The organism is Tolypothrix campylonemoides VB511288_2 (genome assembly GCF_045999855.1).
Classification (GTDB): domain Bacteria; phylum Cyanobacteriota; class Cyanobacteriia; order Cyanobacteriales; family Nostocaceae; genus Scytonema; species Scytonema bouteillei_A.
On sequence record NZ_JBFPMW010000001.1, the window covers coordinates 288,357 to 403,699 of the forward strand.

At 42.0% G+C, this 115,343-nt stretch carries 100 protein-coding genes, 2 tRNA genes, 1 other RNA gene and 1 pseudogene (1 of these 104 only partly in view); 58 read left to right on the forward strand and 46 right to left on the reverse strand.

Annotated elements, in window-relative coordinates; translation table 11 throughout:
• Both AB0756_RS01225 and AB0756_RS01230 read left to right on the forward strand, forming a co-directional pair.
• A protein-coding gene (locus tag AB0756_RS01225) for a DUF4351 domain-containing protein (protein WP_038092933.1) crosses the window boundary here: on the forward strand, nucleotides 1–70 show its 3' portion. It extends 200 nt beyond the left edge of the window; only the last 70 of its 270 coding nucleotides appear in the window; its start codon lies beyond the left edge, outside the window; it ends in the stop codon at nucleotides 68–70.
• 233 nt (nucleotides 71–303) lie between these two features.
• A complete protein-coding gene (locus tag AB0756_RS01230; RefSeq protein ID WP_050045530.1) occupies nucleotides 304–1,596 on the forward strand; it encodes an amino acid permease in 1,293 nt (430 codons plus the stop codon).
• A gap of 18 nt (nucleotides 1,597–1,614) precedes the next feature.
• Here AB0756_RS01230 and AB0756_RS01235 read toward each other — a convergent pair whose 3' ends face one another.
• From AB0756_RS01235 to AB0756_RS01255, 5 genes are all read right to left on the reverse strand, one after another.
• Nucleotides 1,615–2,241 carry a retropepsin-like domain-containing protein gene (locus AB0756_RS01235; protein ID WP_038092930.1) on the reverse strand — a complete coding sequence of 209 codons (627 nt, stop codon included), beginning with the start codon at nucleotides 2,239–2,241 and terminating at the stop codon, nucleotides 1,615–1,617.
• A gap of 82 nt (nucleotides 2,242–2,323) precedes the next feature.
• Nucleotides 2,324–3,724, reverse strand: a complete 1,401-nt coding sequence (locus AB0756_RS01240; RefSeq protein ID WP_038092927.1) for a ferredoxin:protochlorophyllide reductase (ATP-dependent) subunit N — start codon at nucleotides 3,722–3,724, stop codon at nucleotides 2,324–2,326.
• A gap of 145 nt (nucleotides 3,725–3,869) precedes the next feature.
• Complete coding sequence (locus AB0756_RS01245) at nucleotides 3,870–4,661, reverse strand: DUF5331 domain-containing protein (RefSeq protein ID WP_038079426.1); 792 nt, start codon at nucleotides 4,659–4,661, stop codon at nucleotides 3,870–3,872.
• 29 nt (nucleotides 4,662–4,690) lie between these two features.
• Nucleotides 4,691–5,557 carry a ferredoxin:protochlorophyllide reductase (ATP-dependent) iron-sulfur ATP-binding protein gene (gene bchL, locus AB0756_RS01250; protein WP_038079407.1) on the reverse strand — a complete coding sequence of 289 codons (867 nt, stop codon included), beginning with the start codon at nucleotides 5,555–5,557 and terminating at the stop codon, nucleotides 4,691–4,693.
• Between the two features lie 717 nt (nucleotides 5,558–6,274).
• A complete protein-coding gene (locus AB0756_RS01255) occupies nucleotides 6,275–6,526 on the reverse strand; it encodes a TIGR02450 family Trp-rich protein (protein ID WP_038079411.1) in 252 nt (83 codons plus the stop codon).
• A 764-nt stretch (nucleotides 6,527–7,290) separates the two neighbouring features.
• Between AB0756_RS01255 and AB0756_RS01260 the strand changes: the two genes are divergently transcribed.
• From AB0756_RS01260 to AB0756_RS01270, 3 genes are all read left to right on the forward strand, one after another.
• On the forward strand, nucleotides 7,291–8,112 hold the full coding sequence (locus tag AB0756_RS01260; RefSeq protein WP_038079428.1) for a squalene/phytoene synthase family protein: 822 nt from the start codon (nucleotides 7,291–7,293) through the stop codon (nucleotides 8,110–8,112).
• 370 nt (nucleotides 8,113–8,482) lie between these two features.
• Entirely contained in the window at nucleotides 8,483–9,937 is a 1,455-nt protein-coding gene (gene hpnJ, locus AB0756_RS01265) for a hopanoid biosynthesis associated radical SAM protein HpnJ (RefSeq protein ID WP_038079414.1), read from the forward strand.
• A 47-nt stretch (nucleotides 9,938–9,984) separates the two neighbouring features.
• Nucleotides 9,985–10,854 carry a hypothetical protein gene (locus AB0756_RS01270; protein ID WP_038079417.1) on the forward strand — a complete coding sequence of 290 codons (870 nt, stop codon included), beginning with the start codon at nucleotides 9,985–9,987 and terminating at the stop codon, nucleotides 10,852–10,854.
• A 205-nt stretch (nucleotides 10,855–11,059) separates the two neighbouring features.
• On the opposite strand, the gene AB0756_RS01275 is transcribed toward AB0756_RS01270, so the two are convergent.
• A complete protein-coding gene (locus AB0756_RS01275; RefSeq protein ID WP_038079431.1) occupies nucleotides 11,060–12,676 on the reverse strand; it encodes a cyclic peptide export ABC transporter in 1,617 nt (538 codons plus the stop codon).
• A 316-nt stretch (nucleotides 12,677–12,992) separates the two neighbouring features.
• Between AB0756_RS01275 and hpnI the strand changes: the two genes are divergently transcribed.
• The 3 genes from hpnI (at nucleotide 12,993) to AB0756_RS01290 (ending at nucleotide 17,098) form a co-directional block, all read left to right on the forward strand.
• Nucleotides 12,993–14,153, forward strand: coding sequence for a bacteriohopanetetrol glucosamine biosynthesis glycosyltransferase HpnI (hpnI, locus tag AB0756_RS01280; RefSeq protein ID WP_038079421.1), 1,161 nt, complete (start codon nucleotides 12,993–12,995; stop codon nucleotides 14,151–14,153).
• A gap of 124 nt (nucleotides 14,154–14,277) precedes the next feature.
• A complete protein-coding gene (locus AB0756_RS01285) occupies nucleotides 14,278–15,903 on the forward strand; it encodes a B12-binding domain-containing radical SAM protein (RefSeq protein ID WP_038079423.1) in 1,626 nt (541 codons plus the stop codon).
• A 247-nt stretch (nucleotides 15,904–16,150) separates the two neighbouring features.
• The gene (locus tag AB0756_RS01290) at nucleotides 16,151–17,098 is read left to right on the forward strand and encodes a glycosyltransferase (RefSeq protein ID WP_038079425.1); all 948 of its coding nucleotides are present in this window, start codon (nucleotides 16,151–16,153) and stop codon (nucleotides 17,096–17,098) included.
• A gap of 45 nt (nucleotides 17,099–17,143) precedes the next feature.
• Here the strand turns inward: AB0756_RS01290 and AB0756_RS01295 are convergent, their stop codons facing one another.
• The 3 genes from AB0756_RS01295 to hpnA all read right to left on the reverse strand — a co-directional run bounded on the left by AB0756_RS01295 (nucleotide 17,144) and on the right by hpnA (nucleotide 20,546).
• Nucleotides 17,144–18,289, reverse strand: coding sequence for a glycosyltransferase (locus AB0756_RS01295; RefSeq protein ID WP_038081002.1), 1,146 nt, complete (start codon nucleotides 18,287–18,289; stop codon nucleotides 17,144–17,146).
• A gap of 109 nt (nucleotides 18,290–18,398) precedes the next feature.
• Nucleotides 18,399–19,418: an adenosyl-hopene transferase HpnH gene (gene hpnH, locus AB0756_RS01300; RefSeq protein WP_038081005.1), complete on the reverse strand. Its 1,020-nt coding sequence runs from the start codon at nucleotides 19,416–19,418 to the stop codon at nucleotides 18,399–18,401.
• Between the two features lie 132 nt (nucleotides 19,419–19,550).
• On the reverse strand, nucleotides 19,551–20,546 hold the full coding sequence (gene hpnA, locus AB0756_RS01305) for a hopanoid-associated sugar epimerase (protein ID WP_038081008.1): 996 nt from the start codon (nucleotides 20,544–20,546) through the stop codon (nucleotides 19,551–19,553).
• Between the two features lie 225 nt (nucleotides 20,547–20,771).
• On the opposite strand from hpnA, the gene AB0756_RS01310 reads away from it, so the two are divergent.
• The 3 genes from AB0756_RS01310 to AB0756_RS01320 all read left to right on the forward strand — a co-directional run bounded on the left by AB0756_RS01310 (nucleotide 20,772) and on the right by AB0756_RS01320 (nucleotide 23,816).
• On the forward strand, nucleotides 20,772–21,413 hold the full coding sequence (locus AB0756_RS01310; protein ID WP_038081010.1) for a Uma2 family endonuclease: 642 nt from the start codon (nucleotides 20,772–20,774) through the stop codon (nucleotides 21,411–21,413).
• Between the two features lie 67 nt (nucleotides 21,414–21,480).
• Nucleotides 21,481–22,209, forward strand: coding sequence for a 5'-methylthioadenosine/S-adenosylhomocysteine nucleosidase family protein (locus AB0756_RS01315; RefSeq protein ID WP_336604399.1), 729 nt, complete (start codon nucleotides 21,481–21,483; stop codon nucleotides 22,207–22,209).
• 446 nt (nucleotides 22,210–22,655) lie between these two features.
• A complete protein-coding gene (locus AB0756_RS01320; RefSeq protein ID WP_050045534.1) occupies nucleotides 22,656–23,816 on the forward strand; it encodes a radical SAM protein in 1,161 nt (386 codons plus the stop codon).
• Nucleotides 23,817–23,905: 89 nt separating this feature from the next.
• On the opposite strand, the gene AB0756_RS01325 is transcribed toward AB0756_RS01320, so the two are convergent.
• From AB0756_RS01325 to AB0756_RS01335, 3 genes are all read right to left on the reverse strand, one after another.
• On the reverse strand, nucleotides 23,906–24,643 hold the full coding sequence (locus tag AB0756_RS01325; protein WP_038081011.1) for an ABC transporter ATP-binding protein: 738 nt from the start codon (nucleotides 24,641–24,643) through the stop codon (nucleotides 23,906–23,908).
• A 140-nt stretch (nucleotides 24,644–24,783) separates the two neighbouring features.
• Nucleotides 24,784–25,971 (reverse strand): FtsX-like permease family protein, encoded by a 1,188-nt coding sequence (locus AB0756_RS01330; protein ID WP_038081014.1) that lies wholly within the window; start codon nucleotides 25,969–25,971, stop codon nucleotides 24,784–24,786.
• A gap of 96 nt (nucleotides 25,972–26,067) precedes the next feature.
• A complete protein-coding gene (locus AB0756_RS01335) occupies nucleotides 26,068–27,339 on the reverse strand; it encodes a glycosyltransferase (RefSeq protein ID WP_038081015.1) in 1,272 nt (423 codons plus the stop codon).
• Between the two features lie 247 nt (nucleotides 27,340–27,586).
• Here AB0756_RS01335 and shc point away from each other — a divergent pair, with 247 nt between their 5' ends.
• Entirely contained in the window at nucleotides 27,587–29,503 is a 1,917-nt protein-coding gene (gene shc / locus AB0756_RS01340) for a squalene--hopene cyclase (RefSeq protein WP_038081017.1), read from the forward strand.
• Nucleotides 29,504–29,661: 158 nt separating this feature from the next.
• On the opposite strand, the gene AB0756_RS01345 is transcribed toward shc, so the two are convergent.
• Entirely contained in the window at nucleotides 29,662–31,284 is a 1,623-nt protein-coding gene (locus tag AB0756_RS01345; protein WP_050045565.1) for an FAD-dependent oxidoreductase, read from the reverse strand.
• A gap of 262 nt (nucleotides 31,285–31,546) precedes the next feature.
• On the opposite strand from AB0756_RS01345, the gene AB0756_RS01350 reads away from it, so the two are divergent.
• Nucleotides 31,547–32,593, forward strand: a complete 1,047-nt coding sequence (locus tag AB0756_RS01350; protein WP_038081018.1) for a CobW family GTP-binding protein — start codon at nucleotides 31,547–31,549, stop codon at nucleotides 32,591–32,593.
• A gap of 90 nt (nucleotides 32,594–32,683) precedes the next feature.
• Here AB0756_RS01350 and AB0756_RS01355 read toward each other — a convergent pair whose 3' ends face one another.
• Together AB0756_RS01355 and AB0756_RS01360 are read right to left on the reverse strand one after the other, a co-directional pair.
• On the reverse strand, nucleotides 32,684–33,232 hold the full coding sequence (locus AB0756_RS01355) for a pentapeptide repeat-containing protein (RefSeq protein WP_038081019.1): 549 nt from the start codon (nucleotides 33,230–33,232) through the stop codon (nucleotides 32,684–32,686).
• Nucleotides 33,233–33,472: 240 nt separating this feature from the next.
• Nucleotides 33,473–34,438 (reverse strand): SGNH/GDSL hydrolase family protein, encoded by a 966-nt coding sequence (locus AB0756_RS01360; protein WP_038081021.1) that lies wholly within the window; start codon nucleotides 34,436–34,438, stop codon nucleotides 33,473–33,475.
• 253 nt (nucleotides 34,439–34,691) lie between these two features.
• Here AB0756_RS01360 and AB0756_RS01365 point away from each other — a divergent pair, with 253 nt between their 5' ends.
• The 6 genes from AB0756_RS01365 (at nucleotide 34,692) to AB0756_RS01390 (ending at nucleotide 42,167) form a co-directional block, all read left to right on the forward strand.
• The gene (locus AB0756_RS01365) at nucleotides 34,692–34,832 is read left to right on the forward strand and encodes a hypothetical protein (RefSeq protein WP_050045535.1); all 141 of its coding nucleotides are present in this window, start codon (nucleotides 34,692–34,694) and stop codon (nucleotides 34,830–34,832) included.
• 260 nt (nucleotides 34,833–35,092) lie between these two features.
• Entirely contained in the window at nucleotides 35,093–37,981 is a 2,889-nt protein-coding gene (locus tag AB0756_RS01370; protein ID WP_038081023.1) for a glycerol-3-phosphate acyltransferase, read from the forward strand.
• A complete protein-coding gene (locus AB0756_RS01375) occupies nucleotides 37,978–38,322 on the forward strand; it encodes a cupin domain-containing protein (protein ID WP_038081025.1) in 345 nt (114 codons plus the stop codon). Before AB0756_RS01370 ends, AB0756_RS01375 begins: the two co-directional genes overlap by 4 nt.
• Before the next feature lie 132 nt (nucleotides 38,323–38,454).
• Complete coding sequence (locus AB0756_RS01380; protein WP_038081027.1) at nucleotides 38,455–39,342, forward strand: lipid kinase; 888 nt, start codon at nucleotides 38,455–38,457, stop codon at nucleotides 39,340–39,342.
• A gap of 17 nt (nucleotides 39,343–39,359) precedes the next feature.
• Complete coding sequence (locus AB0756_RS01385) at nucleotides 39,360–39,965, forward strand: exopolysaccharide biosynthesis protein (protein ID WP_038081028.1); 606 nt, start codon at nucleotides 39,360–39,362, stop codon at nucleotides 39,963–39,965.
• 300 nt (nucleotides 39,966–40,265) lie between these two features.
• Entirely contained in the window at nucleotides 40,266–42,167 is a 1,902-nt protein-coding gene (locus tag AB0756_RS01390; protein ID WP_038081030.1) for a hypothetical protein, read from the forward strand.
• An 85-nt stretch (nucleotides 42,168–42,252) separates the two neighbouring features.
• On the opposite strand, the gene AB0756_RS01395 is transcribed toward AB0756_RS01390, so the two are convergent.
• Nucleotides 42,253–42,861, reverse strand: coding sequence for a Uma2 family endonuclease (locus tag AB0756_RS01395; RefSeq protein ID WP_038081032.1), 609 nt, complete (start codon nucleotides 42,859–42,861; stop codon nucleotides 42,253–42,255).
• Between the two features lie 44 nt (nucleotides 42,862–42,905).
• On the reverse strand, nucleotides 42,906–44,009 hold the full coding sequence (gene aroB, locus AB0756_RS01400) for a 3-dehydroquinate synthase (protein WP_038081034.1): 1,104 nt from the start codon (nucleotides 44,007–44,009) through the stop codon (nucleotides 42,906–42,908).
• A gap of 222 nt (nucleotides 44,010–44,231) precedes the next feature.
• Between aroB and petL the strand changes: the two genes are divergently transcribed.
• Complete coding sequence (gene petL / locus AB0756_RS01405) at nucleotides 44,232–44,327, forward strand: cytochrome b6-f complex subunit PetL (RefSeq protein WP_038081036.1); 96 nt, start codon at nucleotides 44,232–44,234, stop codon at nucleotides 44,325–44,327.
• Between the two features lie 76 nt (nucleotides 44,328–44,403).
• Here petL and bioB read toward each other — a convergent pair whose 3' ends face one another.
• A complete protein-coding gene (gene bioB / locus AB0756_RS01410; RefSeq protein WP_038081039.1) occupies nucleotides 44,404–45,414 on the reverse strand; it encodes a biotin synthase BioB in 1,011 nt (336 codons plus the stop codon).
• Nucleotides 45,415–45,963: 549 nt separating this feature from the next.
• Here bioB and AB0756_RS01415 point away from each other — a divergent pair.
• The 3 genes from AB0756_RS01415 to AB0756_RS01425 all read left to right on the forward strand — a co-directional run bounded on the left by AB0756_RS01415 (nucleotide 45,964) and on the right by AB0756_RS01425 (nucleotide 48,629).
• A complete protein-coding gene (locus AB0756_RS01415) occupies nucleotides 45,964–46,536 on the forward strand; it encodes a GNAT family N-acetyltransferase (protein ID WP_038081063.1) in 573 nt (190 codons plus the stop codon).
• A 39-nt stretch (nucleotides 46,537–46,575) separates the two neighbouring features.
• The gene (locus tag AB0756_RS01420) at nucleotides 46,576–47,010 is read left to right on the forward strand and encodes a hypothetical protein (RefSeq protein WP_038081041.1); all 435 of its coding nucleotides are present in this window, start codon (nucleotides 46,576–46,578) and stop codon (nucleotides 47,008–47,010) included.
• 161 nt (nucleotides 47,011–47,171) lie between these two features.
• Nucleotides 47,172–48,629 carry a protein adenylyltransferase SelO gene (locus tag AB0756_RS01425; RefSeq protein WP_050045536.1) on the forward strand — a complete coding sequence of 486 codons (1,458 nt, stop codon included), beginning with the start codon at nucleotides 47,172–47,174 and terminating at the stop codon, nucleotides 48,627–48,629.
• A 56-nt stretch (nucleotides 48,630–48,685) separates the two neighbouring features.
• Here the strand turns inward: AB0756_RS01425 and AB0756_RS01430 are convergent, their stop codons facing one another.
• Nucleotides 48,686–49,018: a DUF565 domain-containing protein gene (locus tag AB0756_RS01430; RefSeq protein ID WP_038081043.1), complete on the reverse strand. Its 333-nt coding sequence runs from the start codon at nucleotides 49,016–49,018 to the stop codon at nucleotides 48,686–48,688.
• A 309-nt stretch (nucleotides 49,019–49,327) separates the two neighbouring features.
• Between AB0756_RS01430 and AB0756_RS01435 the strand changes: the two genes are divergently transcribed.
• Nucleotides 49,328–49,951, forward strand: coding sequence for a hypothetical protein (locus AB0756_RS01435; RefSeq protein WP_038081046.1), 624 nt, complete (start codon nucleotides 49,328–49,330; stop codon nucleotides 49,949–49,951).
• 229 nt (nucleotides 49,952–50,180) lie between these two features.
• On the forward strand, nucleotides 50,181–51,983 hold the full coding sequence (locus AB0756_RS01440) for an ArnT family glycosyltransferase (RefSeq protein WP_038081048.1): 1,803 nt from the start codon (nucleotides 50,181–50,183) through the stop codon (nucleotides 51,981–51,983).
• Between the two features lie 143 nt (nucleotides 51,984–52,126).
• Here AB0756_RS01440 and AB0756_RS01445 read toward each other — a convergent pair whose 3' ends face one another.
• The gene (locus AB0756_RS01445) at nucleotides 52,127–55,537 is read right to left on the reverse strand and encodes an ATP-binding protein (RefSeq protein WP_050045537.1); all 3,411 of its coding nucleotides are present in this window, start codon (nucleotides 55,535–55,537) and stop codon (nucleotides 52,127–52,129) included.
• Between the two features lie 804 nt (nucleotides 55,538–56,341).
• Here AB0756_RS01445 and AB0756_RS01450 point away from each other — a divergent pair.
• The 7 genes from AB0756_RS01450 (at nucleotide 56,342) to AB0756_RS01480 (ending at nucleotide 63,196) form a co-directional block, all read left to right on the forward strand.
• Nucleotides 56,342–56,650, forward strand: coding sequence for a phosphatase RsbU N-terminal domain-containing protein (locus AB0756_RS01450; RefSeq protein ID WP_038081050.1), 309 nt, complete (start codon nucleotides 56,342–56,344; stop codon nucleotides 56,648–56,650).
• A gap of 112 nt (nucleotides 56,651–56,762) precedes the next feature.
• The gene (kaiB, locus tag AB0756_RS01455; protein WP_038081066.1) at nucleotides 56,763–57,083 is read left to right on the forward strand and encodes a circadian clock protein KaiB; all 321 of its coding nucleotides are present in this window, start codon (nucleotides 56,763–56,765) and stop codon (nucleotides 57,081–57,083) included.
• 149 nt (nucleotides 57,084–57,232) lie between these two features.
• The gene (gene kaiC / locus AB0756_RS01460; RefSeq protein WP_038081052.1) at nucleotides 57,233–58,795 is read left to right on the forward strand and encodes a circadian clock protein KaiC; all 1,563 of its coding nucleotides are present in this window, start codon (nucleotides 57,233–57,235) and stop codon (nucleotides 58,793–58,795) included.
• A 106-nt stretch (nucleotides 58,796–58,901) separates the two neighbouring features.
• Entirely contained in the window at nucleotides 58,902–61,130 is a 2,229-nt protein-coding gene (locus AB0756_RS01465) for a TolC family protein (protein ID WP_038081054.1), read from the forward strand.
• Nucleotides 61,131–61,359: 229 nt separating this feature from the next.
• Nucleotides 61,360–61,755: a hypothetical protein gene (locus AB0756_RS01470; RefSeq protein WP_038081056.1), complete on the forward strand. Its 396-nt coding sequence runs from the start codon at nucleotides 61,360–61,362 to the stop codon at nucleotides 61,753–61,755.
• Nucleotides 61,756–61,818: 63 nt separating this feature from the next.
• Nucleotides 61,819–62,325 (forward strand): hypothetical protein, encoded by a 507-nt coding sequence (locus AB0756_RS01475; RefSeq protein ID WP_038081057.1) that lies wholly within the window; start codon nucleotides 61,819–61,821, stop codon nucleotides 62,323–62,325.
• Between the two features lie 91 nt (nucleotides 62,326–62,416).
• Nucleotides 62,417–63,196 (forward strand): photosystem II S4 domain protein, encoded by a 780-nt coding sequence (locus AB0756_RS01480; protein WP_038079469.1) that lies wholly within the window; start codon nucleotides 62,417–62,419, stop codon nucleotides 63,194–63,196.
• 49 nt (nucleotides 63,197–63,245) lie between these two features.
• Here the strand turns inward: AB0756_RS01480 and AB0756_RS01485 are convergent, their stop codons facing one another.
• Nucleotides 63,246–64,022, reverse strand: a complete 777-nt coding sequence (locus tag AB0756_RS01485) for an SDR family NAD(P)-dependent oxidoreductase (protein WP_050045538.1) — start codon at nucleotides 64,020–64,022, stop codon at nucleotides 63,246–63,248.
• A 149-nt stretch (nucleotides 64,023–64,171) separates the two neighbouring features.
• Here AB0756_RS01485 and AB0756_RS01490 point away from each other — a divergent pair, with 149 nt between their 5' ends.
• Together AB0756_RS01490 and AB0756_RS01495 are read left to right on the forward strand one after the other, a co-directional pair.
• Entirely contained in the window at nucleotides 64,172–65,509 is a 1,338-nt protein-coding gene (locus tag AB0756_RS01490; protein ID WP_038079470.1) for a hypothetical protein, read from the forward strand.
• A gap of 111 nt (nucleotides 65,510–65,620) precedes the next feature.
• A tRNA-Val gene (locus AB0756_RS01495) sits at nucleotides 65,621–65,694 on the forward strand.
• 46 nt (nucleotides 65,695–65,740) lie between these two features.
• Here the strand turns inward: AB0756_RS01495 and AB0756_RS01500 are convergent.
• The 3 genes and pseudogenes from AB0756_RS01500 to AB0756_RS01510 all read right to left on the reverse strand — a co-directional run.
• A complete protein-coding gene (locus tag AB0756_RS01500) occupies nucleotides 65,741–67,315 on the reverse strand; it encodes an iron uptake porin (protein WP_237266030.1) in 1,575 nt (524 codons plus the stop codon).
• Complete coding sequence (locus AB0756_RS01505) at nucleotides 67,302–67,535, reverse strand: hypothetical protein (protein WP_137986208.1); 234 nt, start codon at nucleotides 67,533–67,535, stop codon at nucleotides 67,302–67,304. The genes AB0756_RS01500 and AB0756_RS01505 overlap by 14 nt, the downstream gene beginning before the upstream one ends.
• A pseudogene (locus tag AB0756_RS01510) lies at nucleotides 67,525–67,672 on the reverse strand (Txe/YoeB family addiction module toxin); the annotation flags it as partial. The pseudogene AB0756_RS01510 and the gene AB0756_RS01505, both read right to left, overlap by 11 nt.
• A 218-nt stretch (nucleotides 67,673–67,890) precedes the next feature.
• Between AB0756_RS01510 and AB0756_RS01515 the strand changes: the two are divergent.
• Nucleotides 67,891–68,679, forward strand: a complete 789-nt coding sequence (locus AB0756_RS01515) for a hypothetical protein (protein ID WP_038079474.1) — start codon at nucleotides 67,891–67,893, stop codon at nucleotides 68,677–68,679.
• A gap of 39 nt (nucleotides 68,680–68,718) precedes the next feature.
• On the opposite strand, the gene AB0756_RS01520 is transcribed toward AB0756_RS01515, so the two are convergent.
• The 3 genes from AB0756_RS01520 to AB0756_RS01530 all read right to left on the reverse strand — a co-directional run bounded on the left by AB0756_RS01520 (nucleotide 68,719) and on the right by AB0756_RS01530 (nucleotide 72,987).
• Nucleotides 68,719–70,887: a serine/threonine-protein kinase gene (locus AB0756_RS01520; protein WP_167844831.1), complete on the reverse strand. Its 2,169-nt coding sequence runs from the start codon at nucleotides 70,885–70,887 to the stop codon at nucleotides 68,719–68,721.
• 196 nt (nucleotides 70,888–71,083) lie between these two features.
• Nucleotides 71,084–72,211, reverse strand: coding sequence for a ligand-binding sensor domain-containing protein (locus AB0756_RS01525; protein ID WP_038079484.1), 1,128 nt, complete (start codon nucleotides 72,209–72,211; stop codon nucleotides 71,084–71,086).
• Nucleotides 72,212–72,471: 260 nt separating this feature from the next.
• Nucleotides 72,472–72,987: a GNAT family N-acetyltransferase gene (locus tag AB0756_RS01530; protein WP_038079485.1), complete on the reverse strand. Its 516-nt coding sequence runs from the start codon at nucleotides 72,985–72,987 to the stop codon at nucleotides 72,472–72,474.
• A gap of 483 nt (nucleotides 72,988–73,470) precedes the next feature.
• On the opposite strand from AB0756_RS01530, the gene AB0756_RS01535 reads away from it, so the two are divergent.
• The 3 genes from AB0756_RS01535 to AB0756_RS01545 all read left to right on the forward strand — a co-directional run bounded on the left by AB0756_RS01535 (nucleotide 73,471) and on the right by AB0756_RS01545 (nucleotide 75,804).
• Nucleotides 73,471–74,901: a form I ribulose bisphosphate carboxylase large subunit gene (locus tag AB0756_RS01535; RefSeq protein ID WP_038079486.1), complete on the forward strand. Its 1,431-nt coding sequence runs from the start codon at nucleotides 73,471–73,473 to the stop codon at nucleotides 74,899–74,901.
• A gap of 108 nt (nucleotides 74,902–75,009) precedes the next feature.
• Entirely contained in the window at nucleotides 75,010–75,381 is a 372-nt protein-coding gene (rcbX, locus tag AB0756_RS01540) for a RuBisCO chaperone RbcX (RefSeq protein ID WP_038079488.1), read from the forward strand.
• Between the two features lie 87 nt (nucleotides 75,382–75,468).
• Nucleotides 75,469–75,804 (forward strand): ribulose bisphosphate carboxylase small subunit, encoded by a 336-nt coding sequence (locus AB0756_RS01545; RefSeq protein WP_038079494.1) that lies wholly within the window; start codon nucleotides 75,469–75,471, stop codon nucleotides 75,802–75,804.
• Nucleotides 75,805–75,892: 88 nt separating this feature from the next.
• On the opposite strand, the gene AB0756_RS01550 is transcribed toward AB0756_RS01545, so the two are convergent.
• Genes AB0756_RS01550 through AB0756_RS01560 form a run of 3 tightly spaced genes read right to left on the reverse strand, consistent with a single transcriptional unit; the run spans nucleotide 75,893 to nucleotide 79,649 of the window.
• Nucleotides 75,893–77,104, reverse strand: coding sequence for a WD40 repeat domain-containing protein (locus tag AB0756_RS01550; protein ID WP_038079502.1), 1,212 nt, complete (start codon nucleotides 77,102–77,104; stop codon nucleotides 75,893–75,895).
• A 48-nt stretch (nucleotides 77,105–77,152) separates the two neighbouring features.
• Nucleotides 77,153–78,166 carry a cytochrome d ubiquinol oxidase subunit II gene (cydB, locus tag AB0756_RS01555; protein WP_038079504.1) on the reverse strand — a complete coding sequence of 338 codons (1,014 nt, stop codon included), beginning with the start codon at nucleotides 78,164–78,166 and terminating at the stop codon, nucleotides 77,153–77,155.
• 40 nt (nucleotides 78,167–78,206) lie between these two features.
• On the reverse strand, nucleotides 78,207–79,649 hold the full coding sequence (locus tag AB0756_RS01560) for a cytochrome ubiquinol oxidase subunit I (protein ID WP_038079506.1): 1,443 nt from the start codon (nucleotides 79,647–79,649) through the stop codon (nucleotides 78,207–78,209).
• A gap of 451 nt (nucleotides 79,650–80,100) precedes the next feature.
• On the opposite strand from AB0756_RS01560, the gene AB0756_RS01565 reads away from it, so the two are divergent.
• Together AB0756_RS01565 and AB0756_RS01570 are read left to right on the forward strand one after the other, a co-directional pair.
• A complete protein-coding gene (locus AB0756_RS01565; RefSeq protein WP_038079508.1) occupies nucleotides 80,101–81,378 on the forward strand; it encodes a ribulose bisphosphate carboxylase small subunit in 1,278 nt (425 codons plus the stop codon).
• A 470-nt stretch (nucleotides 81,379–81,848) separates the two neighbouring features.
• Nucleotides 81,849–82,817 (forward strand): RpnC/YadD family protein, encoded by a 969-nt coding sequence (locus AB0756_RS01570; RefSeq protein ID WP_038079510.1) that lies wholly within the window; start codon nucleotides 81,849–81,851, stop codon nucleotides 82,815–82,817.
• 171 nt (nucleotides 82,818–82,988) lie between these two features.
• On the opposite strand, the gene AB0756_RS01575 is transcribed toward AB0756_RS01570, so the two are convergent.
• Nucleotides 82,989–83,408 (reverse strand): lysozyme inhibitor LprI family protein, encoded by a 420-nt coding sequence (locus tag AB0756_RS01575; RefSeq protein WP_038079512.1) that lies wholly within the window; start codon nucleotides 83,406–83,408, stop codon nucleotides 82,989–82,991.
• Between the two features lie 126 nt (nucleotides 83,409–83,534).
• The gene (locus tag AB0756_RS01580; protein WP_038079513.1) at nucleotides 83,535–84,086 is read right to left on the reverse strand and encodes a 2'-5' RNA ligase family protein; all 552 of its coding nucleotides are present in this window, start codon (nucleotides 84,084–84,086) and stop codon (nucleotides 83,535–83,537) included.
• 321 nt (nucleotides 84,087–84,407) lie between these two features.
• On the opposite strand from AB0756_RS01580, the gene AB0756_RS01585 reads away from it, so the two are divergent.
• From AB0756_RS01585 to queF, 5 genes are all read left to right on the forward strand, one after another.
• Nucleotides 84,408–84,674, forward strand: coding sequence for a YciI family protein (locus AB0756_RS01585; protein ID WP_038077844.1), 267 nt, complete (start codon nucleotides 84,408–84,410; stop codon nucleotides 84,672–84,674).
• A 34-nt stretch (nucleotides 84,675–84,708) separates the two neighbouring features.
• Nucleotides 84,709–84,805: signal recognition particle sRNA small type (gene ffs / locus AB0756_RS01590), an RNA gene on the forward strand.
• Nucleotides 84,806–84,830: 25 nt separating this feature from the next.
• Nucleotides 84,831–85,217 (forward strand): phasin family protein, encoded by a 387-nt coding sequence (locus AB0756_RS01595; protein ID WP_038077861.1) that lies wholly within the window; start codon nucleotides 84,831–84,833, stop codon nucleotides 85,215–85,217.
• A 135-nt stretch (nucleotides 85,218–85,352) separates the two neighbouring features.
• Nucleotides 85,353–85,763, forward strand: a complete 411-nt coding sequence (locus tag AB0756_RS01600; RefSeq protein WP_038077842.1) for a hypothetical protein — start codon at nucleotides 85,353–85,355, stop codon at nucleotides 85,761–85,763.
• A 42-nt stretch (nucleotides 85,764–85,805) separates the two neighbouring features.
• Entirely contained in the window at nucleotides 85,806–86,183 is a 378-nt protein-coding gene (gene queF / locus AB0756_RS01605; RefSeq protein ID WP_038077840.1) for a preQ(1) synthase, read from the forward strand.
• A gap of 411 nt (nucleotides 86,184–86,594) precedes the next feature.
• Here the strand turns inward: queF and AB0756_RS01610 are convergent, their stop codons facing one another.
• From AB0756_RS01610 to AB0756_RS01620, 3 genes are all read right to left on the reverse strand, one after another.
• The gene (locus tag AB0756_RS01610) at nucleotides 86,595–88,007 is read right to left on the reverse strand and encodes a cytochrome c biogenesis protein (RefSeq protein WP_038077838.1); all 1,413 of its coding nucleotides are present in this window, start codon (nucleotides 88,005–88,007) and stop codon (nucleotides 86,595–86,597) included.
• A gap of 46 nt (nucleotides 88,008–88,053) precedes the next feature.
• On the reverse strand, nucleotides 88,054–88,791 hold the full coding sequence (locus AB0756_RS01615; protein WP_038077836.1) for a cytochrome c biogenesis protein CcdA: 738 nt from the start codon (nucleotides 88,789–88,791) through the stop codon (nucleotides 88,054–88,056).
• A 158-nt stretch (nucleotides 88,792–88,949) separates the two neighbouring features.
• Entirely contained in the window at nucleotides 88,950–90,377 is a 1,428-nt protein-coding gene (locus AB0756_RS01620; RefSeq protein ID WP_202048691.1) for a lipase/acyltransferase domain-containing protein, read from the reverse strand.
• 596 nt (nucleotides 90,378–90,973) lie between these two features.
• Here AB0756_RS01620 and AB0756_RS01625 point away from each other — a divergent pair.
• Both AB0756_RS01625 and AB0756_RS01630 read left to right on the forward strand, forming a co-directional pair.
• Nucleotides 90,974–91,375 carry a nuclear transport factor 2 family protein gene (locus tag AB0756_RS01625; RefSeq protein ID WP_137986209.1) on the forward strand — a complete coding sequence of 134 codons (402 nt, stop codon included), beginning with the start codon at nucleotides 90,974–90,976 and terminating at the stop codon, nucleotides 91,373–91,375.
• Nucleotides 91,376–91,455: 80 nt separating this feature from the next.
• Nucleotides 91,456–91,773, forward strand: coding sequence for a threonine dehydratase (locus AB0756_RS01630; RefSeq protein WP_038077834.1), 318 nt, complete (start codon nucleotides 91,456–91,458; stop codon nucleotides 91,771–91,773).
• 142 nt (nucleotides 91,774–91,915) lie between these two features.
• On the opposite strand, the gene AB0756_RS01635 is transcribed toward AB0756_RS01630, so the two are convergent.
• Entirely contained in the window at nucleotides 91,916–92,254 is a 339-nt protein-coding gene (locus AB0756_RS01635; RefSeq protein ID WP_038077832.1) for a DUF760 domain-containing protein, read from the reverse strand.
• Between the two features lie 129 nt (nucleotides 92,255–92,383).
• Entirely contained in the window at nucleotides 92,384–92,557 is a 174-nt protein-coding gene (locus AB0756_RS01640) for a hypothetical protein (protein WP_167844830.1), read from the reverse strand.
• A gap of 292 nt (nucleotides 92,558–92,849) precedes the next feature.
• Between AB0756_RS01640 and AB0756_RS01645 the strand changes: the two genes are divergently transcribed.
• Nucleotides 92,850–93,323: a hemerythrin domain-containing protein gene (locus tag AB0756_RS01645; RefSeq protein WP_038077831.1), complete on the forward strand. Its 474-nt coding sequence runs from the start codon at nucleotides 92,850–92,852 to the stop codon at nucleotides 93,321–93,323.
• Between the two features lie 18 nt (nucleotides 93,324–93,341).
• On the opposite strand, the gene AB0756_RS01650 is transcribed toward AB0756_RS01645, so the two are convergent.
• Nucleotides 93,342–94,418: a WD40 repeat domain-containing protein gene (locus AB0756_RS01650; protein WP_050045566.1), complete on the reverse strand. Its 1,077-nt coding sequence runs from the start codon at nucleotides 94,416–94,418 to the stop codon at nucleotides 93,342–93,344.
• A gap of 220 nt (nucleotides 94,419–94,638) precedes the next feature.
• Between AB0756_RS01650 and AB0756_RS01655 the strand changes: the two genes are divergently transcribed.
• Entirely contained in the window at nucleotides 94,639–95,148 is a 510-nt protein-coding gene (locus tag AB0756_RS01655; RefSeq protein WP_038077853.1) for a L,D-transpeptidase, read from the forward strand.
• A gap of 382 nt (nucleotides 95,149–95,530) precedes the next feature.
• On the opposite strand, the gene AB0756_RS01660 is transcribed toward AB0756_RS01655, so the two are convergent.
• Together AB0756_RS01660 and uvsE are read right to left on the reverse strand one after the other, a co-directional pair.
• Entirely contained in the window at nucleotides 95,531–97,129 is a 1,599-nt protein-coding gene (locus AB0756_RS01660) for an Hsp70 family protein (RefSeq protein ID WP_038077829.1), read from the reverse strand.
• A gap of 54 nt (nucleotides 97,130–97,183) precedes the next feature.
• A complete protein-coding gene (gene uvsE / locus AB0756_RS01665; protein ID WP_038077827.1) occupies nucleotides 97,184–98,200 on the reverse strand; it encodes a UV DNA damage repair endonuclease UvsE in 1,017 nt (338 codons plus the stop codon).
• Between the two features lie 493 nt (nucleotides 98,201–98,693).
• Here uvsE and AB0756_RS01670 point away from each other — a divergent pair, with 493 nt between their 5' ends.
• Both AB0756_RS01670 and AB0756_RS01675 read left to right on the forward strand, forming a co-directional pair.
• Complete coding sequence (locus AB0756_RS01670) at nucleotides 98,694–98,912, forward strand: hypothetical protein (protein WP_038077825.1); 219 nt, start codon at nucleotides 98,694–98,696, stop codon at nucleotides 98,910–98,912.
• 162 nt (nucleotides 98,913–99,074) lie between these two features.
• On the forward strand, nucleotides 99,075–99,245 hold the full coding sequence (locus AB0756_RS01675; protein WP_167844829.1) for a hypothetical protein: 171 nt from the start codon (nucleotides 99,075–99,077) through the stop codon (nucleotides 99,243–99,245).
• A 38-nt stretch (nucleotides 99,246–99,283) separates the two neighbouring features.
• Here the strand turns inward: AB0756_RS01675 and AB0756_RS01680 are convergent, their stop codons facing one another.
• Nucleotides 99,284–101,266, reverse strand: coding sequence for a response regulator (locus tag AB0756_RS01680; protein ID WP_038077824.1), 1,983 nt, complete (start codon nucleotides 101,264–101,266; stop codon nucleotides 99,284–99,286).
• Nucleotides 101,267–101,906: 640 nt separating this feature from the next.
• On the opposite strand from AB0756_RS01680, the gene AB0756_RS01685 reads away from it, so the two are divergent.
• The 5 genes from AB0756_RS01685 (at nucleotide 101,907) to AB0756_RS01705 (ending at nucleotide 107,276) form a co-directional block, all read left to right on the forward strand.
• On the forward strand, nucleotides 101,907–103,643 hold the full coding sequence (locus AB0756_RS01685) for a S8 family peptidase (RefSeq protein WP_038077822.1): 1,737 nt from the start codon (nucleotides 101,907–101,909) through the stop codon (nucleotides 103,641–103,643).
• Between the two features lie 108 nt (nucleotides 103,644–103,751).
• Nucleotides 103,752–104,129: a hypothetical protein gene (locus AB0756_RS01690; protein ID WP_408019809.1), complete on the forward strand. Its 378-nt coding sequence runs from the start codon at nucleotides 103,752–103,754 to the stop codon at nucleotides 104,127–104,129.
• A 154-nt stretch (nucleotides 104,130–104,283) separates the two neighbouring features.
• Nucleotides 104,284–105,573, forward strand: coding sequence for a glucose-1-phosphate adenylyltransferase (locus AB0756_RS01695; protein WP_038077821.1), 1,290 nt, complete (start codon nucleotides 104,284–104,286; stop codon nucleotides 105,571–105,573).
• 64 nt (nucleotides 105,574–105,637) lie between these two features.
• Nucleotides 105,638–106,099 carry an AAA family ATPase gene (locus AB0756_RS01700; protein WP_038077820.1) on the forward strand — a complete coding sequence of 154 codons (462 nt, stop codon included), beginning with the start codon at nucleotides 105,638–105,640 and terminating at the stop codon, nucleotides 106,097–106,099.
• A gap of 175 nt (nucleotides 106,100–106,274) precedes the next feature.
• Nucleotides 106,275–107,276, forward strand: a complete 1,002-nt coding sequence (locus tag AB0756_RS01705) for a DnaJ C-terminal domain-containing protein (protein ID WP_038077818.1) — start codon at nucleotides 106,275–106,277, stop codon at nucleotides 107,274–107,276.
• Between the two features lie 85 nt (nucleotides 107,277–107,361).
• Here AB0756_RS01705 and AB0756_RS01710 read toward each other — a convergent pair whose 3' ends face one another.
• The 3 genes from AB0756_RS01710 to AB0756_RS01720 all read right to left on the reverse strand — a co-directional run bounded on the left by AB0756_RS01710 (nucleotide 107,362) and on the right by AB0756_RS01720 (nucleotide 109,384).
• The gene (locus AB0756_RS01710) at nucleotides 107,362–108,009 is read right to left on the reverse strand and encodes a glutathione S-transferase family protein (RefSeq protein WP_038077817.1); all 648 of its coding nucleotides are present in this window, start codon (nucleotides 108,007–108,009) and stop codon (nucleotides 107,362–107,364) included.
• A 48-nt stretch (nucleotides 108,010–108,057) separates the two neighbouring features.
• Complete coding sequence (locus AB0756_RS01715; protein ID WP_038077851.1) at nucleotides 108,058–108,600, reverse strand: peroxiredoxin family protein; 543 nt, start codon at nucleotides 108,598–108,600, stop codon at nucleotides 108,058–108,060.
• 172 nt (nucleotides 108,601–108,772) lie between these two features.
• Complete coding sequence (locus tag AB0756_RS01720; protein ID WP_038077814.1) at nucleotides 108,773–109,384, reverse strand: peroxiredoxin; 612 nt, start codon at nucleotides 109,382–109,384, stop codon at nucleotides 108,773–108,775.
• Between the two features lie 246 nt (nucleotides 109,385–109,630).
• Between AB0756_RS01720 and AB0756_RS01725 the strand changes: the two genes are divergently transcribed.
• Together AB0756_RS01725 and AB0756_RS01730 are read left to right on the forward strand one after the other, a co-directional pair.
• Nucleotides 109,631–109,798: a hypothetical protein gene (locus AB0756_RS01725; RefSeq protein WP_153021577.1), complete on the forward strand. Its 168-nt coding sequence runs from the start codon at nucleotides 109,631–109,633 to the stop codon at nucleotides 109,796–109,798.
• Nucleotides 109,799–109,927: 129 nt separating this feature from the next.
• Nucleotides 109,928–111,973 (forward strand): amylo-alpha-1,6-glucosidase, encoded by a 2,046-nt coding sequence (locus AB0756_RS01730; RefSeq protein WP_038077813.1) that lies wholly within the window; start codon nucleotides 109,928–109,930, stop codon nucleotides 111,971–111,973.
• 148 nt (nucleotides 111,974–112,121) lie between these two features.
• On the opposite strand, the gene AB0756_RS01735 is transcribed toward AB0756_RS01730, so the two are convergent.
• Nucleotides 112,122–112,195 (reverse strand) — tRNA-Met (locus AB0756_RS01735).
• A 376-nt stretch (nucleotides 112,196–112,571) separates the two neighbouring features.
• Entirely contained in the window at nucleotides 112,572–113,087 is a 516-nt protein-coding gene (locus AB0756_RS01740; protein WP_408103982.1) for a M23 family metallopeptidase, read from the reverse strand.
• Nucleotides 113,088–115,343: the final 2,256 nt, after the last annotated feature.

Consider the following 115,343-nt stretch of genomic DNA (forward strand, 5'->3'; position numbering starts at 1 on the left):
AGAAGCTTTCGTTGATTTCTCTGAAGTGGGTGATTTAGTAATTTGGTTGAATCAACAACACAGAGAGTAAACCTCGCTTATTCTACTTTTTCTATTGTTTGCAGATTGTTCCCAATACCCCTTAGATAAGGGATAAATTATAAACAGTGTAGGTTGGGTTGAGGAACGAAACCCAACTTTTTGAGATTTTGTTGTATTTTGCGATCGCACGCACGTGAAATTTAGCAACACGAAGTATTTTGCCACAATAGGTTACAGAAGTTAACATATAACTTAAAAAAGCGTGTATCTCAGTCAAATCTTATGAAAATGGTACTGAAGCCCAACAGCCCAGATGTCACTCGGTTGTTTTCTAACCTAGAACTCTACGAAAATAAACTGACCCATCAACCAGGAAGCGTTTTGGGAAGTACAGCGCTGATTGCAGGAACCACTATTGGTGCTGGAATTCTTGCGCTACCCGCAGTGACATTACCATCTGGAGTCGTACCATCTACAGTACTACTTATAGGTGTTTGGCTTTACGCTTTGGTTTCAGGGCTTTTAATTGCAGAAGTGGGTTTGAATGCGATGCGTCGTGTAGGACGTCCCAGTTTAGGTCTGTTGGTGATGGTTGAGAGGACGCTGGGTTCATTAGGAGCAAGAATTGCTGGTGGGGCATACTTGTTCTTACACTATGCCTTACTTGTGGCTTATGTTTCCCAAGGTGGCGATATTTTAGTATCATCTGTAGAAAAAATTTTAGGGCTACATTATGTTTTCCCTACTTGGATAGGAACAACGGCTTTTACTCTCCTTTTTGGTGGCATTTTGTATCTTGGCAGAGAAAAGTTTATTGAGAAATTAAACAGCGCTTTCGTTGCGATCGTGTTGACTTCATTCTTGGGATTGTTGTTTTTAGGAGCCACCCACCTTAATATATCATCATTCTTCTTTCAAGACTGGAAAGCACTCCCCCCTGCTGTCTCCGTCATGTTTGTAGCACTGTTCTACCATAACGTGATTCCTACAATCGTCACCCAGCTTGAAGGAGATGCACCAAAAATTCGCCAGTCTATCGTTGTTGGTTCCGCCATTCCCCTAGTCATGTTCTTAGCTTGGAATGCAGTTATTTTGGGAAGTATCAGTGTAGATGCAATTCAGGGTACAGCGAGTGGGAAAACTTTCGATCCACTCTACATTCTACAATCGGGGAGTGCTGGACAATGGCTCGGAGTCCTAGTTTCTATCTTTTCTGAGTTTGCGATCGTGACATCATTTATTGGATTTGTTTACGGCTTGCTCGATTTTTTCAAAGATATTTTTCCCGTAACCCCCCAAGAATCTTCCAAACGTTTGCCCCTTTACTCCCTAATTCTTTTGCCTCCCATGAGTTTATCAGCACTGAATCCCAATATCTTTCTCACAGCTTTAGATTATGCAGGAACCTTCAGTATTTCAGTTTTAGGAGGAATTCTTCCTGCATTGATGAGTTGGAAACAGCGTCAAGAACAGGAGGAAGATTTACGCAGTACTGTTCAAACTCTTGTTCCTGGTGGTAAGGTAACGTTGATTGTGATGATTGGGGTTGCATTATTTGTATTAATTGGTGCATGAGTAGCAAAGTTAGTGATGTCACTGCTTTAACTCTTCACGCCATGAAAAAATAATTTTTTCTTCCGCTTGTCTAAACTCAATATTAAACCGATCGAACACAGCCTCTCGTCCCAAAAGCATGACATCTGTAGTATTGTTTTGCAACCATGCCACGGGGGCTATAAAGCTTTTTCCATCAATCGTCATTTCAACATTGCGTAAAACATACTCAACAGTTCCGCCTACTGTTTGTGCTAATAATGTTTGTTCTCCGTCAGCCAACGCATATCCCAAATCTTGACCTGCCTTGAGTGAAATTAAACTAAAATCAGCCCCTGAATCAACTAACATAATTGCTTGGATTTCCAAATCTCTATGTTTGAGATTTACTTGATAGTTAGGTAGCCATTCATGACGACTGACTGAGCGTAACCGAATAGGTAAAATAACAATAGAGCCGGTAAAACCAGGTACTAAATAAATAGCAAAAGTTTCTCCAGAAGCTTCTGCTAACTCTAGAACTTGACGTAAGTCGCTACCGTGAGCAATTATGCCATTGCTATTACAGGCAATGTACTGATGGGCATACTCTTTTAACTGTTCGCGATTGCGGTTGAGCCACTTTAGCATTTCCTGATTTTCATCGTTGGAGGGTGTAGCATTCATAAGTTTTGCCATATATAAAAACAATAGGAGCGATCGCTGCGCTCCTATACAAATACTACAAATTGCTTTTTAGAGACTAAGATTAAATTTTAGCTTCTTCCTTCACCAATTTATCCCAACCCAAATCTTTGAGATTGTTATTCCGACGCAGTGGACGCGTGACCAACTCTAGAATGTCACGAGCATTGGTAAAGCCATGAATCTGAGCAAAAGTGAACTCTACAGACCACTTGGTGTTAATCCCCCTGGCTTCTAATGGGTTAGCATGAGCCATCCCAGTAATTACCAAATCTGGCTTCAAATCGTAAATGCGCTGAATTTGGTTGTAGTTGTCTGGCTTCTCCACGATCTTGGGTAGGGGTACGCCCATTTCCTGACAAGTTTTTTCTAAAAATGCCAACTCAGCAGCTTGGTAGCGCTTATCCATGTAAGGAATACCGACTTCAGGAACAGTCATCCCGCAACGCACCAAGAATCTTGCTAAGGAAACTTCGAGCAAGTTATCGCCCATAAAGAAAACGGACTTACCACGAATCAGTTTTATATAATCTTCCAAACTTTCCCAAATTTGGGCTTCCCGTTCATCCAATCCTTTGGGAGTGATGCCAAAAACCGAGCAGATTTTTTCAATCCAAGCGCGGCTACCATCAGGACCAATGGGGAAGGGTGCTCCAATCAGCTTGCACTTGCGGCGACGCATTAAAGTCGTCGCAGTACGGCTGAGAAACGGATTGACTCCTGCAACGTAATATCCTTCTTCAAGAACGGGAAGTTCGGTAAAACGTTTAGCAGGTAACCAGCCAGAAACTTTAATGCCTTGCTTCTTAAGTTCTAGAGTTAACTGAGTGACAACAGGATCGGGGAGAGAACCAAAGAGGACTAGCGGAGGATGATCCGTATACTCAGATTCTTCGCTAGCAACGTCTTCTTTTTTCTTACCAAAATTAAGCAGCTTTTGAATAGCATTGCGTTCGTTTTTCTCAGCTTCTACTGTGGGGGCTTTATCAGGACAACGTGCTGCCATAGCAGCCAATACGGTGTCTTCCCCTTGGGTAAAGGCGTAATCTAAACCATTGGCACGTGCAACAACAATGGGTATACCGATTTCGGATTCTAGCTTGGGTGCCAAGCCTTCCAAATCCATTTTGATAATTTCTGTCGTACACGTGCCTATCCAAACTATTACGCTGGGATTGCGATCGCGCTTAATTTGCAAACACAACCGCTTTAACTCTTCATAATCATTCAGCTGGGCAGAAATATCGCCTTCTTCTAACTCTGCCATTGCATAGCGGGGTTCTGCAAAAATCATGACTCCCATTGCATTTTGCAGGAAGTAGCCACAAGTTTTTGTACCTATCACCAAAAAGAAGCTATCTTCAATTTTTTGGTAAAGCCAAGCTACGCAGCTAATCGGGCAAAAAGTATGATAGTTTCCGGTTTCGCACTCAAAAGTTAAAGCTTCTGGTTGAGCAACTGTCATTTTGGTGTTTTCTCCCCTAAATTTTTTAGATAGCTAATTGCTAATTGTTCGTTGCTAATTGTGTTCTTACCATTAGCCATTAGCCATTAGCCATTAGCTATTAGCTATTAGCCATTAGCTATTAACCATTAGCCATTAGCCAAGATTAATTATTGGGGAAGAGACTAGCAATTTCTGAATCATCCAGATCGCTAGATGATAGGTCTTCCCCTAAAAACATATCGTTATCCGTGTCTTCTTTATCCTTGTTTGCTGCGGATTCATCGCCCCAGATATCTGATAAGACTTCAGAAAACTCACCATTACCATTAGTAGTAGATTCTGTTGCCTTTTCAAAATTGGTGCTGTCCTCACCTTTCAACTCATCAAAGGATATATCGCCAAAATCATCAACTACATCTGCTGCAGATGTGCTGTTTAACTCATTATCTTCATTGTTATGAAAGGAATCGTATCCGAATCCGTTTAAAACTTCTTGTACCTCATCGGCTCGTTTCACATCCTCTATAGTTGTGTTCACAACCATGAGAGTTTCCCCATCAGTATCTAAATCAACCGCTGCTACTGCAAAGCCGTTTAAGTGCGAGTGGTTAGATGTCTCCTCATCAGAAGCTAGGTCTTCACCACTTGTTTGTGTCTCAACTCTGGGGATAATACGGTTACCGAGAGCAATATCTGGGTCGAAATTTAAATCGAGCACCTCAATTAAGGTGTCAGCATCAGGATTCAGTCTAGAAAAGGGTAGCATTAACTGCGCTAATTTTGGTTCTAGCGCGTTAGCTACTCCCAAGATGAGGTAAGAAGGGGGTCGCTTACCACCATCAGGGGTGTAAACTGACTCTACCTCCATATGGAGAGTAATCCAATCCCGGTTAATTTGAAAAAATTGTAACCACTTTTGCTTGAGAGAGTCCGTAAAACTATGAAAAAAAGCCATATTGTCCCCCATCTTGGAACTTTAATGATTTATACAATCATCAAGTCTAATTCTTCTTCTGAGTTAGGAACCTGTGGTTTACCCGGATTTAAATAAAAATCAGACAACAAAGTAAATAATTCCCGGTCTTGAGCGTCATTAGGTACTACACCTTCGGGGGACGCCAAAATTTGATCTGCAATATTGAGATAATAATCACAGACGTAGTTGAGAGATGGGTCAATTTCTGCCATCTCAAACAAAGTCTTGCCCTTCACACGAGAAACTCTAATATCTTCAATTAAAGGCAATACTTCTAAAACTGGCATGGGAACTGCTTCGATGTATTTGTCAATCAAATCGCGCTTGGAGGTGCGATTACCAATTAATCCAGCCAGACGCAGTGGGTGAGTCCGGGCTTTTTCCCTAACTGAAGCAGCAATGCGATTAGCCGCAAACAAAGCATCGAAGCCGTTGTCGGTCACAATCATGCAGTAGTCAGCATAGTTTAAGGGTGCTGCAAAACCCCCACAGACTACGTCACCGAGAACGTCAAACAATATAACATCGTACTCATCAAAGGCGTTAAGTTCCTTCAGTAATTTTACGGTTTCGCCTACTACGTAACCGCCACATCCCGCACCTGCTGGTGGTCCACCAGCTTCAACACAATCTACTCCACCGTAACCCTTATAAATAACGTCTTCGGGCCAAACATCTTCGTAGTGATAATCTTTCTCTTGAAGAGTATCAATGATTGTTGGAATTAAGAACCCAGTGAGGGTGAAGGTGCTGTCGTGTTTTGGGTCGCAACCAATTTGCAGCACTTTTTTGCCGCGCTTGGCTAGGGCGACGGATATGTTACAGCTTGTGGTGGATTTACCGATACCACCTTTTCCATAAACTGCTAGTTTCACTGTTGTTGCCTCTTATCGTTTTTTGTCAAACTTTTGGCTTAAACACTTGCCTTCACCTAGACCAGGAGGCGATTTGTAAGGTATGTGAATGCCATTATTGTGCAAATGACTTGGAAAAGAAAGGGGTTGTTAAATTGAAATACGCATCTATAAGGCTTATGGAGCTTTAATCAAATGATTTTTTCTTTATTAGAAGTACGGAAGCAGTTTTTAGCTTTAAAATTGATTTTATTAATAGTTTAAATATATTTTTTATAAAAAAGGTTACAAAAAACAAAACAGAATGTACCTGAGTTTAAGGATTCTGACCCTTGAATAAGAGGTAGTAACCCTCATGAGACTCTTTCTTATCTCTCGTTCCCAAACTCCGTCTGGGAAGACCTTCCTCAAGGCTCAACTTCCTTAGCTGACTCGCTGCTCTGTGTAAAATTACCCATGTAATTTCTAATCCCCTCTCCTCTACGCCAGGTGCTACCTCAACAGCTAATCTTCGGGCGCAAAAGGAGTAACTAGAGATGAGACGTTGAGAACTGCGCTGGCTTGATTTTCAGCTAGAGCCACTAGATAGATTCAGGAGGTCTTACCCCCAATCGCAAGCTGTATCTTCAGAAGTTGTCGGGGATCTAACTGGAATGCGTTAGCGATCGCCTTTAATAGTGTAAATAATAGTTACAATTTAAAAATTGACTTAAACGACAGCACTCATTAGAACAAAGTTTAAGAAGCACCTTCCATAACCTGCATTTCTTGTAGAGATTGCCAACCCGATTGCCATTGTGAGGTGTCTTGTAATAACTTGGCATTCATCCAAAAGCGGACTTTGGGATCGCAAGAAGCGACCATCTCAGCGTAGACCCACTTCCCTTGGTTTTTGCGATTCACAACTTGGAAGTGTCGCCAGCCATCGATTTTTGTTCGAGAAGTCCATTTGGAACCAACTAGGTAAGGAAATTTTTGCTTTTTAGCCATTATTTATATATTGTATTATAAGTTCACAATTATTAGCTTATCGTGTAAAGGTCTTATAAAAGTAGGGATTGAAGACCAAAATATTGAAAAAATCAATATACAGTTCCCATGTCCTGCTTCATCATTTCTTTAAACCAAAGACATAACAAGCATTCAGCTTTTCTAGGTTGGGAAGTGATATATGTGTTATATAACTTAATATTTTGCCAACTATGCCCTGCTCGATCTACAGACAAGAAAAGACCCTCAAACACAGTTTTGTGAGTAAAGGGATTAAGAGCTTTTAGTGTCTTAGTCGCAAGCAGGGGGTGGTTGGGAACTTTCAAACCCTCCATTATCGTCGTTATTTGAAATCAATGCAGGTGTATAACCGTTTGCCGTTGCACATAGAGGAGACTAGCTTGCAAAAGATGAGCCGTACAGCTTGGGTAATACATAGCACGGTGAGCGTTCATATTAGAGGTGAATGCCAAAAATTAAAGATGAGCTATAGCTAACAAGTCCAACAGGTGGAAACCGATGCCATGTTTGGCAAATGATTTTAATCTTCTTATGAAGAAAATAACTGCTCGGTATCTGTCCTTGGAGTCAGAAGTTGGTGACTGCTGGATTGGGTTTGCTCTATTACCAATAACTCATGAAGAATGAGAGTTGTCAGGTAAACGAGCACAGAGATTTCAGCAATCCCAACTTTTTGATTTGGGTAGTTACTTTTTAACCAACAATATTAAGCAAGCTAACAATACTCAATGGAGTTGCATCATATGGACTTGTATGGAGACGCCTTAAATATCCTTAGAGAAACGAGCCGGACGTTTTATATCCCAATAGTTCGTTTACCAGTTGGTTTGCAAGAAGCCGTAGCATCAGCTTACTTGTGTTTGCGAGCCATTGATGAAATTGAAGACCACGCAGAACTAGATAACTCTACCAAGGCAAATTTGTTGCGAGCAATTAGCTTGACATTACAAGCAGGGGTAGATGGTTTTCCCGTTGATGCCTTTCACAAAGGATTCAGCACTCATGAAGATATACTACCAGAGGTCTCCCTTCGGATTCGAGAATGGGCAATACTGGCTCCTGCAACAATTGCACCTCGGATTTGGGATGCTACGGCTGCTATGGCAGATAGAATGGCATACTGGGCAGAACGTAATTGGAAGATCGATAATGAATCGGACTTAGATCGCTATACGTTTGGAGTTGCTGGTGCAGTTGGCTTAATGCTTTCCGATTTGTGGGCTTGGTATGATGGAACACAGACAAACCGTACCCACGCTATTGGATTTGGTCGGGGCTTGCAGGCGGTTAATATCCTCCGCAACCACAGAGAAGATTTATCTCGTGGGGTAGATTTCTATCCGCAGGGTTGGTCTGAGGAGAAAATGCATCAGTACGCCCGTCGCAATTTGGCCATGGCAGATGCTTATATCAGTTCTCTTCCCCTAGGACCAGCCATGGACTTCTGCCAGATTCCACTAACTTTGGCTTATGGCACTCTTGAAGCTCTTGTCAATGGCAAACAAAAATTGAGCCGGAGTGATGTTATTGCACTCATAAATCAATTAAGTAACATGAGCACCTAAAAAACTTGGTCTTTTTGTCACATTCCTGACACATACTTCCCAAAGAGAACTTTCATCCTCACACACCACAAAAACAGTGACAAGACAATCCCCATACTGGAATAAATTTTGGGATCTGTACCGCTTTACTGTTGCTCAAAATTGCTCCTCACACTTACTCACACTCACAGCACCTTTAATTTAAGACATAGTTCAATATTTTCATATCTTGACTAACATACCTTGACTTTGGATGGCACTAACCCTAATCCTATTTTTAAAGAACTCTTCTATACAAACACAGTATTTTTATGAGTCAATAGGCAAAGGATAAAAAAGCAATTGGAGATTAATTCCTACTTCCCACTCCCTACTTTCAAAACAAAAACTTATGCTGAAGACGTTGCTACTCAATCCTCCTTCCTTTGATGGATTTGATGGCGGTGCGGGTTCCCGATACCAAGCCAAACGTGAAATAACTTCTTTTTGGTATCCTACGTGGTTAGCTCAGCCTGCAGCCTTGATTCCTCGAAGCAAGCTTGTAGATGCGCCTCCACACAATCAAACTGTGGAAGATGTGCTGCAAATTGCTAAAGAGTATGAATTGGTAATTATGCACACAAGTACTCCATCATTGACAAATGATATAAAATGTGCGTTAGCAATTAAGCAACAATGCCCTGATGTGCAAATTGGTTTTGTTGGAGCACACACGGCAGTTTTACCAGATGAAACCCTTAGAGAGAATCCAGTCATTGACTTTGTTTGTCGCAATGAATTTGACTACACTTGTAAGGATTTAGCCGAGGGGAAGGATTGGGATCGAATCCAAGGTCTCAGCTACCGCGATCGCAACGGTAGCATCCATCACAATCCCGAGCGCGAACTGATTCACGATTGGGACGCTATGCCGAGCGTACTACCAATTTACGGGCGGGACTTGGATATTACAAAATACTTCATAGGATATTTACTGCACCCATATATTTCATTTTATACAGGACGAGGTTGCCCTGCTAAATGCACCTTCTGTCTTTGGCCTCAAACTATTGGCGGACATCAGTACCGTAGCAAAAGCCCAGACGCAGTTGGGCGAGAAATGGAAGAAGCTAAAGCTATTTTTGGCGATCGGGTGCAAGAATATATGTTCGATGATGACACCTTCACCATTGACAAGCATAGAGCGATCGCCATCAGCGAACATTTGAAACGATTAAAGCTGACTTGGAGCTGCAATGCCCGTGCAAATCTAGACTACGAGACTCTCAAACAGCTACGTAATAACGGTTTGCGGCTGTTATTAGTAGGCTTTGAATCGGGTAATCAACAAATTCTAGATGGCATTAAGAAAGGCATTAAGTTAGAAGTGGCGCGAAAGTTCATGGAGAACTGCCACAAACTCGGCATCACCGTACACGGAACGTTTATCATTGGCTTACCAAACGAAACCCGCGAGACAATTGAGGAAACCATTCGCTTTGCTTGCGAGATGAGCCCTCATACCATCCAAGTTTCTATCGCCGCCCCCTATCCGGGTACTGAACTCTATCGACAAGCTCAGACTAACGGTTGGTTTAGTGACACTTCCCTAGTGGCAAACTCTGGAATTCAAATGTCTACACTGCAATATCCAAACCTCTCGAGTGCTGAGATTGAAGATGCAGTAGAACAAATGTACCGTCGTTTTTATTTTCGACCCAAAGCCATCATCCCAATTGTGGGTGAAATGCTAACCAATCCTCAAATGTTAGTACGTCGCCTGCGTGAAGGACGCGAGTTCTTCTCTTATCTTAAAGACCGTCGCACCCAAGCAGCTACTAAAACACCATCAGTGGTTGGTGGTTAGTTGTTAATGGAAGAACAATCAATAACAGACAACTGAGGTACTCGCAAATGAAACTCGGAAGTGAAAATCACAAAGAGCTTTTCTGCCGTAGCTTTATTGAAAGTCACATTAACTTTGAGCCAGAGCAACTCTCCTGGCCAACTGTGGATAGTGTCACCCTCGATCGCTTGCACGGTATTCCTTTCTGGAAGGAAGCTCTCAGCACAGAACAGAAAGCAGGAGCAATGGTTCACACTTTTGCACAGACGATTGGTGACCCATTATTGCGCGAGGCAATTGCTCTTCAAGGTATGGAGGAAACTCGCCATTTCCGACTGATTAAATTTCTCATAGAGCATTATAATATTCCAATTTCTCAATCTTCCGAACCTGGAATTCCTAACAATATCAAAACGGCTTTTATTGACTTTGGTTTTGGAGAATGCCTCGACTCTTTCTTAGCCTTCGGAATGTTTGGAATTGCTCGTAAAGCTGGTTATATGCCAGAAGCCTTCTTCCATATATTCGATCCAATTCTTAATGAAGAAGCCCGTCACATTATGTTCTTTGTGAATTGGGTTACTTATCTACAAATTCAGGAAGGTAAGAAAGCCAATTGGTTGCGCGGAGTTCTTGCTCTCTGGCATTATCAAAGAGCACTAAAGGAGAAAATATCAGCATTTAAAGGCTCTGATGAAGAGCGGAATCAAAGTTTTACAGCTACTGGGGCTGTAAATTTTATGGATAATTTAACTCCAGAGCTATTTTTATCGACTTGTCTTGAGGAAAATACTAAAAGGATGAGTGCTTTTGACCAACGTCTACTCCAACCCCAATTGTTACCCACACTTGCCAAAATTGCTCTCCATGTTATCAAGCTTATGCCTGAAAAACGGAAAGACCAAACTACTCGATTTTCTAAAGTTAAAGAGAGTTAGTAGTTAGTTATTTTTGGTTGGTAAAGTTTACCCAACCATCAACTAAAGAGTACCCCAATTTGACACATTGCCCTCAGAATAGAATTCTAGGGCTACACAAACAAAGCCTACCTATGCAGGCTTTGTTTGTGTAGTTGTGATTTCCAATCGTTGGCGTTTTTTCCCTCATTGGGATGCTCCCATCAACTAACAACTAACAACCTCATTATTTGTCAAATTCTATTTGACCGTAATCGAGTTTTATAATGCGATCGGCAACATGGAAATAGCGATCGTCATGAGTAATGGCAATGACTGTTTTGCCTCTATCTCTCAGCCTTGGCAGCAGTTCAGTATAGAAAACTTCTTTAAAAACTGGATCTTGATCTGCTGCCCACTCATCAAACAAATAAATTGGTCGATCCTCTAAATATGCAGTGAGTAATGCCAGCCGCTTCCGCTGACCTTGGGAAAGGTTTGTGGTAGAAAGTTTTCCATTTTCTATTGTTACCTTACGATCCAATCGAAGTAATTTTAAGTACTCTTTTGATTTAGTTTCTAAAGCAAGATTATCTAATCCCAAAAGCTCATCAAACAAATAAAAATCAGAAAATACTACAGAAAAATGCTGGCGATACCATTCTCGATTCTCCTCGTTAATAGTCTTTCCATCAAATAAAATTTTTCCAGATTCCGGTGTGTAAAGACCTACAATTATTTTAGCGAGAGTAGATTTACCGCTGCCATTTCCCCCAACAATAAATACGAGTTGATGCGGAACAAAAGTTAAGTTAATTGGACCGATACCAAAAGAGCTATCTTCTTTGTGCGTTTTGTAATTATGAGTCACATCCAAAAGCTGCAAGTCCCTCCACAAAGTTTGAGCTTCAGGCGGTTCTATGGATCTCTCAGCTTTGCTTTCTAAAGACAAACCCAATGATTCTATCTTATCTAATGCAATGCTAGCTCTAGTAATAATAGGAATATTTTCCACAATGTTGTTCATGGGCAACATTAAATATGTGAAAGTTAAGATAAAGCCAGCAAGTGTTTGGGGATTAATAATAAGTATATTAGGAAGTGAAAAAATGACAAAACCAATTGCAAAAAAGAATATTAACCTTCCCCAACTAGTTGTAAATGAGTAAAATGAAAGACCTTTAATATTATGGCTGCTAAAGGTAGTTGCTGTTGGTTGTAAATCTTTTGCAAGAAAGGCTTGACGGCGCTTGTAATTGAGCTTAAGCTCTTTAACTCCTTCTGTAATAGTACGGAAATGCTTAAAGAGTATATCTTGGTCTTCACGAGCAAGAGAAAGGTATTTTTTGCCTTGATTTAAGAGCCACTGACAACTCCCAATTGCTACAACTGCTACGCCTAAAACCATAAGAAAAACCAGCCAAGAAAGCCATGTTACATATGTTAAACAACCTATAACAATGGCAATATCAATGCACAAATGTGGCATCACGTGAACCGCATGAGCGACTGTCTGGACATCCTCTGTCAAAGTTGCCAGAATACGAGGATTTCCAAGCTGTTCCAAATGACTCAATTCCGAAGCTAATATCTGGTTGCTCAAACGCAACCGTAATTGAAAAATTGCATTTTGAGAGATACGAATCAGCAACATTTGGGAAATAACACTAGTTATGAGTGCAACTAGAGTTAGCCCTGCAAAACCCCAAATCGCGATCGCAAGGCGTGAATTGGCGCTATTACTTGCTGCACTGCTAATTAAAGCAATGAGGCTAGCATTACTACCACCACTTAGAAATCCAGTGACAATAGCAAGAGTCACTATTTTCCATGAAGAACTCAGAAGAAACGAAATCAAACGCATGAAGGTAGACAGCAGCGAACGAACACAAATTGCACTCACCCTTTGAGCAGTTGGGTTGTTATTATATTCCCATATTTGTAGAACAATGTGTACACAAATATGAAAGAAAAGTCATTGCGGTTTAGATTGTCGGAGCGTCGATACAAGAAACTTAAGCTGTATGCTGAGTCTAAAGAAAAAACAATGACACAGTTGATCGAAGACTGGATCGACCGACTGCCAGCACCAGAAAAAAAGGATTCTTCAAGTACCTTGTAACTGTATACTTAAGAACATCTTGCCAAGTATGCAAACAAAAACTCCGTAAACAATATTCATGCTAAATCTGTACCAATTTCTGCTTGTGATGCTATGTTTTTCAGCAATTTGGTATAACTGCTATGCCATTTATGCAGCAATTCAGTTCTTTTCCCGCCCGACGCATACAGATTGCGACTTCCACCCGCCCGTTACTATCCTGAAACCAATTTGCGGTCTTGACATTAATACCTACGAAAACTTTGCCTCTTTCTGCAAACAAGACTACCCAGAATATCAAATTATCTTTAGCGTGCGCGATGAACGCGACCCTTGCATAGCAGTAGTAAACACAATCATCAAAGACTTTCCAGATCTCGACATTCGTCTCGCAATCGGCGATCGCACAATAGGTACGAATCATAAGGTGAGCAACCTAGCTAACGCACAAGCTGAATCCAAGTATTCATTCTTAGTACTTGCAGATAGTGATGTTCAAGTCAGACCAGATTATTTAAAGCAAGTTATTCAACCAATGAGCGATTCTAGCGTTGGGGTTGTGACTTGTTTGTACCGTCCGCAAGTTAGAGGTTGGGTGGCAATCTTTGAAGCCATTGGAATATCTACTGAATACCTTGCTGGTGTTTTAGTTGCGAGATATATAGAGGGCATGAATTTTGCTTTAGGTCCCACAATTGCGATCCGGACAAACGTTCTTGAGGAAATTGGAGGATTTCAGGCAATAGCTGATTATCTAGCGGATGATTTCCAACTAGGTTACCTAAGTGCCCGAGCAGGCTACACGGTGGTGCTGTCCAACTATATTATTGACCATGCGATCGCTACAGAAAACTTTATTGATTTAATCCAGCGTCAAATCCGTTGGAATTGCTGTACGCGAGTCTCTCGTCCTTGGGGCTATCTCGGTCTGATGTCTACCTACGGTATAGCTAGCAGTTTATTACTCTCGATCGCAACATTTGGGTCAATTTTCAGTTGGGTGATACTAGGGATCGTGTTGACGACGAGATTAATGATGGCATGGGTTGTTGGGGTCAGAAGCCTTAAAGATCCGGTTGCTAGAAAATTTTTGTTCTTGGTGCCTTTACGGGATCTTATCAGCTTTGCGCTGTGGTGCTATGGCTTTGTTGGCAATACTTTCGAGTGGCGTGGTCGAAAATTGAAGTTGACAAGAGGCGGCAAACTCATACCGCTGACGTCTAATTCTTTACAAAATTGAGGCATCTTGACTGCAAAAAATCAAACAAAAGAAATCTTAAATTTTTTTTCAGAAGCATTTGCACGCCATCAGGTACATTTTAATAAAAAAGCAAACAGTCGAACTCGTTATTGCAAGAACTACAATGCTTCTAGAAAAGCCTTTTGCTGAGAATCCGACTTCAAACACCCCCTACATTCCACGCCATCACCGACGCATCCTTTGCATTTTTCCCAAATACAGCCGGTCATTCGGAACTTTCCATCATGCTTACCCCTTGATAACTCGTGTTAAAGCTTTTATGCCACCACAAGGGATTTTAGTTGTAGCCGCTTACTTACCCAAACAATGGGAAGTTCGGTTTGTTGATGAAAACGTGCGAGCGGCAAAAAAGTCAGATTACCGATGGGCTGATGCGGTCATTGTGAGTGGAATGCACATTCAACGTTCGCAAATTAATCAAATTAATGAAATTGCCCATAAGGAAGGCAAAATAACAGTTGTGGGAGGTCCTTCTGTTTCCGGTTGTCCGGAATATTATCCTAATTGCGATATTTTACATTTAGGAGAACTAGGGGATGCGACTGACCAAATGATTGAATATTTGGATACACACACGACACGTCCCGAAAAGCAAATTCGCTTTGAAACCAAAGAACGGCTACCCCTGAACCAATTTCCCATTCCAGCCTATCACCTGGTTAATCTCAAACATTATTTTCTTGCGAACGTTCAATTTTCCAGTGGTTGTCCCTACCGTTGTGAATTTTGTGATATCCCCGAACTTTACGGACGCAATCCCCGTCTCAAGGAACCAGAGCAAGTTCTTGCTGAACTAGATGCCATGCTCGAATCCGGTAATCCAGGCGCAGTGTACTTTGTCGATGACAACTTTGTAGGCGATCGCCGTGCTGCCATGAAATTGCTTCCTCACCTTATTGATTGGCAAAAGCGCAATGGATATCCAATTCAATTTGCTTGTGAAGCAACACTTAATTTGGCACAAAGCCCCAAATTGTTGGAAATGATGCGTGAAGCTTATTTTTGTACGGTTTTCTGCGGTATTGAAACACCAGAAACAGATGCTCTCCAAGCCATTTCCAAAACACAAAACCTCAGTATGCCAATCTTGGAAGCGATTAAAGTTTTGAACAGTTATGGCATGGAAGTTGTGTCGGGAATCATTATAGGATTTGATACAGATACACCAGACACGCCTGACAGAATTTTGGAATTTATTAGGTTGTCCCAAATTCCCATGCTGACAATTAACCTACTTTATGCATTACCCAAAACTCCATTGTGGCGGAGATTAGAACAAGAAGGGCGACTTGTGTTTGAGGAAAAACGAGAGTCAAATATTGAGTTTTTAATGCCTTACGAACAAGTCATTAATATGTGGAGGCGTTGCATTACAGATGCATACGAACCAGAGTTTTTGTATCAGAGATTTGCCTACAATATGGTGCATACCTATCCGAATCGCATCAAGGTTCCCAATAGCCCATCTCGTACTTCTTGGAAAAATATCAAAAAAGGTTTGACAATCTTATTCAATATCATACTTAGAGTAGGTGTCTTTGGTAACTATCGTACAACCTTTTGGAAAATGGCAAAACCAGCATTAAAAGCAGGCAAAATAGAAAGCTTAATTCATGTTGGGCTTGTAGGACACCATCTCATTAAGTTTGCACAAGAGTGCGGTCAAGGAGACGAATCTGCTTCCTTTTACTCGCAGAAAATACGTCAACGAGTTTCGATTGAAGTCTAAAAATTTGCCCTCTTCTAAAAAGAGGGTGGGAATTTCTCTCGGCTTTGTTCAAATAGCAGCCCTATTTGAGATCTAAACAAGGGAGACAACCAGGACAAGGAAGAGGTGTTGGTAAATCATTTAGGACTGCTATATATTAATAGAAATAAACATAAAGATTTTTTTTTGAAGTATCTAAAGTTATAAAAAAACTAAATTGCTTTTGCTAGATTAACAATCACATAGTCGCTTTTGTTAAGGTCAACAAATGGGACAAGCAGAAGCATTGTCTGTCAGAGAGTTACCAAGTTTTTCCATAGTTTTAGAAACGGAAAACTTAGCAAATTCCAGTATCAAAGATTTTTGTTATTCTTTAACTTCTCTTATAAATCAAGACATCTCTCCTACTCATAGTAATGAAGTTTTGCTGATCGATAGCAGCGATATTCCTCCTGCAAAACTCAAGCAAATGCAAGAAAAGTATCCTTGGATTACAGTTCATCAAGCACCGTTGGAGACTAGCTATTACAAAGCAAAAATGTTGGGTGCATCACTCGCGACAGGAGATGTAGTTGTCTACTGCGATTCAGATTGTATTTATGAGAAAAACTGGTTAAGAAACATCCTTACCCCGTTCACTCAAGATAATAATATTCAAGTTGTAGCGGGAGAAACGACAGTACGCGGTTGGGGACCATACGGAACAGCAATGGCTTTAACCTACATCTTTCCTCAGTACTCCGGGCAGAAAGACTTAACAAAAACTTCCCAGTATTTCCTAAATAACGTAGCTTTTCGACGGGATTTTCTTCTAAAATATCCGATCCCTCTTGAGCTTCCACTTTATCGAGGAAACTGCGTCATTCATGCTCAAAATATACGTTCTAATGGTTATTCTATTTGGCGACAGCCACTAGCTAGGGCAAGCCACGCACCCCCAAATGGTTTATCTCATTTTTTCCAACGTTTTCTACTTATCGGTCACGATTATTACTGGCAGGAAAATTTGTTAGCCCAGAGTAAGTCTCAAGGCAACTACCAAGAATCTCTCTCTGGACTTCAAGGAAAATTACAAGTCTTTTTTGACAGAATCGGGAAAATGTTATCTCACAACCCGCTTCACATAATTTACCTACCCCTTGCACTCCCAATTGCTATAACGGCAGTGGTTCTCATTTTTATAGGTTATATTGTGGCTCGTTTTCGGCATAGCTAATAGTTAATGGCTAATTTCTAGCCATTAGCCATTAGCCATTAGCCATTAGCCATTAGCAATTAAACCGTCACCTTCAATTCGGAGTTTTCTTCCGCGCCAATAAACGCTTTTTCCAAAGCCGCCTATAGCCCAGATAATAAAACTAAGTGCATCTCGTAACGGTACAATCCAAAGCCAAAGCAGGAGTTTGGGGCATTTCATACTGAATACGGACACCAGCACTTGTAAGTAGCGGATGATTACTGTTGTCAGGCAAAGAGCGATCGCCCAATCGGAAAAGTGAGATAGTAGCAGTAGAGGAATGCAATAAACAGTACCGTAACAGAATGCCATAGAGTAATACACAAAACCGCGATTGAAACGAATTGTTCTCGCCCAACGCAATTCCCGGTCATACAATTGCTTGATACTTTCATTCCCAGTGTCCCATCCAAGAACATAGTGGGATAGTTCAACTTTGTAGCCTGCTAATGCTGCTCTCTTACCTAAGTTGTAATCCGAACCTATGCGGTTTAATTGCAATCCTCCAAAGCTAGCGAGAGTTGCTTTATGTGTCGCAATGGTAACTCCTACAGCTAACTGAAGACTGCCATCAAGAATACGAGCAATTAAGAGACTGGGAATAAAGTCCGTACAGCGACCAAGAGAAGCTAAAGCTGCTCCTAAAAATTGGGGTTCATAGCCTATGTAGGCACAGGTGACAACATTAGCTTTCCCAGTTATTAAAGGAGTGGTGACAGTTTGGATGTAGTCTTGATTGACCTTAATATCACCGTCAGCAAAGATAATCAGTTCGTGCTGACATTGTTCTAGGAGATAACTTAAATTACTATCCTTGAGATTGACACCACGAGGCTTTAAACCTACAAAGAGCTTCACTCGGTTGGGAAAAGCGGCAGCAAGCTTTTCCAACATAGGAACAGCAGAGTCATTGATATCAGTAACACCAAAAAGAACTTCATAAGTTGGATGATTTTGAGTGCATAAGGAAGTCCAATTTTCCCATGCCCCTTCATCTAGACCTCGGATAGAGACCAAGATAGAAACTGGTGTATGTTGAGCGCTCCCAGTTTTTTCCTGGCTAGATCCGTCAGATGAAAAAAACTGATAGGTGCATAAAGCACAGACTAGGTAAAAAAGAATTGAGCCACCTATCAGTATCAGAAACACGATTTCAAAAAGAGCCATCATGTTGAATGGTTAGTAGTTACCGGTTAGTGGTTAGTGGTGAGACCGGGGACTGCGAACCAGTAGGGTTGTTGGTTAGTGGTTAGTTGTGATTCCTACTAACAACTAAGTACTAACTAATTCCTAAGAGAGCTTTGACAGAACGTCCAATATTATTGGGTTGCATGGCATCCATCGCAGCAGTTGGTTCATAACCACAATGAACCATGCAATCCGCACATTTGGGATTCCCATTGTTACGACCGTATTGGTTCCAATCAGTTTTGTCTAACAGTTCTTGGAACGTCTTATAGTGACCTTCGTTGAGAAGGTAGCAAGGCTTTTGCCAACCAAGAACGCTGTAGCTGGGGCTACCCCAAGGGGTACAGTCATAGTCTTTCTCACCAATCAGAAAGTCTAAAAATAGGGGATTGTGATTAAAGTTCCAGTTTTTTCGACCTGTCTTATAAGGGGTTAGAATTTCTCGGAACAGCGAACGAGTTTGCTCGCGCTTGAGAAAATGGTCTTGGTCGGGTGCCCACTCGTAGCTGTAGCCTGGAGAAATTGTTATGCCATCAGTACCTAACGTGGTAAGAAAATCAAAGAGTTCCTGTATGTCTTTAGCATTTGTATCTTGAAAAACAGTCGTGTTTGTAACAACACGAAATCCCTTTGCTTTTGCAGCACGAATTGCTTGAACTGCAATATCAAACACTCCTTTGCGGTCTACACATTTGTCGTGTAATTCCCTCATTCCATCTAGATGCACGTTAAAAGATAGGTAAGGGGAAGGCTGGAACTTATCCAAGCTCTTTTCCAAGAGTAAGCCGTTGGTACAGAGGTAAATAAACTTTTTGCGTTCTACCAATCCCCGTACAATTTCATCAATTTGAGGATGAAGCAGGGGTTCTCCTCCAGGAATAGCGACAACTGGCGCACCGCACTCTTCCACTGCGGCAAAGCATTCTTCAGGAGATAAATGCTGCTTTAGAATCTCTTTGGGATGCTGTATTTTGCCACAACCAGAACAAGCTAAATTACACCGGAATAGGGGTTCTAACATGAGCACCAAAGGAAAGCGCTTGCGTCCCAACAGACGTTGAGTCACCAAGTACTTACCTATTTCCATTGCTTGTTGTAAATGAATTCCCATAATTCTCCTCTACACCATGACACGCACTCAAGCGAAAAACAGTTTACGTTGAACAAACAAACCGAGAGCGGCTATAACTTTGAGCGGTTCTTTTGCATTTACCGATAAAAAGCCAGTAAAAAGTTACTATTTTTATGCTACATCAATGTATTTCTGAGCTACAAACCAATTTACGGCATCTTGTAAAGCCTTTATAATAGGAGACTGGGGCAACCCCAGTTCTCTCACCGCTTTTGAAGCGTCGTAGTACATTGTTTGACGTGCCATGCGAACCCCATCTAAAGGAACGGAGGGAGTTTTGCCCAAAGGAGCAAGCATTTTTTCGTCTACCCAAGCAACGCTCAATGGTATCCAATAGGGGATGGAGATGTGAGGAGCGGGTATACCTGTAATTTCGGCAAGCTGTTCTAATAGGATTTTGAAAGACAGGTTTTGGTGACCTAGAATATAGCGATCGCCTGTTTTTCCTTTTTCCAAAGCTAAGATATGCCCCTTTGCGACATCGCGCACATCAATAAAATTCAAACCTGTATTCAGGTAGGCAGACATTTGTCGTCGGAGAAAGCGTAAAATTATATCACCAGTGGGAGTCGGTTTTATATCCATCGGACCAATAGGACTACTAGGATTCACTATGACAATATCTTGACCGGAACGCACGGCAAGATGAGCTTCTTGCTCGGCAAGATACTTAGACTTTTTGTAGTAGCCAATAAGTTCCTCAAGAGGACTTTGATGAGTTTCATCCACAATTTTTCCCGATTTATCGACACCAATAGCTGCAACAGAACTGGTGTATACTGTTCGTTCAATACCTGCAGTACGAGCAGCCGCTAAAATATTACGAGTTCCCAGGACATTATTTTGGTATAGTGTATCTTTGTCAGATTGCCACAACGAATAATGAGCAGCAACATGGAAAAGAACTTGACAACCTCGAATTTTGCCGTGCAATTCCGGCTCGTTCAGATCGCCTCGAACAATTTCTACATCTAAGTTTTTTAAATTATCTAAATTGCTGTTCGATCGCACAAGTGCTTTGACATTATAGCCCTCTTCAAGTAGCAACCTAACTAAATTGGCTCCAACAAAGCCCGATCCACCAGTTACAAATGCTCGCTTTGTCATCAGATAAAAATCCTCTTTTAAAGTATGAAGTATAAAGTATGAAGGCAACTACAGCAGTAAATTGAGACAGATTGATGTATCATCCTATTTTTCATCCTTTATCCTCAATCTTTTTTTGACTTACCTTCGTTTAGAAAGTGAAACCTTTCCTTCTACCATCTGCCATTTGCCTTTCTTCTGGTAAGGTAGATACAAGGATACCGCTTATTCGCTAACCTCATACCTATGGCTGCAACGCTCATTCAGAGTCCTGATAAGGTATTACTGAAAAATATTAGCTGGCAAACGTATCAATCTCTAGTTAAGGACTTTGAGCAGCAGCCAGCAATTCGTCTCACCTACGATTGCGGTTTACTAGAGATTAGAATGCCATTAGACCCCCATGAAACTTATAAAAAACTACTGGGACGTTTAGTTGAAGCCCTTACAGAAGAACTAGAAATTGAAATCCGTAGTTTAGGGTCTAGGACGTGCGCTCGCGAAGATTTAGGAAAAGGGCTTGAACCCGACCAATGTTATCATATCCAAAACGAACCAGCAGTTTGGGACAAAGAGCAAATCGATCTGACGCAAGACCCACCTCCAGATCTTGCCATCGAAGTTGATATTACAAGTAGTTCCATTAACCGACTCGATATCTACTTAGATCTAGGGGTACCTGAAGTTTGGCGATCTGATGGTCAATCATTAACCATATGCATTCTAGAAAATAGAAAATACCAGCTACGCGATCGCAGTATTGCTTTCCCATTGTTAACAACCCAAGACATTGAAAGGTTTTTGAATCTGAAGAAAACAACAAAAGAAAATGCTCTCATCCGCATATTTCGGCAATGGGTTAGGGAAAATATTGACGCAAAAGAATGATAGTTTAATCTCTAAAAAGTCGTTCTTCTTCCCTAACCGCTAACCCCTATACAGACAGGTACAAAATTTGAAAATTTCTATTGATGTCATTCTCGTTCCTCAAGGAGCGGAATATAAATCTGTTTGCAAAGGATTAAAACGTGTTGCGGTTCCGAAACCAACCGTTTTTCCAATTCCCATGGGTACATCAGCACTAAAAAATTATTTAAAAACATGGCAGCAATCTGTACGCCTCCATCCACATTCGAGAGTTTTGCTAATGGGCTTATGTGGAAGTTTGTCAGCCCAATATAATGTTAGTGACATTGTGGTATACCGCAGTTGCATTTTTTCCTTAAAAACAGAAAATCAAGAGTTTCCTCCTTCTGTTTCTCAACTCTCCTGCCATCCAGAATTGACAGCAACACTGCTAAATAAATTAGCAACCAAAAAAGCTTTTACGGGTGTTGGATTAACAAGCGATCGTCTTATCTATTCTGCTAATGAGAAAATGCATCTAGGCCAAACGTACAATGCCAACGTTGTAGATATGGAAGGATTTGTTGCACTAGAACATCTGAGTCAATTGGGTATTGCTGTAGGTATGGTGAGAGTTGTGAGCGATGATGTACGCTATGATATACCGAATCTCACCAATGCGTTAAATTCTGATGGTTCTTTACAACCACTTCCGTTAGCAATGGGACTACTTCGAGAACCAATTGCGGCGACGCGACTGATTGTTGGTTCTCTAAAAGGACTACAAGTATTGCAAGAAGTGACAACTGCTTTGTTTGCTAACAGAGCAAATTATTAGGACTTACAGAAAGCCCTACTTTTAAGAGATATGAGGCTCGTAAAATTAAAATATTCGTAGTGGGGTATTGCGATTGCAGATGGGGTGCTGGTTAATTGAGATGGGAGGTACTAATTAGACTCAATATTTTTCTGTGCAAAGTGCAAACGTATATTTAACTACAACACACTGTTTCAGTGAAGTGGGGAAAGTGGGTTTAGTAGGATATTTTGTAGTAACCATTGATTATGCGCTTGATAATTAATAACTTAATGCATAGTACACAGTAAGTCCAAATATTGGCAGACCACAAAGCTTCTTTTTGAATTTCCCAATTATAGAGAAAATATAAAGAATTTCTTAAAACAATTGTAAAAATCAACGTTGTATTATTCATGCTTCTTTTCTTAGTAAGTATCCCTGCTTATACTCAAACAACCATCAATTAGTACAAGACCCAGAACTAAATGAGTATTCAAAACGAGCCAGTCTTTAAGATACCAGCCAGACAAAACCCTGTAGAAAATTTATCTCAAAAGACACCAAACCCAATGGGTGTATTAGATACCTTACAGTTAGTTCTTCAAACAGGAGGACCTGGTTGTTGTATTTTTGCCATCAACAATGCTTGCAACGCCAATTGCGGGTTCTGCAATTTCGCACGAGATACACTTTCCAAAGAGCAATGGAAATTTGTAGATTGTGAAGAAGGTATAGAATCCATAAATATTCTGTTTCGTGAAGGAATTCGCTACCTCGTTTTTACCGGAGGTGAACCCACACTCAATCCAAATCTGATCCGCTTTGTCGAACATGGTACGCGGTTGGGTATCAAATGTATGGTAGTGACGAATGGCGGACTTTTAACGGCAACCAAAATTAACCAACTTGCTGATGCTGGATTGTCTAGCTTCATCATTTCTGTGGATGCAGCAACTCAGTCAGCACACGAGAAAAACCGTGGTTTAGAAGGTGTATGCAATAGGATTAAAGAAGCTAACAAACTACTAGCAGATATAGGAATGCATGCTACTGCTTCAGTCACAATGAGTCACCTAGTAGACTATGACGCACTTCCTAATTTTCTCAAGTCTCTCGGTTTTAGGTCGGTTGTTTTTTCCTACCCACTCACGCAACTTTCTTCCACTTTTCTAGGTTACTCTGATAGTGGGTTGGTAACACATACTAATGACAGCCTTTGGCAGGCTTACGAGAAAATTAAGCAAATGAAAAAGCAATTCCAAGTAGTAAACCCAACTCTTTCCTTAGAGGAAATGCAGCGGTTTGTGCGAGATGAGGATCAAAAGTATCCTTGCCTTGGAGGATACCGATTCTTCTTTCTCGACTGGAATTTACAGATGTGGCGCTGCCACTTCTGGCATGAGCCAATGTGTTCAATTTACGAGTTCGATAGCTCCAAGCTTGTGCGTGATGGTTGCACAAAATGCATGATTAACTGCTACAGAGATCCGAGCCTTATGCAACATATTGCTGTATCAGTACACGACGCTTATGAGTCAGTAAAGCAAGGGAAGTTGTTAAATGCAGTAAAAACTTTGGCTAGTAAAAAGAACCTTGATTCTTTACGATCTGTTATAGAAGAACTGCCTTGGATTATACGATTCTAATTGTGGCTTCGCGCATTTACTACATAACAAGCTGTGAACTACCCCAGCTGAAAGCGCAAGCTAAGTTGGGGTAGTTTACTTACTTACCCTCACTGTTTGAGGTAACCATCTTCTATATTGGCAATTCCATCTGCTAAGTCTAAAATTCGGGGATCGTGAGTCACGATTAAAACCGTGCAGCCTTGTTCTTTTGCCAGCCCGCGCAATAATTCCATTACCACATGCCCGCTATGAGAATCTAAAGCAGCTGTTGGCTCATCTGCCATAATTAACTGTGGCTGACCAGTTAAAGCACGCGCGATCGCAACTCGTTGTTTTTGCCCTCCAGACAAATCGCGAGGAAGTTGCTTTGCTTTATCGCCCAATCCAACAAGTTCGAGCATAATTTGGGCTTGTTTGCGTGCTAGCCTTCCGCGAAATCCTTTCACATTCAAGGCTGCTTCTACATTTTCAATAGCTGTCAGTGCGGGAAATAAGTTGAAATCTTGAAAAATAAAACCAATATTCTCTCTTCTAAAGCGCGAGAGCTGAGTTCTAGACATTTTAGTGATCTCTTGTCCCAGGAGGTACACCTTCCCAGATGTGGGTGTTAGCAGCCCTGCTAAAATCGAGAGTAAAGTCGTTTTGCCAGAACCAGACGGTCCCATCAAAATTTCTATATCACCTTTTTTGATTGCCCAGTTAATCTCTTTAAGAATTTGAAAGTTCTGCTGCTTGGACTGAATAGTCATTTCCACTTTTTCAGCAGCAATAGCAGCTACTGAAGAAGTATAGCTATGATATCTGTTATTTGTTAACTCATCAGAGTTCAATTTAAAATCAGCCATTTTCTCCTATTCTTCGCATATTATACATATCAACTTTTTAGTGAAAAATTGTTTTGTACGTTAAATCGCAGGCATAAACTCCTTACTATTTTGTAGCAAATACCACTTTCTTGTGTGTATGGAGAACTACTGTAAGAAAGCTATCCTTTAAATACAATGGCTGGATCTACACGAGTTACCTTTTGAATAGCAAAGATAGCCGAACAAACACACATCAAAGCTGTAATACCCAGAACCACAGCTGCTGAAGTTGGTGTAATGAGAATCACTATTCCCTGCGACGTTGCTGTCCAGGCTGCTACTCCCAGGCAAACAGCCATACCCGGTATGTAACCTATAATTGCCATCCACAGTCCTTGCTCGATAATGACACTATATATAAACCAATCAGACGCTCCCATTGCTTTAAGCGTTCCAAACTCTTTGATATGATCTGTGACAGAAGCGTAAAGAATTTGGCTCACAACCACCGATCCCACAACAATCCCAACCACAGCACCAATACCGAGAACAAATCCAATTCCAGATCGTTCTTGCCAATAACTTTGTGTCACTTCAGCCATTGCCTCGCGAGTATAAGCACGCGTATCCGGCAGAGTTTCTTCCAACTTCCGCTTGAGTTGTTCTATATTTTGACCGGGTTTTGCTCTAATCAAAATAAAGCTAATCGGGTCTGTGGATGCTATCTTTTTGGGAGAAGAACCAGTGTCACCGCTCGGAGACGCTGTCTGTGAACCGTAATTAGCATACGAGTTCGCAGTTTCCAAAGAGGTGAACATTAAAGTCCCAAAAACAATTGATTGAGTTCCTTCGGTAAACCCAACCAACTTGGCAGGTATATTATTAATTTCTCCTACTTCACCTAATTTTTGTAAATTTAAGGATTTCAAGCTAGTTTGGTCGATGATAAACCGATAAGGTTCCTTGAGAGCGCTAAAACTTCCATTGATAATATTAGAGGTAGGAAACAACATTCCTCCCGGTGCTGCACCAACCATTGTGATTGCGCTTATTTTGTCTGACTCAAGTTCGTGCCAAAGCCCACCGCGAATGATAACTCCTTCAGCTTGAGAGACACCTGCTACCTGACGAGCTTTTGCCACTTGCTCGTAATTTATCGGTGTAGTTAGCCCTATGTGCTGCATATTTTTGGAACTTACCCAAATATCAGCACGAGATTGAGAAATTAACTGGGAAGAGGATCGGGCAAAGCCGTATTGCAGTCCTGTTTGAATTGTGACTAAACTAACGGCAAACATAATTCCTGCTTGCGCTACAAGAAAGCGAGGAACATCTTCAAGTAAGTTTTTACGAGCGATAGAAGTCATAATAAGTGCTAATGGTTAATGGTTAAGGCTGATGGCTAATGGCTGATGGCTAATGGAGAAACTATTAACAATTAGCTATTAGCTATTAGCTATTAGCTAATGAGAATATACTCGTCCTTTCCAGGCTCCTCCACGCTTTTGCCAATGACGCAACGCAGAATCTAATGTCATTAGTGTGTACAGAGATGCGATCGCGCTTAAGCAAAATGCGAATAAAGGGGAACAACCATAAAATTTAACTGTGGGGAAGTAGGCGTAAGACATAAGCAGCCAACCACATAAGCCCACAATCGCTACGAGCCAATTTCCGGCGATCGCTCCGGAAATGGCACATAGAGGTGGCACTACATAAACAAGTATCATTCCGCATATAGTAACTATTAACATCCCTAAAGAATAATGTAGCTGTGTAAAAGCGGTTCGGGCTACCATATTCCAAATTGTTTCCAAGGATGTATAAGGTCGCAAGCTATGGGTTGAGTGAGTTAGCCCCAACCAAATTCGACCTCTTAATGAAGTTTTTGGGATTGGCGATTCGGGATTAGGTGCAGACAAGATAGGATTATTTTCTACCTTGTCCCCCTGGTCTACCTTGTCCTCCCCTGCCCCTCGTCTCTTCTTCACTGCCTGAGCTAGGGTACAATCATCAATAAGTGCGGTACGAATGCTCTCAATACCGCCAATTCCGTATAAAGCTTCACGGGTTATCAAGATACATCCGCCGGCTGCTGCTGCTGTTGGTTTTGTGGGATCGTTAACCCAAGGGAAGGGATAGAGTTTTTGAAAGAAAAAGACAAAGGCTGGAATGAGTAGTTTTTCCCAAAAATGCTCGCACCTCAGTTTTACCATCAGGGAAACAAGCTCTAAATTTTCTTGTTGCGCTTTCACAACTAAGGAACGGACATTCAAAACATGATGTTTAATATCGGCATCGCTAAGGAGAAAATAATCTGGTGGCTCTTTGAGCGTTTCTGTATACTGAAGTCCTTGATGTATCGCCCATAACTTTCCCGTCCAACCAGGAGGGAGTGGCTCGGCAATCAAAACCTTTAATTGCTCGGTTTTGTTAAGTTCATTGGCAATGTTAAAAGCAACACTAGCAGTTCCATCTGTACTTCGGTCGTCTACCAAAACAACGGAGAGAGAACCAGGATAATTTTGGGTAAGGAGCGATCGCAAAGAAATTGGCAGTAAATCGGCTTCATTTCTTGCAGGTACAACAACGCATACTCTGGGGAATATGGGTAAATCTGTTTCATGTCCTGTCAATTGTTGGTCGCACCGCCAAAACTGACCCCAAAAACCTACGAGTACAATCCAAATGGTTAAGGATAGAACCGAAAGCCACAACCCAATTTCAATGCTCATTGTATTTTCATATTTCTATATACAACACACTACAATAGCCATAGCAATGCTTCAAGAGACAATTCTTGTCACGCAAGATTGTAATAAAAAACTGGCAATTTGTTGGGATGACTGCTCGTTGATAGTAAAACTTTTCTTTTGAATTCTTGACCACATAAAAAACCCATTACAATGCAACTTATAGTAGGAAAATAATTTTGCCTACAGACTACTCGTGTATGGAAGTTGTGAGGAGAAACGGAAAACTATGCAAACTCAGGACAAACAGACAGTTTCCCGTATACAAAAAGCGATCGCAGCCAGTCAGAATTATCTTCTTTCTCTTCAATATCCGGATGGTTATTGGTGGGCTGAGCTAGAATCAAATGTTACGATTACTGCCGAAGTCGTCCTTCTACATAAAATTTGGGGGACGGACAGTACAAGAGCGTTACACAAAGTAGAAGCGTACCTGCGTGCTCAACAACGAGACCACGGCGGTTGGGAACTTTTTTACGGGGATGGAGGCGAACTCAGTACCTCAGTTGAAGCATACATGGCATTGAAACTGCTTGGTGTTTCAGAAACAGATCCAGCGATGGTAAAGGCGCGGAAGTTTATCTTAGAGCACGGTGGTATCAGCCGGACTCGTATTTTTACCAAGCTACACCTGGCATTAATTGGTTGCTACGACTGGCGGGGTATTCCTTCATTACCACCTTGGGTGATGTTATTACCCTCCAATTTTTTATTTAATATCTACGAAATGTCTAGCTGGGCCAGGTCAAGTACTGTCCCACTACTGATTGTTTTCGATCGCAAACCAGTGTTTGTCACCAATCCAGCTATCTCTTTAGATGAACTTTATACCGAAGGTGTTGAGCAAGCTAAATTTGAGTTACCCCGTCAAGGTGATTGGACAGATATATTCATCCTCCTTGATAATGCTTTTAAATTAGCAGAAACCTTGAATTTAGTGCCTTTCCGCGAAGAAGGTATTCAGGCTGCAGAACGATGGACATTAGAGCGACAAGAAACAACAGGTGATTGGGGCGGTATTATTCCTGCTATGCTCAATTCACTGCTAGCTTTACGCACTTTGGGTTATGACGCTGCAGACCCCATTGTCCAAAGAGGATTGCGAGCCGTTGACAATTTTGTTATTGAAACAGAGAATACCTATACAGTACAACCTTGTGTTTCCCCGGTTTGGGATACTGCTTGGGTGATGCGATCGCTCGTTGCTTCTGGATTAGCACCAGATCACCCTGCGGTTGTCAGAGCTGGAGAATGGTTGTTAAACAAGCAAATTTTGGATTACGGTGATTGGTCGGTGAAAAATCGCCAAGGCAAACCGGGAGCTTGGGCATTTGAATTTGACAACCGCTTTTATCCCGACGTAGATGATACAGCCGTGGTGGTCATGGCGTTGGATGCAGTCAAACTTCCCAACGAAAAATTGAAACAAGCAGCGATCGCTCGTGCTGTTCAGTGGATTGCTTCCATGCAATGTCGGGCTGGTGGTTGGGCTGCTTTCGATCTGGATAACGACCAAGATTGGATCAACCTGATCCCCTATGGGGATCTCAAAGCCATGATCGATCCAAATACCGCAGATGTTACAGCCAGGGTATTAGAAATGCTTGGTGGCTGTAACCTGTTTATTGAGGATGACAAACTTGAACGAGCAATTACCTATCTTTTGCGAGAGCAAGAACCGGAAGGTTGCTGGTTTGGTCGCTGGGGCGTCAACTATATTTATGGAACCAGTGGAGTTTTAGCAGCTTTAGCTCTCATAGCTCCTGAAAGAACCCAAGTCCGGATTGAAAAAGGTGCTGCTTGGTTAGTTGGCTGTCAAAATACTGATGGTGGTTGGGGAGAAACTTGTAGAAGCTACGATGACCCAAGCCTAAAAGGTAAAGGAACTAGCACCGCATCTCAAACAGCTTGGGCTGTGTTGGGATTAATAGCTGCAGGTGAAGCAACGGGTAAGTTTGCGCGTACAGCGATCCAACGGGGAATCCATTATTTAACAGAAACACAAAAACCAGATGGCACTTGGTACGAATCAGAGTTTACAGGAACTGGCTTTCCAGGGCATTTCTATTTGAAATATCACCTCTATCAACAAGTCTTTCCTTTGTTGGCTCTGAGTAAGTACCAAGAAGTATCACATCTGTTCTAACGTGAAGTACCCTAACCTGCTTCGTTGAGGTTGGGGCTTCCAACTTCATTGAAATCATTAAAACGCCTCCTTTTCTCTTGATAATAGAGAGAAGAGGAGACAAATTCCGAACAAAAATCATTTCCCGCAGTTCCTACCAAAAAGACTTGAAAGTCATTTTAAAAAATGAATGAGTTGAGAGTAAAATTAGAACCAATTTGAACAGCCATTTCAAGCTCAAAATCTTCGAGTTCTTCTACTTTATGAGCGTTGCTTGTACCGTAAATTTGAGATAATCGCCCTGTTTGTGCTAGCACATTTCGTACTTCTAAGTTAGAAATCTCCGCCAAATCTCGCTGTTGTGCGATCGCAATTCCTGCAGCAATTCCCACTCCCTGACCGACAGCACTGTTGAATTCTACAATTCTCCCAGGAAGACAGGCATAACCAATAAATCCAGATGCAGGACTAATGACTGCTAAGTTAGGTACATCTTTAATCAAAGCATGCTGAATGCCAATGTTAAAGAGCGGTGGGTTTTCTAACACTTTGCGGTCAAAACTTTTTTCAGTGACTTTGCGATCTAAACCTTCAATTCCACTGCGAGTGTTGAAATGGTAGCCAAAGGTTCCTAATGCTTCTCTTTTAGGTACGCCACCTGCTAGCATTTCATATCCACACAGGGGTTTAACTGCTCCTAAAATATTACCTGCGTGCCTGATATAGAGTTCGGGTGCGTGTTTAACTTCAGAAGCACCAATGCTTTCAAACCACTTCCTTACAAACAGCATCTCGTTGAGTATTTCTAAAGTTGGTTTGGCTTTAGCCCGTGCGAGTCCTTCTGCTTGTTCGGCATTCACTTTATATAACAAAGCATTCCAAGACAATCGACCTTTAGATAAAATTGTTATCTTGCCTTTGTCAAAAACAGCATTGCCAGATTCTATGTCGATAGGTGTCCCTCTCACAGCATGATAGGCAATAGATATCGCCCTACTGCGTATATCTATATAATCTTTGCCAACTATCATTGTTTTGAGATTACCATCTTCATCTAGTAAGTCTTCTCTTAACTGTTTTGCGATCGCTGCACTCCCACCTGCTGCAATATCTATCCACTTTCTGGCTTCTGGATCGACTGGATTTGTTAAAAATTGCAAATAATCTAACTCTAAATTCTGGAGTTTTTCAATACTCAACCCGTAGGTTTCAAACACTAAGGTTACGGCTAATTCTGAATCTGGTAAACCAAATGTTTGAAATCCCTTCAGTTTTTTCACCCCACATGAAAGTGCCAATTCCGCATTGACAGTGCAATCAATAAACTGTTTTCCCAAACAAGTTTCATCTTTAGTCAGTTTGATTCCCTTGATTTTTTTTCCTTCTGCGATCGCAGACTCAATTTCTATATTGCTCTCTATCTCCACACGCGCTTCATACAACATTTCTCGCAACACGGCATCTGCTTTGTCTGGATCGAGAGCAATATGTTCCACACCAGCCCGTTGCAAAAACTCGTGATAGATTGCTGGGGGATCGCCAAACATTTCTAAATTTAGCGATTGACGAATTGCAGGAGGTACGACACAACGATTGAGGTAAGACAATCGACCCCGTACTAAATGACCTCCGATCCCAACCTTAGCATTTCCTTTAAACAGGAGTAGAGTTCGAGGGTACTGATTCTTTTGACGGTAGTATTCCCTTACTGCACAAACTAAGGCAAGAATGCCAGGGACTTCATCTCCAAAGCAAATAATGTCGTATGTGCGGACTGTGGAAGGGACACTGACTTGAGACATAGTCTTTTCAAGCAATAACTCTTGTCTTTTAGAGCCTGAGTGACTCACAGCTACAGCATACACTTTATTTCTTGCCTGGTGTTCTTCGCTATACTTTTCTCACTACTTGCAAGAAAGATTATCATACTTGACGAGTGTCTGAAAACAAGCTAGAAATCAAAAGATAACACACCGCCGCGCTCTAAACCTTTCAAAAGGTTCAGGGTCAAGCGTTATGTGTAACGTCAAGTATCCCTGCTATATCTAAACAAATTGATTTTCTATGACTCAATTAACCGTACCTGCAAAGAATGCTGTTTCCGATATTCCTAAGAGAGGAATGCCTGTAACCATCATTACGGGATTTTTAGGGAGTGGCAAAACCACACTCTTAAATCAAATATTAAAAAATAAACAAAACTTAAAAGTCGCCGTCCTGGTAAATGAGTTTGGCGATATCAACATTGACAGTCAGTTACTAGTTTCTGTAGACCGGGACATGGTAGAGCTAAGTAATGGCTGTATTTGTTGTACAATTAATGACGGATTAGTAGATGCAGTTTACAGAGTTTTAGAAAGAGAAGAACGCATAGATTATTTAGTGATAGAAACAACCGGTATTGCCGATCCCCTTCCGATTGTTCTCACATTTCTGGGTACAGAGCTTAGGGACCTAACAAACCTTGATTCTATCTTGACTGTTGTCGATTCAGAAGCTTTTAACTCCGAGCATTTTCAAAGTGAAGCGGCATTGAAACAGTTAACGTATGGAGATATTATTCTTCTGAATAAAACTGACCTTGTCACATCAGAAAAACTGCAAGAACTAGAAGCCTACATCCATAATGTCAAAGCGAGTGCAAAAATTCTGCACTCTACATACGGTCAAGTACCTTTACCATTAATTTTAGGTGTAGGCTTAAATTCACAAGATATTTGTGGTTTTGATGACGACACTTACGAAAATCACCATCACGACCATACTCACGCTCCTCACAAGCATCACCACCATCACGGTCATCACTCTCATCATTTAGAAAATGATGGATTTATGTCAATTTCCTTTCAAAGCGATCGCCCTTTTGATATGAACAAGTTCGAGGCATTCCTTACAGAAGATATGCCAGCAGAAGTTTTTCGGGCAAAAGGATTTCTTTGGTTCAATGATAGCGAATTACGCCATATCTTTCAACTTAGCGGACCTCGTTACCATTTATATGCTGATGAATGGACAACCGCACCTAAAAATCAGTTAGTAGTCATTGGCAGAAATTTAAACAAACAGAAACTTACATCACTGCTGAATAAATGTTTAGTGGTTAGTGGTTAGTGGTTGGTAATTAGTCGTAGGGGCGTAAGGCATTGCGCCCCTACACAATTAGTCGTAAAAATTACTACTAACCTCTAACTACTAAATTATTCAACGTCCTCCAGCCCAAGTGACCCATTTATGAGATAAGCCAGTGTGTGTCTTACCTCCGCTCATTTCATACTCAGTCACGGTAACTCCACTTAAATCAGCACCACTTAATTCAGCTTCATTGAAGTTGCTACCAATTAAATTTGCCTGAGTGAGATTAGCTCCACTTAAATCAGCACCACTCAATTCAGTCTCGCTAAGATTGGAACCACATAAATTTGCTCTCACTAAATTTGCACTCCGCAAATCACCTCGACTGAGGTTAGTTTTTTCTAAGTTAACATTGATTAAGTCTGCGCCAATTAAGTTGATTTCGCTTAAGTTAGCACCTATGAGATTAGCGCCACTCAAATCGGCATCTGTTAAATTTGCACGGCTTAAATCGCATCCACTGAGATCTGCACCCGTGAGATTTGCGCCACTTAAATCTGCTCCACCAAAGTTTGCACTACTTAAATCAATATCGCTGAGATTTGCTTGATGCAAATTCATACCATTAAAATCCCGTTCTCCTGCTGCATATCGACTCAGGAGCTCGTTAACATCCATATCGTCTGCCTCGCAATTGTGAATGAAGGAATCCTCTCTTAAACCACACTCGATATAATTTGCTTAGCTGCTAGCAACTTGACTTCTCAGAAAGTACTTACAGTATTATTTATTCTGCTAGATTTTTTTGCTTTTGGAGCATTTACTTAATGGAAGTATACTTGCCTTCTCTACTGGTGAGTCAGCGCTACAGGTCTGCGTTTTCTGGTTCATTAAAATAAGTTCATAATTCAGATACAATTATTTTATTAATGTTTCATAACTCAACATCTCAATAAGAGTCTTTTCGATGGTTTGACTTACGAGTTGATTTCCCTGTAAATTTAAGTGAATGTGGTCGTGATACAATGCTTTAGGAGATTGAGTAGAATTAAACACGGGCAGAAAATCTATGTAAGTTATGTTTTGTACTCGACAAAACTCATTAAGGCGATCGCGTGACTTAATTTCATAATCTCTCGGTCCCGGCTGACCGATTTCACGAAGCAGAGGAGTCATCACGAGTAGAAATCGACTCTTCCCTTGTAGTGCAAATGCTTGAATTTTACCAATAGCATCCAAATTCATACCGACTCGATCGCCGCCTTCTTTCTGCAAAGCCTCCAACTCTGGAATGGGTTTTGGTTTTAACACATAACGGTTCAAGAATTCCGCCATAGCAAAAGGTGGTTTTCGCTCTGGATAGTTGCGATCGCGTCCGACTGGTAACGAAGTCGGAGCCGTTGCGAACAAGTCATCTGTGTTAATGACCAACACCACAACTTGAGCGTTAAAATTCCCAAACTTGTGCAAGTAAGCCAATTCATTTCGGGGACCCCAAGAGTTAGCAGAAGCATTAAGTACTTCTACTTGTGAAAAACGGCTGGGAATAACTGGTGGGAGAGAATAACTCATTAAGCTAGAAATAGTCTTATCCTGGTCAGTCCACCACCCTCCGTTAACAATAGAATCACCCAACAGGAGTATTCGTAAGGTAGAAGATGAAATAGATGTTTTTACTGGTGCGCCTCGCATAGAATACTCATTAATTTCGATACGATTGCCAAAGCGCTTGGTACGCTGGTTGGGGGCTAATAAATAGCCAATTTTCTCATCTGTAATGTAGGTGAGGGGATTGCCAAAACCAAACAACCAGCGCAATCCCACCTCCAGAACAACAAATAATCCAATAACAATTACCACACTGACAACGAGAAAAGCTTTCACTACTACAGACCTCTAGTAAATTTTTGTAAATAAAAATTTGATAGAAAGAGTTCCAACTTACACTATTTTCTGTAAAAAGTACCAAGTATCATCCTGTATAAAAGAAGATGCCATACCTTTTGGTATAAGTAATTATGTCGATGTCAACACTATCAAAGTTGAATCATAATAATTAGCAGAAAGTTTGCAGAAAATGCGAACCCAACGACTACAATCGACTTGATCGAGTTCTATGGAGTAGGCTGATAAAGCTATGTCCGACTTAAATCGAGGAATCATGAAATTTGATGGCGCTGACTCCCCAAGACTAGTCACCACCTTCTCCGTGGTACTTCTGGGAGCGATTGCAGCACTCATCATTTGGGCGCTACAAGCTGCCTACGCAGTCCACTAATGTTTGATTAGCGGACTCTCAGCCATTGAGACGCTAAGTTATCCTAAAGAGGTCATCTCGAACCGACTCCTAGCTGTTTTCAATCGCAGTTGTTAAGTTCGGGATGACTGGGAGCTTAAGTCTTATCGCTTACCCAAGACCTAACTGGGCTATTGGGTGAAAGTGCGATCGCAAGTCTTGTTATTTTATAATTTAAGGAAAATTTTAGATTTCAGATTTTAGATTTTGGATTAACAATAAATCTAAAATCAAAATCAAAAATGCTAGAACTTTGGGGTATTGTAATTATTTGTATTATCTGTCCCCTCCTGGGTGCGCTACCGCTTATTGCCTGGATTACCCAAGCCCTAGCTAAGCGGAAGATAGCACAATTGGGGACAGGGAACATTGGTGTCTCATCTGCCTTTTACCACGGTGGTACCTTGGTAGGAGTGCTGGCAGTCGTATCAGAAGCGCTTAAAGGTATTGCAGCTGTCTTACTTGCCCGTGTTATTTTCAAAGATGGATCGGCGTGGGAACTCGTTGCTTTAATTGCCTTGGTATTAGGGCGATATATAGCAGGTCGAGGCGCAGGTACGACAAATGTGGTTTGGGGATTTGCCGTACACGATCCTCTAGCGGCAACATTTGTACTTTTGCTAGCTAGCGTTAGTTTTACGATTGTCCGCTCCAGACAACTGGCAAAATTCGGGATTTTAATTTTGTTTCCACTGCTTGTGGGGATTTTGCATAGCGAAGACCCATCCCACGTTTTAGCTGCGGTTGCATTAGCGGCTTTACTGGGTTGGATTTACAAACAAATGCCTGATGATTTGGACTTACCCGTTGAACGGGCGCAACCGGACACGCAAGCAGCATTTAAATTTTTCCGTGGCGAACAAGATACTCTGACCCTGGATGACGATCTAGATGCTAGTGTTGTCGGACAAAAAGCAGCCAGACTTGCAGAAGTGAAGCGTTGGGGTTATCAAGTTCCAAAGGGATGGGTACTGGCTCCTTATGACGATCCCTCACCATTAATAGAATTGCTTCAGCCATCGCGTTTATTTCCCCTTGTCGTTCGTTCCTCAGCTATAGGAGAGGATACGGAACAGGCTTCGGCTGCAGGTCAGTATGTCACGGTGTTGAATGTGACGACAAAGAAGGAATTGAGCGATGCGATCGCACGCTGTCAAGCTTCCTACAATAGTTCATCAGCAGTACAATACCGCAGCGATCGCGGAGTCTATGATGGAGCAATGGCAGTTCTTGTTCAGCAACAGGTACAGGGAGTCTACTCTGGAGTTGCTTTTACCCGCGATCCCATTACCAAGCAAGGTGATGCTGTTGTCATCGAAGCATTACCGGGAAATGCAACTCAGGTAGTTTCCGGACGAACTACGCCAGAACAATATCGTGCATATATTGCGGATACAGACAACCTCAGTTCGATAGAACTAGAAGGTCAAGGAAGCATCCCACCTGCTTTAATCAAGCAAGTTGCATATCTATGTCGGCGCATTGAGTTGCGTTACCACGGAATTCCTCAAGACATAGAATGGACTTTTGACGGTAAAACTCTGTGGGTGTTACAAGCACGCCCAATAACAACACTGCTACCGATTTGGACTCGGAAAATTGCAGCAGAAGTTATTCCAGGACTGATTCGTCCGCTCACTTGGTCGATCAATCGTCCGTTAACTTGTGGTGTTTGGGGAGGAATTTTTGCTTTGGTTCTGGGCGAACGTTCTGTAGGGTTGGATTTTAACAAAACAGCAACTTTACACTACTCCAGAGCTTACTTTAACGCTTCGTTGTTGGGAGACATATTCCAGCGTATGGGTTTACCTCCCGAAAGTCTAGAGTTTCTAACACGGGGAGCAAAAATGAGTAAGCCCCCGGTAGAGACAACTTTACGCAATTTGCCTGGATTGTTACGGTTAGTTTGGCGAGAAATCTGTTTAAAAATGGATTTTCAATGGGACAACCGCAAGTGGTTTGCTCCTGCTTTGTCTCAGTTAAGCCAGGAGTCAGTAGAAGATCTCGACCCGGTGAAGTTAGTCGCCAGAATAGAAGAGATTTTGGAATTGCTTCGCCGTGCGACTTACTATAGTATTATGGCTCCTTTGAGTGCGGCATTGCGGCAAGCAATGTTTCGAGTAAAAGATGAGGAACTTGACAATAGCAAAACTCCAGAAATAGCGGCGTTGCGAAGTCTCCAAGAATTAGCTGCTTCCTCCCGCAGAATAATACCCGATCTCAATCCAGATAAGGCATTTGAGGAGTTAGAGCAGACGCCTGAAGGACAAGAAATTCTCTCACAATTTGAGCATTTGCTAAGTCAATACGGTTACTTAAGTGAAGTCGGAACTGATATTGCTATCCCCACTTGGCGGGAAGATCCATCGCCAGTCAGGAACTTGTTCGTGCAGTTCATGCAGCTGAGCGAACCAGTACCAGCCAAACAAAAAGGCAAGAAAAAAAGAGGTATTGTACAAAGCCGTGTCGATTTAAAGGGGCGAGTGACCGAGGTATACTCCCGACTTTTAGCTGAATTGCGTTGGTGTTTTGTTACCTTAGAACAAATGTGGTTGAAATCCGGTTTGCTGGAAGAACCAGGAGATATATTTTTCTTGGATTTTGAAGAAATACGGCGTCTCGTGGAAGGTTTTGAGCCAGATTTTGTGGATAGATTACACGATTTGGTGAAATTAAGAAGAAACGAACTTGACTGCGACAGTCAGTTAGAGCCAGTGCCTTTGTTAGTTTACGGTAACGACCCCCCCAAATTTCCGTTCCGAAGTGCGATCGCTTTGCCCGATCAAGTCCTGCAAGGTATTCCTGCTAGTCCCGGACAAGTCGAAGGAAGGGTAAAGGTGTTGCGAAGCTTACAAGCTAGCTTAGATGTCGATAAGGATACTATTCTGGTAGTTCCTTATACTGATTCTGGATGGGCTCCTTTGTTAGTGAGAGCGGGTGGATTGATTGCTGAGGCAGGGGGAAGGCTTTCTCACGGCGCTATCATTGCTCGTGAATATGGAATTCCCGCAATTATGGATGTTAAAAGTGCTACATGGATATTGCAAGATGGTCAGAGGGTAAGGATGGATGGATATAGGGGTATTGTAGAGATATCCAATGATTTGAGACCCGAACAAGAACCCGAATGAAATTTACCTCTCTCAATGACTTACCAGAAGAACCCGTTTCCCACAATCCTAAAATTAAGAAAAAGGTGATGCTGCGTAATGGCGATTTGCCTCACCTTACCAACTTTTCTCAATCCCGTTTTGCTCCCGGACAAACAGCACCAGCCCACGCCCATAAGGATATGTGTGAGGTATTCTTTGTGGAATCCGGTTCTGGATTCATTCGCATTAGCGAGCGAGAATACCCTCTTGTTCCGGGAAGTTGTGTTGCTGTTGAACCGGGAGAATTTCATGAAGTGGTAAATAGCGGTTCAGATGAATTAGTTTTAACCTATTTTGGATTGAGAGTTGAAAATTTATAGTGAATTAATCTTTGCTGTTGTATGCACAACCCAATAAAAAAGATTAAGTAATATTGATGGAAATATGAGTAGGGTAGGCATTACCAACCACAAGAAATATATTTTAGTTATGGACCCAGTTACAACCGCCCAATGAAAAACCGCGCACTGCTGTTAGTTAATAGCCAAGCCCGTAAGGGAGAAAAACGCTTACCAGAAGCGATTCGTTGTCTTGAAGAATTGGGTTTGGTTTTGATTCAAGAAACTACCCAAAAACCACAAGATCTCTATGAAATGATTCTTCGCTACCAGCAAGAAGTTGATTTAATCATTATTGGTGGTGGTGATGGAACCCTCAATGCTGCGGTAGATGCTTTGGTTGAGACTCGTTTACCACTGGGAATTTTGCCTCTAGGAACTGCTAACGATTTAGCTAGAACTTTGAAAATTCCCAACTCTATACCTGAGGCTTGCAAAGTTATTGGCAAAGGAGAAATTGCACGCATTGATTTAGGTGAAGTGAATGGCAAGCACTTTTTTAACGTTGCTAGCTTGGGATTGAGCGTACAAATTACCGAGAAACTAACGAAAGAAGCCAAGCAGCGTTGGGGAATATTTGCCTATGCGATCGCTGCAGTAAAAGTCATTTGGGAATCGCGACCTTTTAGTGCAGAAATTCGGATCGATGGTCAATCAATTCAAGTGAAAACGGTACAAATTGCTGTAGGTAACGGTCGCTATTACGGCGGCGGTATGGCAGTGGTTCATGATGCCTCAATTGACGATCGAAGATTGGATTTGTACAGTTTGGAGATTCGACACTGGTGGCAAATAATTCCTATCATACCTACAATGCGGCAAGGACGGCACATTCATTGGTCTGGTGTTCGTTCTCTTTCAGGCGAACACATTGAAGTGTATACTCGAAAACCACGCCCTATCAATACTGATGGTGAAATAACAACATATACTCCCGCTCAATTCCGCGTTCTTCCCCAATCTTTAAGTGTATTTGTTCCATCAGAGACTAGTGACCAGTGACCATTCACGCACGCTCAATGCACCTCAAATTCTCTCAAGATATTAAGTCCCTGCTGCAAAGGCTATCCGAACAGCCACTTAGCCTTGGGGATATATTGGCTGAAACCTCAGAGCGAGGATTTTGCCTGGTGATTGTATTATTGGTACTGCCTTTCCTATTTCCCATCCCACCCGGTTTAACAGGTCCCTTTGGTGGTGCTGGTTTAATACTATCAGTACAGATGGCTTTGGGAAGGCGATCGCCTTGGCTACCGCAAAAAATAGCTCAGTATAAATTCCCTCGGGCTTTTGTTGAAATACTTCTACAAAACTTGAGACGAGTCACTAGATTGTTAGAAAAAATCACCCGTCCCAGGATGGCAACAATTGCAAACCATCCTTTTATTTGGAGAATCAACGGACTTTGTATTTCTTGGTTAATTCTTCTACTGATTTCACCAATTCCTTTCACCAATCCCATTCCCACCGTTGGAATATTGCTGCTTGCAGTAGCTACGATAGAATCTGATGGTTTATTAATGTGCCTTGGTTATATTTTTACTGTTTTAACAACTTTATTCTTTGGATTTATTTTTTATGCTTTGTTGATGGCTCCAAGTTTATTGCCTCAAATTTTCCGATAAAAAAGCCCTCAGCCACAGACTGAGGGCGGCAATTAGGGTGCATCTACCATCTCTATATCCCCCTCGTCTGTCTCTACCTCCGGAAAGAAGAAAAAATTTGACGGCTAAGTTTGCTCCGCTCTCCGACTTCTTTGAGACGCTGGGGATCTGGGAGCCTCCTCGCATCACTCGTTCCGATAGCTCAGCCTGGGATACCTTAAGAAGAGGCTCCGCCTCCTGCACCCGCTCTGCAACCTGAGGCAGAGCCTCACATTTTAGTAGGCAGGTAGTAATGAGTAAAACTATTTTTTGGAAAATAATATGGACAAAAAGTTAATAGAAGAAGCAGCAAATAAAAATACATCTGGCGATCGCCTACAAGAATTAGCGGCAATGGATACAAATTTAGCCGCGATCGTTGCTCAAAATCCTAATGCTCCACCTCAAGTATTAGCTCAACTATATTATAATTTCCATCCAGATATTAGAAAGACATTAGCACAAAATCCAAATACTCCTATCCATATTTTGTGGAACTTAGCACTTGAATTTCCAGAAGATTTCTTATCGAATCCTATTTTAGAAATTTTATTTTTAGAAAATCCTAATTTCGTCAAAGACATTCCAATTGAAACTTTGGTAACACTTTTAAAATACGAGCAAATTCCAAGTTTCTTATTTGATTTTGCCTCGAAACAAAACAATAGGAAAATTGCTTTATCAATGCTAATGAATCCTAAAACTTCTCTCTACTACCTAGTAAACTTATTTGAAATATTTGATGAACCATCACATTCCTACTATCAGCATTCTTGGCGAGAAAATGAATATTATGATGCATGGGATATTTTATTAAACATAGATTTTCATGTAAATTGGGAGCAAGAACTGAAGCACGGATGGCAAGAAGAAGTTCTGAAATATATTATTTCAACTCGTTATACTGACACCAGTTACAAGCAATTTTTGACAAAAATTTTTAAATCCGAAATAGATATTTTATTTCAAAATACAGTCAAAGATTCGCCAGAAGATTTGACATATAAAAATGTTTATCGTGTAGTTCTAGAAAAATTTTTTCGTTTTCCAGAGCAAGGAAAAAAACGTAAAATTTTAGCTATTGAGGAAAAACTTTCATTAGCGAGAACTACTACCGATATTAATACCTTAACCCAATTGTTAACAGAGGAAGACAAGCATTTTAAAATAAAAACAGCAATGCTTGAAAATCCTTATCTGCCAGAAGAAATATTAAGTAAAATCTTGGATAATTTAATCAAAAGACGAGACTGTATTAATCTTATTACAAGTTATCCCGAACGCGAAGTTTTTAAAAGAGCTAAAATCCCCAGTCAATTTTTGGAAAAAATGGCACAAAAAAAGAATGATGAATGGCAACTTTTTGTTGCCACACATCCTAATACACCAATTTATATTCTTGAAAAATTGGCTCAATCTTCTAACAAAGGAATTGTTGCTAATGTAGCTAAAAATCCCAGCACACCTAAAAATATTCTTTCTAAACTCGCTAATGATGATTGGGAGATAGAATGTTCTGTAGCTAAAAATCCTAATGCTCCTGAAAAAATCTTAAGAGATTTAGCCCAGCAAAATAGTTATTTTGTCAATTTATCTTTAGTTGGTAATCCAAATCTTCCAACTAGTGTCTTCGATATGTTAGCAGAAAACAGTAGTAATGACTTTAGTTTAGCACGTAACCCCAGTACACCTACAGAATTATTGAAAAAAATCGCTTTGCGTGGAAATAATGATCATTGTACACTTATTCTTCTTGTTCAACATCGAAATGTTAACGTTGAAATTTTAGAAATACTAGCTAAAAGTACAGACTCCGAAGTTCGTCTTAATGTTGCTAGAGAAGCTACAACGCCATTACACATTTTAGAAAGATTAGCTGAAGATTCTGATGACAAGGTTCGCTACGCTATATTAATGAATCCCAATTTAACAAAAGAAGATTTTTTACGATTAATTGACAAAATCTATCATAAAGAAAGCTACTCTTTGGGTTACTTACTGGCTTTATTAGATACTAATGTCTCGCCAAGTTTTCTCCAAAAAAATGCTGAATCTTTAGTATGGATCGAACGCTATATAATTGCACTACATCCTCAAACACCTCGAAAGACTTTACAACATCTGGCTAAAGATGCTAATCGATATATACGTGCTGCTGCTTTAGAACGCTGTCAAACTTTTTAACAAAATCTTCCAAAAAAAATTGTGGGACGTTACTCACAGCCTAAGTAACCTCCACTCTTCTTCATCAATTTCCCCACTGACTTCTCTAATCAGCATTAAATATCTGTTGAACAGTTAAGTTTAATTCTGGGAATGTTGGAGAATGAATACGGTCGTTATTTCTAAATTTAGTCATTTGGTATTCACCTTCTATTAACGAGCAAATAAAGATAGTGGGTATTTTAGGGTTACCAAGGAATGAGCGTCCACCTAAAGCCAAGTAATCGACAATCCAATATTCTGGAATACCAATTTGTTCGTAAATAGCATACTTAATATAATAGTCATCCCGCCAGTTGGTACTAACGACCTCAACTATTAAAGGAATAGATGCATCCTGAGTTACAGTAGATTCTTTTTTCCAGAAAGGTTCAAACTGCAAATTATCTTTGTTAACTATCAAAATATCTGGTGAATAAGCTGATTCATTTTCTAAAGGCTTAACTAATGCTGTTTTAGGGATTAGGTAGCGAAGACTTAACCGATCTAACTCCGTACCCAATTTTTTAGTTAAAAAGCCAGTGACTTCTTCATGTTCTCCAAGTGGTTGTGCCATTTCGACAATTATTCCATCATGTAGTTCATAACGTTTCCCTTCTGGTTTCCATTCGATAAATTCTTGAAAACTAATTCGACTAGATAGTGGTTGTAGCATAGTTGATGATTTAAAATTTCTGCTTCTTTTTTTTCATCTACTATTTATTCTACAGTTATCATCCTTTGCAACACTTGCTTAATTGTATCAGATGGCACTTCATCGGTAATTGTTACAGTTCCAATCTGTGTTGGCAAAATAAACCTGACTTTACCAGCTTTCACTTTCTTATCTAGTTGCAAAGCATCAACTATGGCGTCAATATCTAACCCGGATGGCAGTTGAGTTGGTAAACCTGCTTTTTGAATCAGGGAATCTTGACGTTCTGTCTCTTCTTTTTGCCACATTCCCAGTTCTACTGCAATCTGCCCTGCTGCTACCATACCAATAGCAACTGCTTCACCGTGATTGACAACACGGTAACCTGTCAAGCTTTCTACTGCATGACCGATGGTGTGTCCGTAGTTGAGAATCGCTCGCAGCCCTGCTTCTTTCTCATCTTTACTAACGACATCAGCTTTCGCTTGACAAGAGCGCGTCAAGATACTGTCTGTTAACTCGGGTTTGATATAGCGCATTTGGTCAAGACGTTTGCTCTGTTCCATCTCGCTAAATAATTGAGCATCCCAAATGACACCGTATTTAATCACTTCTGCCATTCCCGCACGAAACTCCCGCACTGGCAAAGTTTTTAGGACTTCTGGATCTATAAGAACCAAGCGCGGTTGATGGAATGCACCAATCAAATTCTTTCCTCGGGGATGATTGACACCAGTTTTGCCACCGATTGATGCATCCACCATAGCTAGGAGTGTTGTTGGTACTTGTACAAAGTTAATCCCCCGCAACCAAGTAGCTGCTGCAAAGCCAGTCATATCTCCAATAACGCCACCTCCTAATGCCACCATTGTTGATGAGCGTTCTATACGATTTTCTAAAGCAGTATCGTAAATTTTTTGCACTGAGTTTAAGGTTTTATAGCGTTCGCCTGGTGGTAAGGCGCAGCTTGAGACTTCAAATCCAGCAGTTTCTAGAGAGCCAATTGCCCTTTCTCCATAATGCTTAAATAATGTTGGGTTTGAAACTATAAGTACCTTCTTGCCCAGCTTTAGATGAGTCATATATTCACCCAGCTTATCCAGACCGCCGGGTGCGATCGCAATTTCATAGGACTGCTGCGGTAGATTCACGTCAATAACAGAAGCCATTACCAAACCCCTTTCCAAGCACTATCGGGCTGTATTCTACAGCATAGGCATTATCGATTCCTGAATGTTAGACCCTTTTTATTTTCTTTTCTGTCTAATTTTTGGATATATCTTCCTTAAGGATGAGGGGGATGGGGGAGATGGGGGGGACAAGGAAGATAGTTGAGTGTCAGCCCGGATAAATGTTTCAATAGATTTATAAATGAATGTGGAGAAACACAAATGTTTGCTGCGATCGCTTACGTAGGATTCTTAGCCGTGTTCACTGGTATTGCGGTTGGTTTACTGTTTGGTTTGCGTGCTGCCAAAATTCTCTAATTTTTGAATCTCACGCAAAGGCGCAAAGACGCCAAAAAACCAGCTTTGCGACTTTGCACCTTTGCGCGAGCATAATTTACAAGACTAGGCTTTCCTTGGCAACTTTCTCCTGACGAGTGAAAGGAGGGCGCATTTCCAAACCAAGCAAATCTAACATTTCGCGATCGCTGTCATAACCCGGACAGGGAGTTGTCACTGTTAGCATATGTCCGTCATCGCTGGAAAAGATGGAATTTGCTCCTGCTAGGAAGCACAGTGCTTGTTCAACTTGTGACAGTTTTGCTCTACCGGCACTTAACCGAACGTCAGAAGTTGGCATAACAATTCGGGCTGTGGCGATCGTCCGCAGAATATCCCAAATGGGAACATCTGATTGGTTTTCTAAAGGTGTCCCTTCAACCTTGGAAAGAATATTCACTGGTACGGATTCTGGGTGAGGATGTAGGGTTGCTAGAGTGTGTAGCATGGATATTCGATCCCCTGCAGTTTCACCCAGACCGAGTATACCTCCAGAGCATACTGTAACGTTTGTCTGACGAACATTATTAATTGTGTTGAGGCGATCGTCGTATGTTCTGGTGGTAATAATAGTACTGTAGTAATCGCGAGAAGTATCTAAGTTATGGTTATAGGCGTAAAGCCCTGCTTCTTCGAGGCGCTTGGCTTGTGTTTCTGTAAGCATACCTAAAGTGCAGCAGACTTCTACGCCTAAAGCCGTAACTTCCTTAACCATATCCAGCACTTGCTCGAATTGAGAATTGTCGCGCACCTCTCGCCAAGCAGCGCCCATACACACCCGACTCGCCCCGTTTAGGCGTGCTTGTCGTGCAATTCCCACCACTGTTTCCTTTTCTAAGAGTGCTTGTGGCTTGACTTCTGTTTTGTAGTGCGAGGACTGAGCGCAGTAACCACAATCTTCCGGACAACCCCCTGTTTTGATTGATATCAGTTTACAAACTTGTATCTTTTTGGGATCGTGGTATTGACGGTGTGTACTAGCTGCTTGATAGATAAGCTCTAGCAATGGAGTACTATATATTGCTTGTATCTCTGATTCTTGCCAATCGTATCTTATTGCTACTGACATCACTTTAATGTTCTTAATATCAGAGTTTTGTGTTTAATGCATTCCCCTGATTGTACAGGTTCTATTAATAGTTCGCTACGGAAAATCTAAAGATATCATTGAGTTGTATGGCAATCCTATTTGATTTTTGAAATATATCTAGGGGAGGGAACATCCCAATGAGTGAAAAAACACGCTTGCGATTGAAATCGCAGCTATACAATTTAAGTCCACGTAGGTGGACTTAAATTGTATAGCCCCAGAATTCTATTCTGAGGGTAATGTGCATTCATTGGGATGCTCCCCTAGGGGAGCGTACTTCGCCTGCGGGTTTCCCGCATCAGAGAGGAGCGCTTGCCGAACAGTACTTAAAATTTCGATCGGTGATTTTCCCGAAAAGTGAAATGACTGACTTTTTTGAGATGTCCGGAATCTGGATAACAGCAATTTTTACCTATTAAATAGGATTTTTATATGATGCCTGTCTTCTTGGAAAGATAAAAAACTTAAATTTAGTTGTCAATACTACAGAAAAATTAGAAAATGTTGTCATTCTAGTTATTGATAGCGATAAAAATGGAACTGCCACTTATTACAACCGAGCGTCTTTTGCTAAGGTTAGCGACTAAAGAAGATATTTCGGCAATTCTAAAATTTTATACAGATAACAAAACTTTTTTAACTCCTTACTCTCCGGCTTGGGCTGAAGGGTTCTTTACTGAGGATTATTGGTCTTGGAGGATAGACAGCGATCGCAAAGAATTTCTAAATGACATATCTTTAAGACTATTTATTTTTTTGCAAAACGATCCAAAAACAATTATTGGACTGATTAACTTTAGTAACTTCACAAGACGAGCCGCCCAGTATTGTAATGTTGGATACGGGCTTGCAGAAACCGAACAAGGAAAGGGTTATATGGTAGAAGCACTGCAAGCAGCCATTCAATATGTATTTCAAGAATTAAATATGCACCGTGTTATGGCTAACTATATGCCTCACAATCGCCGTAGCGGTAATGTCTTGAAAAAGCTGGGATTTGTCATAGAAGGCTATGCCAGAGATTATTTGCTCATTCATGAAAAATGGGAAGATCACATTCTTACCAGCATTACCAACTATAATTGGCGTTTAAAGAATTAGTCTTTGAATCTCTACGAAATCCTGTAGGAAACTTTCTCAATGAGTTACAAATATACAAACCGCCTATCTGTATTTTTTACGTCTTTTGTTCTAATTACCGTCTTATCGGGAATACCGTCTGCAGCACTAGCCAGACCGCTTCCTTCATATATACTCGTTCCACTGACGATACAAGCTTTAGGATACGCCTTACCACGTATTGAAAAAAGACTAACTCCGCAACAGCGTCAAAAAATACAAGCCCTCAAAGAAGAAGCATACCAAGAGGTGGAAGCTGTGTTTACCCAAGTTCAACAAAGCAAAATGGTTCAAGGTTTGCGATCGCGTCAGAATTTCACTCAACTGATGCAATCGGTAAAACTAACACCTACACAAAGAGCGCGTATACAAACAATAGTTCAAGCTTCTCGACGAAAAATCAACGCTATCCTCTCTGAAGATTCATCACCCACCAACCGAAATTCGAGAAATTGATATTGACTGCATTTCAATCCCCAGTTTTTAAGAAGTTGGGGATCTAACTTTTGCTGAAGGCTGACGAGAAGATAGTATTAAAGAAGAAGTTTTTCAGTTCAATTTTTTTAATCTATCGCCCCAGACTGGCTACATTTTACACCAAATCGCACACAAGTCTAATGGCTCTAGCTGAAACAGCAAACAATAAGATTTCTGGCAATCCCTTCCTCAACCTCAACTACGAAAGCGCTCTCGAAGCTTTAGGTAATGATTATTACGATGAAGTCGCCGCAGCAGAATTTCCCCAACACATATTACGTTGGCGTAACAATTCACTCCTGAGCCGCTTGGGGCTAAATCCTGAGTATGTGACAGACGATCACTTTATCACAGCCTTTGGCAAATTTGAAGGAAGAACACCACTGTTAGCACTTCGTTACCACGGCTATCAATTTGGCGAATACAACCCTTTTTTGGGTGACGGTAGAGGATTTCTCTACGGACAAGTCCGTGGAACTGATGGTGTATTATACGATTTTGGTACCAAAGGTTCTGGTAAAACTCCATACTCTCGTGGTGGAGATGGAATGCTGACTCTCAAAGGCGGAGTACGGGAAGTTCTAGCAGCAGAAGCATTGCATCACATGGGTGTACGGACGTCGCGATGTTTGAGTATGATTGAAACAGGGTTATCCCTGTGGCGCGGTGATGAACCCTCTCCTACGCGTTCCTCAGTTATAGTCAGGATGAATCGCTCGCACATCCGATTTGGTACGTTTGAACGACTTCATTATATTCGGCGTCCCGATTTAGCCCAGAAACTATTAGATCACGTCATCGAGCAGTATTATCGACATTTAGTAGATGAAAAAGAAAAATATGCATTGTTTTATACAGAGTTAGTCAAAAGAACAGCAGAACTCGTAGGACAGTGGATGGCTGCTGGTTTTTGTCACGCAGTGTTAAATACTGACAATATGTCAATTACGGGGGAAAGTTTTGATTACGGTCCCTATGCTTTTATTACCAGCTATCAACCCAATTTTACGGCTGCTTATTTCGACTACTATGGACGCTACTGCTACAGCCATCAACCAGGTATTTGTAAATGGAATTTAGAAACACTCCAAGAATCTTTAAAAGCTATTATCGAACCATCTGATATGGAAGCTGGTTTGGCAAGTTTTGACGAGCATTATCATCATGAATACCGCTCTTTAATGTTGAAAAAGCTGGGTTTTGAGAAAATCGAGCATCCAGAAGCGTTGGAACTTTTTAAGTTAACAATTCAATTTTTGCAGGAGAGCAAAGTTGAATATCATAAGTTTTTTTATGAGATGGCTCGCACGTTTTCGTCTACATGGCGCGACGATCCCAGTTTGATTATGGTAGATTCAGGTATTGTACCGATATCAGGCACGTCACAACTCTTTGATAGTTGGTGTATTTTATACCATAAGTTACTGAACAATTTTGATAGAGAACAAATCAATGAGATCGCGCAAACTTTAATTCGTTACAATCCCCAAACCGCGATCTTGAGACCAGTTATTGAATCAATCTGGGAACCAATTGTTCAAGAAGATAATTGGCAACCTTTTTACGAGCTTCTAACTCGCATACAGTCTGGGAAGTAAGTGGTTGGTGGTCGGTAATTGAGTATTATTTAATACTGTTTACTGATAACCATCCCTTACGATCCCAGCTTGAAGGCTTCGAGAAACAGGCTGTAGATCAGACCAATTTTAAGAATGTTCAGCGCTTCTACCCATAAAGCTCTTCGCTCTTGGACGGTACGACCATAGAATATCCTGCTACCGACTTCTGTCAGCATCACTAAAAAAGCAGCAATTACGATATCCCATTCGGCTGTTTGTCCGGCTGTCGTAGAAATTGCGCTACCCAAGAAAAAACCGAACAACCAGCTGATTATCAATATTGACCAGCGTCGCCAAGGGTTGAAAAACCAAACTCTCAAGCGATCGCTGATAGTACTCAATAGGTTGTTAAGACGCGTGTTTTGCATTACTAACGCTTATAATTATCTGGAAATTATAATATATTGTTATATAAGGGTATGCAGCACGGCATAGGCTTGCTTAAATAGTATTAAGGGCTTCTAGTTGGCTTTCAGCGAACACGAATATCTATACATTTATTCATTTTGAGAAGCAACAAAATTGTTAGTTGCCCTCATAATGGTTTTTATGATACTTTTCATACCTGAATTCCAACAGAAGCTCGTGCGATACGGCTGTATAGCCGTCAAGTTTCGCTTGTCGCACTTGTTGATATTTCAGCAAACACAAAGTACTTATTAGTTAAATATATTACCATGAAACCGTCAGTGTACTTTCACGCTGTTCTGGTGGCATCTTCATTGGGAATGCTCTTGCTACCATTAGGATGTCAAAAGTTGGGTGTATCTTTCGAGCGAACAGGGCTAGGAAGTTCTTCAACCTCAACAGAGCGGGCATTCGACCTGCAAAGTACTGTGCCTATTTCTACCTCATCCAGTTCAGTACCCAACTCAACAACCAATATAAGTAAAGAAGTTAGTCCTACCAATATCACAACAGATACTGGTAACAGTCGAGCATCCGGTTTTGGGAGCTTGCGGATGAGCAACCAAACCAATCAACCAGTACGCCTTGCCTTACTTTCACGGAATTCCCTCATTAAGGGAAAAGGAAATTCCGCAAAAACAGCTCATGATGCTGTTCCAGCACATTGGGATTTTGCTCCTCAAGAAGGTAGTGAAAAAGGGCTAATTCTAGCCCTACCTAACGGGGATCTCAAACTGGAAAAAGGCGACATTTTAGTCGCTTTTGCACAAGATGGTTCTCGTCGCTATTGGGGACCCTACGTTGTGGGAGAAACTTTCTCTCCCAGTTGGAATGCCCAAAGCAAAGAATGGCAACTAGTTTTGATGAATACTGAAATAACCGATAATCAGTAAACAGTAACTGATATTTAATTGGTGACTGGTTGCACGCGAGTCACCAGTTGAATATTGGTCACTGACAATTTTAGGTTGACTCGTTCGCTATTCTCCCTTGAGCCCTTACCTCCTTGTCCATTAGGAATTAGTTCAGGAACCAAGCAGTAGAGCTAAAGTCTTCTTGATGAAGGAGCATTGAGACTATTGACTCTAGACTAGTAACTAATGACCAATGACCTTTTGATCGATGACTAATTTATGGTGGAGTCGTGTAGAGAAGCGTCCAGCCCTTGCTGTGACTTTATCAGTTTTATGGGTAATTTTAATAGGTGGGATTGCCTTTCTTTGGCATTTAGGCAGTATTGGCTTAATTGATGAGACAGAGCCTCTGTTTGCCGAAGCATCTCGCCAAATGTTTGTCACGGGTGATTGGATCACACCGTTTTTTAATGCTGAAACTCGATTTGATAAGCCTGCTCTAATTTACTGGTGTCAAGCGATCGCGTTTTCAATTTTGGGTGTGAATGAATGGGCTGTGCGTTTACCTTCAGCACTTGCTGCCATAGGGTTGATAGGTTTGGCATTTTACACTATACAGCGGTATTTTGCAAGAAAAGACGAGTTAGAGCAAAGGTACCGTCCTGCCTTGCGATGGATAACAGCAGGGTTTGGAACAGCTGTGATGGCACTCAATCCAGAAATGATTGTTTGGGGTCGGACAGGTGTTTCAGATATGCTGCTGACAGGTTGTATGGCATCAGCATTACTGTGCTTTTTTTTGGGATATGCTCATCCCTCAAAATCTAACGTGCAAGCACGTTGGTATATAGCTTTTTACGTATTGATTGCTGCTGCAATTTTAACAAAAGGACCTGTAGGAATTGTTTTGCCTGGGCTCATCATTGGTATATTTTTGCTTTACCTAGGTAATATTACACAAGTCTTACAAGAAATGCGTCCGTTAACAGGTTTGCTTATTGTTATTTGTTTATCATTACCTTGGTATGTGCTGGTTATCTGGCGCAATGGTTGGGATTATATTAACTCCTTTTTTGGATATCACAATGTCGAACGTTTTACAACTGTCGTCAATCGTCACTCGGCTCCCTGGTATTTTTATTTTGTAGTTGTGCTACTTGGCTTTGCACCGTATTCGGTGTACTTACCCTTAGCAATGGGACGGTTAAAGTTTTGGCAGCGAAAATACTGGCGCTCCCAAGAACGCTCCCAACAACTGGGTTTATTTGCCTTTTGTTGGTTTGTTGGAATCTTTGGTTTTTTCACCATTGCTGTCACAAAACTTCCCAGTTATGTGTTACCCCTAATGCCAGCCGCCGCTATTTTAATGGCGTTACTTTGGGGTGATTTATTAGACAGGGGAGACAAGGGAGATAAAGCAGACGTAGCAATTTCTTCCTTGTCTACCCCTTCTTCCTTGTCCCTCCCTCGCTTCCAGTGGATTGGCTGGGTAAATGTCGTCTTTTTATCAGCGATAGCAGTAACGATGTTTTACTTACCCCAAATAATAGGTAGCGATCCTGCTGCACCCGACTTTCGTAACTCGCTAGAGCGATCGGGTTTAACCATTTTGGGAGGAGTCATTTGGATTGTAAGTGCTATAGCAATTGCTGTTTCCCTGATGCGCCGTCGTTATAAGATTGTGCTCATTATCAATATCGTGGGATTTGCAGCATTCCTGACGATCGTCCTAACACCCGCCTTATTTTTAATGGATCGGGAACGCCAGCTACCTTTAAGAGAATTATCTGAAATCGTAGTCCAAACACAAAAACCTGGTGAAGAATTGGTTATGGTTGGTTTTAAAAAGCCAACCGTAGTTTTTTATACTCGCCGTACTGTTACGTATAAAAAGATAAGTGTGGATGCAGCACAGTATCTTCAAGACAAAGCAGCAAAGAAGCCATCACCTTCTTCAGTATTGGTTCTTGCTCAACCGAAAAAGTTTCCCGAAATGGGATTCAAGCCTACCGACTATGAAAATTTAGGGACTCATGGAGCTTATCAACTTGTTCGGTTTGTTTTTAAATAATTAATTGCTAATGGCTAATTGCTAATTGCTATAGCAGTCCTAAATGATTTACGAACATCTCTTCCTTGTCTTCTTTGTCTTCCTTGTTTAGATCTCAAATAGGATTGCTAATAATTGCTAATTGTTGATTGCGCCATTAGCCATTAGCCATTTAAAGTTTGATTGATCTTGTTTAATAATTCTTCCATTGATATAGATCGGGGTAAGATTTGGCAAGTTACTGAGTCTAAAACAGTCTGTACTGAATCAGGCTGATTATCGGTTCTCTCTTGAACAACGGTAGATTGATTGTTTTCCAAGTTCATAGAATTTAATCGTTGGTCAAGTACCAACACTGGTGGCAAATCAAAAGGTAATTGTCCCAAAGCTTTCAGTGCTAAGTGAACTTCTTTTGTAAGAGTAGACTCTCCCAAACAAATCAGGAGTAAATCAACACTTTGGTGACGAATTTGCTGTAGTAGTTCTGCCCAAGAACGACTCATTGATGCTTTAAAGCCTGCTGTTTGCAAGTACTGAATCAGTGCTTGGAACCACTCAGAACCGCGCCAGATAGTTAAAGGTTGTAATCCTTGGATCGGGCAAGAGTTATTATCTCCAAACATACTACTTAAGGCAGTTGCCTTTTCTATCTGGTGGTTTCTTTTGTGAGGTCTTGTTTCTGGTAAATCTGGGAGTATTGCTAAATCCAGTACTAAGATGCTGGGCGGACAGCAGACTCCAGATGCAATTTGCAGGACAGATAGTAAAGTGTCTGTTTTTTGGCTTGCATTTTTCTTTTCTGTACCTAACGGTGTTAGACATGGGAATACAGAAAGTCCAGCTATTTGAGAAGCCGTTTGCGTTGTTGCTACATTGCAAGTGACAAGGGGTAGAGCTGCTAACTGAGGGTGGAGATTGAGTTGTTGCAGCAGGTTCTCCGCTTCTGGCATCTCTACATCCAGTAAAATAACGTCAAATTGCCAAACTCGAGAAAGAAGTTCTGCTTGATCTATGTTGTCTACTTCCAGAACCCGGTGTTCTTGTAAAAATGGGTGCGCGTTGAGAGGTTGGCGATCGAGATTGACTAGCCTTAAAATTCGCAAGGGCGTTTTATCTTTTAGGAGTTGGGCTTCATCAGGTTTTTGCTTCTTTTCTTCTGGTGCAATACACAAACTTTCGATCAGTGGTGCCAAAACCTGATGTTGTACTGGTAAGCTTAAAAAACCATCGGCTCGGTTGGCGAATGCTTGCTCTTTTTCTGCTCCTGTTGCTGTGACGACAACAGGGATATGACGACTGACTTCATCGGATTTCAGTAAGGTGAGTACATCCCATCCTGACAGTAATGGAACTAAAGGATTGAGGAAGATAGCTTTAGGTTGTAAGCGACGAGCTTTTTCTACTGCTTCACACCCCGATCGAGCAATCACAACTCGATAGCCCAAACCAGTGAGTTGTTCGGTCAAGTCTTCTATGTACCGGGCTACAGCCTCAACAACCAACACCAAGCTGTTGTTGTAGTGAGTGGGGGAATTGGCGATTCGGGATTGGTGATGGCGAATTTTACCCCCTGAAGGAGTTTCTTTTGTTGTGCGGACTGATGGGATTGGGGAAACGGTGTCATCTTCCCAATTTTCTGTTTTTAATCCTTTCTGTTTTACGCTTCCCAATTCCCACTCTCGAGACCCTACACCTTTTTGTGGCGGACTTGGAGGGAGGAGGAGTGTAAACTGGCTACCTTTGCCTTCACGGGACAAGAAGCTTACCTCACCGCCATGAAGTCGTGCTAGCGCTCTGGTTAAAACTAGCCCCAATCCCGTTCCTTCATATTGACGGGTAAGGGGATTTTCTAGTTGTTGGAATTTTTGAAAGATGAGATGCTGTTGGTGTTCGGGAATGCCAATGCCTGTATCCCAAACTGTAAAGGCAATCCAACCTTCCCAACGAGTTACCCACAACCCGATTTCACCACCTGTTTCTGTAAATTTAAAAGCGTTAGAAAGCAGATGTACCAACATCTGTCGCAAGCGCAACTCGTCTGCCACCATCTCATTTAAACCCGGTTCAATGGAAAGGCTAAATTGGTGTTCTCTTACAGATGTGGTTTGAGATTGAGTACTGATGGGAGTTTTGGTACTTTGGGCATGAATAACTTTTGCTTCGGAAACAGCGCGATCGCATACCGAGCGAATCGTCACGTTGGATAGAGCAAGTTCCATCTGTCCTGTTTCCATGCGGGTGAGATCTAAAATATCATTGACCACACTCATCAGATGACGCCCGCTTTGATGAATCAGCCCTGCATAACGGGCTTGACGTTCGTTCAGTTCTCCCAATTGCCGATCGACTAGTAAACGTGACAACCCTAAAACAGCTGTTAGGGGGGTTTTGAGTTCGTGACTGATACAAGCCAAAAATTCATCTTTTAAACGATTCAGTTGAATGAGATCGGCGTTTTTTGCTGCGAGTTCTTTACAGAGTTGCTGTTGTTCTGTAACATCTGTCGCTAGAACGATCCACAAATCGTTTTCAAGATCCGATCCCTGAGTGTTGAGTGATGTTGCTGATTCCATACCCAAAACTTTTAATTCAGGGCTATCTAAAGGAATTTTGGCAAATTGCCAAACTCTTTCCTGACCGTTTTGCACTTCTACAACACAGGTACAAGTTCCCAATTGTCTGTTTAAGAAGCATCGTGATGCAGATGTTTCTGGTAATGGTTGCTCTGGAAAGGTCGTGGGAGGAGACACTAGTTTTTTGCGGTAAGCTCCTTCGTTAGTGTAAATAGATTGAGTCACAACAGACGAAAGCTTTTCTTCCATTTCTTGGATACTGTTGTCATAGGAATGAGCTTTAACACCTGTTTGGGTTGAATATTTTGATGGAGTTGTTGCCAGAATTGCCTCTACTTGTCTCCTGACCCCTTCTGGATCTTTTAAAGCCCCCAACTGTTGCCACCATGCTGGATTTTGAGTGACAACTTCACCGCTACCTGTTTGTAGCATCAAAGGCCAGGGCAATCGCTCCAGCAATTGTATTAAAGGTTTATCTCTTTGTGGATGGTATTTTATGCGCTTTTGATAAAAAGCGCGGGCTTTTTCAACGCTTGCATCTCGAGCGCTCTTTTTCTTTGGCGTCTCAAATTGGTGTACAACCAACCACTTCAATAGACGTGAGTTATCTACAAGCCCCAAAAATTTGCTATCTGAGTCAATGAGTGCCCAATCCAAATGAGTGTTCGCAGGAATTCTTTGAGAACGCAGAAACCTACCCAATTGCTCCACTTGAAATGAGGCGGGAATTGTTTGTAGTGGGTGAAGTAGCTCTTGGGCTAACATTGAGATTGATTGCTGTAAGTGAGATGACTTGAAGCGATCGCCCTCGGAACCTGCTAGCAGGAATTGTGGTACTAAGCGGGCAGAATAAAGCAATCCCAAAAAGTACTGCTGCTCATCTAACACAGCAATAGCTTGACACTGTTCTTTCTCAAAAACATCCAGTACATCTGCTAGAGTTGCTGTTTCTAAGCAGGTGGGTACGGTTGCGATAAAATCATAAAGAGGGTACTTTAGCATTGACATATAGCGTGGTGGTCATTCTTCTAGGGGAATGTGCGCCTGTTGGCATCATTAGCTAGCTGCCAATTAAGCTTACGTGTTAGCGTTTGAAGCAGTATCCTCTAGAAAGACACTAGCAGATCGATTCTTTCCATAAGTTAACGCCTAATTGGTAAAACCTTTGCTTTCCTAACAAATCTTTTTGTAGGAGTTAAAAACAGTCAACAAAAAGAATAAAGTATAAAGTTTTTAGGTGCGATGGTTAGAACGCTGAGTAATAAGATCGCTTGTCACTTCAGCCTTTACACTTCCCCCATATTGGAGCTTGGTTCAACAACCCAGATATTTTAAGAATTGACAGCAACAGCTAGAACAATTATGGCTCTAAAGATTCGTTTTAGAACCTTTAGGAATTATAATGATTTAGATCGCGATATTCGTTTATTTTCGTTTAACTATCTTATTGTGGAGTGCAACAAAAAAATCTATATTTAGATAGATGCTACTCATCGATAACATAAATCCCAACCAGTTGGGTTTACTTTCTTTTAACGTTGCTGTGTTTGGCTTCTCAGCCAACAAATCATCGTATAAACAAATACGATTTTATCCAAAGGCTATACTTAGGAAAGATAAGGCACTTAAACACCGTGACTTACGTCAGTAACGCCTAAATCTACCAAGTGCCTGTTGAAGCAACTTTCGGGATGGGTCTTAACGATATCAATCAGGTGGCTACTACAACCTCTTAATTAAGAACTAATCTCAAATTTTTATGTAGTTAAATGCCCCAAGTCAGAACTCCACCAGGTTTTTTAACAAATGACAGGAGCCGAACAGCAGGCATTATTGCAACAACTCAAATCAGATTACCGTCAAATTCTTATAGACTACTTTACCATTTCAGACAAAACATTAAACGAAAAAATTGATAAATTTATCAAAGCAGTATTTTATGCTAATATTCCTGTGCCACAAATTATAGAAATTCATATGGAACTTATTGAGGAATTTTCCAAACAGTTAAAATTAGAAGGAAGGAACGATGAGGCATTGCTGGATTACCGCCTGACACTAATTGATATATTGGCTCACCTGTGCGAACTCTATCGTTGTTCAATTCAAAAATAGGTTCAAAAAAGCCCAAGAGAGTAATAGCAGGCCAAGTAGGCAATCCTCTAAATCTTTAGAAATGCATTGCATTTTTCAGTTTCATGTTTACCTAGAGCCTGTATCTCAACATATGAAAAATCTCAGAAAAACATACGTTCTCAAGCTTTATGTAGCGGGAAACACACCAAATTCAGTACGGGCCTTGAAAGTCCTTAAAAACATTCTAGAACAGGAATTTCAAGGTGTTTATGCTTTAAAAGTGATAGACGTGTTAAAAAATCCGCAATTGGCAGAAGAAGATAAAATATTAGCGACTCCCACACTATCCAAAATACTACCGCCACCTGTGCGGAAAATTATTGGAGATTTATCAGATAGAGAAAGAGTACTCATTGGATTGGATTTACTGTATGAAGAATTAACAGAGGAAGAAGAACAGTTGGAAAAATAAACTCACAATGCCAAAGTTCAATGCTACGTCAGTTGTCTAGCTTTAGACTCTGTGCAAAGTAGGAGTATGATAGCTTATAACCAGAAAATATCAACAGAGTACTTTATCAATAAAAGGCAGGGGTACATCCCTATTTGTAATTGTTAACAATGAGTGAAAAAGGGTATACAGAGCCAAGCAGGACACCGTCACTTGGAGGTGTAGAAAAAATTCGGACTATGATAGAGGGCTTCGATGACGTAAGCCACGGTGGTTTGCCAATAGGTAGAACTACTTTGGTAAGCGGTACCTCTGGAACGGGTAAAACTTTATTTTCTCTTCAATTTCTCTATAACGGTATTAGTTATTTTGATGAACCGGGAGTTTTTGTTACTTTTGAAGAATCTCCAAGCGATATTATTAAGAATGCCTGTATTTTTGGTTGGAATTTGCAACGCTTGATCGATGATGGGAAGTTATTTATACTTGATGCTTCTCCCGACCCAGAAGGACAAGATGTGGTGGGAAACTTCGATTTGTCCGCGCTGATTGAGCGCCTGCAATATGCTATTCGTAAGTACAAAGCTAAACGTGTATCTATTGATTCAATAACAGCTGTATTTCAGCAGTATGAAGCTGTAGGAGTCGTGCGACGGGAAATATTTCGCCTTGTAGCACGTCTCAAGCAACTGAGTGTCACTACAATTATCACCACCGAGCGAACTGAGGAATACGGACCGGTTGCTTGTTTTGGAGTGGAAGAATTTGTTTCTGATAATGTGGTGATTGTGCGGAATGTTTTAGAAGGAGAACGCCGCCGACGCACGATTGAAATTCTCAAATTGCGCGGTACAACACATATGAAAGGCGAATATCCTTTTACAATTACCAATGAAGGAGTCAATATATTCCCATTAGGAGCTATGCGCCTAACCCAACGTTCTTCTAATGTGAGAGTTTCTTCTGGAGTTAAAACCCTAGATGCAATGTGTGGAGGTGGTTTCTTTAAGGATTCGATTATTTTAGCAACAGGAGCAACCGGTACAGGAAAGACATTGCTGGTTAGCAAATTTTTACAAAATGGCTGTATCAGTAACGAACGAGCTATCTTGTTCGCCTACGAAGAATCCCGTGCTCAGTTGTCCCGCAATGCCTCTTCATGGGGTATTGAATTTGAAGATTTAGAACGCCAAGGTTTACTAAAAATAATTTGTACTTATCCTGAATCAACGGGTTTAGAAGACCATTTGCAAATTATTAAGTCAGAAATTGCTGAATTTAAACCATCGCGTATTGCCATTGACTCTCTTTCTGCCTTGGCAAGAGGGGTAAGCAATAATGCATTTCGTCAGTTCGTTATTGGTGTTACGGGTTACGCGAAACAAGAAGAAATTACTGGCTTCTTTACCAATACAACTGACCAATTTATGGGTTCTCACTCAATTACCGACTCTCATATTTCTACGATTACTGACACAATTTTGATGTTGCAGTATGTAGAAATTCGTGGAGAAATGTCGCGGGCAATTAACGTATTTAAAATGCGAGGCTCGTGGCACGATAAGGGGATTCGTGAATACAATATTACAGCCGATGGTCCCGAAATTAAGGATTCCTTCCGGAATTACGAACGGATTGTCAGTGGTGCTCCTACCCGCGTTACTATCGATGAGAAGGCAGAACTTTCGCGCATTGTCAAGAGTTTTCAAGATGAGCGGAGTTCTGATTCCTAAAATTTGGCTTCGTTGTATTACGATTCTCAAAGTTAACATCGTGATATATTGTTGTTTTGTGGTGAGAAAGGGTTTCTGCCGCTATATTTTTGTGTGAGGGGATGCGGTGAAAGGACAGATAATTTTCTATAGTTTCTTACCCAGTGTGACAGTAGCAGTGTTATCTACGCAAACTGTCTTAGCTGATACTGCAGAAGCCGCTGGAGTAAGGCATATTGCCTCACCGAGTGTCTTTTCTTCGATTTATGAAGACACTTCGGCTACAATTAACATCAATTCTCGATTAGCAACTGCTGTTAATAACAGTGTGGCAACTTCAGTGATGCCTTCTACTAACAATGCAGCAGGTATTATAAAGTCTGTAAGCGATCGCGCTGGAGTCGTAGTGACTGGAAAAACTGGTGTACCAGTACGACGAATAGCAGGAAAAATTCAAGGTGTACTGTTAGAATTTAAACCTACCATAAAGCAGATCGCTTTGATTAAAAAGATTCGTTCTGCTTCTGGTACACAAAAGCAAAGTAACCCAGTTATTATTCCAGACCAAGAACCACAACAGAGCACAGTTATGGCTGTTGTTCAAAACTCAAACCCTACTGGTTCGGTCTTGGAAAAAACATCAACTCCTGCCAAACAGCCCGTTACAGAGAAGAAAAACTCGGGTTCTCAGTTATTATCAAAACTTATAGAAACGCCTAAGACTGGGAAAGTTGTAGAAGTTGCACAAATGTTAGATCTAGTAGAATTTTGCCCGCAACCAGGAAAAGGTTCGGTTGGGCGTTCTGCTTCTTTACTTCTTAAATCTTCTACCTGTTCGCCAAATACTGCGGCTGTAAATCGTGTAGCTCAATCCGATTCGACTGCGACTCCTCCGGGCGAGTCAGTCAATGTCAAGCAAGATGCTTCTACAACAACCGCACCCGGTCAGGCAGTGGACGTAAGCCAAGATAATAACCCTACCACACCCAGTACACCAGCAATCTCAATTTCACAAGGCTTCATTAAAGTTCCCGATTATCTCAATCCCAGCCCAAATCCTTTGCAGTTTCCGACACGACCAGAGGAAGTCAGGATTCGAGGAACTCAGCCCATCACATTAAATGAAGCTATAGAATTAGCACGGCGTAACAACCGCACCTTACAAGAGGCTTTGCTCACCTTGGAACGAAACAGATTTGCTGTTAGAGAGCAGCAAGCTGCTTTGCTTCCTTCTGCAAGCTTGAACGCTAACATCACGCGCAGCGGACCTGGTTTTATAGACAGAGAACAATTATCAGATCTCCAAAGACAACTCGGTCAACAAGAGGCTAGCTCGAGTACCAGTTTTGGTGCAGGCGCACAAATACAATACGACCTCTACACTTCAGGAAGCCGACGAGCAAGCATCAGAGCAGCAGAGGAACAATTGCGTTCGGCTGAACTTGAGGTGGAAACGCAATCTGAGACAATTCGTCTTAATGTCACCACTCAATACTACGACCTGCAACAGGCAGATGAAAACGTGCGTATTGCTCAGTCTGCTGTGACCAACGCCCAAGCCAGTTTGCGAGACGCACAAGCTCTAGAACGGGCTGGTGTTAGTACTCGCTTTGATGTTTTGCGATCGCAGGTTAACCTTGCAAATGCCCAACAACAGCTCACAAATGCTCGCTCGCAGCAGAGGATTGCTCGCCGTCAGTTAGCACAAACATTGAGCTTAGCGCAGGCGCTTGATATCACTGCAGCAGACCCAGTAAAATTGGCTGGTCTGTGGAATATCCCATTAGACCAGACGATTGTGCAAGCTTTTCAAAACCGCCCCGAACTACAGCAGAGGTTAGCAGACCGCAATGCAGCCGAGCAACGACGTCGGTCGGCGCTCGCACAGCTAGGTCCTCAGTTTAGTGTGGTAGCTCAGTACAACACCGCAGACGAGTTTGACGACAGTCAAAGCATACAAGACAACTACTCGTTAGCCCTCAGAGCCAATTTAAATTTGTATGACGGAGGAGCCGCAAGAGCTAGAGCCAATCAGGAAAGAGTTAACATCCGTATTGCTGAAAATCAATTTGCCGATCAGCGCAATCAAATCCGTTTTGAAGTCGAACAGGCTTACTCAGATTTGCAAGCCAACCTAGAAAACGTTCAAACAGCCACTGCTGCTGTAGATCAATCGAGAGAAGCTCTTCGTCTAGCACGTTTGCGCTTCCAAGCAGGTGTAGGAACACAAACTGAAGTCATTGATGCTGAAAACGACTTAACTCGATCGGAAGGTCAGCGCGTAGAAGCTATTTTGGATTACAATCGTTCCCTGGCTCGCTTGCAGCGCTCGATTACTGCAAGAGCAAACAGATAGTGACCGACTCTCGGTATCCGAGTGTACCTCCTTCCCAGGCTCCGCCTGGGAAGGTCTTTTTAAGACACTCCGCTTTTTATACTCAGCAAAAGCTAGCGAAGCAACCCCAAATCAGAAAAAGGGACGCACGATGGGCAATATCTATTAACATTCGCGATCGATATTTCAAAAATTCAATAGAATTTTTTTAGACTACCAAGAAACCTGTTGAGAGTTAAAAATAATTCTGATGACACAAGTTACAGCAAAAGAAATTGCACAATTTCGCTCACAATTGGCAGAAGACCCCATAGCAATGGAATCACTAGATTTAATTGAGGACTGTGAGGGCGATTTAGAAGATGCTGCGATGACCTTAGCAATTCGCTCCGGACAAGAACCAGAAATCGCTAATTCCGAGTGGTTGGAAGATTTAGCCAAGAGATGGCGTTCTGTGATTTGTCAACAAGAGTTTCGAGACGACTTACTCAACGGCTCGATTGCGAGTATGCTAGAGCATCTCAAAACAATGCCAAGCTTTCCCAGCATGCTAGCAACACCTGTTCTCATGTACGTTTTCAAACAAGGTGTAAACAATTTTTGCGAGCCTCTTGACTTAGTGACTGAAGTCCCAACCAAAACCTAGAGAACGTTTCCACTGGTAAGCTGTTTATAAGAGTAAAAACTTTATAAAATCTCATTTAAGAGCATGAATTACCTTGTTGCTGTTTTAGCAGACCGCATCCAGGCAGAAGCTGCTTCTGTCGCTTTAGAAAAAGAGGACATAAAAGCTACAATTTTAGGGAAAGGATACAAAAGCGCTGATGAGTTTGGCTTAATCGATCCCAACGAGCAAGCCCAAAAGCAGGCAACGTTTATGGCATATTGGTTGGTACCGTTTGGTTTTTTCGCCGGTACTAGTTTTAGCGTTCTCACTGGTTTAGACACTTTTGCTTGGGCTGGTGCGATCGGCAATCATATCATTGGCGGGCTCTTAGGTGCTGTCGCTGGTGGTATGGGAAGTGTATTCGTGGGTGGAGGAGCTGGTTTAGTCTTTGGTAGCGGTGACGCTTTACCGTATCGCAACCGTCTAAATGCAGGAAAATACCTAATTGTTGTTCAAGGACCAGAAAATCTGATTCGTAAAGCAAATCGTATATTGCGTCCTTTTGAACCAGAAAATATTCAAGACTATGCAGATTCAACAATTCGTTAAATGGCTAATGGTTAATGGCTGATTGCTAATCTTCTATTAGCCATTAACCATTAGCTATTAGCCATTAGCCATTAGCAATTAACTGTAAATAATGTTACCAAGAGAAGAAATATTAAAAGGAATTGAAAACCGAGATAGCGTAGCTCGTGTTATTGACATAGCCGAACAAGCTATTAAGACTTGGGAAGTGGTATGTAGCGATTTTCTCTCACCACCAGAATTGGCTGAAGTTCAGCAGAGTTTTAGCCGTTTAACAGAAGTGCAGTTGGTGGCTTGGGGTGGATACCCACAAGCCGAACGCCAACGAGTCGCTATTGCTCGTGCGGAAATACCTCTAGAGCGATCGCAAGTCGCCGTAACTGCTTTAGACATAGCTGGAAATTTTCTCTTTGATACAGCTACTCATCGAGATTTCCTCGGCGCAATGCTGGGAACTGGAATTGTCCGTGAAAAAACGGGGGACATTATCGTACTGGGTGAACGTGGAGCACAAGCGATTGTGGTGCCGGAGTTGGTAGAATTTTTAGAGATGAACCTCAAGCAAGTGCGATCGGTTCCTGTAAAAGTTCAGCCTGTTGATATAGGGGAGTTGAAAGTCAGGGAACCGAAGAAGAAGGAATTAACAACAGTTGAAGCTTCTTTACGACTTGATGCGATCGCCTCTGCTGGTTTTGGTATGTCCCGCAGTAAGATGGTTGAGTTAATTGATGGTGGAGATGTCCGCGTCAATTGGAGAGACGTAACACAACCGAGTTCTCAAGTTAAGACAGGAGACTTAATTGCTATTCGCAGCAAGGGAAGACTGGAAGTTGGCGAAATTGCTGTCACCAAAAAAGATCGGTATCGAGTGCAATTGACGAGGTATATGTAAATTATGAATTATGAATTATAAATGCTGAAATTTTCATAATTCATAATTTTTAATTCTTAAACTGTTTTTCAAGGAAAAAAAGCAAAGTTTTACGGGGAACAAAGCGGGCTAATTTGCTGATAAAGTGAGTAGTAAAACCACCAATAACGACAGTAGAATAGCCCCTTTCTAAAGCTTTTAGAGATTCGCGTACTACCTCTTCTGAAGTTGACATCCCACTTGTTTTAGCTGCTAGGGTTTGGGGAAATTTAGCCTCCACAAAAAAATTGGTTTCAACAGGTCCCGGACAAACAACTAATACGCGCACGCCATAAGATTTATTTTCTGCCCAAAGTGCCTGACTGAAATTGAGAATAAACGCTTTGCTAGCTGAATAAACAGAAACATAAGGTATTGGTTGAAATGCTGACAAAGAGGAGACATTAATAATGCTTCCAGAACCACGCTGTCGCATTCCTTGTAAAAATCTATGAGTTAAATCAACTAATGCCAGGACATTTAATTGTAGTATTTTGAGGTGTCGTTCTCTGTCTCGTTTGGCAAAGTCACCATAATCCCCAAAACCTGCATTGTTGATTAACATATCAACTGTTAATCCCCTTTCAGTTACTGTATTAAAAACAATATCAGTTGAGCCATCTTTTGTAAGATCGGCAACAATAATATCTACTTGAATATTGTGTTTTTCTTGTAGGTATTTAGCTAATTGGTTCAGCTTTTCTTCCGAACGAGCAACTAAAACAAGATGTGTATTGCGTGCAGCTAATTCCTCTGCAAAAGCTTTACCAATACCACCAGAGGCACCAGTAATTAAAGCAGTAGACATCGTACCTATTCATATAATTATTTTCCCATTCCACAAATAGTAACAATGATTTGAAAAACTCGCCCCCACTTTAGGAAGTATCTCCATCTGTGTCATTTGATATGGGTGTGGGTATATTAATTATAGGTTAATGTTTATACTTTTGCTTTATGTCATTTTTTCAGCGTCTGCCCTTTAACAGTGTGCGTAAAAAATCGCAGAACGGCTCTGGAATCGACCCATCCCTAATAAGTCAACAGCCTGTAGTGCTAGGGAGTTCGGCACCGACGCCATCTCGACCCAAGAACCTCGCTGAAATAGAAAAAGAAATAGAGGAGCAAACACGCAATCACCGTATTTATCCTTATAACCGAGGTACTAAAAAAAAGGTCAGTCTATTTAGTAAAATCATCTGGACTGCAGTACTACTTGGAATTCCTACAGGTATGGGTGTAGTTTGGTTAGCAAACTTGCCTTATCCCATGATTCGCCGCCCGGTCGCACGAAATGCTCCTATCTTGTTGCTACCTAGCTATATCGATATGGATAATAATTATCGGCAAGCACTTGTGACAGTTGAACAAGCAGAACAATTGATTGAGAAAGCCAGCAGTCCATCCGACTTGGAATTGGGTGAGGCAAAAGTCAAACTAGCACAAAAACATCTTAATGCTTTACCGCTTTGGTTTCTCAATGATTTGTCAGAATACAACTATAGTTATTGGTGGTACAGTTCGAGATTTAGCATTTATGGCTTTAATTCAGCTCGTAGCAAGGTTGGGCAACTAGAAGCTAAAGTCTTTCAAGAAAAAAATGCTCAAGTATTGTTGACTGACAGCGAACAAGCGCTCAACAAAGCCAAACAGCAGTATCAACAAGCGTCAACATCAAGTGATAAAAAAACTGCGATCGCGTCCTGGAAATCAGCACTCGATACATTAGAGCAAATTCCCGGTCAAACCCTAGCAGGGAAAACAGCGCAAAAGAAACTTGAATCTTACGAGCGAGAGTTTAAAGAAGAAGTTGGACTGGCGGCTGGTAATGAGCGGATAAGCACTTTAATTGCAGCCGCACAGCAATTTTCTTGGCAAGCGGCAAAAGCCGGTCAAAATCCACCTCACACGGTGATTGCGTGGCAACAAATAGAACAGATGTGGCAACAGGCGATCTACCGACTCGAACAAGTTCCCACCCAAGACCTAGAAGGTTATGCTCAAGCTCAAAAATTACTAGCTAACTATCAAGCAAACTTATCAGAAATCCGCGTGAGGCGGCAAGCAGAGCAAGATTCCGTTTCCGCCCTAGAACAGGCAAAGCGTCAAATTCAAAATTTAATAGCTATAACTCCGACAAACCCCCAATTTGTGGATAAAAACCGCACCATCAGTGAAATACAGGGAATTATTAATTTGCTGCGAAAAGTACAACCGGGCACTACAGCTTATCTTGAAGCCCAACAGTTGTTGCTATCAGCAAATAATAAACTCGACCAGTTTCAGGCAAGGTAATTAATTCCATATTCCGCCCCGGTTCCAACGGCGGGCGGAATATGGAATTAATCCACAAATTAGACTTGCCAAGCGATGGCAACCCATGTTACACTCATAAAGTTGTAAAACGGACGTATAGCTCAGTTGGTTAGAGCGCTACGTTGACATCGTAGAGGTCACTGGTTCGAATCCAGTTACGTCCATTTCATTGCATTGCATACTTACCATTCTTTGGCACTACACATATCCTTAAAACGAAAAAACGGTTCGTAAAGTACCGCTAAAAATAGTTCCATTCGCATTTTGATTACTTGGATGAGTCACAACCTGAAGTAATGGTGTTACGCGAATGTTGTCATTCACTGGGATGTTGTAAAAGATTTCGTAATTGGTTTGCGTAGCATTACCAACATTACTTTCAATAAATGGTTGACCGACAGCAAGTCCCATTAATCCTCCCTTTGCAAACAAATCGGGGAATGCGATTCCAGCCACCCAGTAGTTAGGTTCAATATCTCCTAAGCTGGTATTAGGATAACTTGCATAGCCATAGCGACCAAATATACCCAATTGCTTGCTGAGGGCTAAGTCAAAGTTAACACCTACACCTTGGAAGCTACTACCGAATACTTTACCGCCACTATATTGCAAGCGAACACTCAACGCTTGACTCGGTGCGTATTCCAATTCCACAAAACCTTGATAGGGGTCGCCAAACAAACCGCCATCTGCACCACCTCCCGCTGTGGGGAACAAACGGATATTTTCAGGTGCGCCACCACCAATTAAGCGTTGGTTTTCTGATAGGTTATTTGTGGCGTCCCCAGCAACATATAATGCTCGTAATTTGACTGCTCCTCCCCCTGGATTCCAGTCAATGACAGCACCACCTCCTCCGGGTCTCGGCAGTAAAATAAAGTTATTTGTAAACGATTGAGTGGAAAAGTCCCTAAAACTAATGTTAGCGTAACGGTTTTTATCCACGAAATCAGGTGCAACCATCGCCGGACCAACAGTTACTTTTAAATCTTTAGTGGGAGCGAAGGTATAGTAAAGCCGCGCTAAACTGAATTGATTGTTTCGTCCTTGGATAGAATAATCAAGAACGCTACCAAAATTCGGTTCCAAAAAGCCTGTAGCGCTGTCGTTTGCACCATCGCTACCCGTAACTAAGCGAATTTTGAGTAAATCAGAACCTTGAAAACTGGTGTTAAAATCTAAACTAGCACGGTAAATGAAAGTGGGATTGGGGTCATCTTCGGCAATGACCGCACCCCTGGGCGCAATTATACGCTGACCATCAAATGCACCAGCATTTAATGCCATGATAATTTGACCTTGAAGTTTGGTGGTAGTAGAAAATTGATTGGTCTCTAACTCTGCGCTGCGTGCTTCTAAAACATCAACCCGTTTGCGTAAAGTCTCTAACTCGGTGGCAAATTCCTGGTGTAAACGCTGTAACGTTAGTAAATCATCCTGGCTGACAGCATCTTGTGTACCGTTGGCAATTAACTCGTTAATTCGGTCAAGAGCAACTCTCAAAGCTGCGGCGAACTCATACCGCGTTAACGTTCGATTCCCTCGGAATGTACCATCTGGGTAACCAGCTATTACCCCACTGTAACGCTCAAGCAAGGATTGTAGTGCTGAATACGCCCAATGCGTACTGTCCACATCCCTCAAACCACTAACAGGTGGATATAGACTTTGAGCATTTTCTTGATGAGTCGTTAAATGTGGTTGGGGAGTTTGGGCCAATGCAACCGCGTTTTGATTGAGAAAATGGAAGATAAGCGTTAGAGGTAGTAAGTTAATCGTTTTCACGGTTGATGAATACTGGAATGATAACAAAAGTACTGTCAATTAATTTACCAGTTAGAGCCTGTTTGGAAAATAGATTGCTATAACCTAAGAACAGAGTTTGTTCTCGTGCTTCATGAAATCGCCGTGCGGCTATCAATTCAGCAATAGCTAGATATGGGTGAAGGGGCGATAAGCTAGGTAAGGCTTGCGCTTTGCGATCGCAAACTGTTTCAGTCATCATACTGAAATCGACAACTCAAAATGATGATTTCAGTTTCAGTCACTTCATACACCAAACGATGCTCATCCGCGATCCGTCGCGACCAGTACCCCGCGCAGTTCGTGCTTTAGAGGTTCAGGTTTGCCAAGTCCGGTAAAAAATTTTAAGTCCTGTACGGTGGGCATTGCTTACCAATAGCTTTGCGTGGTGGATAATGCCCACCTTACGCGGATTTTAAAAATCAAATAGACTTTTCATAGTAACAAAGTCTGTTAATAGGATTGCAGGTATTTTATTTATAATGTGATTCGGGAAAGATCGGCGACAAGCCGGGTAAAGCTTGCGCCAAAGGCGATCGCAAATTTTAAAGAAACCTATGCTCAATCAAAAGAATCAAATACCTACCGAAACTTCAAATTTTTTCCAGAAACATACAATAGTATCATCAAGAATATTTCTATGGAGTGCATGGATAATCTATATTGGCTATCTGTTGCTCAGCGATTTACCCCCAGGCTTATCAGTACTGCACATTCAGCCTAAAACATTCCAAGAAGCATTAGATTTGAGCTTAAATTTCTGGTTTGTGATGCCACTTTTATCGCCAAGCACTGCCCCAGTCATCAACCCAGCATTAGAAGGATTATTTAATATTGTTATAACTTGGGGTTTATTATTTTGGGGTTTTCTTGTTGATGGTCGCAATCAACGCTTCCCCATGTTGCCATTTCTGATTGGTACTGCTTTACTGACAAATGTTTTTTATCTACCTTGGTTAGCAATACGACAACCCAACACCCAGCCTCCTAAAGATTCTCTCAACACCTTAGAAAAGATAGCAGAGAGTCGAGCCTTTCCTTTAGTTTTAACAGGTGTGGTTGTTGCTTCTCTTGCTTGGGCAATGCTAGCACGTCCTGAATTTGGTAATTTAACGGCGCGTTGGACTTCTCTTATAAAAATACTATCTACAGATCGACTGGCATATTCATTTTTAATAGATTTCGTTGTTTTCTGGATATTTCAGTCGTGGCTGGTACCGGATGACATGGCACGTCGCCACTGGCAAGATCCTACAATACTGTGGATAGTGCGTTTTGTACCTTTTGTAGGTCTTGTCGTTTTCTTACTTCGTCGCCCCTCACTACCTATTGATTCAGAAAATTAGCCAGGAATGGTATTAAGTTATTTCCTATATAAGTACCCACTAGGGCAAACGCCAAATCTTAATAGTTTTATCTGAACTTCCACTGACTAAAGTTTTGCCATCTGGGCTAATCGCTAAAGCCATAATCATATCTATATGCCCTTTGAGTGTATTTTCAACCTTGCCTGTTATTAAATCTCCTACTTTGATTGTATGGTCATAACTACTGGTAAAAAGAGTCTTACCATTCGGGCTAAATACTACACACGTAATGCCGTATTTGTGCCAATTTAAAGTATTTTTTAACTTACCCGTTCGCAATTCCCAAATTTTAATACTCTTGTCTGTACTCCCACTCACTAATGTCTTTCCATCTGGACTAAATGCAAGGGAATAAATCAAGTCAGTATGCCCGGTAAAGTTAGCTTTTAAGGATGGTGGGTTTAAATTCCAAATTTTGATGGTACTATCGTAACCTCCACTTGCTAAAGTCTTTCCATCTGGATTAAAAGCAACTCGCCATATGGCTTTATCGTGTTCGCCCAAACTATTTAAAGTCTTTTTAAACTCTCCGGTTTCTAAATCCCAAAGTTTAATAGTTTTATCTGAACTGGCACTGGCTAAAGTTTTTCCATCTGGTGAAATTACTACAGATTTTACAGTATCCTTATGCCCGGTAAGTGTTCTTTTTAAGCCTGGTGTTTGTAAATCCCAAATTTTGATAGTACCATCTACACTTCCGCTCACTAAAGTTTTGCCATCTGGTGCGATCGCAACAGAAACAACTCCACCTGTATGACCATTTAAGGAAGTTTTGATTCCCCCCGTTTGCAAATTCCAAATTTTGATACTTTTATCTCCACTACCACTTACCAGAGTTTGCCCATCTGGACTAATGGCAAGAGAACTCACCCAATCATTGTGTCCCTCTAGACTGTTAACAAGTGACAATTTTTCATAGGAAAGATTTGTGTTTAAAAGAATATTTGTGTTGGAAAAACGGGTTGTCATTTGCCACACCCCATATCCTGCAAAACCCATTAACAAAATTGCACCGGTCACTATTAAGGGTTGTGGAAATTTTTTTTGCTGTCTGAATTTATCTATAACTGAAGGTCGCGAAGGTTTTATGCGTTCCTCATTCGATCTAAGTACGGGACGCACTTCGCGATTGCTTGCCTCTGTTGGTGGGACTTGAATGGGAAGAGGTGAAGGTCGAGAATGATAAGTTGCCGTTGGTGGAGAGGATTCGGTTGGTATGGGTGAAGGTTGAGAGTAATAAGTTGCTGTAGGTGGTGGGGTTTCAGAAATAGGGATTTGATAATCTAAGTATAAATCTTGCAAAGCCGCATCTGCAGATTGATAGCGTTGCTGATGGTTTGCTTGCAACAGAGTATCTAAAATATGGGCTAATTCCTGACTTATAGGTTGACGCAAGTATTGCCGCCAATTGGTAACCCATCCAAAACCCTGTTGTTTCCACAGTTCCCAAGGTGCTATCCCTGTCAGCAAGTGAAAGCACGTTGCTCCCAAACTAAATAAATCGCTTGCCGGATATGCTTCCCCATCCTGCATTTGTTCGAGTGGGGCATAACCGAAGGAACCAATAGTTGTTCCCGGTTGAGTCATCACTGTCTCGGTTAACTGTTTGGAAGCACCAAAGTCAATAAGGAATATATCCCCCTGACTTCCTCTCATCAACGAGGGAGATTTGCGACGCAAAATATTTTGGGGTTTGATATCTCTGTGAATCACTTTATATTCATGGACTACAGCGAGGATATTGAGAATATTAGATAATAATTCTCGTAATTTTTCCTCGCTATATATTCCTTCCTGTTTCAACTCATCCAATAAATTCTCACCATCAATAAATTGCTGCACCAAATACAAGCGTTTATCTTCTTCAAAATATGCAAACAATGTAGGAATTTGTGGATGTTCTCCTAACTGTTGCAGTCGCATGGCTTCTTGTTCAAAAAGTTCTGTTGCCTTCTGAATGGCACCCGTTCCCTGCGCTTGAGGTGCAAATTGCTTGATAACACATTTTTCGTTCAGTTTATCAGTGTCAAGTGCCAAGTATGTTTTACCAAAGCCACCGCCACCCAATGATTGAATCGGACGATAGCGATTTCTCAACACTATTAAAGGAGTTCCGCATTTGGGGCAAAATTGCGTACCTTCAGAACAGGGTGGATTGTGACACGAGGAATTAAGGCAACATATCATGGGATATGCATCTATCAAAGGATAGGTTAATTATTACTCAATACTACAGAATTGTCTTGTATGAGTATAAAATTTTGCATGAGGCTAACTGCACCGCCAATTTAAGGTCAGTCCAGATGCTTGGTCTTGAATTGCCTTTTAAATTAGTTACGAGCAACGGACAATGCCCATTGCTCCATTCCCCAGTTTCCATTGTCTACTTAACAGCGCGAGTAAAAGCAAGATGAGGTTGTGCCTTTTGCATTTTTGGCATTAACCACGCAAGACCTTCACTAGTACCAATCCACAATTTATTGCCAATATCAGGAGCAATGCTGAGAACGCGGCTAGAGGGAAGACCGGGAATTTCATCTAACAGTCCTCCAGTATATGGGTTTAATCGTAGCAAACCGTTATTGGTGCCAACCCAAACACTTCCATCTTTAGAAAAACGCACGGCAGTCACGTTACGTCCGCGCAAGCGTGCCACAGACCTCAACACCATACCAGTTTTTGGGTTAATAACTAACAAATTGTTTGGCATTCCAGCCCAAATCAATCCTTCCGGGCTAATAGCTAGAGCTTGTACTGTTGTGCCTGGTAAATTATTAATCCGCTTCATGATGTAAGCGTTGGCAGTATTGACCCGTACCACACCATCAAGCGTACCGACCCAAAGTTGACCTTCTGCATCTAAAGTCATAGCATTGCCGCTAACTCCAGGTAGGTTCTTTAAGGTGGTCATGATTAAGCCTTGATCGGGACTGACTAGAGCTAAACCAGTATCCGTTCCAGTCCACAAGTAGCCGCGCTTGTCAACTAATAAAGATAGCACGCGCTTGGAAGGCAAAAATAAATTCTGTCCTGTAATTTCACCACTGCGAATGTCAACTCGCTGCAAACCTTCATAGGTTCCTACCCACAAACGCCCGACTTTATCTTGAGCGATCGCACCAATTGTGACATTTGGTAAATTTACCCGAGTTAAAATCTTTCCGGTGTTCGGGTCAATGCGCGACAATCCCCGCCAAGAACCTACCCAGAGGTTACCCGTGATATCTTGTTGTAAAGCATTGATACGATAATCGGTATCCTGCAAACGTTCTTGCAGTTGCCGTTCATCTGGTAATGGATCTTGTCTTGGTGGTGGTGCAGAAGGTGGGTAAGCGGGAGTTAATTCAGATGGATCTACGTTCAGAATTTTTTGAGCTAAGAGATTTTGACTATCGGTTTTACGGACGGTTGCTGGAATTGCCACAGCTACATGAGTCATGTTTGGCAATGCTACAAACCCTAAAAGGATAGAACTGATAAATAAACGAGTACGCTTGCAAAGAAACACCACGGTTACACTTCCTTTAAAACAGTTTCCTCAAGGGAGTGAGAATTAAGGATAAGGGGGAAACAGGGGAGAAAAGTTTACCTTATCCCTCTTGTCTACCTTGTCCTCTACTTCGTACAGACGGACGCTCGCCGTACCCCTACTTCCCACTCCCTTCCTTTGAATAAGCTTTGGGTTAAACTCAGTGTTCCCACAGGTGGTATTTTTTTTAACTTTAAACTAGATTCTTTTTTAAAATTGACCGACGACCGATAACGAATGATTTACCAATCTTCTCGACTGATACCGTAGATCGCCGCTTCACTTCCAAAGATTTCTGTTGTTCCTTCAAGTTTTTCCCCTAACTTTTGGGCCACTCTTATAGATGCCAGGTTTTGCGGACGAATCAAACTTATGACATGAGATTGCTGTAGTACGTTGAAAGCATAATCCATAGCTGCTGTTGCACCTTCTGTGGCAAAACCACGTCCCCAGTAATGCCTTCGCAATGTCCAACCAATCTCAAATCCCGGCCAACCTTCTGGTTTCCAGCAACCAAGCCGACCAATCATTTCACCACTTTGGCGTTCTTCAACAGCCCACATTCCATACTGACGGAGTTCCCAGTGACCGAGCATTGTTGCCATGTTGCGCCATGACTCCCATCGAGACAAAGGTTTTCCAGTACCGATGTAGCGCATAACTTCTGGGTCATTACACATTTCGGCATAAGCATCAAGATCGTCTTCACGAAATCCGCGTAAGAGAAGACGCTGAGTTTCAATTTGAGGAATATGCATTTTACACCAAGTTGTACACGTTCAAAGTCAATAAATGCAAGTCATCAGCCAGCAATTTTTAGCTAACTGTTGGTAGTGAGAAAGCTTACCCGTGCCAAGCCATCATTTACCTTTTCTGGCTGCGGTTTACAACCATTGGAGGTACTTTGTAAAGTATTCTTAACAAAATGTTGAAATAAATATTTAATAACAAATTTAAATGAAAAAGTTAAAAATATTCAAAGAATAACTTATTGATTTCTTGATATATTGTGAGACAAGTTACAGATCACGTGACGTGCAAGATCGATCTTTCACTCACCACAGCTTGGGATTTCTGTCAATAAGTTGTTGCAGGAAAAGCGAGACTCTCTGTAAGAGGTAACTCCTGACACATAGTTTCTCCTAATTTCTCCTTGACTAGCAGGGAGGCATTAGGGGTGGGAGAAAGTTGCACGTGACGTGATTTGTGGGTAAAAAGAGTGACTTCTTGGAAGGGAAAGTATGTCTTACGCTCAAACGAAGACTCAGTCGAAATCAGGCTATCAAGCTGGGGTAAAAGATTACAGATTAACATATTACACCCCTGATTACACACCAAAAGATACAGACATTTTAGCGGCGTTCCGCGTAACACCCCAGCCTGGAGTTCCATTTGAAGAGGCAGGCGCTGCTGTTGCTGCTGAGTCTTCCACTGGTACCTGGACAACCGTGTGGACAGATTTGTTAACCGACCTGGATCGTTACAAAGGTCGTTGTTACGATATCGAACCAGTTCGCGGTGAAGACAATCAATTTATTGCCTACATTGCTTATCCTCTGGACTTGTTTGAAGAAGGTTCTGTAACCAATATGTTTACCTCGATTGTAGGTAACGTATTTGGTTTTAAAGCTCTCAAAGCACTTCGTCTAGAAGATTTACGGATCCCAGTTGCTTATCTGAAGACATTCCAAGGACCTCCTCACGGTATCCAGGTAGAGCGTGACAAACTGAACAAGTACGGTCGTCCTCTGTTGGGTTGTACCATTAAGCCCAAATTGGGTCTGTCTGCTAAGAACTACGGACGCGCTGTATATGAGTGCTTGCGCGGTGGTTTGGACTTTACAAAAGATGACGAAAACATTAACTCCGCACCATTCCAACGCTGGCGCGATCGCTTCTTGTTTGTAGCGGATGCTATTGCCAAGTCACAAGCAGAAACTGGTGAAATCAAAGGTCACTACCTCAACGTTACTGCTCCAACCTGCGAAGAAATGCTGAAGCGGGCTGAGTTTGCTAAAGAACTCAAGATGCCTATCATCATGCACGACTACCTAACAGCAGGTTTCACCGCCAACACCACATTGGCTCGCTGGTGTCGTGACAACGGTTTGTTGCTCCACATTCACCGCGCTATGCACGCGGTAATCGACCGTCAAAAGAACCACGGTATCCACTTCCGTGTTTTGGCTAAAGCACTGCGTATGTCTGGTGGTGACCACATCCATACCGGAACCGTAGTAGGTAAGTTAGAAGGCGATCGCGCAATCACAATGGGATTTGTTGACTTGTTGCGTGAAAACTACGTCGAGCAAGACAAGTCTCGCGGTATCTACTTTACCCAAGACTGGGCTTCCATGCCCGGAGTTATGGCAGTTGCTTCTGGTGGTATCCACGTATGGCACATGCCGGCGCTGGTAGAAATCTTTGGTGATGACTCCGTACTGCAGTTTGGTGGTGGAACCCTAGGACACCCATGGGGTAATGCACCTGGTGCTACTGCTAACCGTGTTGCTCTCGAAGCATGTATCCAAGCTCGTAACGAAGGTCGCAACTTGGCTCGCGAAGGTAACGACGTTATCCGCGAAGCAGCTAAGTGGTCTCCTGAATTGGCAGCTGCTTGCGAACTGTGGAAGGAAATTAAGTTCGAGTTTGAAGCAGTTGATACCGTCTGATAAAGGATAAAAGGTAAAGGATAAAGAATGAAGGATAAAAATCTTAAAACAATGATTTCATCCTTCATAACTTTACACTTCATCCTTTAAAGGGGGCTGGGGTCAAGCATGAACATCAAGCAAATTGCGAAAGACACAGCCAAGACGCTGCAAAGCTACCTGACTTATCAGGCGTTGAGGACGGTGTTAGCTCAACTTAGCGAAACAAATCCTCCCTTGGCACTTTGGTTACAACGCTTCTCAGCCGACAAAATTCAAGATGGAGAAGCATACCTTCGGGAGCTTTTCAAAGAAAAGCCAGACTTGGCCTTGCGAATCATGATTGTCAGAGAGCACATTGCAGAAGAAATAACTGAATTCTTACCGGAAATGGTTCGTACTGGCATTCAGCAAGCCAATATGGAACACCGTCGCCAGCATCTTGAACGGCTCACGCAAATCAGCGATTCAACTCCCAGCCCAGAGCAAGAGAATGGTTGATCGTTAGTGGTTAGTAGCTGATAGTTCGTAGGAAAACTACTAACCACTAACCGCCTATAAGCAACAACTACCCATCATTATTAAGATATGCAAACCTTACCAAAAGAGCGTCGTTACGAAACCCTTTCTTATCTGCCTCCCCTTACTGATGCTCAAATTAGCAGACAGGTTCAGTACATTCTCGAGCAGGGTTACATCCCCGCGATCGAGTTCAACGAAACATCTGAGCCAACTGTATATTATTGGACACTGTGGAAGTTACCTTTGTTTGGTGCTAGAAGCACTCAAGAAGTTCTGAACGAAGTGCAGTCTTGCCGTTCTCAGTACAGCAACTGCTATATCCGTGTTGTTGGTTTTGACAACATCAAGCAGTGCCAAGTTCTTAGCTTTATCGTTCACAAGCCCAGTCAGAGCAGATACTAAGGCTGCTTAGTTGGCAATAATTGTGAAAAAGCTGTAAGTCTCTAATTTATCCCCAAATGGAAGAGGTAGAAAATTCTACCTCTGTTTTTTATGCACCGCGCCAAATTTTAACAGTCTTATTACCGCATCCACTAACCAAAGTATGACCATCTGGACTGAAAGCTAAGGAAGTCACCGAGTATGTATGTCCTGTAAGAGTACAAAGTTCATTCCCAGTCGTTATTTCCCATAATTTAATAGTTTTGTCCCAACTCCCACTCGCTATTGTTTGCCCGTTGGGGCTAAATGTTACGAATCTAACTGGTTCCGTATGACCCGTGCAACAAAAAATTTCTTCTCCTGTTGTTACTCGCCACAGCTTTATAGTTTTGTTACTATCGCCACTTAGTATTGTTTGCCCATCTGGGCCGATCGCAACAGAATTAACCGAGCGAGACGAATAAATATTCTCGTGATTCCCTGTCAACGTGTATATTTCCCTTCCCTCCCAAATCTGCCACAGCTTGATAGTGTTGTCAGCGCTTCCACTGACTAGCATTCGCCCGTTGGGGCTAAAAGCAAGGGAATATACCGAATGGGTATGTCCTTTGAAAGTAAGAATTTCTTCTCCCGTACTGACTTTCCATAGTTTGATAGTTGTGTCTCGACTCCCACTAGCGATGGTTTGCCCATCGGGGCTAATGGCAATGGACTGAACCCAATTTTTATGTCCTTGGAAAGTACGAATTTCTGGCCCAGTACTTAAGTGCCATTGCTTAATTGTTTTATCATGGCTACCACTAAATAGGGTTTGTCCATCCGGACTGAAAGCAAGGGAACGAACGTAACTTGTATGACCATTGAGAGTACCAATTTTCTCACCTGTATCTAACTGCCACAGATTGATAAGTCCAAGCTTGCTTCCAGTAGTGGCAAGAATCTTGCCATCGGTACTGATAGCAACGGAATAAACTTGGTGAGTATGATCTCGGAGAGTATAGATACACTTAAAGAATGGATAGGGATTGAATTTTCCAAGCGCCTGCAAAACTTCTGGTTCTGTCCGTTGCCTCAGTAGCAAATATGCTGTTCTTTGTACCTGTTTTGATTCGTCCTTCAAAGCCTGAATCACTAAGTGTAATCCTTCTTGCCCGCAGGTCATAGCTTCTTGTAGGGCAGCAGTTTTTACCTCAACAGCTCCACTCACCAGACGTTGTTTAACTCCAAGCAAACCTCCCAAAACAACACCATTTATAGGCAATGGGTTGTTGCCACCAAGAACTGCATCGTAGTTTTTCGGTTCATGGGAAGGTTCTTTCATATACAGGCGAGCGATCGCTTTTCTTGAAAAAGTTTGAAAAGATGCTTGTTACTCACCATAGTGACCGCCTGTCACTTTACCTCGAAAAATGATGTACTGATAAATGTTGTAAAACAACATCACCGGAATTAGAGCACCAATAAAGATAATCATGAAGACTAGAGCACTGGGGTCTGCTGCGGCTTCATAGATAGTAATTTCCGTTGGGATGATATATGGGAAAACAACTAATGCTAACCCAACAAACGTTAGTACAAAAAGGAGAATTGTCCACACAAAAGGTGCTCTTTCTTCTTTATTGTTCAAACTTTTTAACAAAAGCCCAATCAAGAGAACTCCAAGAATGGGAATGACAGCAAAGACATACAACAGAGGTGGGTCAAATAATTTGGCTCTAGCGCTTTCATAGAATATAGGAGTTGTAATCGTAATTAAAATGGCTCCAATCAGAGTTGTCCAAGCAGCAATCTTCGCAGTTCTGTAGTGGTGTTCTTGCAACTCACCCTCGGTTTTCCACACAAGATAGGTTGAGCCAATTAGAACGTAACCTTGAATTAATGTTAAGGCAACAAGCACTGACTGCCAACTCAGCCAATCCCAAGTTGTTCCAATAAAGTGTCCTGCTTTATCAACCTCAATCCCTTTCAGTACCGCGCCAAGAGCAAACCCTTGACCGAGTGATGCAGCAAAACTTCCTGCACCAAAAGCAAAATTCCAAAAGAATTTGCGTTGAGCTTGTTCGCGAAACTCAAAAGCGACAGCACGAAACACAAATCCAAATACCATTATAAATATGGGAATGTATAGCGCATTTAAAATCGTGCCATAAGCAAGAGGAAATGCACCAAACAAACCGCCGCCCATCAGCACCAACCAAGTTTCGTTAGCATCCCAAACATTGCTTAAGCTAGTCATTAAAATGCCACGGCGTTCTTCATTAGAAGCTGTCAGAGATAGAATTCCTACTCCTAGGTCAAATCCGTCTAGCATAACGTAGAGAAACAGAAAGAGAGCAAGAATCCCAAACCAAACCTGCGGTAAGAAATACGTTAGCGTTCCCATATTCTGAATGATGAATTATGAATGATGAATTATGAATGATTTACTGCTGTGCTTCAACAGGACGTTCATCTGGTACAAACTGTCCGGGAGTTGTGTCTATTGCGGGTTGAGTTTCATCACCTGGTATGGGTAAGTCTAAACTTGGTCCCTTGCGGATAATACGACTGCCAAAGTATAGTGTCGCAACGAATAAAAGAGCATAAGTTGCTGTGAATAAAGTTAAAGACGTTAGAACGTTGCTAGCTGGTATATGAGAAGCAGAATCTCTCGTGCGAAGCAGCCCGTATACCGACCAAGGTTGTCTCCCAACACAACGCACAATCCAACCAGAGTCTACAGCAACATAACCCAAAGGAGCAGTCAAAATCCAAGCTCGCATCAACCATTTTTGCCGAGTAATGTTGTCGTCTTTGAGCTTTCCAGTTATCCACTGCAAGATACTCCATAACATCACTCCCGCCATGAAAAAACCAATGGCGCTCATGATGCGGAAAGAATAGTAAATTAAACCCACTAAATGCGGTCTATCTTCGGGTTTCCATTCCTTCAACCCACGAACGGGTGCAGATAGGTTTTTTTTGAATTCCAGAATGTAACCCAGTGCATTGGGAACTGCAATTTCCCAATCATTTTTTTCTGTCTTCTCGTTAGGTATTGCTACGAGACTCCAGTTTGCAGGTTGTCCCGCAGGAACTGTCTCCCACTGAGCTTCCATTGCTGCTAATTTGGAGGGTTGGAGAAAATACACTTGTTCCGCACTCAAATGCCCAACATAGATTTGCAATGGTGCGATCGCCATTGCTGCTGCGATCGCAATTTTTAGAGACTTAGCAAAGAAAGCTGGTTGACGATTGTTGAGGATGTACCACGCACTAATACCACCAATGACAAACAATGAAGTCTCCAGCGTAGCCAGGAACATGTGGAGAACGCTAGTTGGCATGGATGGGCTAAACATTGCCTGAAAATAATCGTCTACCACAAATTTGCCATTAACCATCCTCCCACCCGCAGGAGATGCCATCCAGGAATTTGCCGTTAAAATCCAGAAAGTTGATAAGTTTGCGCCAATGGCAACCAGAATGGTGGAAAGATAGTGAATTGTGGGATTGACTCGTTCCCAGCCAAACACCATGATGCCTAAAAAAGCAGCTTCCAGCATAAATGCCCAAGATGCTTCAAACCCAATGACGCTACCAAAAAAGTTACCAACTGCTTCCGAAAATGGTGCCCAGTTTGTTCCAAACTGAAATTCCATTGGAATGCCAGTTGCTACCCCAATCCCAAAATTAAGAATATAAAGCTTTGACCAAAAGCGGGCGTGGTAATAGTAGTCGGAATTGCGAGTTTTCAACCACACGCCTTCAACAATAACCAGATAGATAGCCATACCTGTCGTTAAGACAGGCCAGAGCATATGGAATAACGCTGTCAGCGCAAATTGCATACGCGATAACACTACAGTATCAGACAAAAACTCCACGATCGCGCTCCTTTAACCAAAACTTCGCCTTATCTATATCTTTAAGCAAAATTACTGAGCGTAAATTTGTACTTGCTTTGTTAAGGGTATCTTATCAGTAAGAAAATCTCCGTATTTCTTTCAATGTTTATAATTAGCTAGAACTGAAGAAGATACTGGTATTTTTAAGGTCTTTTTAAGAACAGTAAGGAAAAGCAATCAGGTCAATAAACAGAGAAAATAACTTTTTTCCAAAAGGGCCGAACCGTTACAGCCAGAAGAAATTAATATTGATTTAAGGAAGCTGTTTGAAGAACAAAGGATGAAGTATAAGGGCAAAAACTGAGTCAACTGTCGAAAGTAGGAAATTAGAAATTTTTTACACTACACTTAAAATTCTTAATTCTTCATCCTTTAGACTTTATCCTTCCCCAAACGATCCCTTAAGGGATTGAAACAATCGGAGCGGTTCATGGGTTATTACATTTCTCCTCGCTTTTTGGACAAACTTGCTGTCCACATTACCAAAAATTTTCTCGATCTTCCTGGTATCCGAGTTCCCTTAATTCTGGGTGTTCACGGTCGTAAGGGCGAGGGCAAGTCTTTTCAATGTGAGTTAGTCTTCGAGAGAATGGGTATTGAAGCAACTCTTATATCAGGCGGTGAACTCGAAAGCCCAGATGCTGGAGATCCAGCACGTCTCATTCGCTTGCGCTACCGAGAAACAGCAGAACTGATTCGGGTGCGCGGAAAAATGTGCGTATTGATGATTAACGATTTAGACGCAGGTGCCGGACGTTTTGATGAAGGTACGCAATATACGGTCAATACTCAGTTGGTGAACGCTACGCTGATGAATATCGCTGACAATCCAACTGATGTGCAACTCCCTGGTAGCTATGATGCCACACCTATACATCGCGTACCCATTATCGTGACTGGCAATGATTTCTCTACCCTCTATGCGCCACTGATTCGTGATGGCAGGATGGAGAAATTTTACTGGGACCCAGACCGAAATGATAAAGTTGGTATCGTCGGTGGGATTTTTAGTGAAGATGGGCTTTCGCAACGGGAAGTTGAACAACTCGTAGATACTTTCCCAAATCAATCGATAGATTTCTTCAGTGCTATGCGATCGCGGATCTATGACGAGCAAATCCGCCACTTTATTTATGATGTGGGGATTGAACGAGTATCCCAGCGTGTCGTTAATAGTGTTGAAGGACCGCCGCAATTTAAAAAGCCAGATTTCCGCTTGTCCCATTTACTGGAGACAGGTCAGTTGATGCTTGGAGAGCAAAAACGAGTTGATGATTCTCGATTGGTGACCGAGTACAACATCAGGATGCGCTCAAATTATCAGCCAGCACCTCCGCCTGCAGCGCCAACTTATCAGCCATCCACCAATGGTTCCACTCAACCGACAACACCAACAAATGGTAACGGCTACCAACAACAGCAACGACCTAATACAAAACTGAGCCTTGAGACAATAGAACAAATACGTCAGATACTAGCTCAAGGTTACAGGATTGGTATTGAGTATGTAGATGAGCGCCGCTTTCGTACAGGTTCGTGGGCTAGTGGGACGACAAGTTCAATCACTGCTGAAGATGACGCCATCTCAACCGTAGAATCTTGTCTTGGAGAACATAGCAATGAATACGTGCGCCTTGTTGGTATCGATCCAAACGCAAAGCGGCGAGTTGTGGAAACCATTATTCAACGTCCCAATGGAAAGCGGTAGTTGAATTGTAGTAGAGTGTCAATGTTATTTTGAGAGGTTAGTAGTAGCGCTTTAGCGTATGCATCGCAACTACGAACTTGAATGAGGTAGCCATCAATTTAAACTTGACAAAGTAGTAGGCTTCTTGGCGTAAGAGTCTACTACTTTAATTTTGAGGGACTTAAGTTGGTTTCGCTCCCTAACTTCTCTCGTTCCCAGGTAGAACCTGGGAAAAAGGACTTCACAAACAAGGAGCATCGCGATCGACCTTGGCGCAAGCCGTACCCGGCTATCGTTTCCTGGTGCAACTGCAAACCAATTCATGAGGGTAACTCACGAATCAAACATGATGTTAGCCTTGCAAACCTCAAAATACAAGAACCGGACATAACAGTAGAGATACGGTACTGTTTTGTATCAAAAAGTGAGTAACCTTGCTACAATCTATTGCAGTTCTCATCGAGTTGCATCACAATTGCACTCTCAAAACAATGACCAGATTTCCCTACGACCAATTTACCAAAAGTTACTTCAAAGAATTGCTATCGCCATCAGGCAAAGTCGAAACCAGCCGTAAAGTCGCCGCCGAAATCAAGGAAATAGATGTTTATTTTGCACCATCTCCTCAAGAAAGTCAGGAAAGAGAAAAGTTAGGTTTATTAGGGAAATTTGCCGCCACATCAGCAGTATTTGAACCATTCAGAAATGCTGTCAAACGAGGAGAAGTACGAAGTTGTCTCAACAAGTTATTTGATATTTTTGCAGAACTCGAACGAGAAGCTAAGCGGAACGAAACAGAGATAGTCGAAGAAGAATTACCTTTTTTGTGGATACTGTCACCTACAGCCTCAGAAGCGCAGTTGGAGGGATTTAGAGCTATATTAGATGAAGAAAACTGGTTAAGTGGAGTTTACTTGTTAGGGGAGTTTTATCGCGGAGCAATTGTCGCCATTCATCAGTTACCAACAACAGAAGAGACATTATGGTTGAGGATACTCGGAAAAGGGAGAGTGCAGCAACAAGCTATTCAAGAACTGCAAGCGTTACCACAAGAGAATCCCTTGCGGGAAGTAGCGATGAATTTGTTAAGTAATCTCAAAACGACATTAGAACTGAAACAAGAACTAGACCAAGAGGAGAGAGAATTAATCATGCAGCTATCACCAGTTTACGAACAAAGACTTGCCGAGGCTAGAGAACAAGGAGTTCAGCAAGGAATAGAACGAGGAGTTCAGCAAGGAATAGAACGAGGAGTTCAGCAAGGAACTCAAACAGAACGTCGCAATACAATAAATACTTTGTTGAAAGGTCGGTTTGGAACGGTAGATGAAGAATTAGCAGCAGTGATTCAGCCAATCATTGATTTACCTGCACCTGAGTATAGTGCTTTATTATTACAGTTGCTCAATTTATCTCGTGAAGAGTTGTTAGCAAGATTTACGAGGAGCGATCGCTCTTAGGGCGGTCTTCTGTTGAGATATACTGAGACTCGGTTTGTAGTTTTACTGCCTTCATTTGCATCCTAGCTACAAACATAGAGTTTCTAATCTGCTAGCATACAACTCATCCACACCCTTGGGTGCATCGATCTAAAGAAAACAACTTGTGTGTACACCGCAGTCGTTAAAGAACTACCGAGATAGAAACTCTTGCAAATCCTGCGTGCGCTGTTTTGTCAGTCTCTCAAGACATCCGTTTCGGAAAATTTCATAGCCTGTTCCACCACGGGAACCGTAAGTTTCAAAATTACAGTTGTTATCGCGGAATTTAATCCAAGCTTGCTGTGCGGAAGTGAGTATTTGCTTTTGCTCGTTAATTAGACTAGATGTCACTCTTTTGTACACTTCATTCAAGCGTTTGTCTGCTGCTTCGTAAGACAGTTGAGAACAATACTTAAGTTCTGGTGTTGCAACTGCCTTGTTACAATTTACTCTTTGAGCAACAATCTCTTGTGCGGGGCTTGGTGTGGAAAGTACTGCAATGAAAAGTGCTGTGCTTGCTACGCTTAAGACACTGAGAATCAGTCTCTGCTTTATAAATTCTACAGGCATAAATCTTGTATTTTTTAGAACTTAAAAGTCAATAAATTTTCTGAGAAAGATTGAGTAACAAAATAATATAAGGCATGAAAAAATTTTGAGAAGCAAAAGATATGAATCTTAAAAGTTAAGCGGTTGTTAGACTGTAGGAGCTAGAAAGGGAAATTCACTTTTGATATTCCACCGTCTGCCATCATGAGCTAGCAATGTTAAAACCGAAGCAGTAAACTCAAAATGTAACTGACGCTTCTCAAACTCAGCCCATGCAGCTTTAAAGTTTTGTCTGGTTAAATCCTTAAAAGCAACTGTCATATGAGGAACAAAAGGACGTGTTTTGCCAACTTTGTCTGTAATTTCCAAATGAGTTTCTAAATAGGACAGCAAATTTCGGTGTAGAGCTAGCAATTCAGGGCTTCTAACAACGTCAATATATATGACACGAGGTATAAAGGCTGCATAACCGTTAAGGGTAATCGGTATCGAATTTTGACTGAGAGCAAAGGTTTTCAAATGTTCCTCTAGTAAAGGAATATCGGTATCCTCCCATTCAAAAGGTGGTTGTAGGGTAATGTGTGGGGGAGATTTTTGAGCGTGGCTGCTAGCGTACTTGTCAGCAAAGTACTGCTTGATTTGGTTAGCGTGGTCTTGAATTTCTTGAGGTGGTAGCAGAGCTATAAAATATAGTTTCATTGGTCAGGTGGTCAGGTGGTCAGGTGGTCAGGTGGTCATTAGCCCTATCTCAGGAGCGAAGACGCTATGTGCAAGGCACGCGCTGAGTCGCTATCGCGACACGCTTCGCGATGCCGCAGGTTATGCCCGCAGGGCTATACGGGTTCGCCCTCCCTTGTTCGCCAGTCCCCAGGGCGCGGGAAACCCGCCTACAGGGCTGGACTCACCAGTCGCCAGGGCGCGGGAAACCCGCCTGCAGCGCTGGACTCACCATTAGCCATTAGCCATTAGCCATTAGCCATTAGCTATTATTTATATCAGTTTGATGAGGTTGTAAGAGGAATGCCCTGGTTTGTGAAAATCGAAGAAGGTAAGGTTGATAAGCCTACCTTTGACCAATATGTCCCCGCTCATAAAGCTTACGTACAAGAGTTAATTGCTAAAGGACACAAGGCAAAGACTGGTTACTGGGCACAGCGTGGAGGGGGTATGATGGTCTTTGAGGCGGCATCAATGGATGAAGCACAGGCAATTGTGGCGGATGACCCGTTGGTACAAAACAGTTGTGTGAGCTACAAACTCTACGAGTGGAAAATTGTTATTGAATAACACGCAGTTGAAAAATTAGTGCTATTATGAAATAGATCTGGATCTACGCGGCTGCAACGCCCAAACTTTGTCAGGACCGGAAGGTAGCAGCAATACGGGATGCTTGTAGCAGGCGTAGTCTCCGGGTCGCCCTATTTTAGGAGCAGAGAAGCGACAATGCCCGGTTTTGGCGATATTGTTAAAAAAGCTTTTTATCTCGGTGTAGGCTTGGCTTCTTATGCGGGAGAAAAAGCAGGCGGTACATTATCAGAATTGCGATCGCAAGTCCAAAAGCTGGCAGACGAAATGGTTGCGCGGGGCGAAATGACGACAGAAGAAGGACGTCGCTTCGTTGAAGATATGATGAAGCAAGCGCAACAAGCGCCGACATCCGGTTCAACAACAGAAACAAAGCCCCAGTCTGAACCGCGTCGCATAGAAATTTTGGCAGAAGACGAAGAACCAACGACCAAATCGAACCCTCCAACAGAAAACGTAGACAAACTACGCGACCAAGTCAGGCAAATGCAAGAAGAATTGCGTAGGTTGCAACAAGATAGGTAATAATTGATGATTGGAGATACAATTGATTGTATCTCCAAAATATAGTAAGTAAGTAGTCCTCAGAATGTACGCGAGTGCCTGAAGCCATGTACAATTAAGCGTCCAGAGAAGAGGCTGTTAAGGACGTAAAAAATTATGGAAAAGTGGCAGAAAGAGTTTTGGGAAATGATGGAAACAGTGGCTGATGAAGTAGAACGCTTTGTTCTGGGGATGACAGAAATGGTAGATACCTTCTTTGAGGTTACCGAAGAACTGAGCGCACAAGTGCAAGATGCGATCGCCTCTGAAGTTGACCAGTATTTACAAGATTTGACAGAACCTATCTTGGAAGCATACTGGGAACTCGAAGATATTGTTATAGACGATGTTATTTTGGATTCCGGTTTTCCATATCCAGTAGAACCCACATCGGAGCGAAATGCTGCTTGTATTGGATGTCGTCACTACCACGGTCAAGTCTATGGCGGAGAATTGTTAGTCTGTGGTATGCATCCATATGGATGGAATGATGAGAATTGTCCCGATTGGGAACAAGATGAGTTATAGGTTAGTAGTGAGTGATTGTCAACAAATGACAAATGACAAATTATGGAAATGAAATATGGTGAGCGTAATATTGCGGAGGGAGAACTCATTACGTTTCCCAATCCGCGAGTTGGAAGGCGATATAACATTGATATTACTTTGCCAGAATTTACTTGCAAGTGTCCTTTTTCTGGCTATCCCGACTTTGCCACAATTTACATTACCTATATCCCAGATGAACGGGTAGTGGAACTGAAGGCACTGAAACTATACATCAATAATTATCGCGATCGCTATATTTCCCATGAAGAAACAGCCAATCAAATTTTGGATGATTTTGTAGCAGTTTGCGATCCTTTAGAAGTTGTTGTGAAAGCAGATTTTGCACCTCGCGGTAATGTACACATGGTAGTTGAGGTAAAACATCAGAAGAATAACTGATGTTTTACGCAAAGCCCCAACAGCTGCGAAGTTCCACAGACGTCGCCCTCCTTTAAGGAGCTAAGGTGGTGTACGCACAAGTGAGATTTATCCCCCTCTACGGTGTACCAGATCTCTAGAAAAGAGATGAAACATTGTGAAAAGGGAGAATTGGAATGAAGTTCCCCCCTTTTTTAAGGCTACGGTGGTGTACACAAGTCTTTTAAAGTACATTCTTGCGGTTTCGATCCCCCCTAACCCCCCTTAAAAAGGGGGGAATTAGAATCAAATTTCCCTGTTGTCCGGATGTTTTATGTCTTTTCTAGAGATCTGGACACCACCGTAGCTTTTTTAAGGGGTCCATTGGGGGGAAATTCAAATTTGGGGAGAGGAGTTTGGGATAAAGTTCGTTTGGACTTCGTCTAACTTACATTAAATAGACTGAGGCTTCACGGGTAGAGTATTTTCTTCATCCTTGGATGGTAAGCTCAAAGTATCCAATATTTCCAGCATTTCCCGCTCAAAAGTGACTTGGGCGCGATTGGTCTTACCACCTACATATAAGTGACCTTCTTTTTGTAATGCCCAAATTTGAGAATGGGAAAAATAACTCATAACCACACCTAGCATAAGTAAGGCAAATCCTCCATAAACAATAGGTATTCCCGGATCGGCTTTAATTTGTAAGCCAGTGCTACCTACAATGTCCAGTATTTTTAAAGTGACACCGTTAACTTGAGTAGCCATTCCAGCGCGGACTGTATCAATCAACTTTCCACTTGCATCGTAAATAAGCACCATTCCTTGCAAGTCTTTCGCGAGTATGGATACACCTGCACTTAAATCGGGTTTAGTGGGAATCCACGTTCCCCAAATCCTTCCTTGACCGTTAGTATTGAGTGGAGCCATGGGAATTTGAAAGACCGGGCTGTTGTTAACTTTTACTCGAATAGCAGAAATTCCCCAATCAGTTTGATAGAAGGTGACACCACGATAGCGCAGGGGGCTGTTAACAAAAATTGTCTTGCGGTCAACCTCTTGTTCTCGATCGTCTAACACAGACATATCTGAGTAAAACTGGTCGATACCACCAGTGGGGGTGTAGTCAATCCAAAAGCGGTTGACTCGCACCGACCAATCTTTGGGGATTCGCGCTGATGCAAAAGGTCCAGCATCTATGATGTTTTTCACTTGAAATGTATCGCCACTGGCTACCATTTCTTGAGCAACGAATCCAGTCATAGCGCCCCAAATACCACCCAGAAGAGTCATGACAATTCCAATGTGAACCACAATCGGTCCAATGCGCCCAATAATTCCTTTGCGGGCGTAGAGGGTATTCTCTTTTTCTTGAAAAACTTTATAGCCGCGTTTTTGCAACAAGTTTTGTAGAGATGTTGCACTTCTGGTTTCTACATTATCAAATTCTGCACTTAAAGCTAGCTTTTGAAATTGACGGGGTTCTTCGTAATATTTCCATCTTTGGGCTGCTTTTAAGGCTGGTAACTGACGGGTAAAGGTGCAGGCTGTAAGGCTAGTGCCAAAAAAGATAAGTAATGCTAAAAACCACCAAGTTCGATAAACATGGTCTAAACCCAGAATGAGGATGACTTTCCATGAGAGAAACCCAAAGAGGGCTGGGTGTTCTGGGTAGTTGGCTTGGTAGAATGCTACCGATTGACCTTGTTCTATAACAGTACCGCTAACGCTAAACAGAGCGATCGCAAGTAACATCACAATTGCCAAGCGCAAATCTGTCAGCACTGGTAAAAACTCTTGTCGCAGCAAACGTCCTAGTGCTGACCGTATAGATGTTTTGTCGGAAACGGGATTATCTATAGTCATTGGAATTATGCAGAAATTTTTATGTATAAAGCTCATCCGTCAGCGGTCACTGTATGAGTGGAAGCCGGGACATTAAGGAAAACACGCCAAATCCTACCAACAAAGCACCACTGATTGGATTGATCCAGCTAGACCAACGGCGCAACTCTAATAATTTCTTTATAGAAGCTGTAAAAGTACCTGCCAAAATCAGGGGAACAACATAACCTGCTGTATAGCAAAGGAGTAAAACAGCACCTAAAACTAAGTCTTGTGTTTGAGCAACCCAACCCAACAAACTAGCTAAAACAGGAGTACTGCAAGGAGAAGCAACGACACCAAAACTCAAACCAATGAAATATGCTCGCACTCCTTGGGGTAATTCTTGAGAAATCCATTCTGTCCCGCCAAAAGAAGGTAATTGCAGGGGTAAAGCTTCAAGTAGGTTTAACCCCATGAGAATAGCAATAATGCTGACAATAATTGGTAAGCCAAGACCTACTTGACCGTAAACTTTGCCGACGAAAGCTGCTACAATACCAAGACCGGCGAGTGTGGTTGCCAATCCCAAAGCAAACCAAGTTGACTGAGCAACACCTTGCCACCGGCTTTTTGCTTCATAACCGCCAATGTAGGCAATGGTAATTGGCAACATGGAAAGCATACAGGGCGTAAGACTCGTAAGCAATCCTGCAATGAAAATAATACCTACACTTACCCAAGTTAAATGAGTCAATTGGTTGGATACGAGGGCATTCGCAAATTGTTCTAATTCATACAGTCGGGTTTGCAGGATTTCAAGCATGAGGCTTTTAAAAGGGAGAAACTCTTATTCTGCTTGCATTTTAGCTTACTTTGAACTGTGTGAGAGGGATGAGAGGTGAGCGGTAAGGGGCGAATGTCTCTTGCTTTAATGGTTGAAGGTGGAAAGTAGAGGTAAGAGCCAGTTGTTTCTTAAATGAGTTATCCGACTACTTCAAAGATATCGTGAACGGCGTTTGGATCTTGAGGGTCAGCATCCTCTGTGAAGACGCTCAAACGGTAAAGCCCAGGAACCAAGTCTTCAAGAGTTAATACCCAATCCTGCTCTTGTTCTTGTAAAGCTGCAACTCGTGAAGTTCCTTCTCCTGTAGCGGGAGTAATTTCGGCTTTCAGCCCTCTAGGATGTTGGTCGAAATTCACCAATCGTGCATGAATAATGACAGGCTCATCGGGTAAGTAAAGATCGTCAACAGAAATGCTAATACCTTTTAATTTGTCAGCCCTGCGAATACCACCTAAATCTTCAACTTGTGTTGTTTGCAGGACATAAACGAGTTGCTCTTGAACTTGACTGTGCTTGTGGATAGCACCGTGTTGTTCAACAACATGAATATCTCTAAATTCGTTAGAGAGTTCGATGGGAATTGCTGATAAGTAAGGAACAGTACCATCACCATCACCCAATATTGGATTTATCCCAGGAGGAAGTTCCGAACCTGCGATTAATTTTCCATCCACCCAGCTTGCTGATTGTAAAGTTGGTTGTTTGCGACCAACCATAGGAATAGTTTTATGCGAATTTCGATATTCTTCATCATTTTTGTGGCTGTTGACAGCCGCTTCTATTTCCCGATGAAATGCCAAAGCATCTTGTGCTTTTTCTAGAACAATGTTTGGTAAATTGGCAGTTTCCGCAATCCGCTGATATTTGTTACCAACTTTGACCATTTCATAGATTGGTAACAGTTGATAAACTGTCGTGAGCGATCGCATGACCTCAGTTAAATCAAGAAACAATTGTTTGTAGCCATTTGCTAAGAAGTTCACTGCATTCAAAGACCCCCGGTAAGGTGTTCCGAAGGTAAAAAGGGCTTTACAATCTCGCCAACCTTCTAAAACCTCTATATAGTATCGAGCAACCAGTCCTCCCATACTGTGTGCCAGTAAAATAACTTTAGCATCTTGATTTTGAGATTCTCGCCACAGTTTTAACTGTCGCTCTAGCAAGCGTTTAAGCAATCTAGCGCTAGCACGGTTGTCGCGTCGCCAATCGTAGGGATACTCAAAAAAATTAGCAGGTTTATCGTTCTGAAAAATATTACCCGGTACAACCTCAAAATTTTCATTGATAAGGTTAGATAGGGTTGTATAGCCATCAATTTTGACGAGCCCTGGAATTAAATGAGCATCAGCTACCAAACGAGTCGCCTTAATCCCATCTCCCAAATCTTCCGCATAAGGATCGTCACCATTTAACTTTAAATTTTGAAAAGAATCTCCCAAACTAGTTAAAGCTTGCCATAGAGATTGGTTTGAAACTGCCCATATATCTTTACCATCTTTTTGAAGAACACTCCCCGTAATCCCAGGTAAAATCACCACAATGTCTTTCATGAGGGTTTTTGACATTTTTTCTTCCCCTTTGATTCACTGAATCCTACTTTAAAAAAGTGGTTGAACACTCAAAAAGAAAAAATACGCTTGCGATATTCGCAATCGCATCCTTACAAATAAACCCCAACTGCATCGACTGAGCTTGTATAGCCCCCTAACTGTATTCTGACGGCAATTTGCCAACACGGAATACTCCCAATTTTATCACTCCGTAAGTCAGTAAAAGAACACAATTTTATGACAAATTAGGATAACTTGCACCGACTTACTTATGTTAAACTTGCAATCGGCAACTGCACTTACAAGAACATCAATACTTTAATAAATTTGCAGACTGCATAAATAAGTTTTTAATAAAACTTATTTAGTATCAATGAATTTGTAGCTGCCTTTAGTAAGGGTGGCAATGCTACCCAAAAGTCTTATATGGCGGTGTGTTACCACCTCACTGCATTTGATTTATCAAATAGATGCTTAAAAATGAGATTGTAGTTATGCTTCAGTACTGAAAAGCAATTACAAACAGCAATTATTATTAGTGAAAGCTTTAACTATAATAAATAGTTAACATTAAAATTTATGTATCGGAGGTTTTCCTGTTATTTTTAATAATGAAAGTATTTTTTCTGTTTCTAATGACTATCGAAGCCGTTATATCTTCCTATTTTGTTAATTTTGCAGAGATGAACCCAGAAAGCTGGATAGAGAACTTTACAGAGGATGCTGTAAGTTACGATCCAGTCGGACATCCACCAACAAAAATCCGTGAAGGGTTTCGAGATTTTATTGGACAGTTGCGAGCAACCTTTGAAAAGCTAGAAGCAAAAACAGAGCACATTTTTATTGCAGGAAATGAAGCAGCTGTTAAATGGACTATGCAAGGAGTCGCAAAGAGTGGTAAGTCAGTCACTTTTGAAGGTATCACAGTGTTTGAAGTTAATGAAGCTGGCAAAATTCAAACAACTCGTGCTTATTGGAATCCAGCAGCGTTAGTAGCACAACTGCGTTCCTAATGTTTCTGTCAATAGCCAATCTTCCATCAGCCATTAGCAATTAGCTATAATAATGACATAGTAGCTATAGGGTCGCTACCATGTCACGTTTAATACAAATCTTTCAAAATACCTTTATTCGCTTTGAAGCCTTTTTCGGATTTCTTCTGAGAAGTCTCTTGAACTTCTTTAGCAGCATCAAGAATTTTTTTGCTAGGCTGTTCGGATTTTCCAATTCTCAATATTTCTTAGAACCCGATACAGCACAGGGGATAAAACGCAGTACGAGCGAGCAATCAAAAATAGAAGAATCCAAACCCGCACAAATAAACGAAACACAAACCAAAATTCGTCCTCGTCGCCCCAATCCTCAGATGGATTACTTTCTTAACATGGCTCGCGATGTGAAGAAAAGTTAGTAAATTTCGTAAATGTCGAGACGCGCTATGGCGCGTCTTTATTATGGTTGCAAGCAGTTGCTAACCGTACTTTAACGAACCCCTTAAAAAAAAATTCGGGAGTCGTTTCCACCCCCGTTGAATAACCCACAAAAATTGCTTCCTAGTCTTCTGAGCGAGCATCTGCGGTTTGTAAAGCCTTTTCAAAGACCATACGATTTTCAGCGTTACGTAGAAAGTAACCGTTCATCATTGCAGCCGCAAGAAGCTTTCCAAGGTTATCGCGACTCGTTGTAATAGTGACATTGAAGTGTTCTGAAGGCAAACCTCCCAACATAGTGATAATCGTGCGTTCCATTGCTTGAAGCACTTCGGGAGATGAAGGTTTAGAAAGTTGGGCAATGGTTTCCGGGCTCATAGATTGAACGTATTGCCACAACAAGTTTCCATTTGACACTTCACTACCAAAATATTCTGGGTTAAGGTCTGACAGATTATTCATGGTAGAAACCTGCAATTTACATAGTTATGTGTACTTCTACAAACTAATTTAGCAGTTTCTTGACAGTGTCTCAGTGAGCCTAACCGAACTCTATATAGGCGGTTCCTTCTACTCTTCTTGATACCAGAATTAAAACTTGATAATACCGAAGTAAGCACTTGCTGCAAGAAGGATAATGACCAATACTCCTATTGTAGCACTTGTTACAAATTGTACGGATGTTTTTTGATTGAGAGCTTCTTTATTTTGCCCTTCGGATTGAGATATTGTGTTGTTAGAATTTGTGGTTTTGTTAGTTGTCATGGTTTGTTATTGCAGTTATAGTTAATGTCTATTCATTCTCTAGTTTCCTTCACCATCAAAAAACTGCATCTAACTTTCGGCTTATCAATAAGCTGTATAAAAAGGTTGATTCCTCTGTTGGAGACTCCTCTTAGAGACTCATATAACCTCTGAGATGTTCTTCTTGCTCCGTAGCTTTTTGCAATCGTCTACCGTCAGAAAGAGGTTGAATAATTGCAAGTTCGTAAAAATCTAAAAATGGTTAAGCTCGTCACAATTTTCATTTTTATTGATTGATTAGGAGTAAGATATCATGACCCAAGCCAAAACAAAGGATATTCTTGCATTAATTGAAATAGAACACCGTCAGATAGAACAGCTTTTTGCTAAAGTAGAGCAAGCTGAAAAGATTGAAATATATAATTATTTCAATCAAATCTACAAAGCGCTGAACTTACATACCAGAACTGAGGAAATTGTTTTTTATCCCGCAATGCAGGAATATCAAGAAACGAGGAAGTATATTCAAGAAGCTGAAGAAGAACATGAAGAAGCCAATTTGCTTTTAGAGAAAATTAAGAATCTTAAACCAACAGATTCAGAGTTCAACGTAAAAATAAATAAACTTAAAGAAGCAGTTCAGCACCACGTAGAAGAGGAAGAAAGCGAAATCTTTAGTGCTGTCCGAAAGTGTATGAAAGAAGAACAACTGGTTAAGTTGGGTCAGGAGTTTCTACGAGTCAAAGAAAAAATTGCAGCGGATGTTGAAACTGCAATGACTATTTAACAGCTAGAGGTAACTCGGTCAAAAACTTTTTCTGCTTTCTGCTTTGTGTCTACTTTCTTGTACTAGTGGAAATTGCCAAATTCTAACAGTTTCATCCGCACTAGCACTGACAAGCATTTTGGTTTTGGGACGAAAAACAACAGACCAGACTGCTTTCTCATGTCCTGTGAGGGTATTTGATATCTGTCCGGTTTGGACATTCCACAACCTAATGTTCCGGTCATAGCCACTAGTTGCAAGAGTCTGTCCATCTGTGTTAAAAGCAACTGACAAGATTGCGCTATTATGTCCGGTGAGTGTCTGTTGCAGTGTCTCTGTTTGAGTACTCCACAACTTAATTGTCCGGTCTTGACTCACACTGGCAAACGTTTTTCCATTCGGGCTAAAGGCGATCGCAGACACGTATTTATTATGAGAATTCAAGGTTGTTTTTAACTTCCCCGTTGAAAGTTCCCAGATTGTAATTTTTCCATTTTCCGTACCGCTTATAAGAAGCTGTCCATCAGGGCTGACGGCGATCGCTCTGACAAAATCTTTCTGGTTCAAGATCCGAATGACTTTTCCAGTTTCTACATTCCATAATGCGATCGTTTTATCCCAACTGCCACTGATGACAGTTTTTCCATCCGGGCTAAATGTAACAGATTCAACATCATCTGAATGACCTGAGAGAGTACGAATTATTTTGCCGGTTTTGAGATTCCATAACTTAATCTGGTTATCCCAGCTACCACTAGCGAGGGTAGTACCATCAGAACTAATAGCTAGGGATTTAATGGTATCAGCATGAGCGGCGATGGTAAAAAGTAATTTGCCCGTACCTGCTTGCAAATTCCAAATTTTAATAGTACCGTCATAACTGCCACTGGCTAAGATCTTGCCATCAGGGCTAATTGCAATTGCATAAATCCAAGCTGTATGACCTTTAAGAGTGACGGAAATATTCGTCCTCAGTGTATGTTGAACTGATGAAACAGATATTTTTGATTGCAAAGGAAATTTTGCCCAAGTTAAACCCATAATAGAGACTATACTGGTGATTCCTAACCCTGCTAACACTTTTTTAGAAAACATAGATTGTAAAATCATAATCATAAAAATGATCCTTCTGTATAGCTGCCTTTCTTCGGCAAACGTTGCTTGTAGCTGTAGGAACATGGCATTGAGACTACAGCAGGTCATTCCTATGAGTTCAAAGGTGTCACGTGTCCCCTGTCTTTTGGCGAGTGGTGAAAGATATGTTACAGCTATAAACTGGGCAGTATAAAAGATAGTTCAATCGTTTCCCCAACTCAACTATGGAAGTATGTCTGCCATGAAAAGTGTAATCTCTCCTGTTTGGGTACGCCCCTTGAAGTTACTTGCCAGTACAGTATTGGCCCTAAATGTTTCTGTTGCTGCATCAGGTGAGGTTTTAGCGCAATCAAAATCTCAAGTTATCAAACAGCAAATACAAACGTTACAACAATCCACGCAGCGTTGGATTCAGGTTAAGCTTTCAGAACAAAAGTTAGTTGCTTGGGAAGGAAACAAACCTGTCTACGCAATTGTCGTTTCGACGGGTAAAAAATCCACTCCAACACGCACTGGTGTTTTTAAAATTCAATCCAAGTATAAGTCAACCCGGATGAAGGGTAGCGACTATGATGTTCCCAATGTTCCACACACGATGTACTATAGTGGGGGATATGCCATTCATGGAGCATACTGGCATCGTAGATTCGGAACTCCAGTCAGTCACGGATGCGTCAATTTAGCACCCAATCACGCTAAGTGGTTATTTAAATGGGCGTCTATAGGGACACCAGTAGTCGTGCAGAAGTAGCAGGAAAAAAACCTGCGTAAATCCCAAGTATTGCTTCCAAAAACCCACGCATATCTGGGGAATATGCGACTCACCAATTCTTGCATAGATATTCGCGAAAAGTAGCTAGCCCCTCCATAAGGGGTACTGAATAATTATAATTTCCATAAATTGTTACAGTTTTAAATGTCTCTTATAAAATATGGATTTCTCGGAAAGTTATCAAGTACAAGAGGTTTCCTTCACTAAATCTTAATTTCAATTTGTTTTTTACGTGAAATTACAGAATGGTTAGTGGTTAGTGGTTGGCAATTAACGGTTATTATTATGGTTGAATGAGTTGGATGGTTGGTTAAGTATTGCACATCCAAGGTATAATGAACTACTAACCACCAACCACTTACTAACTCAATTGTGCAACAAGTTGTTTTTCCAAAAGTATTTCATTGCTTAACAAATCTTCAACAGTAATCCGTAAAAAGCGCTGCTCGTCAACTAAAAAAAGAATTTTGATGCGATCGCTCCCCGGATGTCCTGGTGGTGTCAGTTGAGCAATAGTTCTTGCACCGTCTTTATCGTTGAGAGCTTTGACACTGCTTTGGGAGCCATTTAGACGACGAGTAATCAGGCGATCGCCATCAAAATAAACTTCTGTACCACCCGTTTCTGCACCTAATTCACCCATAATCAACTCAATACTGGGCTGATTCTCCACGGAAGCACCTAAAACCAACTCCACAGGCTGCGCCATTGGATACGGTTGTCCAGCCTTAATAATAGGATGCCAGTTATGACGGTTATTACGGCGATCCCAATAGCGAACACCATAACTGTGGTAGAGAAAATCTTTGAGTTCTACACCTTGAGCAAGCTGTAAAGCTCCTTGGGCGATCGCCTCAAAAGGACGTTCGCACCGAATTTTTTCTGGAGCAAAATACTGTTTCACCCATGTTTGAACTACAGGTAACTGTACTGTTCCGCCAACCAATAACACAGCATTGATATCTGAAACTTCTATTCCTTGGCGTCGCGCTTGTTGCAACAAAGAAGTCATAGACTCATCAAGTCGTTCAAAAAAGGAATTTTCTTGAAGAATATTTTCCAAAATCTCGCGATTGAGTTCCAAGTCATAACTCTCAAACGTTTCATCGTTGAAATAAACTTCGCTCGCTTGGGTTTGAGTTGAGAGTTGAATCTTTATCTTTTCCGCCAATCGAGTTGTTAAAGGGCTGATTGGTATTTCTTGAGTTTTAGCAAAGTAATCCAGCAACCAACGGTCGATATCTGTCCCGCCTAAATTTTGTCCGGCTTTTGCCAAGACACGAGCCGTTTTTACCTTTTGCTTTGAATCTTCTGCTAAAGACTTATTACCCCACTTCAGTATAAATCCTAAAGGCTTTTGAGTCGCTTGTACGGTTTTATCCAATTGAACTATTGATAAATCTAAGGTTCCACCGCCAAAGTCAACAACCAAAAGAATGTCTTGGTCTGTCATGCCATAACCTAAAGCAGCAGCGGTAGGTTCATCTAGCATTCGCACTTGCTCTACAGGAAGGGCTTCACAGACTTTTCCCAACCAGTGACGGTATGTTTCAAAGCTATCAACAGGTACAGTTAACATCAAAGAATCTATCCCTCCTTCGAGGGATGACAATTGTTCAAGCACTTGAGAAAGAAACCATTGCCCCACTTGTTCAAAGGTAATGATTTGCCCATCTAATTCCGGTAAGAATCCTTGAATATCTGCACCGATACCGCGCTTGAAACTGCGGAAAAATCGCGGTTCGTTTTTCAGATCCAGACCGCGATCGCGCACCTGTTGCCCTACTAAAACTTGCCCCTTTGAAGCATCTTCAACATACACCAAGCTAGGAATCAAAGGAGGATTGAGACTTTGTTGAATCGATAAACCGGGTAGGGTGATAGTTTCTGGGCTTTGGGTAACGGGGTTCCAACGAGCAATAACCGTGTTACTAGTACCAAAATCGATTGCTATTGCCATAGTTTTTCAATTATGCCATGCCGAGACACAAACTTTGCTAGCTTTTACATAACATTATTCTCCCACAAGCCACCAAGCACGCAAATGGGCTATCGCTTCTTCCTTGCGTTTGGCTTCAACCTCTATCCAAGGAGCTTCACTGTATACACTTGGCATTGCCGTGATGTACTCACTGTGTTTTCTATCGTTGAATGCTTCTTCACCATTAGAAATATGAACTAACTGCCAATTGGGATTAGCCCAAGTTGCTCGTGCAGCGTAAAATATTTCAGCAACACTCGGGTGGTCATATGTTTCTAAATTTTCATGACAAATATGGTGGTGGGCATCAAACACAAGTGGAATACCAGCTTGTTGGCAAACTTCCAATATTTCACTTGAACTGTATGCGTTTTCGTCGTTTTCCAAAGTTAAGCGGTTTTTGATATTTTCTGGCAATTCTGAAATCACCCCTATAAGTCGATCTGCACGTTGAGATTTTCCACCATGAATGTTCATCAGCGACCAAGAAGAACGTGGTAACCCCAGCATATCTAGCGTGCGGGCATGACGAGCTAAAATTTTGATACTGGATGCCACGATTTGCGGTGAATCGGAACTTAAGACTACATATTGATCTGGATGCAACACCATTCTAATGCCGACTCTTTCTGCCCTTTGTCCAATTTTGGCTAAATCTGCACTCATGTTTTGCAAGACAGTTGCACCAACTTCATCTTCTAGATCGCTCATGGGGAATAAGCCGGATGGCATGCGGTAAAGATGAATTGAGTTTCGCACGCAGAAAGTTAATGCAAAATCCAAACGTTGTAGGTTTTCTCGATAAATGACCTTAAGAGCAGTTTCACGCTGATTTTCTGGAAGTTCTAAGTAGCGGGTTCGCGTTATAGTTCGGTAACGAACATCTTTAGAAAATGTTATGCAAACAAGCCCTAAGCGTGGAGAAGCAGTTGCTGCTGCAACGGGGGGAAACCCTGCATCATCCTGCTCGGTTTTTGGCAATTGCCGTGCATTAGACGAGTGATGATCTGCAATCCGCGATTGGGATTTTGATTCCTGCACTGCTGACATAGTTTTATATCGCCATGACTCCACTCTTTCCATCTAACTGACTTCTACCCGTGGTTGCTCAGTATCTAAAGACAGAATTAACGGTAAGCAGCGAGCGTCAATCAGAAAAGAGTAACAAAAATTACACAGATGCAGGAATTTTTGAGATTGTATCGATCTCTACAGAAAACTCAATTCTAGAAAATAAATAATTGTTACATAAATTGTCAAAAAAGCATTAAAAATGCTTTTGCACCGTGTTTGGTAACTTTTAGGAAAAAATACAGGGGCTAATCTTTGTTGTCAAGCATACAATTGAGTAGATGTACCTTTTGATAGTGTTGTCAAGCATATTAAATATTTATTAATATAAGAGTAGCTTAACCATAGGAGTCAGTACCCAGAAAATTTGTAACTTGTGCAAGCACTACACCGAGAAATGCCTACAGGGGAGCACGTTGAATAGTGCGTCTTCTCAACCATCAAATTTTTTACTAAATGGAACAGAAAATTTATGAATAACCAGCAACCATCTAACCCCAATCAATTTGTGGGGAATTTTAAGAATGGGATTTGGCTTTTTGGCATCTCCTCTTGGCTCTTTGGCATTACCGATCGCAGTATTGCATCGTTTTCAGATGGATATCTGTCTGCTTTGGATTTAACGCAACTATTTACGGCTGCAACCTTCTTTGTCGCTTGGCTATGTCTCAAGCCAACTTCTAAAGCATAATTTAAGGTACAATTTTTAATACCTTCATAAATGTAACACCACAAAAATGCCCCGATTGGTCGTTAGGCGGTTTTAGCTTTTATAGTAAGCGAGCGTTGACATTTGACGAAAGTTATTCAATATGATATCTAGTATACTAGATATTAAATTAATATGTAAACTATGCCGATCCAAAAATTTCAACCTAAAGAAGGCGAAGCTTACGATAAAAGCCCCGTTCAATTTAAAGTCAGGAAGGGAGTCAGAGAAAAACTGAAGACTATACCAAATTGGCAAGATATTCTCAGAAAATATGTTGACGATCTGATATCCGATCCACCAAACAATAGTTGATGATGGGAAAATTTGGATAAGGATGGGATTGTGATTTCCTACTCCTGTGTTATTGCTTTAACAATTTCGTCAAAGTGAAAGTCGCTTGTCAGTTCTTGAAGAGTATCGATGAGAGTAGCGTGTTCTGTTGGAATTTTAGCTATCAACTGTAAAACACGTTCATCACTACCGCCAGAGGCTGCTTCATATAACTGTTGTATCCATTGTTCGGGCATCACCGCTAAATCTTGTTTGCTTAAGCTTAAAGTGTTATAGCGTTTCTGTGATGTTTGACCAACAGGGGCACAATCAAAGTAGACGTAGCTGACACCTAAGTGTTTGGCAAGCTTATCAAAAATTTCTTCCTCCTGAAATGGCTTGCGGATAAAATCATCGCAGCCAGCAGATAGGGTTAGCGATCGGTCATCGTTGAATGCATTTGCTGTGAGAGCAATAATCACGGTGGCTTGTCCTAAAGGGGTGGCTTTGATACGTTGTGTGGCTTCATAACCATTCACGATGGGCATTCGCATATCCATAAAAATCAGGTGAGGTTTCCAACTTTCCCAGATTTCTATACCTTGTTGACCGTTTTCTGCTTCCCTTACCTCAAAGCCCAGAGGTTTGAGGAGCGATTTTAGGAGTTGACGATGTTCCCAAGTGTCATCCACAATGAGCAATCTATAAACTGGGTGATTGGGAGTAAGGCTCTTTACCCGTTTTTGGAATAATTCATTTTGTACCTGTGTTATTTGCGGTACTTCAACCTGAATATTAAAAGCAAATACGCTCCCGTCACCTACAACACTCCTAACGGTCATCTCACCACCCATAAGATTGACGAAAAAGCGACTGATAGGTAGTCCCAATCCCGTACCTTCTGCTGTTTTTTTACCAATAGATGTCTGTTCAAAAGCTTCAAACAGTAAATTCATTTCTGTAGGATCGATACCGGGACCTGTATCTATCACTTCAAAAAGAAGGGATTGATAAGATGGTTCTGGAGGGTTTCCTTCTTTAGGGAACTGAGTTCGCGTAGCGTCTTTGTTCGCGGAGCGTGTGCCTTGCACATAGGAGATACCCGAAGGGCGATTGGGGATTGACTGGGTCATTTGTTCCCTATTGCCCCTTGTCCCCAGTTGCCAGTCGCCTGTCCCCAACCTGACGCGTAACGTCACACTACCACTTTCTGTAAACTTGATGGCATTACTGAGCAAGTTCAGTAAAATTTGGCGCAATTTGCTTTCATCTGTACTGATATACTGCGGTACTGAGGATGCACAATCAAAAGTTAATGTTAGTTGCTTGGATACAGCTTTAAGATGCAGCATTTCTTCCAAGGTATCTATAAGGCGATAGAGATCGAAAGTAGCAATACTCAGCTTCACCCTCCCTGCTTCAATCTTCGACATCTCCAACACATCGTTGATTAATTCCAGCAAGTGCTGACCGCTACGATTAATAATATTGATATACTCCTTGTACTGTGGAGAAAAAGAGGTATCTCGATGCATAATTTGGGTAAAACCCAATATACTGTTAAGAGGGGTGCGTAGCTCGTGACTCATAGAAGCCAAAAACCGACTTTTGGCACGATTGGCAGCCTCAGCAGTTTCTTTTGCCTTATGTAACTCCGCTTCTACCCGTTGACGTTCCGCTATTTCATTTTTGACTTCTTCAAATTGAGCAGAACTGGGAATTACTAACGCTTGTGGCACTAATCTGACTAGCATTACAGCTGTATACAGGGAAACCAAGGCAGTAATTGCTTTAGTGAAGCCAGATAACCAGTAGTTGGGATGCCAAAGTGTCCAAATTTCCAAGATATGGGTTGTGCCACATAAAACAATAAAAGCTCCAAATAAGAGGAAAATCCAGTTATAAGGAATGTCGCGCCTCTTTTCAACAATGTAAGTTAACGTGACAGGAATAGAGTAATAAGCTATTGCCGTAAGACCATCTGAAATAATATGCAATCCCACTAACTCTGGTTGCCAAAGATAGCAGTGTCCGTGGGGAATAAACATTGACGCGAATACCATAAAAATAATTTTGCAACAACTGTTGTCAGTAATCTTAATAAATTATTAATATACTCACATAAGAATAGTAAATACTTCATCCAAATTTTAGCTAAAACCAAGCATAAGCCCCACACCTGACCGCGAAGTCGCAGTGTGGGAACTGCTAAGTTCAGTGCTATGGGAGGGTTTCCCGACTTGTGGTAACTGGCGAGAAGGGCAAACCCAGAGGGGATTTATCAAAGAGACGCGGGGCGTAGAGACACACCTGAAGCGGAGAGTCGCTACGTCCCGCGTCTGAGGCGACAGCCTCAAAGGGTTTAAAACACGCTACGTTTGCGGAAGAATAAATCTCCCGCAAAGTGGCTCCCCAATTTCTATAAGTTGCCTCATTTTAGTTGGGGTTCAATCCCCATATGTAATATCAGAGCGCTACTAGCGTCCCACAGTCTCTGCGTCTCTTCCTGGAATTGTGCAGCTACGACCTTCAGTCATTAGGTCTTTAAAAAGGTTATCAAAGCTGACTTAGTATGTACGTGGAAAAACGATAAATAGACCCAAGTAAAATGTGGAGAAACTCAAAAAATTATATTTTCTCAATAATATTACAGTAGCTTATATTGTTACACTTTGGCAGTGATTAAATTTAAGTTGAGGTAAGATGAGGCACGAAAAACTATCTCCGGGCCTGTTGATAGCATTTGAAGATTATCAACGAGAAGGACAAGAAGCGTTAACTCCACAAATACGAACGCTGAGTATAGTTCCCCCTAGAAATACCCTCAAACCTACCCGCAGCGTCGTTTTTCTTTATTGTGACGAACAAGCAGATCTCAGTTCGTTGTTAGACTACGGCATTGAAGTCAACCAAAATAGAGGAAGTGTTCGCACCGCTTTTTTACCCATAGACAGTTTAGACGCGCTATCTGAAGATCCTGCCATCCAACGCATTAAGCCCTCGCGCAAACTTAAACTGCGGATGGATATTGCAAAGAGCGCTGTACGGGTACCGGAGTTTATCAAGAAAAATAGCAATCTCAGCGGTCAGGGAGTGATTATCGGTGTGATAGACACTGGTATCGATCCAAAACACCCTGCTTTTGAAGGACGTATCTTAAGGATTTGGGATCAGGTGTTGTCCGGACCTGGAGTTGCTGAAGGTAAATATGGGGCGGAGTTAACGGGTTCGCTGCTGACCGTTTCTCAAGATACAAACGGTCATGGAACTCATGTTACTGGTATCGCAGCTGGTCATGATGTTACCTATGGAGGGATAGCACCACAGGCAGAATTGGTGATTGTGAAAAGCGATTTAGATGAAGGTCACATTGCTGATGGAATTCGATATATTTTCCGAGTAGCCCGAGAAATGGGACGTCCTGCAGTTATTAATTTAAGTTTGGGTGGGCATTATGATGCTCACGATGGCACTGACTCATTATCAAAAATTATTGATGCTGAAACTGGTCCCGGTCGAATCATTTGTTGTGCGGCGGGTAATGAGGGGAACGACAACATTCACGGTCAGGCGATCGTACCTGCGGGTAAACAACATACCATGCGTTTTAATGTTCCATTAAACCAGACGAGTATCGCGTTATTAAATGGCTGGTACTCCAGTAAGGGTCAGTTAGAGGTTTCCGTCCGCAGCCCCAATGGTTTTGTGACTCCTTTCCAACACATCATTACCGAAGGCAATTACACTCAAGAACACACTCTTAAAGATGCACGAGTACAAATAGCGACACCAGGGCCAGATCCTTTTAATGGTGACTATAATGTAGTCGTACAAATTCGGGGTTCCGGTAAGGGCAATTTTAGCCAACCCGTACCGGGAGGTAATTGGCAGTTACGGTTTAACAACACTTCCTCCCACGATATACGAGTTGACTTTTGGACTTTGGATGGCTCCGTGTTATTTACTGGCAACAGCGTTGTAGATTCTGTAAAAATTGGCTCTCCCGGTTGCGCGACCAGTGCAATTACAGTAGCTTCCTATACAACTAAAGCGAATTATACTGATATTGATAACCAATTACAAGAAATGGGCTTTCAGTTGAATGACATTTCCGATTTTAGCAGTGAGGGACCGCTAAGGAATGATGCCCAAAAGCCTGATGTTGCTGCACCAGGAGCAATGATTGTTTCTGCCCTGTCTTCTAGCGCTAACTGCGATCGCACTAGCATAATTAACAGCAAGTTTGTAGCAATGATGGGTACAAGCATGGCAGCACCCTTTGTCACTGGGCTGATAGCACTGCTTTTACAACGCGACCCCCACCTAGATACAACTGCCATTAAAGATATACTGCGAAAAAATAGCTCAATTCCAGGAAAACCCCCAGGAAGTTTTGATAACAAATGGGGCTTTGGATTGGTTAACACAGAAAATCTTTAGCACGATCGGGCAGAAACTAAGTAGTTCGCTTTTTGTACGACGAATGGTAGTAACAAGTACTATCAAAGTTTGATAGCGTGGACTTAGCACAGTTTTAGTTAAAAAGTTATGTTCGTCGGATTTCCGACTTTTCTAAGAAGTTGGAAATCTTACAGTCCTCCTTTGGCAAACTTTGAGGTCGTTATGGATTATCAAAAGTTAGATACCGCCCTGACAATGAGGCTAAACGAAGTTGAAGACCCGCAACAACAAAGTTTAAAGGTCTTCATTCACACAAATGCAGCCGCAGATACTGCTGATGCATCTGATATGTTAAAAAACTTGGGCGTAGCCGATGTGACTCCAGGAAAAGACGTGTTCACAGCGGATTTATCCCCAAATGCTATTTCTGACTTGTCGGAACAGCCCTGGGTGCAGTACATAAAGCTGTCTCAGAACCTAAATTTATTAAATCAAAAAACTTCACGTGGCATCAGGTTAGCTTAGCCCCTGATACCCAACCTTTAACCTCTTACAAAAGAGATAGTTCAGAATTCTGTCAGAAGCAATACAACAATCTACCTTCACCCCCTTATCAGCAGCCACAGACAGTCCTAAACTGAAGAAGTGAGTTGAAAGGCAGTCGTCGGGAGAACTTAGCGTGAAAAGTGTTTTAGCTATCATTCTTGGAGGGGGTGCAGGTACCCGCCTTTATCCTCTGACTAAGTTACGTGCAAAACCAGCTGTACCTGTGGCGGGGAAATATCGTCTCATCGATATCCCTGTCAGTAATTGTATAAACTCCGAGATATTTAAAATTTACGTTCTGACACAATTCAACTCAGCTTCATTGAACCGTCATATTGCCCGTACTTACAACTTTGCTGGCTTTACTGAAGGTTTTGTGGAAGTTCTAGCGGCGCAGCAAACACCAGAAAACCTTAGCTGGTTCCAAGGTACGGCTGATGCTGTTCGGCAATACCTGTGGTTGATGGAAGAATGGGACGCAGAAGACTATCTCATCCTCTCTGGAGATCATTTGTACCGGATGGATTACCGTCAATTTGTTCAGCGTCACAGAGATACAGGGGCTGATATCACTTTGTCGGTGCTACCCATTGATGACCGTCGCGCTTCTGATTTTGGTTTGGTTAAAATTGACGGGTCTGGCAGGATCGTTAGCTTTAGCGAGAAACCTAAAGGCGAGGCGAAAACAGAAATGCGTGTGGATACAACTGTGTTGGGCTTGACTCCAGAACAAGCTCGCGAGCAGCCATACATTGCTTCAATGGGCATTTACGTTTTTAAAAGAGATGTTTTGATTAAATTGTTGAAAGAAGCCTCAGAAAGGACAGATTTTGGAAAAGAAATTATTCCTGCAGCAGCATCCAACCATAACATTCAAGCTTATTTATTTGAGGGTTACTGGGAAGATATTGGAACGATTGAAGCGTTCTACGAAGCAAATTTAGCATTGACTCAGCAACCCATGCCACCCTTTAGTTTCTATGACGAACACGCACCAATTTATACACGTGCTCGTTACTTACCACCCACAAAGATGTTGGACTGCCAAGTGGTAGAGTCCATGCTCAGTGAAGGATGTATTCTGAAAAACTGCCGAATTGAACATTCAGTTTTGGGCGTGCGATCGCGTGTTGAAGCAGGGTGTGTTATTCAAGACACTTTGATTATGGGAGCCGATTATTATCAACCTTTTGCCGAACGTCAATCAGATTGCGATCGCAATCCCGTTCCTCTAGGAATAGGCACTAACACAACAATTCGTCGTGCCATTATTGATAAAAATGCTCGCATTGGTTGCGATGTACATATTGTCAACAAAGATAATGTCCAAGAAGCTGAGAAAGAAAGTCAAGGCTTTTACATTCGTAGTGGCATTATTGTAGTGCTGAAAAATGCTGTTATTCCCGATGGAACAGTGATTTAGTTGTTGGTTGTTAGTTGTTAGTTGTTAGTAGAATAATCAACTACTGACTACTAACCACTAACTAATGACTAAACTACTGTTACTTATAGGTCTTCCTGGCAGTGGTAAATCAACTTTTGCAAGGTACTTGCTAGTAGATTGCCCCCAGATGCAAATCATTTCTACCGATACCATCCGGGGGCAATTATTTGGCGGCGAAGCCGTTCAAGGACCTTGGCTGGTTCTCTGGCATGAAGTTTTGCGGCAATTTCGGGAAACAGTCTTAAGCGATAATATAACAATCTATGATGCGACTAATGCTCAGCGACGCCATCGACGAGAAGTTATCGCTTCAGCCCGTGAAATAGGGTTTACTCACATCACTGGGATTTGGGTAGATACCCCGGTTTGGTTGTGTCTGGCGCGGAACAAAAAACGTCAGCGTCAAGTTCCCGAAGAAGTCATATTTCGCATGCACCGTCAACTCCGCGATGCACCTCCAAGTTTGGAGGAAGGACTCAACGAGCTACTAAGATTTTCTGTTTAAATCTCTTGAGTACGGGAATTGCACTTGTGGTAAGAGCAAAAACCGCACTTGATTTTCTTTAATCTTTGTTAATTTATAGTCAGAATCTATTAAATGCCGGAGATAAGCGATCGCGCTTCTGATGGCAGAAAATGTATAAGAAAATTTAATGGGAATTTCTACAGGAGGCTGGTAAATGGCTTCAACCGATTTCAAAGACTACTATGCAACATTGGGAGTTAGTAAAACTGCCACTCAAGAAGAAATTAAGCAAGCTTTTCGCAAACTAGCTCGCAAATACCATCCTGATGTAAATCCCGGCAACAAGCAAGCTGAGTCACGTTTTAAGGAAATCAACGAAGCTTACGAAGTTTTGTCAGATTCAGACAAACGCAAAAAGTATGACCAATTTGGTCAGTACTGGAAACAAGCATCTGAAGGGTTTCCGTCTGGTGGTGTCGGTGTTGACATGGGCGGTTTTGACTTCAGCCAGTATGGCAGCTTTGATGAATTTATCAGTGAATTGTTAGGACGCTTTGGTGGAAGTGCTGGTCCTCGTGCTGGGAGACAAGCTTACAGCTACAGTACATCTACAAGCAGACCTGGCGGTTTTGGTAACTTTAGCGATTTTGGAACTCAAGATGTTGGTTCTGCCAATGCTACCCAAGATAGTGAGGCGGTAATTACCCTGAATTTCTCTGAAGCATTTCATGGCGTGCAAAAACATCTCAATCTTGGCAATGAGGTTATTGATGTTCGCATCCCAGCAGGAGCCAAGACTGGGAGCCGTTTGCGTGTAAGAGGTAAGGGACCAGTCAACCCTTTCACACAGCAACGAGGTGATTTATATCTGAAGGTAGAACTTCAACCCCATTCTTTGTTTCAGTTTGAAGGTGATAATTTGGTGTGTGAAGTACCCATTACACCAGATGAAGCTGTTTTGGGAGCATCTGTTGAAGTCCCAACACCTGATGGCATGGTTACTGTTAAAATTCCTGTAGGGGTGAGATCTGGTCAATCTTTGCGCTTGCGTGGTAAAGGATGGCCTCAACCTAGGGGTGGACGGGGTGACCAGTTAATTAAAGTAGCGATCGTACCTCCTAAAGATATGACTCCTCAGGAACAGGAGTGTTATGAAAAAATCCGCTCTATGCGGACTTTCAACCCCCGTGCCAATTTTCAGCACATTCGGCTGTAATAGGTTTTAAATTTTCATCGCACCTGGCGTCCCCCGACCTTTAGGTACGGGGCTTTCAGTTTCTTCCGGTGTAATTAAGTTCTAGTTACTGCCCTTTGAACCTAGCTTTGAATGCTTCTATGGCTTCTGGGCTTGCTTGAGTCGTTTGCCAAGATGGACGTTGCATTAAACGTTCAGCCCAAGAACTGAGTTTTGGATAGTAAATTAAGGGAAAACCAAGACTGGGAAATAAAGGCACTACTGTTCCAGCAACTATATCAGCTAAAGTAAATTGTCTGTTAACTAAGTATAAATCATTACCTAGAATATCTTCTAAAAATCTAAATACGGTAGCTGCTTTCTGCTTAGCTTGTTCGAGCTTTTCTGGAGAGTTGCTACCAGGAAAACCCATAACTCTGTTAATTAACGGAGTCATGGCAGGTAATAACTCGTTGACAGTTACCATTTCTACCATCCTCATTGTGGCTATGGCTCGTGCATCTGTAGGGATGAAAGTTGGTTTGGGATATTTTGCTTCCAGATAATCTAAAATTGCTAGGGATTCCACTATAGTGAAGTCATCATCTTCTAAAACTGGAATGTGGTGAAAGGGGTTCTTTGCTAAAAATTCCGGTTGCAATTGATCCCCGTCTAGTTTGATTTCTACTAGTTCAAATTCAAGCTCTTTCTCCAGTAATGCTATCCAGACTCGGCGAGAGTTAAATGATATGGGGTTGTGATAAAGCTTGAGCATAGAATAATTTTTTAGCTTTAGATCGAAGGTGAACTTGGATGCATGCAATCACATTCTTGCACACTGCTCCAGCAATCTCTCCACGCTAGCATTATGGTCGAGAAATGAAAATAGATGCTTGTAGCGGAGTTTTCCTTCTTTATCTAATACAAATTGTGCGGGTAATGGTGCTCCTAAAGCTTGCCCAACTCCGTAGGTCTGAAATACACGACAACTGGGGTCACTCAGCAATGGCATTTTTAACCCTAAATCTTTGACGACTATCTTACTTTGCTGCCGATCTGTACTGGTAATAAGCAAAAGTTCTATGCCTCGATTTTGAAATTCTTCATAGTTCTCATTTAAGGCTTTGATGTGGGGAAAGCAAAAGGGACAATAATGTTTTTCTGTAAAAATTCGTGTAAACGCAAGTATTACTGGTTGCTTAGTTCGGTAATTTGATATTCTTACCTCAGCCCCATTCTTAATATCTGGAAGTTGAAAATCAGGCACAAATTGACCCACAACTAAAGTGTTGGTTGCGGGTATGGGTAGAAAGTTCCGAAAAAAGCGCTCGTTTAATAATCCGTTTAGATTCATTGAGTTTATCATGATAGTATCCTTAATGATTATCAATATGATTCTAAATCGGTTTATGTAAAAAATTTATTTGAATTGAGACAGACAAAAAGTGCATTAACCTTATGTAAAGACGCACCATGGCGCGTCTTTACATTTATGAGATATGTAGAGACGCTCTTTGAGAAGCGTCTTGACATTTTTGTTAGACAGCAGAGAAGTATACTTTGGACTTCACAGGGTCGGGAACCATTGTCTTGTCGCCCGGTTGCCAACCTGCAGGGCAAACTTCATCGGGATGAGATTGGACGTATTGAATAGCTTGCAGTGTCCGCAAAGTTTCATCAACGTTACGACCAAAAGCTAGGTTATTGATGGTCGCGTGCTGAATGACACCATCTTTATCAATGATGAACAAACCGCGTAAAGCAACGCCAGCTGCTGGATCGAGAACGTTATAAGCAGCACTAATCTCTTTCTTAATGTCAGAAACCAAGGGGTAATTTAAGTCTCCAACCCCACCAGACTTGCGATCGGTTTGAATCCATGCGAGGTGAGAAAACTCGCTATCAACAGAAACACCAAGGATCTCAGTGTTAATTTTTTTGAATTCCTCGTAGCGATCGCTAAAAGCTGTAATTTCTGTGGGACAAACAAAGGTAAAGTCTAGGGGGTAGAAAAACAGTACGACGTACTTACCGCGATAGTCAGAAAGTTTGATTGTCTTAAATTCCTGATCTGCTACAGCAGTTGCTGTGAAGTCGGGAGCTTGTTGACCTACACGGAGGCATCCTTCTGATGGGTAACTAAGAGGCATTTACAAATATCTCCTTAAAATTACATCCGAAAGAGTGAAGGATAAAGTATGAAGTATGAAGGATAAAGTGTTAACTTGACCCTCTACCCTTTATCCTTTATATCTTGTGACTTTATTAAAAGTCATGCTACTCAATAGCCAAAAATTAGGATAATTTACAGTAATTTGAGGGAAATCGGACATTAGCCCCACCCCAAACTACAAGTGTCACTGGCTCATTTGAGCACTCCCAAAGGGGGGCATTATTTGCCTCAACACTGCTTAAAAGCTTGTCAATGGGTTATGGGATTGCGCTATCGTGAAGTAGCCATATTCCTTAACCGACGCTTGAGGCTGGCTAACCTCCCCCGCGTCATGACTCGCAAGCAGACGAAACCCGGAGCAGGTAACGTAAAATCAACAATTTCACGTTGAGTCATGGTGGAGTCAGTCAGTCAATGACTTCGACTTTCCCTGGATTGCTCCAGTTCACTTACTCCTCCCTAACAGTTTGATTGCATTCTGTTACGACTATATCATAGTCATAACGATTTTGAGTAGCAAATGATTGATTTAGATACAAGAGAATGGTTGTTAACCAATGGCTTAGGAAGTTTTGCCAGCGGAACCGTGTCGGATATCCGCACTCGGACATATCACGGCTGGCTGTTCGCCGCCACCAGTCCACCCTCAGGGCGTACCCTCCTACTGTCGCATCTAGAAGCTAGCCTTGAACTTCCAAACCAAGTTATAGCACTAGGAACAAATTTTTGGGGTAGCGGTCAAATTGAGCCAAAAGGTTACCAACTCCTGCGCTGCTTTGAGATTAACCCAGTGCCAAAATGGATTTGGGGAGGAGACGACTGGCAAATAACAAGGCTTTTGGTTATGCCTTGTGGGTTTCCTAGAGGGGGAAAGGGGGAGATGAGGCGAGGGGAGGAAATTGCCCACTCCCATTTAAGTCATCGAGTTTTGATTCAGTACCGTTATGAGGGGACAGATACTGCTACCTTGAGACTGCGATTGCTTGTGAGCGATCGCGATTTTCACCACCAGCAAAAAGCCATTCCAGAATTACAGTTTTCTCAAATGTTAGGGCAACAGCAAGTTTGCTTGCAAGCGATTATTTCTAGAAGTTTTGGCACACCTTGGCAGTTGCGTTGGACACGCGGAGAGTATCAGGCTGATGCAGTTTGGTATTGGGATTACGGTTTACCCGAGGAGACACTGAGAGGATTGGGCGATCGAGAAGATCTCTTTAGTCCCGGTTACTTGAGCGTATGTCTCGAACCCGGTGATGCTGTCACATTAGAAGCACGAGTGGGTTTTCCAAACGAATTGCAAGGCACGCTCACTTCAGATACTTTTGTAGAAGCTGTAGAAGCAGAACAAGAGCGGCTGTCTCAGATTTTTGGATGGGAGGGAGAGGGGGGAGACAATCATACCTTGTCCCCCATATGGAAACAACTCCTGCAAGCTGGCGATCGATTTATCGTTTATCGAGCCTCAATTGATGGACCTACTGTCATTGCTGGATATCACTGGTTCAATGACTGGGGACGCGATACCTTAATTGCTTTACCCGGTTTGGCACTTGTTCCACAGCGATATAATTTAGCAAAAGGACTTTTGCAAACCTTTGGGCGTTACTGTCACGCTGGTTTGATTCCCAATGCGTTTCCCGATATCGGTGGGGAGCCATTTTATAACAGTATTGATGCAGCGTTATGGTGGATTGAAACGTTGGGGCTTTATTTAGAAGCCACTCAAGACTGGCAATTTTTAGCAGAGCAGTATCCTATAGTACAACAGATCTATAAAGCTTTTATTGGAGGAACTCGCTACAACATACAAATTGATTCTACAGATTGGCTGGTAGGGTGGTACGCACGTCATGTAGCTCTGACCTGGATGGATGCTGTGATTGCAGGAGAACCTGTAACTCCCCGTCGTGGTAAACCGATTGAAATCAATGCCTTGTGGTACTCAGCATTATGTTGGGCAAGTCGGTGGGCAGAAATCTTGAGCGAGCATGGGACGCCTGGAGATTCACCCCGTTTTGCAAAACAAGCATTGCGTTACGCACAACAAGCACAGCAGGTCAAAGCTTCGCTCCAAAAATATTGGAATTCTCGCTTGGGTTACTTGTATGACACCATTGAGCCAGACGATCGCCGCAATTGTCAAATTCGCCCAAACTCCGTCATAGCGCTATCCCTTGCCCATTGCGCGTTTTCGCAACAGCAGGGACGCCAAATTCTTGACGTAGCCCGTTCGCAATTGCTCACACCCTATGGGCTCCGTACTCTTGCTCCTACCGACCCCGAGTACGTAGGTCTATACCAAGGTAATCCCCAACAGCGCGATCGCGCATATCACCAAGGTACTGTCTGGAGCTGGCTCATCGGTCCTTTTATTCGTGCTTGGGAGCGTTTTTATCCTCAAGAACCATTACCCTTTGATTGGCAACCTTTACTCAATCACCTTCTACATGAGGGGTGCATCGGATCTATCTCTGAAATTTTTGATGGTGATGAACCACACAAACCCAGAGGTGCGATCGCTCAAGCTTGGTCTGTTGCCGAGATCCTCAGACATATTGAATTATGAATTATGAATTATGAATTATGAATTATCCAAATCCGCATACTCTAATCTGAGTTCTTCGATACTAATTTACCATTTACCGTGCATAATTTTTAGACACGAATTCACCTTCCGTTTCATAATTCATAATTTATCTTTCATAATTCTTAAGTGGCTCAGGTCGGATTTGAACCAACGACCCCAGGCTTATGAGTCCCGTGCTCTAACCAACTGAGCTACTGAGCCTTAACATTCCTTACGCTTTCTCAATATAACATATAGATTTTTTCTTGACTACCCACGCGGGCAATTAATTTTTGCGCTAATAGTTAATGGCTAATGGTGAGTCCAGCCCTGATAGCGCAGCGTGGCATTTTCGTGCCATAGGCGGGTTTCCCGCGACCACCGGGACTGGTGAACCCGTATAGCCCTGGCGGGCATAGCTTCGCAACGCGAAGCGTGTGCCTTGCACATAGCGTCTGTGCTCCTGAGATAGGGCTAATGGTATTAGGAACTTATAACTATTAGCTATTAGCTATTAGCCATTAGCAAAAAAGCGTAATAGAGGGAGACGAACTCCCTCTGTTAGCGAGGTTTTCATTGAGTTACAACCCGCCCTTTATTACAGGCGTTCTCTGGGGAGGAAAGCAATGGGATTCACTGCTCCTTTACCTGATGGGTGAACTTCAAAGTGCAGGTGGGGACCTGTGCTAAAGCCGGTGCTACCCATTGCAGAAATTTGTTGTCCTTGCTGGATGGTTTGACCGGGTTGAACTAAAATACGGCTGTTATGACCGTAGCGAGTCAAGCTGCCATCAGAATGACGAATGTCTACGAGGTAACCGTAACCACCATTGTTCCAACCTGCCCTTTCAACGACACCTTCAGCTGCTGCGTAAATTGGCGTGCCAACTCCGTTAGCAATATCTATGCCCTTGTGCATTCTTCCCCAACGAGGACCGAAACCGGAAGTAAGAACACCTTTAGCTGGCCACATATAACCAGTGGCAGAAGTAGAAGGAGGGGCTAGATTTTCATCAATCGGTCTGGGGAGGTATCTATCTACTGCTGCTAAAGGTGGTAACTGTGGAGTAACGGTTGTTCCTCGCATCGTTCCCAGAATTTCGGAAGCATTCATCCCTCTAGCAGGAGTTGCCACTCGTTGCTCTTGCAGTAACTCTGGATTGATAGGCTCGTTCGCAGGTCTGCGATTGCTAAGTGTGGGTTGAACCGGTTGACGGTTCGCGTTACCAGTCATTGGCTTAGGTACTGGAATGGGTATTGCACCATTGACTCTAGGCGCTGAAAACTGTAACGACGCACTGTTTGGCGTAGGAACCTGAATTTGTACGGGGCTTTCAACCTCGTCATTGGATTGAGACACTGTTACTGGAGAATTACCTGTTTCAGCTACTGCTGGGACGACAACGTTTCCAGATTGCTGAGCACGATATTTCTCGCGCAGTTTGTTGATTTCCGCTTGTAAACTACGAAGGCGTTGAGAGTCTTTGACTTTTCTTGCGCTTGGAGAATGAGATTTTTGGGCTTCTCTCATTTCCGAAAAAACTGTTGGGACGGGAGTATCACCACCAACGCCGTAAGAAGAAGCCGCTGAAGAGTTTATCTCAGAGTTTGTAGCAGAATTTGCTTTGCCCTCTGTTGTTGATTCTGTCTTAATCGAACTGTCTGCAATAACCGCTGTTGGGACGGTTACATTGCTATTGCTCGATACCAAGCCGTTGGCGCTACCTTGTACAACTTGATTTTTACGAACGGAATCATCAGCGACGATTGGTGTCTTGACAGGAACAGTGGCATTGTTCTCAATTGCTTTGTCAGCAGTTGTTGCCGTCAGTCTGTTTTTCCAAGTGGAGTTGTTTGGAACAACTGGTGTCGGAGTTGTAACACTGCTGTTGTTGGTAATTGAGTTACTGAAACTATCTGGCGAGACTGGAGCACTACTGCCAAGGACAACGGGACTTTGGGGAGTCGCATTTGCCGTTTGCGGGCGAGCGATCGCTACTGGAATGGAAGTGCTGCTGTTTTCTTTAACAGGAACTGTTAGTTTTTGATTAATCCGGAGCTGATTTGGATTGTTAAGATTGTTAACCTTAATGAGTTCTGAAACTGAAGTGTTGTAATTGCTAGCAATTTCAGCCAACGTATCTCCTGGCTTGACTTCGTAGCTTGCAGATTCTTCTTTAGCCCAGGGCTTGACACCTGCAGCAGTTGGTACTTGTGTTGGTACCTTGGTTGTTTCCAACCTCTGCTTTAACCTTGAAACCAACTTTTCTCTGTTTGCGTTGCTAGCAGTCTCTGATGGCTCGGTGACCGTGTTTCTCGCTTCTATTTGTGGCTTGTTTTCAAGCACTGTTACCTGCGGTACCCCTACAGGGACAACTGGTAACGCTTCTTGAGTTTGATTTGACCGCAACTCCTTGAGACTTCTTCTGAGACGGTCTGATTTTTGCTGTAGTTGGTTCAGCGCGAATTCTTGCTGCGCCTTCAGTTGAGCATTGACTTCTGGCTCGACTGCATTTTCTCCCTGCACTGCTTCTTGTTGAGTTGGTGCTGACACAGCTTGAGTTCCCACAAGACCCGAAGCATTAGAGAGAGTTTGTACGCTCTCTTCTCGCTTGACAGTTTGTTGTTGAACGGTGGTTTCCAAGGAAACGCTCTGCGCCTCTACAGCTTGAGATGAGTTGGAAACCGCCACTGGTACAGACACTGGCTGTACAGAAGCGACCTTTGCCACACCCTGCCACTTGGCTCTTAGCTCAGCGACTTGGGATATTGCTGTAGGTTCAACTACTGCAGGACTTTCTGGCAGACTCACTGATGATACGGCTTGCACTTGCTGCTGAGTTGCGGGAGCCAACTTCACCTCGGTGTCAGAAGCAGCTGGAATTGTTGAGGCTGTATTCTGATTTCCGACCGGCTCTGCTGCTATGGCTCGATCGCTCTGTCGAGTTACTAAAAGGCTGGTTGCTCCCATGGAGATTGCCAAACCAATCATCGCAGCTTTTGTCTGTACCCGGCGGTTGTTTCCCCGTGGATGAATTGCATTTACCTGTTCCACCGGAACATCATCGCTTTGGTTATTTTCCAACTCAGCTTTTTCTTTCTTCTTCAATGCTCGTTTCAAAGACGACCTCCTACGATCACTAGCGCTTAACTGACCTTTTTTCCAGTTGGATACTAGTCAATGATTTAGATCACCACGAAAAATAGATCGAGATCACACATCAGAGATACTTACGCAAGATTACCTTGCTTCTCCGATTTAGACAAGTTCACACTATATATCAAAACTTTAAATTTAAGAGTTGCCTTGTCTGTCTCATTCCTCACACCTTAAAACACACACCATATAAGTTTTTCTCTTTACAGTTGT

Bases quoted from the DNA above. Each gene is read 5' to 3' on its own strand.
- AB0756_RS01675 (WP_167844829.1), top strand. From the start codon at position 99,075: ATGCCGATCCAAAAATTTCAACCTAAAGAAGGCGAAGCTTACGATAAA.
- AB0756_RS01330 (WP_038081014.1), bottom strand. From the start codon at position 25,971: ATGACTTCTATCGCTCGTAAAAACTTACTTGAAGATGTTCCTCGCTTT.
- AB0756_RS01345 (WP_050045565.1), bottom strand. From the start codon at position 31,284: ATGTCTCAAGTCAGTGTCCCTTCCACAGTCCGCACATACGACATTATT.
- AB0756_RS01385 (WP_038081028.1), top strand. From the start codon at position 39,360: ATGCACCTCAAATTCTCTCAAGATATTAAGTCCCTGCTGCAAAGGCTA.
- AB0756_RS01650 (WP_050045566.1), bottom strand. From the start codon at position 94,418: ATGATTATGATTTTACAATCTATGTTTTCTAAAAAAGTGTTAGCAGGG.
- AB0756_RS01295 (WP_038081002.1), bottom strand. From the start codon at position 18,289: ATGATGGCTCTTTTTGAAATCGTGTTTCTGATACTGATAGGTGGCTCA.
- AB0756_RS01535 (WP_038079486.1), top strand. From the start codon at position 73,471: ATGTCTTACGCTCAAACGAAGACTCAGTCGAAATCAGGCTATCAAGCT.
- AB0756_RS01355 (WP_038081019.1), bottom strand. From the start codon at position 33,232: ATGGATGTTAACGAGCTCCTGAGTCGATATGCAGCAGGAGAACGGGAT.
- AB0756_RS01635 (WP_038077832.1), bottom strand. From the start codon at position 92,254: ATGAATAATCTGTCAGACCTTAACCCAGAATATTTTGGTAGTGAAGTG.
- AB0756_RS01600 (WP_038077842.1), top strand. From the start codon at position 85,353: ATGGAAAAGTGGCAGAAAGAGTTTTGGGAAATGATGGAAACAGTGGCT.
- AB0756_RS01670 (WP_038077825.1), top strand. From the start codon at position 98,694: ATGAATAACCAGCAACCATCTAACCCCAATCAATTTGTGGGGAATTTT.
- AB0756_RS01740 (WP_408103982.1), bottom strand. From the start codon at position 113,087: ATGAATGCTTCCGAAATTCTGGGAACGATGCGAGGAACAACCGTTACT.
- AB0756_RS01395 (WP_038081032.1), bottom strand. From the start codon at position 42,861: ATGCTACAACCACTATCTAGTCGAATTAGTTTTCAAGAATTTATCGAA.
- AB0756_RS01275 (WP_038079431.1), bottom strand. From the start codon at position 12,676: ATGCGTTTGATTTCGTTTCTTCTGAGTTCTTCATGGAAAATAGTGACT.
- AB0756_RS01520 (WP_167844831.1), bottom strand. From the start codon at position 70,887: ATGATATGTTGCCTTAATTCCTCGTGTCACAATCCACCCTGTTCTGAA.
- AB0756_RS01700 (WP_038077820.1), top strand. From the start codon at position 105,638: ATGACTAAACTACTGTTACTTATAGGTCTTCCTGGCAGTGGTAAATCA.
- AB0756_RS01420 (WP_038081041.1), top strand. From the start codon at position 46,576: ATGAGTTACAAATATACAAACCGCCTATCTGTATTTTTTACGTCTTTT.
- AB0756_RS01480 (WP_038079469.1), top strand. From the start codon at position 62,417: ATGTTACCAAGAGAAGAAATATTAAAAGGAATTGAAAACCGAGATAGC.
- AB0756_RS01430 (WP_038081043.1), bottom strand. From the start codon at position 49,018: ATGCAAAACACGCGTCTTAACAACCTATTGAGTACTATCAGCGATCGC.
- AB0756_RS01720 (WP_038077814.1), bottom strand. From the start codon at position 109,384: ATGCCTCTTAGTTACCCATCAGAAGGATGCCTCCGTGTAGGTCAACAA.
- AB0756_RS01440 (WP_038081048.1), top strand. From the start codon at position 50,181: ATGACTAATTTATGGTGGAGTCGTGTAGAGAAGCGTCCAGCCCTTGCT.
- AB0756_RS01435 (WP_038081046.1), top strand. From the start codon at position 49,328: ATGAAACCGTCAGTGTACTTTCACGCTGTTCTGGTGGCATCTTCATTG.
- AB0756_RS01515 (WP_038079474.1), top strand. From the start codon at position 67,891: ATGCTCAATCAAAAGAATCAAATACCTACCGAAACTTCAAATTTTTTC.
- cydB (WP_038079504.1), bottom strand. From the start codon at position 78,166: ATGGGAACGCTAACGTATTTCTTACCGCAGGTTTGGTTTGGGATTCTT.
- AB0756_RS01620 (WP_202048691.1), bottom strand. From the start codon at position 90,377: ATGTCAAAAACCCTCATGAAAGACATTGTGGTGATTTTACCTGGGATT.
- AB0756_RS01485 (WP_050045538.1), bottom strand. From the start codon at position 64,022: ATGTCTACTGCTTTAATTACTGGTGCCTCTGGTGGTATTGGTAAAGCT.
- AB0756_RS01685 (WP_038077822.1), top strand. From the start codon at position 101,907: ATGAGGCACGAAAAACTATCTCCGGGCCTGTTGATAGCATTTGAAGAT.
- AB0756_RS01370 (WP_038081023.1), top strand. From the start codon at position 35,093: ATGCTAGAACTTTGGGGTATTGTAATTATTTGTATTATCTGTCCCCTC.
- AB0756_RS01390 (WP_038081030.1), top strand. From the start codon at position 40,266: ATGGACAAAAAGTTAATAGAAGAAGCAGCAAATAAAAATACATCTGGC.
- uvsE (WP_038077827.1), bottom strand. From the start codon at position 98,200: ATGTCAGCAGTGCAGGAATCAAAATCCCAATCGCGGATTGCAGATCAT.
- aroB (WP_038081034.1), bottom strand. From the start codon at position 44,009: ATGGCTTCTGTTATTGACGTGAATCTACCGCAGCAGTCCTATGAAATT.
- AB0756_RS01260 (WP_038079428.1), top strand. From the start codon at position 7,291: ATGGACTTGTATGGAGACGCCTTAAATATCCTTAGAGAAACGAGCCGG.
- hpnA (WP_038081008.1), bottom strand. From the start codon at position 20,546: ATGACAAAGCGAGCATTTGTAACTGGTGGATCGGGCTTTGTTGGAGCC.
- AB0756_RS01235 (WP_038092930.1), bottom strand. From the start codon at position 2,241: ATGAATGCTACACCCTCCAACGATGAAAATCAGGAAATGCTAAAGTGG.
- AB0756_RS01335 (WP_038081015.1), bottom strand. From the start codon at position 27,339: ATGAGCATTGAAATTGGGTTGTGGCTTTCGGTTCTATCCTTAACCATT.
- AB0756_RS01365 (WP_050045535.1), top strand. From the start codon at position 34,692: ATGTCCGACTTAAATCGAGGAATCATGAAATTTGATGGCGCTGACTCC.
- bioB (WP_038081039.1), bottom strand. From the start codon at position 45,414: ATGTCAGTAGCAATAAGATACGATTGGCAAGAATCAGAGATACAAGCA.
- AB0756_RS01375 (WP_038081025.1), top strand. From the start codon at position 37,978: ATGAAATTTACCTCTCTCAATGACTTACCAGAAGAACCCGTTTCCCAC.
- AB0756_RS01570 (WP_038079510.1), top strand. From the start codon at position 81,849: ATGACCAGATTTCCCTACGACCAATTTACCAAAAGTTACTTCAAAGAA.
- rcbX (WP_038079488.1), top strand. From the start codon at position 75,010: ATGAACATCAAGCAAATTGCGAAAGACACAGCCAAGACGCTGCAAAGC.
- shc (WP_038081017.1), top strand. From the start codon at position 27,587: ATGCAAACTCAGGACAAACAGACAGTTTCCCGTATACAAAAAGCGATC.
- AB0756_RS01730 (WP_038077813.1), top strand. From the start codon at position 109,928: ATGATTGATTTAGATACAAGAGAATGGTTGTTAACCAATGGCTTAGGA.
- AB0756_RS01550 (WP_038079502.1), bottom strand. From the start codon at position 77,104: ATGAAAGAACCTTCCCATGAACCGAAAAACTACGATGCAGTTCTTGGT.
- AB0756_RS01425 (WP_050045536.1), top strand. From the start codon at position 47,172: ATGGCTCTAGCTGAAACAGCAAACAATAAGATTTCTGGCAATCCCTTC.
- AB0756_RS01595 (WP_038077861.1), top strand. From the start codon at position 84,831: ATGCCCGGTTTTGGCGATATTGTTAAAAAAGCTTTTTATCTCGGTGTA.
- AB0756_RS01565 (WP_038079508.1), top strand. From the start codon at position 80,101: ATGGGTTATTACATTTCTCCTCGCTTTTTGGACAAACTTGCTGTCCAC.
- AB0756_RS01310 (WP_038081010.1), top strand. From the start codon at position 20,772: ATGGCTGCAACGCTCATTCAGAGTCCTGATAAGGTATTACTGAAAAAT.
- AB0756_RS01710 (WP_038077817.1), bottom strand. From the start codon at position 108,009: ATGCTCAAGCTTTATCACAACCCCATATCATTTAACTCTCGCCGAGTC.
- AB0756_RS01680 (WP_038077824.1), bottom strand. From the start codon at position 101,266: ATGGTATTCGCGTCAATGTTTATTCCCCACGGACACTGCTATCTTTGG.
- AB0756_RS01585 (WP_038077844.1), top strand. From the start codon at position 84,408: ATGCCCTGGTTTGTGAAAATCGAAGAAGGTAAGGTTGATAAGCCTACC.
- AB0756_RS01580 (WP_038079513.1), bottom strand. From the start codon at position 84,086: ATGAAACTATATTTTATAGCTCTGCTACCACCTCAAGAAATTCAAGAC.
- AB0756_RS01350 (WP_038081018.1), top strand. From the start codon at position 31,547: ATGACTCAATTAACCGTACCTGCAAAGAATGCTGTTTCCGATATTCCT.
- AB0756_RS01290 (WP_038079425.1), top strand. From the start codon at position 16,151: ATGGGACAAGCAGAAGCATTGTCTGTCAGAGAGTTACCAAGTTTTTCC.
- AB0756_RS01470 (WP_038081056.1), top strand. From the start codon at position 61,360: ATGACACAAGTTACAGCAAAAGAAATTGCACAATTTCGCTCACAATTG.
- AB0756_RS01705 (WP_038077818.1), top strand. From the start codon at position 106,275: ATGGCTTCAACCGATTTCAAAGACTACTATGCAACATTGGGAGTTAGT.
- AB0756_RS01245 (WP_038079426.1), bottom strand. From the start codon at position 4,661: ATGGCTTTTTTTCATAGTTTTACGGACTCTCTCAAGCAAAAGTGGTTA.
- AB0756_RS01625 (WP_137986209.1), top strand. From the start codon at position 90,974: ATGAAAGTATTTTTTCTGTTTCTAATGACTATCGAAGCCGTTATATCT.
- kaiB (WP_038081066.1), top strand. From the start codon at position 56,763: ATGAAAAATCTCAGAAAAACATACGTTCTCAAGCTTTATGTAGCGGGA.
- AB0756_RS01240 (WP_038092927.1), bottom strand. From the start codon at position 3,724: ATGACAGTTGCTCAACCAGAAGCTTTAACTTTTGAGTGCGAAACCGGA.
- AB0756_RS01380 (WP_038081027.1), top strand. From the start codon at position 38,455: ATGAAAAACCGCGCACTGCTGTTAGTTAATAGCCAAGCCCGTAAGGGA.
- AB0756_RS01690 (WP_408019809.1), top strand. From the start codon at position 103,752: ATGTTCGTCGGATTTCCGACTTTTCTAAGAAGTTGGAAATCTTACAGT.
- AB0756_RS01630 (WP_038077834.1), top strand. From the start codon at position 91,456: ATGTCACGTTTAATACAAATCTTTCAAAATACCTTTATTCGCTTTGAA.
- AB0756_RS01660 (WP_038077829.1), bottom strand. From the start codon at position 97,129: ATGGCAATAGCAATCGATTTTGGTACTAGTAACACGGTTATTGCTCGT.
- AB0756_RS01575 (WP_038079512.1), bottom strand. From the start codon at position 83,408: ATGCCTGTAGAATTTATAAAGCAGAGACTGATTCTCAGTGTCTTAAGC.
- kaiC (WP_038081052.1), top strand. From the start codon at position 57,233: ATGAGTGAAAAAGGGTATACAGAGCCAAGCAGGACACCGTCACTTGGA.
- AB0756_RS01285 (WP_038079423.1), top strand. From the start codon at position 14,278: ATGCTTCTAGAAAAGCCTTTTGCTGAGAATCCGACTTCAAACACCCCC.
- AB0756_RS01445 (WP_050045537.1), bottom strand. From the start codon at position 55,537: ATGCTAAAGTACCCTCTTTATGATTTTATCGCAACCGTACCCACCTGC.
- AB0756_RS01640 (WP_167844830.1), bottom strand. From the start codon at position 92,557: ATGACAACTAACAAAACCACAAATTCTAACAACACAATATCTCAATCC.
- AB0756_RS01320 (WP_050045534.1), top strand. From the start codon at position 22,656: ATGAGTATTCAAAACGAGCCAGTCTTTAAGATACCAGCCAGACAAAAC.
- hpnH (WP_038081005.1), bottom strand. From the start codon at position 19,418: ATGGGAATTCATTTACAACAAGCAATGGAAATAGGTAAGTACTTGGTG.
- AB0756_RS01490 (WP_038079470.1), top strand. From the start codon at position 64,172: ATGTCATTTTTTCAGCGTCTGCCCTTTAACAGTGTGCGTAAAAAATCG.
- AB0756_RS01230 (WP_050045530.1), top strand. From the start codon at position 304: ATGAAAATGGTACTGAAGCCCAACAGCCCAGATGTCACTCGGTTGTTT.
- AB0756_RS01655 (WP_038077853.1), top strand. From the start codon at position 94,639: ATGAAAAGTGTAATCTCTCCTGTTTGGGTACGCCCCTTGAAGTTACTT.
- hpnJ (WP_038079414.1), top strand. From the start codon at position 8,483: ATGCTGAAGACGTTGCTACTCAATCCTCCTTCCTTTGATGGATTTGAT.
- AB0756_RS01255 (WP_038079411.1), bottom strand. From the start codon at position 6,526: ATGGCTAAAAAGCAAAAATTTCCTTACCTAGTTGGTTCCAAATGGACT.
- AB0756_RS01450 (WP_038081050.1), top strand. From the start codon at position 56,342: ATGACAGGAGCCGAACAGCAGGCATTATTGCAACAACTCAAATCAGAT.
- AB0756_RS01545 (WP_038079494.1), top strand. From the start codon at position 75,469: ATGCAAACCTTACCAAAAGAGCGTCGTTACGAAACCCTTTCTTATCTG.
- AB0756_RS01610 (WP_038077838.1), bottom strand. From the start codon at position 88,007: ATGACTATAGATAATCCCGTTTCCGACAAAACATCTATACGGTCAGCA.
- AB0756_RS01615 (WP_038077836.1), bottom strand. From the start codon at position 88,791: ATGCTTGAAATCCTGCAAACCCGACTGTATGAATTAGAACAATTTGCG.
- AB0756_RS01530 (WP_038079485.1), bottom strand. From the start codon at position 72,987: ATGCATATTCCTCAAATTGAAACTCAGCGTCTTCTCTTACGCGGATTT.
- AB0756_RS01475 (WP_038081057.1), top strand. From the start codon at position 61,819: ATGAATTACCTTGTTGCTGTTTTAGCAGACCGCATCCAGGCAGAAGCT.
- AB0756_RS01715 (WP_038077851.1), bottom strand. From the start codon at position 108,600: ATGATAAACTCAATGAATCTAAACGGATTATTAAACGAGCGCTTTTTT.
- queF (WP_038077840.1), top strand. From the start codon at position 85,806: ATGGAAATGAAATATGGTGAGCGTAATATTGCGGAGGGAGAACTCATT.
- petL (WP_038081036.1), top strand. From the start codon at position 44,232: ATGTTTGCTGCGATCGCTTACGTAGGATTCTTAGCCGTGTTCACTGGT.
- hpnI (WP_038079421.1), top strand. From the start codon at position 12,993: ATGCTAAATCTGTACCAATTTCTGCTTGTGATGCTATGTTTTTCAGCA.
- AB0756_RS01645 (WP_038077831.1), top strand. From the start codon at position 92,850: ATGACCCAAGCCAAAACAAAGGATATTCTTGCATTAATTGAAATAGAA.
- AB0756_RS01325 (WP_038081011.1), bottom strand. From the start codon at position 24,643: ATGGCTGATTTTAAATTGAACTCTGATGAGTTAACAAATAACAGATAT.
- AB0756_RS01270 (WP_038079417.1), top strand. From the start codon at position 9,985: ATGAAACTCGGAAGTGAAAATCACAAAGAGCTTTTCTGCCGTAGCTTT.
- AB0756_RS01505 (WP_137986208.1), bottom strand. From the start codon at position 67,535: ATGATGACTGAAACAGTTTGCGATCGCAAAGCGCAAGCCTTACCTAGC.